Raw genomic sequence first — 114,624 nt, forward strand, 5'->3', positions numbered from 1 at the left:
GCGCGCCATGCTCGACAAGTTTGGTTCGGTGAGCCTTGCGCTTGCCGCTTACAATGCCGGTCCTGCGGCGGTGCTGCGCTCGCGCGGCATTCCGGCGAACAGCGAGACACCAGCATACATCCGAAAGGTCATGACTGCCTGGGGGCAGCGGTGAACGCCGGTGGGCCGACGGGGTGCGGTAAATCAGGCGTGATGAGCCGCGAGGTAGGCGATAACCCGACCATGTACGCGGCGCCTAGGACGTCTTCCTGCGCGCAGGTCGAACACGAAGCGGGGATCGTGCACGACGATCCTCCCGAACCGTGTCGGGCTGAGCCCCACGCGGGCGAGATATTCCTCGATCTGTCGCAGCAATTCGCTTTCCACGGCACCGACTCGCTTTACATCGTTCCCCTTATGTTCCATACCATCGCCGCTCTTGTCTAGGACGTTTCCTATGATGCTCGCGGAAATCGAAACCCCTCGCGCGGCGCTCCAGCGCCTCATCGACGAGCGCCGCGAGGACTACGCGGCGCTATCGCGCCTGCTCGGTCGCAACGAGGCCTATATTCAGCAGTATATTAAACGTGGCTCACCCAAGCATCTGCGCGAAGAAGACCGGCGGCTGCTCGCCTCCTACTTCGGCGTGAAGGAGTCGCTATTGGGCGGTCCGCAGGACTGGGAGAAGCCGACGCTGCAGCAGGTGCCGGTGCTCGATGTCTATGCGTCGGCTGGCTATGGAGCCGCCGATTTCGGCGAGGCGCGCCGGACCACGATCGGGTTCGATCCGCGCTGGCTGCGCGAGCTCGCCAAGGGGTCGGCGGATGGGCTGTCGATCATCCGCGTGAAAGGCGATTCCATGGTGCCGACGCTGGCGGATGGTGACGACGTGATCGTCGACCGAAAGGATGGCGCGGGGAGGATCCGTGACGGAATCTACGTCCTGCGGCTGGACGACAGCCTGATGGTCAAGCGCCTGGCGCGCCAGCCGGCGGGCAAGGGTATCTCGATCAAGAGCGACAATCCGGAATATCCAAGCTGGCAGGACGTCCAGCTCAGCCGGATCGATATCGTCGGACGGGTGCTGTGGTTCGGCCGGACCTTGAGCTGACGGACGGCGCCGATGCAGCAGCTGAGCCTCCACGTCGTCGGTGCCGATCATCCCAATGAGGATGGAGGCAATAGACGTTTCGAGATCCTGCTCTGTGCGCCGGGTGAGCCGATCAAGCTCGTGCCCGAGCCCAAGAACCCGGTCGACCCGAACGCCATCGCCGTCTTCAGCGTTCGTCGTATCCAGATCGGCTATCTGACGGCGGATCGCGCGCCCTGGATCGGCGGTATGCTCCGCAATGGCCGCGAGCTTCAGGCGGTGTTCCAGGAAGCCACGCGGCCTGGAGCAGCGATCAGGATCGGGTTCGATGGGGAGGCGCCCGTCCTGCCGCGGTGCGATCGAAAGCAACACGTCGTACAAGCAGCCGAAGACATCGACTTCTGGCCCGACGAACTGCCGACGGACGATTGACCATGTCGAGAAGAAAGCTCGCTCGCACTGCTCTGTTTGGTGGTGGCAGCACCGACGCCGACGACGGGGCTGATCAGCAGGAGGCATGGGCAATTGCCGCTGAACTGATCGCTGATCTGGGCGCAAGTGACGCAGTCGCATGGGCCGATGATTACATGCTCGGTCTGCAGGAGAAGAGCGATTGGCACGGTATGCAACGATGGGGGATCGTTGCTTCCGCTCTCAGCGAGCTCGCCAGCGCCAACCTGCATTAGCGGCTATACGGACATGCCGGTCTGTCCGGGCCGACGCTATGGGAGTCGATATTGTCCCTGCTGTAATGCTATGCTGCGGTACAGCTACCATAAGCAACGATCGGAGGATCAACGGCCGTGGATTCCGAAACCCTCAGGGCTGCCGCGAGGTTGGCGCGGGCGCGGAGCGCCCTACCACGATCGGTGGATCATCGGGACGGACTTGAGCGCCTGGGCGCTCGCCGCGCGCTGGAGCAGCTTGCGAAGGATCTGGATGTCACGGCGGATCACGAGGAACGGCGGGAACGGAAGAGCCGCTGACCACTGGAAGGATCAGGTCGCCCCCACGACGCTCTCTGCCATAAATACTCGTCGACGCCGGCAGGTCGTCCACAGCCAAGGATAGCCAGGTTCGCCTTCGCCGCCCTCCAAGGGTGTACCGACGGCCGCTCGGGCTGGTCAGGCGCTGCCGATCACAGCGACCAGAGGGTCGCTCGCACGACCATCGGCAAGAAGCTCGACCGTGATGTCGCGGAAGCCGGCGCGCTCGAAGTAGAGCCGGATCAGCGCGGCATGTCCGTTCGTGTCGAGCGACCGCCAGATGGCGACGGCCTTGGTCGGAAAGCAACGGTTCGAGAAGCTGACAATGAACGGGGAGCCCGGCGTCAACACCCGGCGTACCTCGGCGAACACCGCGACCGGCTGCTGCAGATATTGCGCGCCGACGCAGCAGAGCGCGGCATCGAACGATTGATCGTCCAGCGGCAGTGATGTCTCGCGATTGAGATTCTGCACGAACCAGCGATCCAGCCTTGGATTGGCGGCGAGCTCTTCGGCGTTCATGCCGTGACCGACGACAGCGGCGTAGGAGCGGTCGGAGGGCAGGTGGCTGACCCAGCTCGACATGAGGTCGAACACTTGGCTGTCCTCGGGGAGCCGCTCCCGATAACACGCGGTCAGCGCCGTCACCGCTCCTTCGTCAATATGCGTGACTAGGCGTGCGGGAGCATAGAAGGCGAGATCGTCATCCGGATCCTGCTTCAAAAACGCATCGGCCGGCAGCTCGGGGAGCGGGTCGTTCGTCATAGTGCGCTATCCTGCTCTCTCAGCCAGCCGGCATATGGCGTGTTGACGACCAGATGGCGATTGAGATCGGGCGAGCCGTCCTGCCACCAAACTGGCCCGCGCTCGCCGAGCGCGACCTTGGCGCGATCGACCTGAGCACGTGCCTCGGCAAGGTGCGCCTTGTCGGCGGCACGCAACGCGGCTCCTACCGCCCGTCTCGCCGTCATGAGTTCGCTCACCAAAGCGGCGCGCTGCTCTTCCGGCAGGCTCGGGTTCGATCGCCGCCAGAGGCGCCCGCGAACCACGAAATAGTGGCCGTCCGGCGTGACCGGGTGGGCGTCTGCCCTCATGCCGCCGCCTCACGCGATCGTGTTGGCGGGTTCTGCCGAGCGAGGTTCTCGCCAGGGTCGACGTCGACCGAGGCCCGCCCGACGAGCGCCGCGAGCGTCGTGGGCCGGAAATGACGCGCATCTACCCCGACGTCGAACTGGCGCGGCAACGGCTTCAGCTTGCCATGACTATGGCCGTGCAGGTTGATCGAGCGGCGATGCTGCCCGTTCCAGCTCCTGAACGGGTAATGGCAAAGCACCAGCAGGACGCCGTGGTGCGTCAGTTCGGCATAGTCCTGAACGCTTGCCCAGCCGGCGGCTTCGCTGGTCCCAGGATCGTCATTGTTGCCGCGGACGAGATGTTTGGTGCCGTTGAGCCGGGCGAGCAGGGCCGGCACGTCCGCCGACCGGCGCGCCACGTCGCCAAGGTGCCAGCTCTCGTCCTCGGGACCGACCACCTCGTTCCAGCCGGCAATGATCGCCGCGTCCATGGCCGCCACATCGGTGAACGGGCGACGGTGAATGTTGATCGTGCGGTGATCGCCGAAGTGCGTGTCGGCGGTGAAGAAGACAGTCATCGCCGAAAGCTCACAGCATCTCGAGCGGGCGACGAGTGCGCGGGCGCGGGAAAGCCGCGTCGAGTGCCGCAAGATCGGCATCCGAGAGGACGAGATCCGCAGCCGCGCGGTTCTCTCGCACATGAGCAACCGAGCCTGCCTTCGGAATGGCGATCACGCCGTCGTGGCGCATTGCCCAGGCAAGTGCGACCTGCGCCGGGGTCGCGCCGATCGTCGTTGCGACCTTGGAAAGGGTGCGATCGGCAAGGAGTCGTCCCTGTTCGACCGGGCTGTACGCCATGGTCGGGATGCCATGCTCCGCAAGCCAGGGCAGCAGGTCGTGTTCGGCGCCCCTCCGCGTGAGATTGTAGAGGATCTGGTCGGTCACGCAGGCGCCTCCGTCCGCCGCGACGAGCTCTTCCATGTCGTCGCTATCGAGGTTGCTGACGCCCCAGTGCCGGATCTTGCCCTCGGCCTTCAGGGCTTCCATCGCCTCGACGGTCTCGCCGAGCGGCACTGACCCGCGCCAGTGGAGCAGGTACAGGTCGAGCCGATCGGTGCCGAGCCGCTTCAGGCTCGCCTCGCAGGCGCCGCCGAGACGTTTGCGCGAGGCATTTTGCGGATAGGCCTTGCTGACCAGGAACAGCTGGTCGCGCACGTCGACGAGCGCTTCGCCGATCAGGGTTTCGGCCGCGCCGTCCCCATACATCTCGGCCGTATCGATGAGCGTCATGCCGAGTTCGACGCCCGTGCGCAGCGCTGCAGTCTCGGCTGCGCGGCGTTCGTGTCGCTCGCCCATCATCCAGGTGCCCTGGCCGAGCGCGGGCACCGTCTCTCCGCCTGGGAGCGTCACAGTCTTCATGTTGGTCTCACTGCGGGAATGGCTGACGACCTAACGCCGGATATTTCGTTCCGGTGCAACGACCCGCCTGCAATTGCGGACGACGAGGGGAGTGGCTTGACGCAGAATTGGTCGCCCTACCGCGAAGGCTCTGTGCCGGGCCGCAAGTACGCGAACATGTGCGCGACATAGTCGGGCTTGCCCAGCTCGACGCCTTGCGCGCGCAGGATGGCGTAGGCGGTCATGACGTGGAAGTAGAATTGGGGGAGCGCCCAGTCGCGGACATATTGTTCGGCGGTAAGGTCGAACACCATGCCTTGCGGCAGGGCGTGGGCGATCGGCGTCGCCGGATCGATCCCCGGCGTGTCCGCGGCGATCGCCTGCACGAGCGTCAGGGTCTCGGCGATCCTGGCGCGGGCGTCGGCGATGGAGCCAGGATGCTCGGACGCGTTGCGGCCTTCGTCCAGCAGAACCGCGATCGAGGTCGGGAACGTCTCCTGCCGCAGCCGGAACACCCCCTCCTGCGCCTGCACGCACGCGAACCGGATCTGGATCGAGAGCGGGAACATGTCGGGAGCGAGGCGGGCGGTGAGTAGCGCCCGCGCTCCGTCGCTCAATGTTTCCTCGGCCTTGCCGAGCCACGCTGAAAGCGCCCCCAGCATCTGGGTGTGGGTCGGTATCAGGATGTCGTTCAGCATCATCATCATTTTTCTTCTTCAACGCGCGATCTTCTCGATCTCTCGGGGCAATATCCAAGGAGATCGACGATGGTGCGCGAGATTGCACCTCCTCCGGTGGCTAGAGCCCGACCTTCTTGAGAGCTGAGGCCAGCTCCGCGTCGATCGCAGGATCGTCGTTGGGCGTGACCCGATTGAGCGCGGTCTGCACCCGGCTTTGCGCTACCTGGAATGTCTTGTGCCGGACCTCGCGCGCGGCGTTGGTTCGCCATGACGGGCTTTCGCCGAGCAATGCCGACCACCTGGCTTCTTCCGCTGCGAGGATTGCCAGGGCCAGCCGCAGACCATCACGCCGCCCATGGGCGTAATCGTCGGACATCGGCATCTCCTCAAGGTTCGCGCCATTGCTACGGTCTCTTCGCCTGGGGTTCCAGGTGGCTACTTGAAGCGGGCTCAGGCAGCGCACCGATAAACGCCGCCGTGGCCCATAGCTCCTGGGCGGTTGGATTGTACCCGCTGCCTGCCCATCTTCCAGGCCTGAGGAACACCAGAACGGACGGACGAGATGGCAGGCGGTTGGACAAGGGATGGCGCGATCCAGGATCAGATCGACGACACGGTCACCGACGCCGTTCTGTTCGCACGATCGCGCATACCGGCGGGGGATGGGGAGACGCATTGCACGGAGTGCGGCGACGAGATCCCCGAGGCCCGCCGCCGCGCCCTCAATGGCGTGCGCACGTGCGTACAATGCCAGTCGGAGCGCAACAGCCGTCCGACGCTTTCCGCCTTCAACCGGCGCGGCAGCAAGGACAGCCAGCTGCGGTAAGTGGGCGCTACCGCCTGCGCCCCGGCTTAGCCTGACTTCGGCTTGCGAGGCGCCTTCGGCTTGGGAAGAGGCAGCTCCGTGGTCGTGATCCGGACGAGCTCGACCAGCCAGTCGCTGTCGTCCCACCGATCGGCATCGACCAGCAGGCATGGCTTTGCGCCGGGATAGGGTGGGGCTTCCTCGATGCTCCCGGCAAACGCCCGTCCGCCTGCGGTCGGCTTGATGAAGAGCTGGCCGTCGCAGATCATCCCGAACATCTTGCCGGCGCAGTATAGGCCATGTTCTCCGAACATCGGCTTGGCCGAAACGTCACCGGCTGCGGAGAGCTGGTCGACGATGAAGGCGACGGTGTGTTTGTCGGTAGCCATGAGGCCAGCATGTCCGATCCGAGAGGCAATTTCGAGGTGCTGATCTGCGCTCGAGTACGAAAGATGCGTACGCCTATGCTGCGACGGCCGTATCAAGGGAGAAGCGCGCTCGAAGATCGTCTTCGGTCACGATCTCGATTGCGGAGCCGTTGCGTCGTAGCTCCTCGGCGCGCCGATAATCGGCGCTGGCATGAGCGAACCTGCCAAACGGCTGATCCTTGCTGATAACGAACATCGTGGACGTCGTGCCGACCGACGCGACAACCCGGGCACCCATCCCAGCCAACCAAAGACCCAGAGCGCCGTCACGTGGCGCGCCCAGGATTGCGGCGCGATGCCCTTTGAGGGGGCCATCTGCTGCCGCTTTCGGTGCCGGACCGCCGCGCGGATGCGCTGGCTTCAGCCAAGTGGCCAGATCGATCCCGGTGTGATCCATCGCTTTCACAATCACCATTCCGGCGGCACGAGCATCGCTCAATGCATCATGATGCTTGTGGCGGACCCCGAGGAAGCGGGTGAGCACATTCAGCCGGTGGCTGGGAAGGTCGGGCCAGGCGCGCTTGGCGACCCGCACGCTGTCGAGCCATGTCGTCTCGATCATCTCGCGCCGATGCACGCGGCAGGCGGCGGCGAGCGCTCCCTTATCGAAAAAGGAGTGCGCTACGGTCGTCCGCCCTGAGAGATGGCCATCGACGACTGCGTGGATGTGCGCAAAGGTGGGTTGCCCAACGACGTGATCGCAGCTGATGCCGTGGATTCGCGTGTTGAACGACGAGAACTCATCGCACGGATCTACGAGGCTCTCGTACGCGAACACCTCCGAACCATCCCGAAAGCCGACGATCCCGATCTGGCAGATGCTGCTGACACGTGAGCATGCGGTCTCGACATCGACGACGACGAAGTCGACCTGCGGCTCATCGTCACACGGCGCCGCTGCAAAGTCCGTTTTTGAAGCTGTCATGACCGGCATGCCTCGGAACATACCATGTCCAGTCCGTTGCGACAGAGGCGTTGCGTAACACTCCGTCAAGTTCGCCGATCAGGTGGAGGAGGCGGGCCTTGCCTTGGCTTTTCGCCGCGCCGAGGCCGGTGGCTTCGCGTCGTCGGCGAGCTCGATCCAGACCGGCGCGTGGTCGCTGGTCTTCTCCCAGCCGCGCACCTCGCGGTCGACCTGGGCGTCGACCAGCCGCTTGGCCAGCGCCGGGCTCAGCAGGAAGTGATCGATGCGCAGGCCGGCATTCCGCGCATAGGCATTCCGGAAATAGTCGAAGAAGGTGTAGATCGTCTCATCCGGATGGATGGTCCGCAGCGCGTCGGTCCAGCCTTGCTCCAGCAGCCGAAAGAACGCCGCACGGACCTCAGGTGCGAACAGCGCGTCCTCGGTCCAGCGCTCGGGTTTGTAGACGTCCCGCTCGGTCGGCATCACGTTGAAGTCGCCGGCAAGCACCACCGGCGCGCCAGAGGCGAACAGCGCTGCGGCGTGTTCGATCAGCGCGTCGAACCAGGCCATCTTGTAGTCGAACTTGGGCCCGGGCCGCGGATTGCCGTTGGGCAAATAGAGCCCGGCGATCAGCACGCCGTTGACGGCGGCTTCGAGGTAACGGCTCTGCGCGGGACCGGGATCGCCCGGCAGCCCGCGACGGGTCTCGTGGATCTTGCCGACGCGGCTGAGGATGGCGACACCGTTCCAGCTCTTCTGACCGTGCCAGATCGCGTCGTAGCCGAGATCGCGGATCGGCACTTCCGGGAACTTCTCGTCCGGCGCCTTCAGCTCCTGTAGGCAGACGATATCGGGTTGCTCCTCCTCGAGCCAGCGGAGGAGGACGGGGAGGCGGCCGTTGATGCCGTTCACATTGTAGGTGGCGATCTTCATCCTACAGGTCCGGCAGCACCTGGTCGGCGCGCCCCCAGCCGATCAGATCCTTCGACGCCGCCCGCTTCAGCAGCTCCGCCGCGTCGCCGACATGCCAGCGCGAGGCGCCGTCAAGCGTCCGCAGCTCCTCCCAGGTGATCGGCACCGCCACCGGCGCATGTTCGCGGGCCCGCGCGCTGTATGGCATGACCGCGGTCGCGCCGCGCTGGTTGCGCAGATAGTCGACGAAGATCCGTCCCGTCCGCTTGGCCTTGGCGAGAGCTGCCGTGAACCGGTCGGGTTCGGTCTGCGCCAGCACCTGCGCGAAGCGGTGGGCGAAGTCCTTAACCGCCGGCCACTCGGCTTGGGGTGTGAGCGGCGCGATGACGTGGACGCCCTTGCCGCCGGTCACCATCGGGAAGGTCACCAGCCCCATTTGCCCGAGCAGCTCCTGGACGTGGAACGCCGCCGAGATGACGTCCTTGAAGTCGAGGCCTTCGTCCGGATCGAGATCGAACACCAGCCGGTCGGCCTTCTCGACATCCTCGATGCGCGCGCCCCAGCCGTGGTACTCGATCGTGCCCATCTGGACGCAGGTGACCAGCCCCTCGGCATCGTCGACGAACAGATAGTCTTCGTCGTGCCCGTCCTTTTCCCGAATGCCGACATGGTGGACGTGATCGCCGAAGCTGCCGGCGTCGTGTTTCTGGAAGAAGCATTTCTTGCCGCGTCCCTGCGGGCAACGGACCAGGCTGATCGGCCGGCTGCCGGCCCAGGGCAGCATGATCCCCGACACCGTCTGGTAATAGTCGGCGAGCTCCCCCTTGGTGATCTTGCCCTCAGGGAAGATCACGCGCTCGCGGTTGGTGACGCGAACCTTGGTTGCCGCCGGTGCCGTGGCGGTGGCCTCGACCTCGGCGACCGGTGCCTCCTTCTCGACGACGACGGCTTCCGCCTTCTTGTCGAGCCGCAGCCCGAGATAGCTCGAGTGGCGCAGCACGCCGTCGCCGGTGACCTCCATGAACGCGATCTCGGCGACGAGCTTGGGCTGGATCCAGTGGGCGCCGCGCACCGCCGCGCGTGGCGCCTCGACGGTCGGCGTCTTGACCTCGAGCGGCGCCATCAGCCCCATCAGCTTGTCGATCTCGTCGGCGGTGTAGCCGGTACCGGCCTTGCCGGCGTAGCGCAGCTTGCCATCCTCGTTGACCCCGAGCAGCAGCGCACGGAATCCGCGCTGCTTGTCCGACGGGGTCCAGCCGACGATCACGAACTCCTGGCGCTTGATGCACTTGGTCTTGACCCAGCTGCCCGAGCGCGAGCCGACGTACTTCGCATCGGCTCGCTTGGAGATGACGCCCTCAAGGCCGGCCTCGCAGAAGGTGCCGAACAGCTCCTCACCGCGGCCGACGATGTGATCGGAGTAGCGGATCTTGGACGTGCCCGAGCCGATCAGCGCGGCGAGCTTCTCCTTGCGTTCGGTCAGCGGCCGGTTCGTCAGGTCCTCGCCGTCGAGCGCGAGCAGGTCGAACGCGTAGTACAGGATCGAGCCAGGGTCTTCCTTCAGTGCATTCTGCAACGCCTGGAAGCTGGTCCGGCCCTCGGCATCGAGCACGACCGCCTCACCGTCGAGCAGTGCCGAGGAGACATCGAGCGTGGCGGCATCCGCGACGACGGGCGCGAACTTGTCGGTCCAGTCGAGGCCCGAGCGCGTGTGCGCGCGGCCATCACCGCCGCCGATCGAGATCAGCGTGCGATAGCCGTCATACTTCATCTCGTGCAGCCAGGCGTTGCCGGCGGGCACATGGTCGACGAGCGTGGCCAGCTGGACCGGTCGGAACGGCGGGGCGACGCCTTCCGGCTTGGCATTCTTCGTCCGACGTGCCGGCACGGGAGTGGATGCTGCCGGCGGCTCCGCCTTCGCAGCGCTCGCCTGCTTCTTCGTCGGTTTCTTGCCGGCCGCGATCTCGGCCATGGTCAGTCCACTCTCGACGCCGGTGAGGTGCGTCGTCACGAGATCGTCGGAGCCGCCGGTATGCTCGTCGGCAACCTTGCGCAGCAGCCAGTTCTCGCCCTTTTCGCGGCCGCGTGGCTTCAGGCGGATCATGATCCACTCGCCCTTCATGCGATGGCCGTGAAGGATGAAGTGGAGATGCCCCTCGGGGATGGTCTTGCGCGGATCCTTGCCGGCGATCGACTCCCAGGCGCCGTTATCCCACTTGAAAACCCGTTGAAAGCAGCGTTGCGTGCCAAACTGAGCCCCTTTCGATGGGGTCAAGGATCGATGCGGTGGTCGATCAGACTTGAAAGGTACGCGGCTGGATGAGTGATCCAGCCGCGTAGGACCGAGCGGCTAGTCCTTCAGCTTCTTGCCTGCCTTCTCGAGCATGTTGCCGGTGGCGTCCGCCGCCTTGTCGGCGCCGTTCGAGATGGCCTTTCCAGCCTTATTGGCACCGTTGGTGATGGCGCTTCCTGCTCGGTCCGCGGTCGCTTCGACGCTGTCGCCTATGCGGACCGAGCTGCCGCTCGCCGGCCTGATGATGGCGGCCCAGCGGCAGCGACCAGCGGCCGGCCTCATCTTCCACTCCGACCGTGGGTCGCGATACGCTGCTGGCGCCTATGCCGATCACCTGACGGCAATCGGTGCGGTGCCCTCGATGAGCCGCACCGGCAACAGCTACGATAATGCCCCGATGGAGAGTTTCCTCCTCACCGTGAAGGTCGAGCTGGTCCACCGATGCCGGTGGCCGACCCAGGCCGAAGCTCGACAGGCGCTGTTCGGTTACATCGAAGGCTACTACAACCGCCACCGCATGCACTCGGCCCTCGGGTATCTAACCCCCGAACAGGCCGAGCAACGCATGACCGGCTAACCCAGCGTGTCCGCTGAACCGAGGGAAGATCAGTCGCCTCCGTCGGGGGCCGACTGGACGCACACGCGGCGGCGTCAAGCATCCAGAACGGAATCTCCAGAGTTCGCTCAACTTACGTATCGACACGACTTACGCGTGCTATCGCCCCGGACGCCCTGACGATCCGCTCATGGATGCGGATCCGTTTCCCTCTCCCTCTCAAGGGATGCCAGCCATAGACTACCGTCGCTTCGTCAATCGCGCCGGTACCGTGGGTCTTGTGGTGATCGGTTGTACAACGAGAGCCGTCCTCGCACAGCGCTTGGCGGAACCGTTCAAGGTTCCAGCGATGCGCAGCGTCGTTGGAAAAGCGGTGTAGGATGGCTGACGCCGATCGAACATGCTGCTGCAACGGCCGCCAAGGCGGCCGAATGAACGCCGAAAACTCACCCTTAGGTTGTTTAAGCAACCGGGGGATCCTCACTGCCTCGCAGATCGCCTTGACCGGGTCGATTTGTTCCGCTTTATATAAGCTTGTACATAGGCTGGCGGGATCAATCGCACCTCGTAAGTGAGTGGCTGGAGCTAACGCGCCCGTTGATGCGCCGCCGCGCACGCCTCGATGCCGATTAGGCACGGCTCCATCCCGCCAAGCAGCGCGAGTAGCCGGTCCCGCTTGACCTTTCGCCGCAGCACCGCCCGACCTTCCGCATCGACGCCGTGAAACTGGGAGACGTTTTTTCGCGATGTTAAGGCTGATCGTGGCAATCTCCATGTGGGCGACTCCTTCCTGCTGATGGTCGATGACAGCACCACCATGGCACCACTCGACGCCATAGGATGGGGGCCGACCAACTCATCAAGGTAGGCAGACACTTCTTGTTTTCACCACCGACAACAAGCAAGAGCGGAAGCTGTACGGACAAGCGGGAGCAAGTTCCAATGACCGCGATCAGGACGTGGCTTTTCGCACCGGGCGATCGGCCGTCCATCATGGCGAAGGCTCTCGCCAGCCACGCCGACGCCGTCATCCTCGATCTCGAGGATGCGGTAGCGAAATCGGCCAAGCCGGCCGCACGCGACACCGTGGCCGCAGCGCTGCGAGCGTCGTCGCGGCCGGGGCGCTATGTCCGGATCAACGATCTTGCCACGGACTTCGCGCATGACGATGTCATGGCGCTCGCCGAAAGCCTCCCGACCGGGCTCGTCCTGCCGAAGGCCGAGAGCGCGGAAGACGTGCGATTGTTGCAGTGGCTTCTCGGACAGGTCGAGCGACGTGTCGGCTACGCGGGCCCCCCGCTCGAGATCGTGCCGTTGCTGGAGACAGCGGCGGGTCTCAGTAGCGTGAGCGAGATCGCTGCGGCGTCGTCCCGCGTCAGGCGGCTGGCGTTCGGCGCCGGCGACTTCACGCTGGACCTGTCGCTGACATGGTCCCGTGAGGAGCAGGAACTGCTGCCATACCGGTCGGCCATCGTACTGGCGTCGAGGGTGGCCGGGCTCGAGGCGCCGGTCGATGCCGTCTGGGTTCGCGTCGACGATGCCGACGGCATGGCCGCGTCCGCCGCGCGTTCCAGGGATCATGGCTTCCAAGGGAAGCTGTGCATCCATCCGTCGCAGGTCGACGCGGTTCGCACCGCTTTCCGGCCGTCGCCGGAGGCCGTGGCGCGCGCGCGGCGGATCGTGGCGGCCTTCGCGGCCGCCGAGGGGGCGGGCCACGCCGCGATCCGGGTGGATGGCGCGCTAGTCGATTATCCGATCTACGAGGCCGCGCGCCGAACGCTGGCGGACGCCGGACCGGGTGACGGTCCTCCGGAGTAGGCGGCCGCGCCGGCGACCGGACGAGCCGGTCAGGACAACCGCCGGATCTCCTCGCGCCAGGCGCCATTGGCGGCGAAGCTCCTCGGCTCGATGCCCAGCAGCGTGGCGATCTTGCGAGCGGCCGCGACCACCGCCGCCTGATCCAGCCCGGTATCCACGCCGCAATCGTCCAGTATGCAGACCAGATCCTCCGTAGCGTAGTTGCCGGTGGCCGCCATGCTGGCGGGCATGGCGATCCCGCCGCCGATCCCGCAGATCGCACCCTCGATCCAGGCGGCGCCGGCGTCGATCGCGGCGAGCGCGAGCGCGGCGGCGCGTCCACCGAGATTGTGGACGTGGAAGCCGATTCGCAGATCGGGAAAGCGGTCGAGCGCTCGTTCGAACAGGGCGGAGACCTGCGCGGGGCTTTCCAGCCCCACCGTGGCCGCCAGGTACAGGCGCCTCACGCCCGCGTCGTGGAAGCGGCCGATGATCCCGAGGACGCGATCCGGCGGGATCGTGCCTTCGTACGCGCACCAGAAGGCGAGACCGATTGCCACGCAGAAATCCTTGTTCGCCCGCTCGGCAAGCCTGGCGGCCACGATCGCGTCGCCGACCGCGGCGTCGATCGTCATGTTCTGGTTGCGCGCGGAATAGGCCGCGCTGGCCGTCACGAGGCCGAGCACTTCATCGACCTGCGTCGCGACGGCGCGGGCCGCGCCACGGGCGTTGGGCGCCATTGCGCGGTACCGCGTGGCGGCATGGCGGGGCAGGCGCTCGCACAAGGCCTCCGCATCGGCGAACTGCGGAATCTTCGCCGGATGCGCGAAGCCGGTGACTTCGATGGTGCCCAGCCCGGCGCGGGCGAGAATCTCGATCATCTTCAGTTTGGCATCTGTGGAGACGGGCAGCCCAAGGCTTTGCAGCCCATCGCGCGGGCCGACTTCCACCACCTGCATGCTGCCGGGTATGCGCATCGCGATCTCTCCTATGTCCTGTCCGGCGATCGAATAGGCTTGCCTGTCCGGACATATCCGCGTCAAATGCCGGCGGCCAGCCCGCATGAAGGCAGTTAACCGGCCACAGGGGAAGAGACATGGTAGAGGATATGACGGTGAGGCGGGTGATCGCCCAGCACGACGCGCACGGCCATGCGCGGTTCGCGATCGACGAGCGGCTGGAGCCTTCGCCGATCGGCGCCCGGGGCTCCAGCAACGCGACGGTGTGGGCGACCGATCGCGCGCCCGCCGACAATCAGGATCCGCGCGATCTCGCCGGAAGCCTGACCGGCCTCGGCATGGATGGCGGCACGGCGATCCGCGTCATCAACGTGTCCCCCGGCGAGGAGACGCCGATGCACCGGACGATCAGCGTGGATTACGTCGTCATCACGCACGGCTCGATCGACCTGGAGCTGGACGGCGGGGACGTGCGGACGCTGCATGCCGGCGACGTGGTCGTGCAGCGCGGCACCAGCCATCGCTGGATCAATCGCAGCGGGGACTGGGCGCGGATGGTGGCGGTGCTGGTGAGCGCCGCGCCCGTGGTGATCGACGGTTCAGTGCTGGCCGAAGTGCATATCTGACGGCAATTGACCGGGCCCCGCCGCGCGTGGCGGGGCTCAGTCGAAGAAGGCCATCGTGCGAACCTCGAAGCTGGCACGCGGCGCCGCGTCCGGCCGGGAGCCGGGATCGTCGATCGCCGAGTGGGCGGCGCGCTGCGGCCGCGCGGCGTCGCTGTCCACGAGCGTAAACAGCAGCGCCTCGTCCGGTCGCATGTCGGGGTAGTAATACCAGCGTTGGTCGGGATCGTAGCTGATGTTCACCCCGACGAACGGCGTCGGTGCGCCGGGCGCTTCGTGGATCGGCACCTCGAGCATCGCGTCTTCGGTGATGGTCCGCCCGTCGGCTATCGCCAGCGGGCGACGCTCCACCGGGTGGGTGCCGCGCCATACGTTGACCGCCGACCAGCGTTTCGCCAGCAGCCTCTCCGCCCGTTCGTCGCCAAGCTCACGTCGCGCCCACAGCCGGAAGCTTTCCGCCGTATAGTCGATATGGGCATTGCCCGCCGGCTGCCGGCGACCCGCCTGCTGCCCACCCTCACGCCGCGCCAGCTTGTGGAAGACGATCACCTCGGAGGCTCCCGTCAGGTCGCGGACCAGCGCCCGCACCTCGGGGACGTAGACGGACTCGACCTGATCGGCATCCTCGAAGTCGTCGACCCGCGTCGCATGTCGGACCAGCTGCATGCCTTCCACCGCCAATGCCGGCGGTTCGGCGCGCGTGCGCGCGTTCACGATGCGCGTGGCATGCTCCTCGAACCGGCAGGTCGAACGCTCATGCGCGAGCGCGTAGAACAAGCCGGGCGGATGCGATCGCGAGGCGTAGCGCAACGGCACGATTATGTCTGTCGCCATGTCATGTCTCTCCTTCGGCGGCGGTTTCGTCACCGGCTCACATGTCCGGTCATGACTGCGCCGCGCATCGCAGGCTGTCAATGCGGGGAGGCATACCACCTTCGATCTCCGGAGCCTTGGCCATCAGGCGAAGACTATGATGGCGCGGCGTAGAGCATGGTCAACGTCGGAATCATCCCGATCCAGGTCCGAGCAGGCCTCTCTCCACGATGAGCGACAGACACCGGTTGACAGCCTCCACATTCGCAATATACGTCCGGACAAGTAAGATAAAAAGGGGAGGAGGAACAGATGATGCGCTCGTTGATGGCCCGCAGGCTGCTATGTTCGGCGTCAGTCACCACGCTGCTGGCGTTCGCCGCCGCGCCGGCGCTCGCGCAGGATCAGGCCAAGGCGCAACAGGCGGCGCCGGCCGGCACGCAGAACGACGCGAGCGGGCCGGATACGTCGCAGGACATTGTCGTGACGGCGCAGTTCCGGAGCGAGCGGCTGCAGGATACGCCGCTCGCGATCTCGGCGGTCAACGGATCGCTGGCGGCGGCGCGCAGCCAGGTCAGCATCGCCGACATAGCCAAGACCGCGCCCAGCGTGAACATCGAGCCGAGCGCCAACGGCGGCGGCCCGTCCTCCACCATCTTCATCCGCGGCATCGGTCAGTCCGATTCGATCCCGGCGGTCGAGCCGGGTGTCGGCGTCTACATCGACGATGTCTATTACGGTATTCTGACGGGGTCCAATTTCGACCTGCTTGACATCGATCGGGTCGAGATCCTGCGTGGACCGCAGGGTACGCTGTCCGGCAAGAATTCCGAGGGCGGCTCCATCAAGCTGTACAACCGGCAGCCGACCAACGATCCCGGCGGGTACGCCGAGTTCACCTACGGCTCGTTCAACCGGTCGCAGGCGCGCGGCGCCGTCAACATCCCGATCGTCGACGACAAGATCCTGCTGCGCGTCGGCGGCGTGTACAGGCACGTTCGCGGCTTCCTCGACCGGCTCGATTACGGCTGCGTCAATCCGGGCACCGTGCCGCAGGTCAGCGGATCGAGCCGGAACGACGGCTGCCGGATCGGTCGCGAGGGCGGACAGGACCTGGCCGCGATCCGCGCGACGCTGCGCCTCAACCTGTCGGAACGGCTGCACGACACCATCTCGTTCGACCGCATCAGCGACCATCAGGAATCGACGCCGTCCAAGCTGATCTACTCGCTGCCGCTCTGGACGGGCGGGCTGGACTTCACGACGCCGGCGAAGAGCTACTCCAACTATTCCACCTTCACCGGCCAGCCGTTCACGGCGAACCAGTATACCCAACCGGCGAGGAACGACGTCGATCAGTGGGGCATCTCCAACGTCCTGGACTGGGAGCTGTCCGACAATCTGTCGATCAAGTCGATCACCGCCTATCGCAAGAGCAACACGGTGGCGAACCAGGATGGCGACGCATCGCCGTACAACGTGTTCCTGCAGAACTTCGAGTTCAACAACAAGCAGTTCACCCAGGAGCTGCGCCTGTCGGGCAGCCTGTCCAGCGTGCTGGACTGGACCGTCGGCGGATTTTACTATCATTCCGACCTGCTGAACAAGGGCTATATCGACATCGCGGGCGGCCTGGCTCCGGGCGGCGGCGGCGTGAACCTGGCGTTCATCACGCGCGATCCGATCAAGTCGGAGTCGACCTCCGGCTTCGCCCACGGCGTCGTGCACATCACCGACAAGCTGAACGTGACGGGCGGGCTGCGTTACACCGACGAATCGAAGGACTATACCTTCGTGCGCCTGAGCCCGACGGGCGGCACGGCCGATTTCCGCGTGGCCGGGCTGAACGGCACGTCGTCCCGCTATTCGGGCTCGCGCTGGGACTATCGCGTCGCGGTGGACTATCGCTGGTCGCCGTCGCTCATGACCTACGCGCAGGTGGCGACCGGCTTCAAGGGCGGCGGCATCAATCCGCGTCCGTACTTCCCGACGCAGGCCGTGCCGTTCAAGCCTGAGAAGGTGATCTCCTACGAAGCCGGAACGAAGGCGGACCTGTTCGATCGCAAGGTCCGGCTCAGCGCCGATGCCTTCTACACGGACTTCTCCGACATCCAGCTGACCGTCACCCAGTGCGACTCCCTCTCGCCCTTCCCCGGCGCGCCCTGCACCCAGACGACGAACGCGGGCAACGCCAAGCTGTGGGGCGCCGAGATCGAGGGCGACATCCGTCCCGTCGGCGGGCTGTCGATCAACTTCGCCGCCAGCCTCATCGACTTCAAGTATAAGAGCGTGAACCCGCTGACCGGCATTCCGCTCGACGCCGACAACCCCTTCCTTTCCAAGACGAAGCTCTCGGGCGGCATCCAGTACGAGATCCCGCTGTTCGGCGGCACGGTGACCCCGCGCCTCGACGTGGACTATCGCTCCGGCTTCGCGACCGAGGCGCTGCCCACGCTGACCGACATCGGCCGCGTGTCGCCACGCACGTTGCTGAACGCGCGACTGACCTATCGCAGCGAGGACCGCAGCTGGGAGCTCTCCGGCGGCGTGACCAACCTGACCGACAAATTCTATTATGCCTCGCGCTTCGACCGGTCGGGCCCGCCCTTCTTCACCGCGCTCGGCATCGTCGGCCGTCCGCGCGAGTGGAGCGTCAGCGTGAAGCGTAACTTCTGATGCGGAGTCCGGCGGACCGGCGCCAGGCCCCCGCAAAGTCGCACCGGGAGAGAGGCGAGACGGCATGATCGACAAGCGGGCCGGCTCTCCGGCGCAGGCCGTCGCCGACATCGGCGACGGCGCCGCCATCATGATCGGCGGCTTCGGGACCGCCGGCATGCCGGACGAGCTGATCGACGCCCTGATCGCGCGGGAGGTGGGAAACCTGACGATCATCAACAACAATGCCGGCAATGGCGAGACCGGCGTGGCCGCGCTCATCAAGGCGGGGCGCGTTCGCAAGATGATCTGCTCCTTCCCGCGTCAGGCGGACTCGCACCATTTCGACGCGCGCTATCGCGCCGGCGAGATCGAGCTTGAACTCGTGCCGCAGGGCAATCTGGCGGCGCGGATACAGGCGGCGGGGGCCGGGCTGGGCGCGATCTTCACGCCCACCGGCTTTGGAACATCGCTGGCCGAGGGCAAGGAGACCCGGAGGATCGACGGCCGGGACCATGTGTTTGAGCTGCCGATCCGCGCCGACTTCGCGCTCATCAAGGCGCATCGCGGTGATCGCTGGGGCAATCTCGTCTACCGCAAGACCGCCCGGAACTTCGGACCGATCATGGCGATGGCCGCGCGCACCACGATCGCGCAGGTTGCCGAGATCGTGCCGCTCGGCGAGCTCGATCCCGAGACTATCGTCACGCCGGGCATCTTCGTGCAGCGCGTCGTGCCGGTGCCGGCCGCCACGGCGCGAGAGGACATGGCATGAAGCGACGCACAAGGGACGAGTTGGCGGCGCGCGTGGCCCGCGACATCCCGGCCGGCGCCTATGTCAACCTCGGCATCGGCCTGCCCACGCGGGTGGCCAACTTCCTGTCGGTGGACCGCGAGATCCAGTTGCAGAGCGAGAACGGACTGCTGGGCATGGGCCCGGCGCCGGCCGCGGGCGACGAGGATCCGGAGCTCATCAACGCGGGCAAGCAGCCGGTGACGCTGCTGGCCGGCGGGGCCTTCTTCCACCATGCGGACAGTTTCGCGATGATGCGCGGCGGCCATATCGACATCTGCGTGCTGGGCGCTTTCCAGGTCTCGGTTCATGGCGATCTGGCGAACTGGCATACAGGCGAGGCCGGTGCGATCCCGGCGGTCGGCGGCGCGATGGATCTGGCGATCGGGGCGAAGCGCACCTTCGTGATGATGGACCTGCTGACGCGGGACGGGCAGAGCAAGCTGGTGACGGCCTGCACCTATCCGCTGACCGGTCTGGCCTGCGTGTCGCGCGTCTATACCGACGTGGCCGTGATCGACGTCGGGCCGGCGGGAGCGAGACTGGTCGAGGCGGTCGACGGGCTCGATCTCGAAGGGCTGCGCGCGATGACCCAGATCCCGATCGACGCCTGAGGTACGAACATGGCCGAAGCCTTCATCTGCGATGCCGTGCGTACACCGATCGGCCGCTACGCCGGCGTGCTGGCCGACGTGCGCGCCGACGATCTGGGCGCGGTTCCGCTCAGGGCGCTGCTTGACCGGCAGTCACGGCTCGATCCGGCGGCGATAGAGGAGGTGTTCTACGGCTGCGCGAATCAGGCCGGCGAGGACAACCGCAACGTCGCGCGGATGAGCCTGCTGCTGGCCGGCGTGCCCGTATCGACGGCGGGGGTAACGCTCAATCGCCTGTGCGCGTCCGGCCTTGAAGCGGTGGGCGCGGCGGCTCGGGCGATCCGTTGCGACGAGATGGCGCTGGCCATCGCCGGTGGCGTCGAGAGCATGAGCCGTGCGCCGCTGGTGATCGGCAAGGCCGGGCGCGGGTTCTGCCGCGACCAGCGCCTGGAGGATACCACGATGGGCTGGCGCTTCGTCAATCCGACGCTCGACGCGCGGTACGGCACCGAGACGATGCCGCGGACGGGCGAGAACGTCGCCGTCGAACGCGGCGTCGGACGCGACGATCAGGACGCATTCGCCTGTCGCAGCCAGGCGCGCGCCGCCGCCGCGATGGAAGCCGGCTTCTTCGCGGAGGAGATCGTTCCCGTGGCCGTTCCGGACGGCCGAAAGGGCTTCATCGAGGCGGGTGTCGACGAACATCCCCGCGCGGATACCACGCTGGATCGGCTCCGGCGCCTGAAGCCCTTGTTCGGTCCGGACGGCACGGTGACGGCCGGAAACGCATCCGGCATCAACGACGGCGCGGCGGCGATGATCGTGGCGAGCGAGGCGGCCGCGCGTGCGCACGGTCTGACGCCACGGGCGCGCATCCTGGGCATGGCATCCGCCGGCGTGGAACCCCGCGTGATGGGACTCGGCCCGGTGCCCGCCACGCGCAAACTGCTCGACCGCCTGGACATCGCCGTCGCCGACCTCGATGTCATCGAATTGAACGAGGCGTTCGCGAGCCAGGCGCTGGCGGTGCTGCGTGACCTGGGCCTGCCCGACGACGCCGCGCACGTGAACCCCAATGGCGGCGCGATAGCGCTGGGCCATCCGCTCGGCATGTCGGGCGCCCGGCTGGCGATGACGCTGGTGCATCAGCTGGAGCGGACCGGTGGCCGGCTGGGACTGGCAACGCTCTGCGTCGGCGTCGGCATGGGGCTTGCCCTGGTTGTCGAGCGCGTCTGAACCGCCCGCCGACGAGCGGCCCTAGTCGTAGAGCGCGAAGAAGCGGCACTCTATGCTGCCGCGCGGAACGGCATCGGATCGCGTGTGATCCTCGAAGGCGGTGTGCATGGCGTTCATCGCTTCCGGCGCCGCTGAGTCGAAGCCCTTGAAGACGAGGACTTCGTCCGGCACCATGTTCGGGAAATAGTACCAGCGGTGGTCCGGGCTGTGGAGGCAGCCGCGCGACCTGACCGACGCGTCACGCGAGCCGTCCGGCCCACGAAATTCCATCGACACCATGTCGCGCGGCGAGACCGTGCGGCCGTCGCAGATCGCCAGCGGTTTGTCCTGCGGCGGCGGTGTGGTCACGCGCCAGGTCTGGATGACCTTGAGCCGGGAAAATGGCGCAACCCTCCGTCCCGTCACCTTAAGCGTCTGCGCCAGCTGCCGGTCGACCTCGCCCGGCGTGAAATCGAGATGCGCCATCGCCGCGGTCGACATCCAGCCCTGAACTGGAGAGCGGCTGCTGAACCGCATGGTGAGGAAGCCATATTGCGCGACGATCTCGCGCGCACCGCTGATGCTCTGGATAAGTGGCGCCACCTCTTCGAGATAGGCTAGACTGGCGGGGCCCATCGTCTCGCTCGGTCGGCTATTCTCCGCGATTAGCTCCCCGCCGCGTTCCGCGATCAGGTGGGATGGCCATCGCGCGAGCATGAAGCCCTGAACGTCCAGCGACAGCGGTTCGGAAGAGCACCGGCCATTGCGCATCGCAACGCTATGCGGCTCGATGACGAAATTCTGCCTTGCCGGATCGGATGAGAAGATGATCTCGCGCTCCGCCGTGGCGATATAGGGGATCTCGACCGTGATCGCTTCGTCGACGACATTCATGAGCAGGCTTCCTTAAGCAGCGTCGGACGGGGATGCGTTACCGAAAGAACGCGAAGGCGCGGGTCTCGATACTTTCGCGCGGCTCGGCCCCGGCCGGGCAGGCGACGTTCTCGAAGCCGCCATGCAGGACGTTCATGCGATCGGCGCCATCGCCCTCGAAGCCCTTGAAGAGAAGGATCTCGTCCAGCCGGAGATCGCTGAAATAGTACCAGCGATGCGCCGGGTTGTACCGGTACATGTAGAATTCCAGATCCGCCCGGCGCGGCAGCTGGACGGTGAAGCGGCTGAGGACGCGATCGGCGAGGTCGACGGTGCGCGCGTCGCAGAATGCGAGCGTGTTGTCCTGCGGTGGCGGCGACAGCGCGCGCCACGTCTGATAGGCCTCGATCCGGCTGTAACCGGCGAGGGCGGGATCGGTCAGGTCCAGCTGGAAGCCGATCTGCGTCCTCAGCGTGAAGTCGCTATAATCGGTATGGGCGATGGAGGCCGGACGCACCGAGTCCGTCCGCTCCGCGTTGAGCCGCAGTAGAGGGCCATGCGCGGACACGACAAGGTCCGCGCCGGTCTCCGCCTGGACGAGCTGTTCCATCTCGCGCAGGTAGGTGCCGTCCACCTTGCCGGGATCGCGGAAGTCCGCCCGTTCCAGCGCCGTGTGGTGCGAAACCAGCCGGAATCCCTGCACGTCCAGCGACAGATCGCCGGCGAAGGCGCGAGCGTCGGTGAAGGTCATGGTCCGTGGATCGACCGCCAGCCGCGTGCGGGAGCGATCCGCGACGTCGACATAGGGCGCTTCGTCCATCGGCCCGAGATAGTTCATGGTGGACCGTACCGTGCCGGCCGGCGCGTCGGTGTCCGCCGTCTGATGCGTGCCGGTGATCGTCATCCGAAACTCCTGTCAATCATCGGTGCGCATCCGCGTCGGTCCCGGCTGGTCAGGCGAAGACGTCGGTTGCGCGCGTGTCGCAATATTCGCGCGACGAGACGATCCGGCCGTCGCGCAGCTCGAAGAGGAAATGGTAGCGGTTGCGGTAGGTCTGGCCGTTCGCCAGCAGCGTGGCGGCGGTGGCCTCCACGGCCACCCGGTCGCCCTCGCACGTGGTGCCGACGATCGTCTGATCCAGCGGGTTCACCAGCAGCGGCGCGAGCTGGGAGAAGAGGGCGCGGAGGCCGGCCTTGTCCAGCTCGCTGCCGTCCGGCGAGCGGAACACGGCGTCGTCGGTCGCCAGCGCGAGCGCGCCGTCAAGGTCGCCGCGCGCGATGCGGGCCATGTGATCCAGTACGATGGCGCGATTGTCGGGCATGTCGTGCTCCTGCTGGGTCTCGGGGCAGCGAGGCGCCGTCAGGCCGGGCCGGTCGTCATCTGCCGCCCGAACGCGGTCAGGATACGACCGGCGCGGGCCTCGACGCGCTCATATTGTTCGGGATGGGTGATCGCATACAGTTCGCCCTGCCGGATCGCGTCGACGACGATGCCGGCGGCGAAGGCCGGATCCTTCCACGGCAGCGTGTCGCGATATTGCGGCAGCTCCTCGAGCAGCACGTCGGCGAGGCCGGTGTCCGCCGGCACGCCGCCCGGCCGGCTTCTGGAGCTGCGGCCGAGATCAGACCGCACCGGACCGGGGCAGAGCAGGGTCGCGCCGACCTTGCCGCCGTCCGCCTCAAGCTCCATCGCGAGCGTCTCGGTGAGCGCGGCCACGCCGAACTTCGTCGTGGCATATGCGCCGAGCCCGGGAAAGGTCGAGAGTCCGCCCATCGAGGCGGTGTTCACGATCCAGCCGCCATCGGCATTGTCGAGCAGCACGGGCAGGAACGTCTCGACGCCGTTGATGACGCCCCAGAGATTGACGTCGATCATCCACTTCCAGTCGGCGTGGGAGAGATCCTTGATCGCGCCGAAGGGACCGATGCCGGCGTTGTTGCAGACGATATGGACCGCGCCGAAGCGATCGATCGTCGCGTCCAGCAGCGCGCCGACGCTGGCGCGATCCGACACGTCCGTCTGCACGCCGTGGGCGCCGATCGCGTCCGCCGTGTCGCGCAACCGCGCATCCTCGACATCGGCGATCACGACGTTCATGCCTTCCTGAACGAAGCGTTCCGCCATACCACGCCCGATCCCGGACGCCCCACCCGTGACGACCGCCGTTCGCCCCGCCAGCGTCTTCAGTCCAGCCATGTCACTCTCCCGAATCATGCTTCGCGGCGTCAGCCCGGATCGCCCCGAGCGCCGCCGCCCTTGTTCACCGCGGGCGCGTCGCGCTCCGCTCGCGACGAGATCAGACCGTCTCGGACCTGGCGCCGGCCATATCCTCGAGCAGCGCGTCATTGTCCGCGCCAAGAGCCGAGCATACAGCCTGTTCCGGCCGTTCGCCGTCGATGCGCAGCGGATTGGCGAGCAACCGCATGTCCGGAAGCAGCGGGTGCGGCACCTGCCTCACCATCCCGATCGTCTCGACGAACGGGCTCTCCAGCGCCTGGGCGATGTCGTAGACCGGGCCGATCGGGATGAACGGACCGAGCAGCGTGATCCACTCGGCGACGGTCCTGTCCTGGAACGCGCGGTCCAGTTCCGCCGTTAGCGCCTCGCGATGCACCGACCGGCTTTCCATGTCGGCGAAACGGGCATCGTTTAGCAGGTCGGGCCGGCCGATCGTCTCCGCCAGCAACCGCCAGAACTTCTCCGTCATGCACATGACGAATATCCAGCCATCCTTGGCCTGGAAGGTCTGGACGGGAGTCGCGGAGAAGTGCGAGCTGCGCGCCAGCCGGGTCGCGGCGTGCCCACGGTTGAGATACCATGTCGCCGCATAGTTGAGCTGGTGCAGGGCGACATCGAACAGTGACGTATCGACGTCGCAGCCGATCCCCGTCCGCTGCGCGCGCAGCAGGCACGCCAGCAGGCCGACATCCAGCGTCACGCCGGTCATGAAATCGATGATCGACGGCCCGAACCGCGCCGGATCGCCGTCGGGATCGCCGGTCAGGCTCATCAGACCGGCTTCGGCCTGCATCAGGAAATCGTAGCCGGGCCGCGACGCGCGCTCATTGTCACGGCCGTAGGCGGAGATGTGGCCGCAAACGATCTTGGCGTTGACGGGCGCGAGACTGGCATAGTCGAGGCCCAGCTTGACGGCCTGATCGCCCCGCAGGTTCTGCATGATGGCGTCCGCGCCGGCGACGAGCCGGTGCAGCGCCGCCCGGCCCCCGGCGGACTTCAGGTCGAGCGTGACCGAACGCTTGTTGGTGTTCCAGCCCTGGAAATAGAGGCTGTCATTATCGCCGAGCGGGTAGGGCCCGCCGCCACGCGCGGCATCGCCGCCGGTGTCGGCATTCTCGATCTTGATGACGTCGGCGCCGAGATCCGCCAGGAACAGCGAGCCATAGGGGCCCGCGCCGAACTGCTCCACCGTCAGGATGCGGAGCCCCTCCAGCGGCTTCACGACCGCCCGCCCCGGCCGACGATCTGCTTGGCGATGATGATTCGCTGCAACTCGTTGGTGCCCTCGCCGATGCAGGTGAGCGGCGCGTCACGGTAGAGGCGCTCGATGTCATACTCCTTCGAGTAGCCGTAGGCGCCGTGGATACGCATCGACTCGGTGGCGTTCTCCAGCGCGGCTTCGGACGCGAAATACTTCGCCATGCCCGCTTCCAGATCGACGCGCTCGCCGCGGTCGAACTTCTCGGCGGCGTCGAGCGTCAGCAGCCGCGCCGCGCGCGCGCGGGTCGCCATGTCGCCGATCTTCAGCTGGATCGCCTGATGCTCGGCGATCGGCTTGCCGAACGTCTCGCGCAGCCGCGCGTAATCGACCGCCAGCGCCAACGCGCCCTCGGCGATGCCCACGCCGCGCGCCGCGACGTTGATGCGGCCGAGTTCCAGGCCGCCGGTCGCCTGATAGAAGCCCTGGCCCTCGACACCGCCGATCAGCTGATCGGCGGGAACGCGGCATTCGTCGAACACGAGCTCGGCCGAGTCGATGGACTTGTAGCCCAGCTTCTCCAGCTTGCGGCCGACGGTGAAACCTTCGCGCTTGTCGGCGATGAACAGGCTCATGCCCTTGTGTCGCGGCTGCGCGGCCGGATCGGTCTTGACCAGCAGTGCGAAGACCGACCCGTGGATGCCGTTCGAGATCCACGTCTTGGTGCCGTTGATGACATAGTCGTCACCGTCGCGGCGCGCGGTCATCCGCAGGCCCTGCAGGTCGGTGCCGGCGCCGGGCTCGGTGAGGGCGAGGCCGCCGCGCAGCTCGCCGGACGCCAGACGGGGCAGCCAGCGCCGCTTCTGCTGCTCGGTGCCGAACTTCTCGATGGCGAGGCACAGCATCAGGTGGGAGTTGAAGATGCCGGTTATCGACATCCAGACGGCCGAGACCCGCATCACGATCTTGGCGTATGTCGAGGCGGGCAGGCCGAGCCCGCCATATTCCTGGCCAACCGTGGCGCCGAACAGCCCGAACTCGGCCATCTGCGCCACCAGCGCCTCCGGCCACTCGTCGGCATGGTCGAATTCCTTGACGACCGGACGCACGTCCCGCTCGACCCAGCGGTCGATCATGTCGAACAGGGCGGCCTCGTCGTCGGCTGCGATCGTTCGTTGCTGCTCGAGCTTGATGGCGGTGGCCAAACTATCCTCCCAATGCATATCTGAACATGTACGTATATGCTACGGCGCCGAACGTCGAGCGGATTTTCGCTTCCCGTTTTATCTGTGCCGTACCACAGTCCAGATGGCGGCAGAGCGATGTTGCGCGACCGAAAACATATCCGTACATCATGGACAGATCGTCGTTCCGCAGTCAAACGGGCGGACTTGACGGCGGGCTGGAGGGGGAGAGCGTAATGAGTGGAACGGCGAGCCGGCTGGCCATGACGGGGTCGCGAGGGAGGAGCGCCGGATGAGCGGGATCACGAAGCTTGCCGGAAAGGTCGCGATCGTCACCGGTGGCGGACGGGGCCTCGGGCGGGCGCATGCGCTCGCTCTGGCGGACGCGGGCGCCGCCGTCGTCGTAAACGACATCGGCGGCAGCGGACGTGGCGAGGGCGTCGACACGGCCGTCGCGCAGACAGTGGTCGACGAGATCGTCCGGAAGGGCGGGCGCGCCGTCGCGAACGCCACGGACCTGGCGGACTGGGCGGCGACCAAGGAACTCGTCGAGGTCGCGATAGCGACGTTCGGCGGGCTCGACATCGTGGTCAACAACGCCGGCATCTCGCGATTCGCCCCCATCGACGCACTGACCCAGCAGGATTGGGAAAGGACGCTCGCGGTCAATCTCACCGGCACCGCCGCGCTCATCCACTGGGCGGCCCGGGCCTGGCGCGAGGCGGGGCCGCAGGCGGGGCGGGCGGTCGTCAACACCGGATCGCCGGCGGGAACGAATCCGCTGCCCGGCAGCCCGGCATATTGCGCGGCCAAGGCCGGCGTGGCGGCGCTCACCATCACCTCCGCCGCCGAACTCGCGTCGCTGGGCGTCCGGGTCAACGCGATCGCGCCGATGGCGCGCACGCGGCTGACGGAGGCGGTGCCGTTCCTCGAGGAGGTCATGCGTAAGCCCGAGACGGGCTTCGACCGCGTCGCGCCGGAGAATGTGGCGCCGCTGGTCGTCTGGCTCGCCGGCCCGGACTGCGATTTCACGGGCCGCGTCTTCGGCGTCGAGGGTGACGACATCTACCTGTTCGACGGGTGGAGCGCATCGCAGCATGTCGGCAACGGCGGGAAGCCGTGGACGGATGAGGCGCTCGGCACCGCGCTGCGAGAGGCCGACCGTCGTGACCGGGGCTACATGATCGCGCCGTCGGCCCGGATCGCCGCGCCCCAGCCATCCGACGAGACCGTGGCGGCGCTTGCCGCGCTGGGAGGAAGGGCATGAGCGGCGTAGACGCGGGAAGCCCGACCGCGACTCAGGATGGACAAGCCGGGAGATCCGCGATGATCGCGCTGAACATGGTTGGCCGAGTGATTTTGGGTCTGTGGCTCGTGCTCGTCGGCATAAGCCACTGGACGCCGCTCGTACCGGTGACGAATGGAACGGGGCTGGCGGCGGAGCTGTCGCGGGCGTTCGCGGACAGCGGTCTCACCGGCATCGCCTCGGCCCTGCTGATCGTGGCTGGCCTGTTGATCCTGGCGAACCGGCTCACCGTGCTGGCGCTGCTGGCCGGCATCTCGGTCTTCACCGCGGGCGCCTACTGGGCGATCCTGACCGCCGAGGCGCTGCCGATCCTGATCGTGGCCGCCACCCTCGGGCTCAGCGTTCTGCTGCTCCTCGGCTACTGGCGCTATGTCGGCCAGCTGCTGTCGATGCGGGCGACGGGCCTGGTCGAAAGCGGCGCGGAGAAGAATGTCGCGCTGCGCCGGCTCACGATCTTCAGCCATTATCTGTGGGGCGGCTGGTGGATCATCAGCGGGCTGTTCCACTTCATCACCGGTCCGATCATCGGGACGAGTCCGCTGGCGGTGCAGCTCATCATGGCGCTGCTGCACACCGGCATGTACGAGTTGATAAAGGCGATCGAGGCGATCGGCGGCCTCGCGGTGCTGACGCGTCGCTGGGCACCGCTCCTTCTGGCGATCAACGTACCCATCACGTTCGTCGTCGTGTACTGGGACACGGTCCTCCAGGATCCCGGCCATCCGATCGGCCTCGCGGTCGCGGTACTGACGCTGGGATCGACCGGGTTCCTGCTCCGCAACTATCGTGAGTATCTGCGACCGCTGCTCACCTGGGCGCCACGGTCCGCCGGTCGCTGAGCGCGGCTGGCGCGGACCGGCGGACGCACCCATGCTCAGCCGTCGGCGAAGGCGGCTTCGACGGCACGATGGCGGGCCGCGATCGGATCGATCATGGCCGGATGCGTGGTCGTGTAGAGCCGACGATCACGAATGGCCCGCCACGCGCACGCTCCCGCCGCCTCGGCGGACAGCCACGGGATCGTTCCGCCGAACATCTCCGGCTTGTCGTCCAGCTCGACATCCACGAGGCCGCGTTGCCCGTCTCCGTCACGGCGGTTCCTCATGCTGCTGCCGAGCCTCGACCGCACCGGGCCGGGCAACAGCACGCCGGCGCCCACGGTCGATCCGTCCTGCGCCAGCTCGGCGGCGAGCGCTTCGGTGAACGCCACGATCGCGAACTTGGATACTGAATATCCGCCAAGCCCCGGCAACCCCGCAGCCAGTCCGGCGATCGAGGCCGTGTTGAGGATGAATGCCGCGTCGTTCGTCGACTCCAGTAGCGGCAGAAAGGCCTTCGTGCCGTGGATCACGCCCTTCAGGTTGACGTCGAGCAACCAATCCCAGTCGGCCGTGGACATCGCGCGGATCGCGCCCATCGATCCCACGCCGGCATTGTTGCAGACGATGTCGACCCGGCCGAAGCGATCGATTGCGGATTCCGCGAGCGCCTCGACCGAAGCGGGATCAGTCACGTCGGCGCGGACACCGTAAGCGCCCAGCTCGGCCGCTGCCAGTGCCAGCGTCCCAGCTTCGACGTCGGCGATCACGACGTCCGCTCCCTCGCCGATCAGCGTCGCGGCTATGCCCTTGCCGATGCCCGACGCTCCACCTGTCACCACGGCCACCCGGCCCGTCAGCGCCTTGCGTGTCATTCTATTTACCTCCGTTGCAGATGCTGGCTCGTGTCGCCGTTGTCGGATTCGTGGTCGTGGCCGAACCATGGCGGCCTGTCCGACGATCGACGGGCAGCGTCCGCGCGGAAACGTTTTCCGCCGGACGGTGGCCCCGGTCGCCGCCATCCTGCGCCGGCGGGGGACCGGCTCCCGCGCGGCCGGCGCATCGCGATCCGTTGGGTGCGCGTTCTCCCAAGCTGCGACCCCGATCTGAAACGCAATCGAGCCTCCAAGCCACACTTGCACCTGTCCGGACATTTGGATAGCTTAGCAGCGGTAAGGCGCGATGCAACGGGTCGCTTCTGATTGGGAGATCGCGATGTTCCTCAGGAATTGCTGGTACGTCGCCGGCTGGGACATGGAACTGCCGGAGGGTGGCTTTCTTCCGATCACCATCGCGGGCGATCCCCTGCTGATCTATCGCACGTCACCGGACGGGCGCCTCGTCGCGATCGAGGATCGCTGCTGTCACCGGCTCGCGCCGCTGTCCAAGGGCCGGCTCGAGGGCGGGTGCAACGTGCGCTGCATGTACCACGGGCTGATGTTCGCGCCGTCCGGCGAGTGCATAGAGATACCCGGCCAAGATCGGATCCCGTCCAGCGCACGTGTCCGGACCTATGCGGTTGTCGCGCGACATAGTTGGATATGGGTCTGGCTGGGTGATGCCGCCGCCGCAGACGAGACGCTCATCCCGGCGGCGGTCGGCTACGACCATCCCGACTACGTGCTGCGCCACGGCAACATGGACTATGCGGCCAATTACCAACTCATCAACGACAATCTGACCGACTTCTCGCACCTGTCCTACGTGCATGCGAACAGCTTTGGCGCCACCGAGCACTGGGCGCGCAGCCGGCCGACGATCAAAGTCATCGACCGGGGCATTCGGGTGTCGCGCTGGATCGCGGCGGAAGACCAGGGGTTGAAGCAAGATGCGCCGGCCGCGTCGCGTGCGGGGTGGTCCGGGCCGGTCGCGCTATACTCTACCTATGATTACCTCGCGCCCGGCGTGCTGCTGATGAAGTCCGGCATGTACCGGCCGGAGGACATGCCGGCCGACCGTGTGTCCCCGCCCGTGGCCGCCGCGATCACCGAGAATTTCACCAGCCAGGCGGTCACGCCGCTGACGGAGCGCAGCACGCGTTACTTCTTCTCCTGGGGCCCGACTAGGGCGACCGGCGACGAGGCGATGGCCGACGGCATGCGGGCGCTGGCGGAGACGGCGTTTACCGAGGACCGCGAGATGATCGAGGCGCAACAAGCAATGATCGACCTGAAGCCCGGCCGGGAGATGCTGACCAGCGCCGATGTCGGCCCGGTGCAAATGCGCGCGGTGCTACGCAAGCTCATCAAGGCCGAACGGGGCGATGCGGACATTGAGGATCCGGGTGATCCCGAGACCGCCCACCGTCGACGAGAACTCGCCGCCTGACGGCTTTAGGAAGGACATAGATATGGACGATGCGGGAGATGTTCTGATCGTCGGCGGCGGCCCCGTCGGGATGATGACCGCGCTGGCGTTGGCGCAGAAAGGGGCGTCCGTCACCGTCGTCGAGGCGGGATCGGGAGTAAGCGATTCGCCGCGGGCGATGGTGTATTTCGCACCGACGCTCGTCGTGCTGGAGGAACTGGGTATCCGGCAAGAGCTGGAGGCGATGGGGGTGATCGGGCGCAGCTTCGGGCACCATGTCCCCGATCTGGATTTCCACGCCGTCATCAGTACCGATTGCATGGCCGGCATCACCTACGACTATCAGCTGCATTGTGGGCAGGACCTCGTCGCCCGGGTTGCGCTGGAGCATGCCGAGCGACTGGGCGTTCGGATCCTGTTCGATCATCGCGTGGTGGCGGTCGGCGAGGAGGACGACGGGGCCTTCGCCACGGTCGAGACGCCGGAAGGCGTGCGTGACCTGCGGGCGACATGGATCATCGGCGCCGATGGCGCGCGCAGCACGGTTCGCAAGCTGCTGGGCATCGGGTTCGAAGGGCATTCTTGGCCAAACCGGTTCGTCGCCACCAACGTGTACTGCGACTTCGCCAAGCTGGGCTACCAGCCCGCGAACTTCGTCTGCGATCCCACCTACATGGCGGTCATCGCGGTGATCGACGACGAGGGGCTGTGGCGGCTGACCTATCAGGAGGACGCCGATCTGCCGGCCGAGACGTTCATGGAGCGGCTGCCGGAGCGATACGCCTTCTTCATCCCCGAGGGTACGCCGTACCAGATCAAGTCGGCCAGCCCTTACGCGATACACCAGCGATGCGCGGAGACGTTGCGGCGCGGCCGGGTGCTTCTGGCGGGCGACGCCGCGCACGCGACCAATCCGTGCGGAGGGCTGGGCCTGACCACCGGCGTCTGGACCGGGATGATCCTGAGCGACGTGCTTGGCGCCGTGCTGCGCGGCGAGGAGAGCGAGGACATCCTCGACCGCTACTCGGACGAGCGCCGCCGCATCTTCCTGGAGGTGACGTCGCCGGGCGCGTCCGCCAACAAGCGCATGCTGGAGGAGAGCGACATCGAGCAGCGGCGCAAGGATCTCGGCCCGATCGAGGCCGCGGCCAACGATCCCGCGGTCGCCCGCATGATGATGTCCTTCCCGTTCAAGGTGATCGGCGACGTCCTGCGCGCCGGATCCCGCTGGCGGGATGCCAATCCGCTGTCGGAGACGGCGATCGACGTGTCGGAACGGGGCTCCCAGGTCGCATGACGGGCGTGTCCGATACCCGATCGGTCATCGAGGCCTTCGCCGACCTGTTCTATGGGGACCTGTCCGTGCGAGCGGCGTTCGAGGCGTATGTCGCGCCCGAGTACAGGCAACATAATCCGCTCGCCGGAGACGGACGTGACGCGGCGATCGCGATGCTGGAGGGATTCGCGGCGGCGACGCCCGGCCTGTCGATGGATGTGAAACGCATCCTGGTGGACGGCGACATCGCGGCGGTGCACCTCCACCTCCGCATGTCGCCGGATGACCGCGGCATGGCCGTGGTCGACCTGTTCCGCGTCAAGGGCGGGCGGATCGTCGAGCATTGGGACGTCGTGCAGCCGGTGCCCGCCGAAAGCGGCAACGACAATTCGATGTTCTGACTCGCGGCGCCACGCGACGGCCGATGCCCGGTCAGTCGCGGACGCGACGCAACGTCATCGCGTAGGAGAACTCGTTCGGAGGATAGCGGTTGAGGCTCAGCAACGCGATGTCGTCATCCGACCGGATCCGGTACGTGCGACGTACCAGGATGCCGAACGTGCCCTTTTCCAGGCCGATCGCGGCGCCGGCCGTGCCATCCGCTATGAAGGTCGTGATGACCTGCTCGACCTCGACGATCGTCTCGCCGTAGATGGTCTCGAGGACGGCGTAGATCGAGCCTGAATGGGGCGCAATGACCCGGCCGACGCCGGCGAAGCGGGCGGCGACATAGGTTTCCACCTCGTTGAACGGCGTCGCCGAGCCCGGGCGGAAGCGATGCCCCTGGATACGCAGCCACTTGCGCCTCTCGTCGCCCAGCGCGAAGCCCTTGTCCTCGGGCAGCGGGGCGAGCGTCCCGTCGATCGGGTCGTAGCGGGTCTCGACGTTGGTCGGAAAGAGGTCGGCGATCGTGTTGATCTGATGGACGTAGCCGCGATCGCCGCCCGGCCGCTGTACGATGGTCCCGAGGCCCTGGTGGGACTTCACCATGCCCGCCTCGCGCAGATAGCGCAGCGCCTCGCGGACGGTGTGCCGGCTGATGCTGAACCGCTGCATCAGCGCCGCTTCGGACGGCAGTTGCGTGCCGACCGGGTACACGCCCTGCACGATCTCCGATTGCAGCGTCTTGACGACCAGCCGGTACAGCGGTGGGCCGGACCTGTCGTCCCGCCCGCGCTTCGATATTCCCGTCTCGGCCGCCAAGCTCATCTCCCTTCGCCACCGTCTACGCCGAAACGGTGCGGTGCGGCAACGTTCACGCGGATCGTTGACAAGTGCCGGCGGCGCACATACAACTTGTCCGGTCAAGTCGCAGGTTCACGCTGCACGGGAGAGTCTCATGTCTGATCGCATTGGCGGCCTTCACCACATCACCTTGTGCACCGGCTCGGCGCAGGGCGACATCGATTTGTTCTACAAGACGTTGGGCATGAGCCTGGTGAAGCGCACGCTGCTGTACGACGGCGGCGCGCCGATCTACCATCTCTATTTCGGCAACGAGACCGGCGATCCCGGCACGCTGACGACGGTGTTCCCCTTCCGTCGCGACGGCCGCAAGGCGAAGCGCGGCGCGGGGCAGATCGAGTTGTGCAGCTACTCGGTGCCGAAGGGCGCCGTCCCCTACTGGAAGGAGCGTCTCACCGAGCGCGGCGTACCGATCGTCAAGGTGTATGAGCGGTTCGGCCAGCAGATCATCCAGTTCGAGCATCCGGATTGCGGCCTCAACTTCGAGCTCGTCGAGGAGACGGCGGACGATCGCAAGCCCTTCGTTGGCGGCGACGTGCCGCCGGAACATGCCATTCGCGGCTTCCACAACTGGACCGTCCTCACGCGCGACAACGAGGATATGGACATCTTCATGAAGGATGCGTGGAACTATCGCGAGCTTGGCGCCGACGGCGCCTTCACCCGCTACGCGGTGGAGGGTGGCAAGGCCGCGCACATCATCGACGTGCACCTCCAGCCCGATGCCCGTCCGGGCAGCTGGTTCTACGGCGAGGGCATGATCCATCACGGCGCTTTCGCCGTGCCGAACCTCGACGTGCAGCATCAGGTGAAGCTGGAGGTCGAGGGCATGGGCCTGACGGACTTCTCCGATCGCAAGCATCGCGGCTATTTCGAGTCGATCTACGTCCGCACGCCGGGTGGTGCCTTGTTCGAGGCGACGCATTCGCTCGGCTTCGACGTTGATGAGGCGGCGGACCGGCTGGGGCAGGAGGTGATCGTCTCGCCGCAGTTCCGTGACCGGCGCGACCAGATCGTGACCGAGCTGAACGATCCGTTCGAGCTCAACTGAGCGTCCGCCGCCGGGTCGCGGCGGTGCCATGCGGCCGGGGGCGTCGTCGTCCGGCCGCCGGATGGGCGGCCCCGGCCGCGACATGTCCGGGCCCGTGCCCGGCTCACGGAAGGTGACGTGACGGCGATGCTGGTGGCTGGCGACGATCTGATCGGGGCGGGCGGTTGGCCGCGCGTGCCGTATGGCGCGGCGTCCCCGCTGGCGCGCGGCGAGTTGAAATCAGTCGGCACGGTCGTGCCGGCCGGGGACGCGTGATGCAGCCGTTCACCTATCAGGCGCTCCCGACTCGGGTGGTATTCGGCGCCGGCGCCTTCGCGCGGCTGCCCGAGGAAGCGGCGGCCGTCGCCACGCGCCTGCTGGTGCTCGCCACGCCCGAGCAGGCCGGCCTCGCCGAGGATGCCGGCGGGCGGCTCGGCGATCTGTGCGCCGGAGTGTTCGCGGGCGCGGTGATGCACGTGCCGGTCGCGACCGTCGACGCGGCCGAGGCGGCGTTGCGGCGCGCGGGCGCGGACGGGCTGCTCGCGATCGGAGGCGGTTCCACGACCGGGCTGGCCAAGGCGATCGCGCTGCGCACGGGAGTGCCGATCGTCGCGGTGCCGACCACCTACGCCGGATCCGAGATGACGCCGATCTGGGGGTTGACCGAGGATGGCGTGAAGCGCACCGGGCGCGATCGCGGCGTCCTGCCGCGCACGGCGATCTACGATCCGCTGCTCACCTTGAGCCTGCCGCCGCGCCTGTCGGCCGTCAGCGGCCTCAATGCCGTGGCGCATTGCGTCGAGGGGCTGTACGCCGAGAACGCGAACCCGCTCGTCTCGATCATGGCGGAAGAGAGTATCCGCGCCATCGGGCGCAGCCTGACGCGGGTGATTCATACGCCGGACGATCTGCCGGCCCGCAGCGACATGCTCTACGGCGCGTGGCTGGGCGGGGTGGTGCTCGGTTCGGTCGGCATGGCGCTGCACCACAAGCTGTGCCACACGCTCGGCGGGACGTTCAACCTGCCGCACGCCGAGACGCACGCGATCGTGTTGCCGCACGCCGCCGCCTACAACGCGGCGGCCGCGCCCGAGGCGATGATGCGCGTGGCGCGGGCGCTGTCGTCGAAGGACGGGCCGGGCGGACTGTACGATCTGCTGGCCGGGTCCGGCGCGCCCCGCGGCCTGAAGGACATCGGCATGCCGGAGGACGGCCTTGACCGCGTGGTCGAACTGGCACTGACCAATCCATACTATAATCCGGCGCCGCTGGCGGAAGGGCCGCTTCGCGCGCTGCTGGGCAACGCCTTCGAAGGACGCGCGCCCGTCGTCGCCCCGCCGGCGGAGGCGGTGGCATGACGGTGGAGGCTTCCGTCCTCGGCCGGACGCTCCGCTACCGGCCGATCACCGCGCATACGCCCGATGGCCTGGCCATCGCCGTGCAGGACCATGATCGCGGCGGTGGCGGGCGCGACGTGCTGTTCGTCCACGGCTACTCGCAATCCAGTCTGGCGTGGCTGAAGCAGGTGACGGGGCCGCTCGCCGACCGCCACCGGCTCGTGACCTACGACCTGCGCGGGCATGGCGCCTCGGACAAGCCGCTCGATCCGTCGTTCTACCGCGAGCCCCGCCGCTGGGCCGACGAGCTGGCGGCGGTGATCGACGCCGCCGGGCTGGTCAGTCCGGTGCTGGTCGCATGGTCCTATGCGGGCCGGGTCGTGCTCGACTATCTAGCCCAGCGCGGGTGCGGCGCGATCGGCGGGCTGGTGAAGGTGGCGTCGACCTCCAGCGGGGATCGGGCGATGATGGGCGACGGGGCGGCGATCCTCCGCCGGCTGGCCGAGGCGACCGAGCTTGTCGAGGTGATCGCGGCGGCGCGCGCGCTGCTCGCCGCCTGCACGGCCGTGCCGCCCGCGCCGCCCGAGCTGGAATTCATGCTCGCCTACAACATGGTGGTGCCGCCCGCGGTGAGACTCGCGCTGGTCGGCCGGCCGGTCGATTATCAGGCGGTGCTCGCCGGCCTGTCGGTGCCGGTCATGACGGTCCACGGCGCGCTCGATCCGATCAACCTTCCCGCGATGAGCGAGCATACCGGCAGCCTGGCGCCAGGATGCCGCGGCATCGTCTACGACCGCGCCGGGCACATGCCCTTCTGGGAGGAGGCGGAGCGGTTCGACGCGGACCTTGACAGCTTCCTGCGCGGCCTTGGCGCCACCGCCGCGTCGCCGCCGCCGCGCGGGGCCTCCGCGTGAGGCCGCGCACGGGCCACCCTCGCCTTGCCGCGCGCGCTTCCTGTCCGCGCCGGTGCCATCGACCGGAGACCAGCCATGTATGACGTCACAATCGTCGGCGGAGGGCCGACCGGCTTCATCAACGCCCTCGGCCTCGCACAGGCGGGCGTGAAGGTGCGGCTCGTCGAGGCCGGGCCGCACATCATCAACTCGCCGCGCGCGATGGTGTATCACTGGTCCGTGCTGGAGGGACTCGATCGCCTCGGCATCCTCGCCGAGGCGGAGGGCATCGGCTTCCGCAAGCAGGACTATACCTATCTGGTGCACCGCACGGGGGAGCGCATTCCCTACAGCCTCGAAGTGCTGGAAGGGCATACGCCCTATCCCTACAACCTCCATCTCGGCCAGCATCGCCTGGCTGAGATCGCGATGGCGCGGCTCGGGCAGCTGCCGAACGCCGAGATCAGCTTCAATGCCCGCCTGACGGCGCTGCGGCAGGACGCCGACGGCGTCACGCTGTCGATCGACACGCCGTCCGGCCCGGAGGAGGTGCGCAGCGCCTGGGTGATCGGCGCGGATGGAGCGGGAAGCGCAGTGCGGCAGCTGCTCGGGCTCGATTTCGAGGGCATGACCTGGCCGGAGCGGTTCGTCGCCACCAACGTCCACTATGATTTCGAGCGGCACGGCTATGCGCGCTCGACGCTGCTGATCGACGACACCTACGGCGCGGTGATCGCCAAGATCGACAATGAGGGCCTGTGGCGCTGCACCTACATGGAGGACGGCGCTCTGCCGGCGGACACTTTCATGGACCGGCTGCCGGACTTCTACCGCGAGATACTGCCCGGCGCCGACGACTATCGGGTCGATATGGCGACGCCCTACCGCATGCACCAGCGCTCCGCCTCGCGATACCGCGTCGGGCGGGTGGTGCTGGCCGGAGACGCCGCGCACGCGACCAATCCGACCGGCGGGCTGGGGCTCACGTCCGGGCTGTTCGACAGCTATGTCCTCTATCCGGCGCTGGCGGCGATCGTCCTGGAGCAGGCCGACGATGCGGTGCTGGACCGCTACAGCGACGAGCGGCGCGCCATGTTCGTCGATCGTGCCTCGCCGCAGGCGTCGGCCAACAAGCAGGTCATCTTCCACGCATCCGGCGGCGGCGCGATGCTGGAGCAGACGCTGGCCATGCTGCGCCGGCTCTCGACCGACGACGATTTCCGGCTGGACCGGCTGATGTTCACCAGGACGCTGGAGTCGGCGCCGCTGCTCGACCGGTCGCTCGCGGTGCTGCCGTCGTGAGCACGGCCCGGCCCTCGCTGCGCCCGGCGGACCTGCACGCCGCGTCGCGGGCGCCGCTCGCACTCGCCGCGCAGGGCTTCTTCTGGGTCGGCGCGACGCCGCTCGACACGCCGGCCGGGCCGGTGCCACGCGGGCAGATGTACGTCGAATACTGGATTCCGGCGGTTCTGGCGCACCCGCTTCCGATCGTGATGATCCACGGCGGCGGCGGCCAGGGGCTCGACTTCCTCGGCACGGCGGACGGTCGCGAGGGCTGGGTACATTGGTTCGTGCGCCAGGGCTACGCGGTCTACGTCGTCGACCGGCCGGGGCACGGCCGCGCACCCTTCCACCCCGACGCGCTGGGCGCGATGACGCCGCTGCTGCCGACGGCGTTCCTCGAGGAGTGGTTCTGCCGGCCGGAGGACTTTCCCGAGCGGTATCCGCAGGCGCGACTGCATGACAAGTGGCCGGGCTCCGGGCGGCTCGGCGACCCGGCCTTCGACCATTTCCTCGCCAGCGCCGGGCCGGCGCAGGCGGACATGGCGCAGGCGCATCGCGACGTCCAGGCGGCAGGGGCGGCCATGCTCGACGAGATCGGCCCGGCGATCCTGCTCACCCATTCGGCCGGCGGGCCGAGCGGATGGCTGATCGCCGACGCGCGGCCCGGGCTGGTGAAGGCCATCGTCGCGGTCGAGCCCGTCGGCCCGCCCTTCACCGAGAGGGCGGGCGGCAAGCTGGTCTGGGGACTGACGGCCGCGCCGCTGGCCTTCGATCCACCGGCCGCGACGCCCGGGGATCTGCGGCTGGAGGAGCGGGCGCCCGCGCGGGAGGGCACCGTGCCATGCCTGGTGCAGCAGGCGCCGGCGCGCCGCCTGCCCAACCTGTCCGGCTTCCCGATCGCGATCGTCACGGCCGAGGCGTCGTGGATGGCGACCGACAATCATGGCGTGGTGGACTTCCTCGCGCAAGCCGGCGCGCGGGTGGAGCATGTCCGGCTGGAGGAGCAGGGCGTCCACGGTAACGGCCATGCAATGATGCTGGAGACGAACAGCGACGAGGTGGCGCGGGTGATCGAACGGTGGGTCGCTGGGCAGGGCCTCGCATGAAGCTGGAGGGTATCCGGGTCCTCGACCTTTCGAGCTTCCTTCCGGGGCCATACGTAACGCTCGGCATGGCCGATCATGGGGCCGAGGTCATCAAGATCGAGGCTCCAGACGAAGGCGATCCGGGGCGCCACATCGGCCTGGCGGACGGTGCGCACACGGTCTTCTTCCGCAATCTCAATCGCGGCAAGAAGAGCGTGGTGCTGGACCTGAAGGCGCCGGCCGACCGGGAGGCGTTCCTCCGGCTCGTCGATACGGCGGACGTCGTGGTCGAATCGTACCGGCCGGGCGTCGCCGCGCGCTTGGGCGTCGACTATGCCAGCGTCGCGTCGCGCAATCCGCGCATCGTCTATCTCTCGATCAGCGCCTTCGGACAGGACGGACCCTATGCGTCCCGTCCCGCCCATGACCTTGCGATCGAGGCGATCGGCGGCCTGCTGAGCAACAATCTGGGCGGTGACGGCCGCCCGGCCCTTCCGGCGATACCGATCGCGGATGTGACCGCCGGGCTGCAGGGCCTGGCGGGCGTGCTGATGGCGCTGCTGCGGCGCGAGCGGACCGGGCTGGGCGACCGGATCGACATATCGATGCACGAGGCGCTGGTGGGTGCCATGCTGAACGTGCTGGGGCCGACGCTGGCGGAAGGGCGGGCGCCCGACACGCCGAACGAACGCACGACGGGCGGCGCGGCCTTCTACCGCCTGTATGACTGCGCCGACGGCCGGCAGGTGGCGATCGCCGGGCAGGAGCCGAAATTCGTGCGTACGCTTCTGCGCGCGTTGGGGCGCGAGGATCTGGCGCCGTTGTGCGAGCGCGGGCCGGGACCTCATCAGGCGCCGGTCGTCGCCCTGCTCCAGTCGACCTTTGCCGCCATGTCCTCCGCCGATGCCGAAGCGATGCTGGCCGACATGGATGTCTGTTGGGGCAGGGTGGCGACGATGCCGGAGGCACTGGCGGATCCGCACCTCGCAGCGCGCGGCTTTATCACCCGTGACGCGGACGGCCTTCGTCACATCGGCTCGCCCATCAGGTTCCAGTACGAGCCGGCCATGCCAACGCTCGTCACCCCCCTGCTGGATGAGCACGTGTCCCTCGTCCGAGACTGAACGTGAAAGGATGGAAGTGGTAGGTACAGCGCAGCAGATCGGCCCCAACCGGTATCGGGAAAGTTACGGCCGGCACTATGAAGAGTTCGTCGTCGGCGACGTATATGAGCATCGCCCCGGGCGGACGATTACCGAGGCCGACAATGTGTGGTTCACCCTCCTGACCATGAACACGCATCCGCTGCATTTCGACAAGGAATATGCCGCGCGATCGGAATTCGGCGCTCCCTTGGTGAACAGCTGCCTGACCCTGTCGATCGTGGTCGGGATGAGCGTCAGCGACGTCAGCCAGAAGGCGATCGGAAATCTTGGCTGGAACGACATTCGCCTGAGTGCCCCGGTCTATGTGGGCGACACGATCTACGCCGAGTCGAAGGTGCTCTCGAAGCGTGAATCGCAGAAGCGGCCGACGCAGGGGGTCGTCACGGTGAATACGATCGGCCGGAAGGCGGACGGAACGATCTTCATATCTTTCGAACGAACCGTTCTCGTACCCAAGCTGGGCCATGCCGTGGACACTTGAGCCACTCGCCGCTCGGCTGAAACGCGGCAATCGAGGACGGATCGCTCGTTTTCGCAATCAGCCGAGGGTGATCCGAGCACATGGACCTCCGTCTGGACAGCAGGGCCGAGCGACAAATCTACCCTGGAGCAAGGATTGGCTTAAGATCATAAGCGATGACGCTGGCAGCGAGCCATCATGCAATTCTCTTAGATTGTCTGGTCCGGAGTGCTTCGAAACCACCGCTTTGGGCGCAAGGAGGTGAGACTCGGAGGGTGAGGCGGGTAAATGGATAGTTTGCGGATCAACGTCCCGATGGTGCGCCTTTGACGGTTAGTGGGCGGAGGAATGAGGAGTTGCAGGATGCTGACCTGTGTAACTGCCGACGTACCCCTGAACGATCGTGAGGATCACTGGAAAAAATCGGTTCGCACGGCTTTCCCGTCGCTACGAGTCAAGATCGACAGAGGGGCTGCCTTTAGCGGACAGTTGAAGTACGCCCAACTAGGATCCTTGCACGTCGCTTCGCTGCACGCGGATCGGCAACATACGTGGAGCGAGCCGATCGCTTCGCCCGAGCAGGCAAGCCGCAGCATATATTTTCTTAACGTCCTCTCGGGCAGAGCTAAACTGTCGCAGTTCGGCTCCGTTGTTCAGTTGAGCGCGGGTAGCTGCTGCCTCGTCAGTCCGACGATCCCTTCGAGTTCGACACCTGGCCTTCTCAGTGCCTCTCGGTATCAATACCGCGTTCCTTGCTGGAAATGTACGCGGCGAACTTACAACAGGTTTGTGGAAAGCCGATCAGGCAGACACCTTGGTTGATGGTCTTGCGTCAGGCGCTCATGGCAATGCACCTGGATCTCGACCGCTGCGATGAGCTTAACTCCTGACGTGCTCCCCAAAGCTCTACCAGTCATAACTGGAGTCCGGGGTTGGTATGGTGCCCCTCGGGGCGGTGTTGCACAACCCGCCTGGCAGCATCGGCGGGCGTCAGCCCGCCAACACCACTATGCGGGCGCACATGGTTGTAGTCGTCGCGCCGAAGCCGCAGCACCGAGCGGGCATGGCCGAGCGACACGAAAAGCGTCTGGTTGAGGACCGGCGTGCAATGGGGACCCCGGTAGCGGGGTGATCGGCGTCTAAAAGGGACCCCACATCCTGATGTTCTAGGCGCGTCTGCTTTGGTGATGACCGGGGCGGCGGGATCGGGATGTTGATATTGGAAACGGTGGTTCGGGTTCGGCGCGAGCACGCTGAGGGCAAGTCGATCAAGGCGATCGCGCGGGATCTGAGGCTGTCGCGCAAGGTGGTGAGGAAGGCGATCCGGGCGCCGGAGGCGGAGTTCACCTACCGGCGAGCGGTGCAGCCACTGCCGCGGATCGGACCGTTCCAGGAGCGGCTCGATGCGTTGCTGGTGGAGAACGAGGCGCGGCCGCGACGCGAGCGGGTGCGGATGACCCGGCTGTGAACCGGCTCGAGAAGAGGCCCGGATCGGCAAGGCCGGGACCCTGGCTGCTCAGCTCGCGCGGCTCGACGTCGTTGTGCTGGACGAGCTTGGCTACCTGCCGTTCGCGCGGTCCGGCGGGCAGCTGCTGTTCCACCTCGTCAGCAAGCTCTACGAGCGCACCTCGGTGATCATCACCACCAACCTGGCGTTCGGCGAGTGGCCGAGCGTGTTCGGTGATCCCAAGATGACCACCGCCATGCTCGACCGGCTCACCCAACACTGCGACATCGTCGAGACCGGCAACGACAGCTGGCGCTCAAGTACCGCAGCTGACGCCCGCAGCACCCGATGGAAGGACGCTTCGCGCTGGTTGCGCCTCCGGTCGGGCTACGCCCGCCCTACGCCGCAACCAGCGCGAACGGTGCGCCCGCCATCGTCGTGCCGCTGCTCGAGGAGGGGGTCCCTTTTACACGCCGATAAGGGGTCCCGGTTGGACGCCTATTTACATGCCCGGCCATGGCGCCGAGGTGAAGCCGGAGGCACTTGTGCCGCTCGACGCGACAGATCGCCGCTTTGCCGGGCTGCTGCTGTTCGACGGACCGATCAACGGAGATCCGACTCTGCTGATCGTTGACTTTGCCGATCCGACAAAGCGCGGGGAGGGAGTATCAACCGTTTGCGAGCCTGAGGCGGCACGCACATCGGGAGCATCCTCGGGCTGAGTGCTGATAGCTGGCGGTGATGGGCGTCCTATGCGTTAGTGGCCGACTGACGCGACACCGTATCTCGTAACAGCTCAGGCGTCTTGGCACCGGGTAGGTGGCCGCGGCCGGGCACCGTTGCCGCGCTCCAGAAAGGTGGCTAACATATAGCCAGGCTACAACACTGCAGTCGAATTGGCACAGCGGGTCATCGCTTCAACTCCTGACGCTCTACGCCCGCACAGTTAGGCGAGCGACTGTCGACCGGAAGCCGTAGTCGAATGAATGAGTACGCTCCACCTAAATACGGGAGCCTGCTGCAATCAAGAGGTTGATATCGCAGCACTATCGCAGAGCCCACACGTCCCTGTCATGTTCTGAGTAAATCCGGAAAAATTTTGACGGAACAATGATCCGGCCCACCTTTTTTTAGCGATGATGTCGCGAACGTCGGAGGTGCCGCCTCGGCCTACGCCACGGCGGTGAAGAGCCCCTGAACCAAGATGCTCTTGGCAAGCCCTGGCGGAAGCAGAGGCGGGCCAGCCGCGCGTCGCAAGTTAAGATGAAAGCGGGTCCCCGCAACCACCGCAAAACAAGATTATCACGTCAAAACAAAAAGTTGAGCAGCATCGATGCGGTATTTCGCAACCAACAGAGGCGTTATGGTTGCGAGTTCGCCAGCGGTAACAGCGGGCTCGACGCCAGGTAGCCAGGGTGAACTCAGGCTAGAATTGCTTGAGGTCGCGCCCGTCGCCCAAGTTTCAAGGCTTGACGCGCTACTTGCGTATGTAGCAGCGATGCCTCGCCGGACGGCTGACGGATGGCGACGCGAAGACCTGTACGGCTGGGTGCTGGGCTCTCATGATCTTTGACACGGGCGACCGGACAAGTTGGCTTAAGGAAGTCGCGGGCGCCGATAAGGCATTGCGCGCATTCCACTCGTCGACCTGATTATTATTAGCAACTTCAGCGTTCCTTCAAGCAATCAGTCCACATCCAGCAACCAAACCTGGCTCGGGACGGTTGTCAGCTGAGAGACCTGCCAGAAAACGCCGCCTAGGATCACGTCAGAGGAACGGGTGATCTGATTGTTCGCTCCGTCAACGGAGGTGCGGACATGGCAGTACTGGACAGAGGCGAGCACGCGCTGCTCATGGCGGCAGGCATGTTCTGGCAGACCGGTTGGAGCCTCGTTCTCGGCTTCTGCTTGTCGGCCGTGCTGCAGGCGATCATCCCGGCCGAACAGATGCGCAAGGCGTTCGGCCGAGGCGGCGCCAGGGAGATCGCGCTTGCGACCGTCGCCGGCGCGGCGAGCTCCAGCTGCTCCTATGCCTCTGCGGCGATCATGCGGACCTTATTCAAGAAAGGCGCGGCGCTGGTCGCGAGCCTCGCGTTCCTGTTCGCATCCACTAATCTCGTGCTGGAGCTGGGCGTGATCCTGTTCCTGCTGCTGGGCTGGGAGTTCATGGCGGCGGAGTGGATCGGCGGCGTGGTGCTGATCGTGGTCATGAGCGTGCTGGTAAAGCTGACGTTCCCGAGACGGCTCGTCGAGGAGGCGCGGACCTATAAGGAGGAAGGGTACGGCCATGAGCATATGAGCGCAGCCGCCGAAGGCGAGACCTGGCGCGCCCGCCTCGCCAGTCCCGAGGCACGGATCAAGGTCGCGCAAAATTTCGCGATGGAATGGCGGATGCTCTGGAAGGATCTCGCCGCCGGCTTCCTGATCGGCGGCTTTCTCTCTGCCTTCGTGCCCGATAGCGTGTGGCAGGCGCTGTTCCTCGCCGACGCCTCGCCGGCGGTGCGGACCGTCGCCAATGTGCTGATCGGACCGATCGTGGCGATGCTCACCTTCGTCTGCTCAATCGGCAACGTGCCGCTCGCGGCCATCCTGTGGTCGGGCGGTGCGAGCTTCGGCGGGGTGATCGCCTTCCTCTATGCCGACCTGATCGTGCTACCGTTGCTCGACGTCTATCGTCGTTACTTCGGATGGAAGATGATGGCCTACATGGCGACAATCTTCTTCGTGACGATGGCGGCGGCGGCGCTGGTCGTCGATCTTGGCTTTCAGGCCACGGGCTTCGTGCCCGACCGCGCCGTGGACATCCGCGCACGAATGACAAAGTTCAGCTTCAACTACACCTTCTGGCTCAACCTGGTCGCGCTGGTGCTGGCGGCGTACCTGTTCGTTCAGAACCGCCGCCATCCCATGGACCACAGCGCCCATCATCACGGAACCGACGCCTCCGCATGAATCTCGTCAACATTCTCCTCCATCGCCTGCGCGAGATGGTCGCGGACTTCATCCGCATTCTCCCGCAGCTCGGCATCGCGATGGTGATCCTGTTCGCGACCTGGTTCGCTGCGAAGTTCGCGCGCCGGATCGCGGATCGGCTCCTCAGCCGGACCGAGGTGCGCGGAACACTGATCAACCTCGCCGAGACGCTGGTCAGCGTGATGATCTGGATCGTCGGCCTTATGATCGCCAGCTCGATCGTCCTGCCGGGCGTCACTCCGGCCAATCTGCTCGCTGTCGTCGGACTTGGCTCGGTCGCGGTTGGCTTCGCGTTCAAGGACATCTTCGAGAACTTCCTCGCAGGCATCCTCATCATGCTTCGTCCTAAAATGCGGATCGGCGACATGATCGAGTGCGAAGATGTTGCCGGCAAGGTCGAGCAGATCACCCTGCGCGAAACCTATCTCCGCCACCTCAGCAACGAGCTGGTGCTCGTGCCCAACTCCTTCCTCTTCAAGAACCCGGTCAAGATCCTGACCGACGCGACCAAGCGCCGGCATCAGGTCGAGGTGGGCGTCGGCTATGACGTCGATCTCGAGGACGCGGCGCGCGTGATCGAAGCAGCGGTGCGGTCGGCGGACGGCGTCGACCCGGATCAGCGCATCGACGTGTTCGCCAAGCAATTCGGCGACAGCTCGATCGACTTCCTCGTCCGCTGGTGGGCCGGTTCCAAGCCGGTCGATGCCCACCGTTCGCGCGACGCGGTGGTGCGCGCGATCAAGCGTGCGCTGGACGATGCCGGAATGGAGATCCCGTTCCCGTATCAGACGCTTACCTTCAAGGAGCCGCTGCCGCTCGTGCGGGCGCGCAGGGATTCGCCACCTGCGGCCGATCCCAGGCCGACACGGAGCGGTGATGATGATGGCTTCTGATCAGCTCTCCGCCGGAGCCCCGGCAAGCGCCGCAACGATGCAGACCAGTCCAACCGCCGCGAAGCCCGCCCGCGCGGGCCAGCCACCCACCTGCGAGCGGAACGACACCCACAGCGCGAGAACGGCCTGCATCGCGTAGAACAGTGCGAACGCACGCGAGGACAGCGCGATCACCGAAAAAGGATCGGTGAGCCAAACGACCGCGATCGACAGCGCGCTCGCGAGGATGAACGCGCCCCGCACGCCCAGCCGCCGCCGCGAAACCTCCATCATCAACCCGCCCGAGCCGATCGAGTCCGCGATCGCCGCGCTGAGCTGGCTGGAGACCGCGCCGATCAGCACGAAGATGCCGAGCAGCGGCGCGACCATGGTCATGATGTCGAGGATGCCCGCGACACCCTCGGCGTGCTGCGCCTCCGCTAGGAAGGGCGTGAGCAGGGCAAGGAAGGCGAGATAGATCGCCGACGACAGCCACTGGGCATAGCGCATCGTGCGGACGCGGGTGGGCTGATCGTAGCTGTCTCCCATGTAGCGTGAAGTCTCGAAGCCCTGGACGGTAATCAGCAGGCCGAGCAGCAGCGGAATCCCCGAGAAGGTCAGCCGCGCTGGCGGGAGTGCGAGCGGTGCACCGGTCCGTGTAGCCCACCAGACCGCGAGTCCCGCGAGCAGGCCAGCGATGATCCCGAGCTTGACCGACACGCTGGCGTGCGCGGCATGCTCAATCTTGCGGATCTCGCCCGAGAAGGTGAGCGCCGTCAGCGCCACAATGATCACAGTGACCACGATGTTGGCGATCAGCCCGTGCCATTCAGTTGGAACCGAAAGCGGCTTCATCGTGAACTCGGCAAGCAGCTTCAGATAATAGGCGACGGAGACGGCATAGGCGATCGCCAGCATGACCTGCGCCGCGCGCATCGCCCAGGCCATCGGGTCATGAAGCGACAGCTTCGGCGCGATGTTCTCGACATGGACGATGTTGAAGCGGACTACCGCGCCGACCGCATAGGCGAGCGCCAGCAGCGCCGCCATGGCGAGGATCGCCGCCGACCCGAACTCGCGTGCGAGCAGCGGACCGCAGATTAGGAAGCCCGATCCGATGATCGAGGCGAGCGGCGTCACCGTCGCCCGCCAAGAGGTCGATCGCGCAAAGCTGCCGAAACTCAACAACGCTGTGACCGCGACAGCGGCAAGCAATGCGATGACAATTATCAGGGGATGGGCTCTCGAATGTGGCTGGCACGTCACCGTGCGCCACCCCGCCGGGTTGAACAAGGTCGCAGTCTCGCTTGCACGCCCTTGCCGGTGCCCGCACAAGCACTTGATGGAACACCCTTGCAACATACGCGAACCGCGCAGGTGATCGACCAGCTGTCGTCTGGCGCCTCCATCGAGGATGCGCCCGAGCACGGTTTCAGAAGCCTGCCGGTTTACCGCTGGTGGCGCCAGTCGATCGTCGGCGGGGTCTACCACGAGAAGGTCGTAGACCGGATCGTCTCCGATAGCGGCTGGTCGCCGCGCTACGCGTTCATGATCATGATGTCGGCCGGCATCGCCGTGCTCGGCCTGCTGCTGTCGTCGCCGGCGGTGGTCATCGGGGCGATGCTGATCTCACCGCTGATGAGCCCGATCCTCGGTCTCGGCTTCAGCCTCGCCCTTTTCGACTTCGCGGAGATGCGCCGCTCGCTGACCGCGCTGGCGATCGGCGCGGTGCTGGGGGTGGCGTTCACCGCGATGATCGTGCTCGCCTCGCCGCTGAAGGCACCCACCGCCGAGATCCTGGCTCGCACCCGCCCGAACCTGTTCGATCTGCTCGTCGCCTTGTTCGCGGCGCTCGCCGGCACGTTCGCGATCATCCGCGGCCGTGGCGAGACGATTGTGGGCGTCGCGATCGCGACCGCGCTGATGCCGCCGCTCGCAACGGTCGGATATGGCCTGGCGACCGGCAACATGGCGATCCTGACCGGCGCGCTGGCGCTGTTCGCGACCAACTTCCTGACGATCGCCCTCTCGGCGACGATCATGGCCCGCTTTTATGGGTTCGGCCATCATCTCTCCAGCCATCAAAGCTGGACGCAGACGATCATCCTGCTGCTCGTCTTTGTCGGCATGTCGGTGCCGCTGGCGGTGTCGCTCGGCCAGATCGCCGGGGAAGCGGTCACTACCACCAAGATCCGGTCCATCCTTTCCGGCAGCTTCGGCGTGGATGCCCGTGTGACCCAGCTCGACGTCGACTATGACCGCAAGCCGCTGTCGATCCGCTCGGTGGTGATCGCGCCGCGTGCCAGCGCCAAGGACAGCAAGCGGATCGAAGCCGACCTTGCGCATCAGCTCGGCCGGCCCGTGCGCCTCCAGCTGGATCAGGTGCTGCTCGACCCGTCTGCAGGTTCGGTGGGTGCGCAGCGGGCCGAGCTGGAGCAGGCCTCGGCTGCCGCCGCTGCCGAGGAGGCGGAGACTGTGGCGATCGCGCGGCTCGTGGCGCTAGCTGCCGGCGTCTCGCCGGATGACGTTACGATCGACCGCGAGCATCGCCGCGCAGCCGCGACCGCGGCGCCGCTGCCCGATGCGGGCGCGGAAGCCTATCGCACGCTGGAGCATCGCGCGGCAGCGGCTTCCAGTGGCTGGCAGATCACGATTGTGCCGCCACTCGGGCGCCTGCCGACCATTCGGTTCGCCGACAATGTCGAGACGCTGGATGCGGCGGCGCGGGAGGCGGTGCTGCTGTCGGCCTGGGAAGCGCGGCGCTGGAATATCCCGGCACTCGCGGTGCCGGGATTGCCCGGCGAAGGAGCGGCTCCGGCGCGGCCGACGCTCAGTCAACGCCGTGGTCTCGCCGTTGCGGCGCTTTTGCGCCAGCAGGGCGTAGCTGCCGCGCCAGCACCGGCGGCGGGCCAAGTCTTCGCCCTGACCGCCGCACCGGGTGTGTCGCGATGATCCACGGCGTCATCATCACCCCGTTCGATGCGGCCGCGATCCTGATCGTGCTGGCAGCGACGCTCGGCTACTTGAACCGGCGCTTCCTGCACCTGCCGCAGACCATCGGACTAACGGTGATGGGGGCGATCGCGTCGCTAATCGTCGTCGGCATCGACCGGCTGTCACCAGGCAGCCGTCTCAGCCACGAGATCGTCGCGTTCATTGCCGGCATCGACTTTCATGCGACGCTGATGGACGGGATGCTGTCGTTCCTGCTGTTCGCTGGCGCGCTCCACATCGACTGGAGCGAGATGCATCGCGGTCGATGGGCGATCTTGATCCTCAGCACGGTCGGCGTTCTCGCCTCGACGGCGATCGTCGGCTTTGGCTTCCAGTTCATCGCGGGCCTCATGGGGCTTTCCATTCCGCTGATCTGGTGCCTCGTCTTCGGAGCGCTGATCAGTCCGACCGATCCGGTGGCCGTGATGGCGATCATGCGGCAGGCGGCGGTGCCGCCGACCTTACAGGCCACGGTCGCAGGGGAAAGCCTGTTTAACGACGGGGTCGGCGTAGTCGTGTTCGCGATCATCCTCGCCGCCGCGACGGGAGCCGAGCCGCTCTCGCTCGGCCATGCCACGCACCTATTTCTGATGGAGGCGGGCGGCGGCATCGCGCTCGGGCTCGTCATAGGCTGGCTCGCCTACCGGGGAATGCACTCGATCGACGACTATCAGGTCGAGGTGATGATCAGCCTCGCGGTGGTGATGGGCGGCTATGCGGTCGCCCGCTGGCTGCACGTCAGCGGCCCGGTGGCGATGGCGGTGGCGGGGCTCATCATCGGCAATCACGGCGTCGCCCATGCGATGAGCGACGTGACGCGAGATTACCTGCTCAAGTTCTGGGCGCTTATTGACGACATTCTCAACGCGGTGCTGTTCCTGCTGATCGGGCTGGAGGTAGTAACGATCCCGTCCGACATGCGCCTGATCCTGTTAGGGGCGGCCGCGATCCCGCTGGTCCTCCTCGCGCGCGGTGTGTCGGTCCTTTTGCCTTTGGCGGCGCTCCGGCCGTTCCTGTCGCTCGGGAACTTGGCGCCGGTCACCCTGATCTGGGGAGGCTTACGCGGCGGCATCTCGGTTGCGCTGGCACTCGGCCTACCAGATGGACCTGCGCGCGCGTTTGCGCTGGCCGCTACCTATCTCGTCGTCCTCTTCTCGGTCATCTTCCAGGGTGGGACGATCGAGCGGGTGCTCAGATCGCGCAAGAAAAGCGGGTGATACTCCCAACCGCGTCTGGCACGCTGCAGTGACTCCGGCGGCACTCAGCGCGCTGATCCTCGTGAGCGCGCTCGTCCTGTTCGTCAGCGAGAAGGTTCGTCACGATCTGGTCGCAGTGCTGGCGTTGTTCGCCTGCTTGTTGACCGGGCTGACGACGCCTGCCGCGGCCTTCTCCGGCCTTGCCGATCCGGCAGTGGTGGCGGTCGCGGCGATTCTTGTGGTCGGCCGCGCGGTCGAGCTGTCCGGCGTCGCGGCGTGGATCGCGCGCATCGCCATCCCGGCGCGCGAGTCGTTCACCGTGCGCCTGTCCGGTCTCTTGCTAGTCGGCGCGGTGCTCTCCGCGTTCATGAACAACATCGCAGCGCTGGTCATCACCATGCCGATCGCGACCGAGATCGCCCGCGACGCGCGCCGGCCTCCGGCAACGACGCTGATGCCGCTCGCCTTCGCTACGATCCTCGGCGGCATGACCACGCTGATCGGGACGCCTGCAAACATCATCCTCTCGTCGGTGCGGCAAGCCGAACTCGGCACGCCGTCCGGCTTCTTCGCCATGACCCCGGTCGGGGTCGCCGCCTGCGGAGCTGGTCTCCTCTACCTCACACTTCTAGGCTGGCGGCTGCTGCCCGTCCGCCAGTCTGCGCAGCGGGAGGCGCGGCCATCGTGGCGGGTCTTCGAGCTCACCGCTCCAGCATCGATGCCGCTCGCCGATCTGCTGCCACGCCTTCGCGCGGGTTCCGTGCGGCTGCTCGCCTTGCTCCGAGGAGGCGAAAGGATTGCGACCCACTCGGAAGCCCGGGTGGACGGCGGCGACCGCCTGCTGGTCGTCTCTCGCAGGCAGCAATGGACCGCCGCAGAGGCGACCGGTCTCGTTGCCGACGAGAACCCCGCCGTCGTGAGAGAGGCCGTCACCACGCGAGTGGTGGTCGCGCACGGCTCGTTCCTGACCGGCCTCAGCCACGAAGCGGTGCGCATCCGCAGCGGCGAACGCCTCCACGTCGTGGCGGTCGGTCCGCGCGCCGCCCGACAAAAGGTTCCGCTCGCGACGCTCAGGATCGAACCTGGCGACCAACTCTTCGTGCGAGGCAGGCCGGCCGATCTGGCGAGCTTCGTCGGTCGCGCGCGTCTGCTGGAGATCGACCGAGTCGATCCGGTGCCCGTCGCGAAACGCCGGGCGGCGACCATTCTCGTCCTCTTCCTGGCAGCCATCGCTTCGATCGTAGCGCTGGGCGTGCCGCCGGCGCTCGCCTTCCTAGCCACCGCAGCGCTGCTCGCCGCAACGCGCCTAGTGCCGGCGGAGGACATTTATCGATCGGTCGATTGGAGCATCATAGTCCTGCTGGCGGCGATGATCCCCGTCGGCCGGAGCTTCGAGTCGAGCGGAGCGGCAGAGATTGCCGCAACGTGGCTGGGAACGGCGCTCGCCGGACTTCCGCTCTTCGCAGTCATTGCCGCCCTGTGCGGCGTGACGTTGCTGCTCTCGATCTTCCTTAACAATGTCGCGACCGCGATCATCATGGGTCCGTTGGCGATTGATGCAGCGCATTTGTTGGGTGTCGATCCGGACGCCGCGCTGCTGGCGGTACTGATCGGCGTTTCGTCCGATTTCCTGACGCCGATCGGCCACCAGAACAATCTGCTGGTGATGGCGCCGGGAGGCTACCGCTTCACCGATTATGCGCGGATGGGCAGTGTGCTCGTGGTGCTGGTCGTGATTGCGACGGCATCCGTGCTGTCGTTGCGCTACGGCTAGCCCATGCCACGTCTTTTTTCCCGAAACGATGTCCGCAAGCTATCCGTCATGTGGCGGCGTCGGCGGTCGACTCATCTTGCGCCGCCGCTCAAGGCGCTGAGCCGGCGGATCGCGACGGCAAGCGGCGCGATCCTGCTCGGCCTGGTCGCGCTGACCTTCGCCAAAGCCGGCGACTGGGCGCAGCACGTATTTGCCCGCATTGTCGCGGTCTGGCCTTACGCCCCGCTCATTCTGACCCCTGCCACCTTCGCCGTGGTTATGCTGGCGACGCAGCGTTGGTCGCCCGAGGCGCGCGGGTCGGGCATTCCGCAGGTCATCGCCGCGACCCGGACACCGGACGTCGCCGCTCGAGGTCCTCTGGTGTCGCTCCGCACTGCCGCAGCCAAGTTCGGGTTGACCATCGCCATGCTCTTCGCCGGCGGTTCGGTGGGACGTGAAGGCCCCACCGTCCAGATCAGCGCGGCGCTGATGGTGGCGGTTCATCGAATCTTTAAGGTGCCGATCAGCGCTGGCGTCCTGATTGCCGGCGGCGCCGCTGGTGTGGCAGCGGCGTTCAACACGCCATTGGCCGGTGTGGCGTTCGCCATTGAGGAACTCGCCTCGGCCTATGAGCAGCGTGTCGCGGTGCTGGTCATGGCGGCAGTGATGATTTCGGGTTTGGTGAGCCTCGGGATCGCCGGGGATTACGTTTATTTCGGTGCCATGCGGGAGACGCTGTCGGTCTCGGCAGTGCTTATGATCAGCCCCATTGCCGGCGTCACCGGTGGCCTGGCGGGCGGGGTATTTACGCGGCTGGTGCTCCGCTTCGCGAAGTCCGCGCACCCGGCGCTTCGGCGACTGAGATCCCGGCCGGTGCTGTTTGCCGCGGCCTGCGGACTGGCGGTCGCCGTGCTCGGCCTCGCCACGGCGGGTAGTACGTGGGGCACGGGCTACGAGGCGACCCGCAGCCTCGTCGAGGGACATGGCGGCTCGCTTTGGTTCGGGCCGGCGAAGTTCCTGGCCGCGCTCGCAACGACGCTGAGCGGGACCCCGGGCGGCATCTTCGCGCCGTCGCTCGCAGTCGGTGCCGGTGTCGGCAACCTGCTGACCCCCCTGTTTCCGGAAAGTCCAGCCGGTGCGGTGGTTCTACTCGGCATGGTGGCCTATTTCGTCGGTGTAGTGCGCGCGCCGCTGACGGCGGTGATCATCATCACCGAGACGACTGCCAGCCGAGGAATGATCCTACCTTTGTTCGCCACTGCTCTGATTGCGGACGGCGTCAGCGCGCTGGTATCCAAGGAGCGGCTTTACCACGGGTTGGCGAAGCCGTTCCTCGACACATCTGCCATCCTCGAAGCGGAAAGGTCCGGTAAGGCTCCCTCTGAGGATGCTGATCGCATACCCTTGGGCTGACTACGGCAACCTCGCGCGCTCTCAAGCGTAGGCAATGGCGTAGCAAGACCTGCGAACTCTCCGGTGACTCCCGGTCTGCGCCAGGCCGGAGACGCGGAATGTTCAACGACAAGGTTGCCATCGTCACGGGTGGAGAGTCCGGCATCGGCGCGGCTTGCGCGTGGGCGCTCGGGTCCGCCGGCGCGCGGGTGGTAATTACCTACTTCAAGGATAAGGACGCCGCGGCGCAGGTCTGCGAGGCCATCGGTGGTAGGGATCGGGCCATCGCCGTCCAAACCGACGTCGCCGATGAAGGTGCGGTGACCCAGCTGTTCGAGGCGGCAGAGGGGGCGTTCGGAACCGTGAGCCTCCTCGTCAACTCCGCCGGCTTGAACATGAGCGGCGTGAAGCTGGTCGACATGGAGTTGGCCCAGTTCGACCGGGTGGTCCGCTCTGACCTTTACGGCCCGTTCCTGACTTGTCGCGAACTGGTCAGGCGGCTCGAGACGAAGGACGAGAAGGGCCGGATCGTCAACATCTCCTCGATCCACGAGCATGCCCCGCGGCCTGGTGGCGTGGATTATGACTCGGCGAAGGGCGGGCTGTCGCAGCTCACCGCGACGCTGGCTTTGGAACTCGCACCGAAGGGCATCGCGGTCAACGGAGTCGCGCCCGGTATGATCCTGACGCCGATGAACGAGAAGGCCGTCGAGGACACCGGCTATCGCGTCAAACTGGAGGCAAACATCCCGTGGGGCCGTGCGGGACGACCCGAGGAAGTGGCGGATCTCGTCGTGTTCCTCCTCTCGCCTGCCGCCGATTATATCAGCGGCACCACCGTCACCATCGACGGCGCGCTTTCGCTTACCGTCGCACAGGGGGCCTGACATGGTCACCTACGCGGTCGAGCAGCTCGACGACGTCGTCCTGACCGGTGGCCCATTGGCCAAGGACATGGACCTGATGAGCCCTTTCGTTTGGCGCGAGGGGAAAAGCTACCGAATCATGGTCCGGGGTGTGAGCTGGCCGCTGGGACCCAGCGATCCGACCGGGATCATCGCCGGTGGCAGCAGCATCGACGGCCTGACGTTCACCATGGACGACAAGCCGGCCATCGATCCCGGCCCTGACCCTGACGACGCCGGTGGGGTTGAGGACCCGACCGTCGTCCTGCTGCAGGATGGCCGCTATCTCGTCTTCTACACCGGCGTCGATGCCGCGCGGAAGCAGAGCGCGATGATTCTCGCCGAAGGCTCCGACCTCACTTCGCTCAAGAAGGTCGAGCTGGTGCTGAAGGCGCCGCCGGGGGAGGGCAACATCAAGGAAGCGACGCTCGCTCAGACCTCCACGGGCGAATGGCGGCTGTTCTACGAATATGCCGCCGACGAGGCATCCCGCATCGGCATGGCTGGCAGCCATACGCCGGACGGCCCTTGGACCGTACTACCAGATCCGTTCGGCATCCGCGAGGACAGCTGGGACAATTGGCACCTTTCAACCGGCCCTGTGACGATGATTGACGGGGAGGACCCGGTGATGTTCTACAACGGCGCGACGCACGATGCGCGCTGGCGGATCGGGTGGATCAGCTTCGACACGGACTTCACACGAGTGACGGGGCGCGGGATCGAGCCGATGCTGGTGCCGCCGCCTCCGACTCACCGGGACTCGACCGACATCGCATTTGCCGCCTCCACGGTCATCGAAGGCGACCTGATCGCGCTCTACTTCTCACTTGAGGATCGCAAGCTGCGCCGTGCGCTGATCCGACGCTACGCATGAGCGGGGCGGTCTCGCCATGAACGTCCGTATCCGCAAGCTGGTGAGCGACCTCGGCGAGAAGTTCTGGTTGCTGCCGGCGCTGCTCGTCGTCGGCGGTATCCTGCTCGCGGTCGCGCTGGTCGCGCTCGATCGGAGCGGGCGCGTGCCGCAGTGGCTGATCGACAGCCCTTGGCTCTACAATGGCGGCGGTACGGGCGCCCGTACCTTGCTTGGCGCGGTCGCTTCTTCGACGATCGGCGTTGCCGGCACCGTCTTCTCGATTACGATCGCTTCCCTGTCGCTCGCAGCCGGGCAGATGGGCCCGCGGCTGCTGCGCAACTTCGTGCGCGATCGGGGCAACCAGTTCACGCTGGGCGCCTTCCTTGGCACCTTCTCCTATGCTCTGATGGTGCTCCGCAGCGTGCGTACGCAGACCGAGGGCGAGTTCATCCCGCATCTTTCGATGAGCGTCGGCATTCTGCTGGCGTTTGTCTGCGTCGGCACATTGGTCTTCTTCGTCGGCCACATGGCCGGCCGCATCAACGTTGATACCGTCATCGAACTGGTTAGCGAGGACGTCCGCTCGGCGATCCAGCGCCTGACGACAGCCGATCGCCCTGCTGACTTCGGTCGACATAGCTTCGGCGGAGGTGTCGTTGCGGTGCCCGACGCGCGGCGAGGCTACGTACAGGAGTTTGACGCCGATCAGCTCGCCGACTGGGCGGGCAGCCGCAACGCCGTCGTTCAGTTGCTCGTGCGTCCGGGCGACTTCGTGTTTCCGGGTGCGGCGATCGCGATGATCGAACCGGCGATCGATGACGCGGGAGAGGCTATCCGCCGCGCGACCGCTCTTGGCGGGCAGCGGGTGAGCAAGGAAGATCTCGAGTTCGCGGTGCGCCAGTTGGTCGAGATCGCCGTGAGGGCGCTCTCGCCTGGGATCAATGATCCGCATACGGCGATGAGCGTGCTGGATCGGATGGGCGCGTCGCTCTGCGACATCGTCCCGCGCCACCTACCCGACGGACGGATCGCACGTGACGGCAGGCCAGTGTTAATCTTCCCGGCGATCGATTATGACGGGCTGGTCGACGCCATGTTCCACATGATCCGCCAGAATGCGGCGGGTAGCGCTGCCGTGCTGATCCGGATGGTCGAGGTGCTGACCGCGGTCATCGGCTACGAGCGTGATCCGGGGCGGATGGCTGTGCTGCGCCGCCATGCCGATCTCGTCCTCGGCGATGGCGAACGCGACATCGGCACGCCGTCAGACGTTGCCGAGCTACGCGACCGACATCGTCGTTTTGAAGCCATGCAGGCGGACGGTCCGCTCTCCAGTGCATGCAGCGCACGATGATGGAGCTGCTGAAGGAGGCCACTCTGTGGCTCGCCGCAGGCGTAGAGGCAGGCGCGGCGCTTGTGATCGGGCTTGCGGCGATAGAAGCGTTCCTGCGCGCGCTCACCCTTTTTGTGCCGCGTACGACCGTTCCCGGCGAGCCGGATGCCAAGGAAGCCGTTCGGCTCAAGCTTGGCCGCTGGCTGGCGGTTGCGCTGGAACTGGAGCTCGGTGCCGACATCCTGCGCACGGCCGTTGCGCCGACCTGGACCGAGATCGGGCAGCTTGGTGCGATCGTCGTTCTTCGAACAGCGCTCAACTTCTTCCTGCAGCAGGAAATCGACAAGGCAGAGGCGCGCCGGACGGGTGCACCACCGACCCGCTGACGCATCAACCGGAGCTTCTTTATGCATCTTCTCGGGATCGACTGGGTCGGCGTCAATGCCGAGAACGGGCGCAAGCTGCTGCTGTCGTTGGCGTTCATCGTCGTGATTCTGCTCGCAAGTTCGGCACTGCGCGCTCTGGTTGGGCTGTTGCTCCGCAAGACCGATCACGCCTCGGTGCAGACACGATTCTGGATGCGACAGGCGATCAGCCTGTTCGGTGCGATCGTGCTGATCCTCGGGCTGCTCTCGATCTGGTTCAGCGATCCCACTAGGCTCGCGACGGCGCTCGGCCTGATGTCGGCCGGCCTGGCCTTCGCGCTCCAGCAGCCGGTAACTTCGATCGCGAGCTACTTCGTCATCCTGCGGGGCTCCACCTTCACGATCGGCGACCGCATCTCCATGGGGGGCGTGCGCGGCGACGTACTGCGGCTAGGCTTCATCCAGACCACGATCATGGAGATGGGTCAGCCGCCGAGCGTCCAAGGCGGCGATCCGGCAATGTGGGTCAAGAGCCGCCAGTTTACCGGGCGGATCGTAACGGTGAGCAATTCGAAGATCTTTGCCGAGCCGGTGTTCAATTACACCCGCGACTTCCCGTTCATCTGGGAGGAGATGTCGATCCCGATCACCTACCAGTCGGACCGCGCCAAGGTCGAGGAGATCATGCTCGAAGCGGCGCGGCAGAATGCCGTCGATTCCGCGATGCTCGAGGAAGCCGTTAAGGATGACCTCCAGCGCCGTTTCGACGTGCAACCTCTCGATCTGATCCCGAAGGTCTTCTACCGCATTACGGATAACTGGCTCGAACTCACCGTCCGCTTCATCGTCCACACGCATCTCATCCGCGGTGTGAAGGACAGCATGAGCCGAGAGATCATCGGAAAGATGGATGAAGCTGGTATCGGCATCGCCTCGGCTACCTACGATATTGTGGGCTTCCCGCCAGTCGAGGTTCGGACGACGTAGCGTTGACGGATCTCAGGGATGTCCAGGTGAGCTTAAGAGAAGCGACCCGATCTCGTCAGGAGGCTGCCAAGCAGAGGACGGCAAATTCACGTCGCCGCCGCCGATCAAGCAAGAGTTGCAAACAGCCCTGGGAACAGGGCAGGGGACGGCATCGCATCGTGTAACTGGGTCCCGATCACTGGTCGCCGAGCCCGCAAGTTAAGATGGAAGCGGGTCCCCGCAACCAGTTTCGACGACATAAACGCCTCCGTAGCACAAGCAACGGGGGCGTTGTCGTGTCTACCATTGCGGGCTGACATCCACTCCAGGATCGCGCCAAACTCGCCGTGCAACGTCGCGTGTATCTCGCCACGCCGCTGCCCCGGGTGCAGCGTCACCCGCTCGATGAGGCTGCGGATGGCGTAGGAGGCTTCGTCCCGGTCCGCCGGATGGTTCAGCGCCTCGGCAAGGCGCGCAACCTTGCGCCGGTAGATCTCGGCGATGTTCGGATGGATGTCGGGCACGTCGGCCGGAGCGTCACCCAGGCGAGCCTTGAGCTGCTTCTGCCGCCCCTCGAGCCCCTCGAGCCGATCGAACAATGCATCACTTTTTCGGCCTTGCTCGATCGCATCGAGAACCTCGCCGATGCTCCTGACGACGCGGCTCAGTTCCGCCGTGTCGGCGACGTGAGATGCCCGCCTGTCGTGGTTGAGCCTGTTATTCTCAGCCACATAGGCGTCGATGGCCTCGGAGACCATTTCCGGCGCCATGAGACGGTCTCGGAGCCCATCAAGGACACGAGATTCCAGCGCCAGCCGGGTGATACTGCGACCGTTCTTGCACGCGCCGGTGTCATTGTGGCTCGAGCAGGCGAAACGGCCCTGACCGCGTAATGAGCAAGGGCCGCCGCACACGCCGCAGAATACCAGACCCGACAGCAGCGATTTCGGGCGAACCGTGCCGCGCATGCCAACGGCCTTGCGCGTCGCCTCGATACACCCGGCATATTGCACGGCAATGCTTGCCTGCCGCGCCTTTGCTGCCTGCCATAATCCATCGTCGATGATGCGCAGGTCTGGCACCTCGGTCGTAATCCATTCGCTTTCGGGGTTGATCCGCGAGACACGCTTGCCCGTGCTGGGGTCCTTCACATAGCGCTGCCGGTTCCAGACCAGCCGACCGATATAGAGTTCGTTGTTGAGGAAGCCGGTGCCGCGCCTGGCATGACCACGCAATGTGCCGTGTGACCACAATTGCCCTTCCGGACCGGGGATGCCTTCATCATTGAGACGCCGGGCGATGAGCTGCGGGCTTACTCCGGCGGCATAGTCGCGGAACACCCGCCTCACGACCGCCGCCTGCGCCTCGTTGATTGTGCGTTCGCCGGTCACCGGGTTACCGGCGCCTTCGAGCCGCCGGACCACGTCATAGCCATAGCACAAGCCACCGCCCGCTTTGCCCTGCTCGACGCGGCCGCGCATGCCGCGATGCGTCTTCTTCGCCAGATCTTTAAGGAACAGCGCGTTCATCGTGCCCTTGAGGCCGACGTGCAGTTCGCTGATCTCCCCCTCGGCCACGTGACCAGCTTCACGCCGGCGAACTGGAGGTGCTTGTAGAGCGTCGCGACATCGGCTTGGTCGCGCGATACACGGTCCAGGGCTTCCGCCAGCACGACATCGAAGCGGCCGCGCTGGGCATCTTGCAGCAGGCCTTGGATGCCGGGGCGCAATGTCAGTGTCGCACCAGAAATCGCCGCGTCCTGATAGGTGCCGACGATCTGCGAGCCGTCTCTTGCCGCCTGCTCGCGACAAATGCGAAGCTGATCGTCGATAGACGACGCGCTCTGCTGGTCGGATGAGTAGCGGGCGTAGAGGGCGGCACGGGTCATCGCGCATGTCTCCAGATCTCGGGCGCGGGCAGACGTGAGAGTGTCGCGCTTTGCCGGGCTTTGGTCAAATCGAGACGTTGTCGGATGGGCTGCCATCCTTTCGCCTTGCCGCCTGGTGGTGCTCACGTGCGATCTGCCGGCCGAGCAGGCGGGCGATTGATAGGATTGGCGGAGTGGCGCGCGCTTACGGTCGTGAGTTTGCCGCCAAGCGAGACGAGCATTCGATCTTAGGCGACAAGCGATCTGGCGAGGGAGGAGGGTCATTGTCTTGCATCCGATGATCACCCCGATCGATCGGTCTGCCCGCAATCATCATGCTGCCGTTCGGACAAGGGCTGCGCAAGGGAGGGGGCATCTGACTGCCGCATCGGCAATCAAGTGGAGCGGGGCGGGGGGACGGAGAGAAGGCGGAGATGAAAAGCGTCTCTCGTGCTGCCGTTTTGAGAACAGTCTCGTTTTCCGGGGGGCAGCGAAGATGGTATCATGTTGCTGGAAGGAGCCCAGGATGTCGATTGCAGACGATGTTCGGTGTGACGAAGATCTTGCCCTGATGTCCACACCACGTCCGCTGACGAGGGACTGGCTCTGGCGTCCTTGGTACGCCAAGCTCTGGTGGACTGGGATGATCGCTTACTGGGTCGGGAAACTCGCAAGCTTCTGGCTCCCAGCTTTGGTAACATTTTACACGGGCGCCTTGGCTGGCTTCCTAAACTTTGCCTTCTTTCCGACGGTTATCCTCATGATCCTCGGCTTGGGCTTCGCGCGTGCGTGGTTCGCCTGGAGCGATTGGGAGCTGGTACCGCCATCGCATGAGGAAATGTTTCCGAAGCGATCGGTTGGTGGATGGAGAGATCCCTACACCGACCCGCTTGATCCACGTTCGGGTCCAATGCATTGGCGCCGGTTCCACCATCACGATCGATAGCGGTCATTTTTTGCCTTTCACGTTGGGCGCGTCGGCGTCGTCAAATGGCCCGTGCGCCAGGTCGGTCGAGAAGCGGCCCGTACCTAAAACTGCGCCCTGTTCGATCGACGTGAAAGGACCGGTAATATCGAATGTGCCGCGCGCTGCATCGGCTTGACGAATGTAACGATCGCGCAGGCCGTCCGTCCCAAGCATGCTATCTGACAGCGATCGGGCAAAGGCGTTTTCCGGGTTAGATGATTGATAGGCTGCTCGCTCGGCTGCGGCGATGACCGACCGTACATCGTGATTGATGACGTCGAGCGTTGCAGCGGCGCTCTCGACCGTCGTGCCGCGATCGACGCTCGTGAACCCCAATGCTCCCGAAACGCCACCTGTCGTCCGGCCGCCGCCACCCCGCCCATTGCCACTAGCCTGATGCGCGGCGGCGGAAATCGACCCGCTCACTTCCGTCCCTATCGCCGTGCTATCTTCCGCGTTACGCGTAATCGATCGCTGCCACCCCGTCTGAGTCATGACTGCCTGCACGTCTCGCTGGAGAGTATCAGCGACCTGTGGCTTCAGCCGCCAGTGACCCTGGCGATCCATCTCGAACCCGCCCTTCAGCCAGTTCGCCATGGCGGCATGGCCCTCCGCACCGCCGGCGAGGAAATGCTCGATCGTATCCGGCCCCGCCTGCTTGCCCGCCTCGAAGCGGGTGCTGGTGTCGTTGCGCGCCGCCTGCTGGAAGCCAGTCGAACTGGACACCAGCAGGTCGTTGTGCGCGAAGCTGAAGCGGGCGTGGCCGCCGTTGGCGACGGCGCCGAGCTGGCTCTGGTTGATCAGCCCGCCGCGCCACATCTGTGCGGCCGTCACTGGTGTCAGGTTGAGGGTGAAGTCGCCATTCTGGTCCATGGCGATCTGGCGCCTGCTGAGTTCGATGCCGTGGCTGCGCAGCAGACCCTGCACGCGGGTCAGCCGCTCGGCATCGACGATCCGGCCGAGCCGCTCGTTGCCGGCGCGGTCCCTGATTCCGGCGGTGCCGCCCTCGGCCATGTCGACCTGGTTGCCGGCGGTCGCGCCGAGCGTGCGGATGAAACTGTCGAGCCGCGCCGCCTCACGGGTCGAGACGCCAGCCGCGGCCGCGCCCTCGGCGAAGCCGGCATTATCGGCCTGCCGCCGCTGTTCGCCAATCCGCGCCACGCTGCGCGTGCCATCGCGACCGATCTCGCGCTGCGCATCGAGTTTGCCGGCGCGTTCGGCGAAATCGTAGCCGGCGGCCTCGCGGGTGCGACCATAGACGCTGGTGCCCTCCCGCGCCGCCTCGGCGGTAGCACCATCTGCCGTCCCAAGGTTCGTGGCGGCGGTGTACCGCTCCATCGCCTCAACCACCTGCGCCTCATTGCGGCCGGTGGCGCGAGAGAGTTGGGTGATGGCCGTAGAGCGCGCTTCACCCGAAAGCGCATTGATGAAGCCGATGCGGCGGCTGGTCTCCTCGACCGGCAGGCCGAGCATCCCCGCCGCGTCGCGCTGGCCCTGGTTGCTGCCTGCGCGCTGCGCCTGCTCGGTCGCGACATTGCGTCGCTCGCTGCCGGCGACATCGCCGCCGGCATAGTCGCGCCGCCCCGCCATCGCGCCCACCTGCACCTGCGCGGCGGTCAGATCGTTGCGGATCAGCTGCTCCTGATCGAAGGCGTTGGCGATCAGCTTGCCGAACAGCGGGTCGGTGCCCGCCTGCGCGATGACGGTCGACGCCTTGAGGTCGGCATCGGCCGGGCTGTAGCCGCTGCGTTCGAAGTGGCGCGCCGCGCTGGTGCGCATCATGTCATAGGCGCTGGTGTCGCCGAACGCCTTCCACTGCACCATCCTCTGCGCGAAGGAGGCAAAGGCGCTCTCGCCTTTCTGTCCCTCGCCGAAATAGGTGTGGCCGAGCCCCCGCAGTGTATCCTTCTCGGCGAACTGGTGGATCGCCGCCGTCGTCGCATTGTCACGGACGGCACGCTGGGCCGACGGGCGCGACAGGTCGCCACCTATCAGCGCTGGCGCAAGCCCACCAAGCTCCCGTGCCGCGTCGATCCCGCCCATGCCGAAGGCCCGGATCCCCGGTACACTCGTGCCTTGCTCGGTGAGGAAGCCGCCGGCAGCCCCGAACCCGCGATTGGCGGCGAAGCTCGATCGCTCGCCGAAGTCGCCGAAGCTTGAGGCAGCACCCCGTCGGGCCGAGGTGCCGGAGGCCGACGCCTGCGTCTCGAGTGCGGAGGCCTGCCCCTCCGCTGTCGCGAGCGGTGCGGCGGCAGCACTCGCCTGTCCCTGCACGCCGAGCGCGCCACCGCTCAGCGCACTGAGCGCGTTGCCCGAGAAGCGGAAGACGGTGAAGACGAAGGCGCCGGCAAGCTCCGCCGCCGCCGTCCGGAAGCTGCCGAAGATCGCCAGCGCCTTCTGCGCGGCCGACGGCGCCAGCAGCCAGGCGTTGGCGGCGGTCGCATTCGAGCGCATTTCGGCAAGCGCGCTCATCGCCCGGCCAAGCGTCAGCTGATAGATGCCGGCATCGATCACGCCCCACAGCGCCACGAACACGAACAGCCCGAGCGCGAAACTCGCGACCCGCAGGTTGATCGGCGAGAGGATGAACAGCATGTCAATCGGCTCGGGAAGTTGACCCCGTATCGGCGTGCAAGTTTGACCCCCTTTTCTGATGGCAGCCGGGTTGTCCCGGTAGTCCACAGGAGGGCCCCGCGGCCGGCGCCGCGCGCCGCCACGAGCGCAGGCGGTGACGGCCGTGGGAGGTGCCTGTGGACCCACCGGGTCAACCTGGGGATGGGGTCCGGGGAAGGGTTTCAGGCGGCTTCGCGGTTCTTGAAGCGCCAGCTCGTTGCCGGTCTCGACGATGTCGCAGTGGTGGGTGAGCCGGTCGAGGAGCGCGGTCGTCATCTTGGCGTCGCCGAAGACCGTGGGCCACTCGCCGAAGGCAAGGTTGGTCGTCACCACCACCGAGGTCTGCTCGTAGAGCTTGCTGACGAGGTGGAAGAGCAACTGGCCGCCCGAGAGCGCGAAGGGCAGGTAGCCAAGCTCGTCGAGGATGACGAGGTCGAGCCGCGACAGGTGGTCGGCGATGCGCCCGGGGCGCCCGGCACGGGCCTCGGCCTCGAGCTGGTTCACGAGGTCGACGGTGTTGTAGAAGCGGACCCTCGCTCCGCCCCGCACGCAGGCACGGCCCATGGCGATGGCGAGATGCGTCTTGCCCGTCCCGGTGCCGCCGACCAGCACGACGTTGCGCTGCGCTTCGAGGAAGGCACCCGTGCCGAGATCGCGGACCAGGCCTTCGTTGATGCCGGTGCCGGCGAAGTCGAAGTCGGCGAGCTCCTTGGCGAGCGGCAGCTTGGCGGTCGTCATCTGGTAGCGGATGGAGCGGGCCTGCTTCTCGTCTATCTCGGCCTTGAGCAGGTCGCCGACGACGCGCTGAGCGGAGTGCTGCCGCTTCACGGCATCGGCGACGACCTCGTCATAGGCATGGCGCATGCCGACGAGCTTCAGCGTTCCCATCATCTCCAGGATGGCGTGACGTTCCATAAGGCCTCCTCAGGCTGTCGTAGCGGGCGCAGTCGGCGACGGGCTCGCGGGCGAGCCGCAGAGCCTCGGGCGTGGCGATGCTGGCGGGCGCGGCGGTCTGGCGCTGGCGGGTGAGCACGTTGAGCACGACGTCACGGCTGACGGTGCCGCCGGCCAGCGCCTCGGCACAGGCCGCCTCGACGGCGTCCAGTCCGTCCGTCGTCACCGCCGCCAGGATGCCCACCATCTGGCGGTCGCCGTCGGCATGGCCCGCCAGCCTCCGCCTGACGCGTTCCAGCGCCACCGGCAGCGGCCAGTCCTGAAGGGCGCACCGTTCCTCAGCGCACCCGGCTTGCGCTCGAGGACCGGCACATAGTGCCAAGGGTCGTAGACCGTTTGGTCGCGCCCGAAGCGCCGGGCATGCTCGCCGACGACTTCGCCGTCCTGCCGGATGACGATGCGCTCGGCATAGGCGTGCACCTCGACCGGGCGCCCCGCCGCCTTCGCGTGCACCGAGTATTTGTTGTAGTCGAAGCGGACCAGCAGCGTCTTCGACACCGCCGCCGGCAAGGCGTGGAAGCCGTCGAAGGGACCACGGTAGGCGATGAGCGCAGGCTGGTCGGCCGCCTCGAACACCTGCCAGACTGTGTAGTCCCTGAGCTCGGGATGCGCGGCACGCTGGGCATGGGCGGTGCAGCGGTCGAGCAGCCAGGCGTTGAGCTCGTCGTAGCTCCTGAAGCGCAGCCGCGGCGTGAAGAAGCGCTCGCGCACGAGCCCGACCTGGTTCTCGACCTGGCCCTTCTCCCAGCCCGATGCCGGCGTGCACGCCACCGGCTCGACGAGGTAGTGGCCGCACATCTGCTGGAAGCGGCGGTTGTAGCGCCGCTCACGACCGACGAAGATGGCGTCCACCGCGGTCTTCATGTTGTCGTAGATGCCGCGCTGACAGGCGCCGCCGAAGAAGGCGAACGCCCGGTCGTGGGCGTCGAACACCATCTCCTGGCTCTCGCGCGGATAAGCTCGCACGAAGAACATCCGGCTGTGGCAGAGCCGCATGTGCGCAACCTTCACCGTCGTCGTCGCGCCGGCGATGACGACGACCTCGTGGCTCCAGTCGAACTGGTAGGCCTCGCCGGGCGCGAAGCTCAGCGGCACGTAGGCCGCGGCCGTGACCGCCGACCGCTCACGCTGCCATGCCGTGGCATAGCGACGCACGGCATCGTAGCCGCCGCGGTAGCCCAGCCCCTGCAGCTCCTCGTACACCCGGACCAGCGTCAGGCGCTCGCGCCGCTGCTTGCGCTCGTTGGCCTCCAGCAGCCGCTCGAGATCCGCCGACCATGGCCCGAGCTTCGGCAGCGGCTGCACCGTCCGCTCGTAGGAGAAGTCCGTCTCGCCGGACCGCAGCACCTTGCGCACCGTGTTCCGCGACACCCGCAGGTCGCGCACGATCTCCTTGATGCTCTTACCCTTGACGTAGAACTCGCGCCGGATGCGCGCCACCGTCTCCACGACCAGCATTCTCCCCGACCGCTCCTGCGCAAAGCGCCGGGCGTGAACCGCTCAGTTCAGGGGGGTCAATTTTGCACGCCGATCAGCCCCGAACGGGGTCAACATTGCACGCTGATTCACACGCGCGTGCATAGTTCGCCTGGAGCGATTGGGAGCTTGTCGAGCCGACATTCGAGCAACGCTTCCCGAACCGTTCCGTCGGAGGTTTCGTTGATCCGATGGCTGATCCGCTCGATCCTAGATCACCGCTTTACCTCCGACGCCATGGAGATCGCTGAGGCATGGTCAATCGTCCCGCCGCTCTTTAAAAGTTGGATTGCCATCGGCCGGCCCCTTTGAGATATCGTCCGAGCATCGACCGCTGCTCAATAGCGAAGATTGTTCGATCGATGTGAGCGGGCCCGTAAGATCAACGGTGCCTCGGGCCGAGTCTGCCTCGGCTAAGTAGCGGTTGCGAAGGCCGTCTCGACCGAACAACTGGCTCGATAGAGACCCGACTAGAGCATGTTCTGGAGTGGTGGAGTTTGTTGCTGCCCGTTCTGCCGCTGCGATAGCCGCGCGTACGTCATAGTTCACGACATCAAGCGTCGCTCTCGCGCTCTCTGAAGTGGCACCGCGATCGAAGCTGACAAATCCAATCTTGCCATCGATTCCTCCACGCGATCCTGCCTGGCCCGGCCGAACAGCCGATGATATGGCTCCATGCGACGTGCTCGCGGTGATCGAGCCCGCTACGTCAGTTCCGACAGAGGTGCTATCATCGGCTGTTCGTGCGATGCTGCGCTGCCACCCGGTCTGAGTCATGACTGGATGCCATGCAGGGGCGCCGGGTCGTCGTGTCGGGCGGTGGTACCGGCATCGGCAAGGCCACGGCGATGCTGTTCGCTCGGCTCGGCGCGGAAGTCGCTATCTGCGGCCGGCGGATGGAGCGGCTGGCTGCGTCCGCCGCTCTCATAGAAGCGGCGACCGGGCGCCGGATACTCACCCGCGCCATGTCAATCCGCGACCCGGAGGCGGTCGCCGCATTTGTCGGGGAGGTGCACGATACGCTCGGCGGCATCGATGTTCTCGTCAACAACGCCGGCGGCCAATTTCCGCAAGCCTCGATTGATCTCACGCCAAAGGGCTGGCTGTCGGTAATCGACACCAACCTTAATGGCACCTGGTGGATGATGCAGGCTGCGGCGCGCGAATGGCGAGATCGCGGCCAGCCGGGCAGCATCGCCAACGTCGTGTGCTTGGTCGAACGCGGCTCGCCCCAGGTCACCCACACCATAGCGGCGCGCGCGCGGGTGATCTACGCCTCGAAATCGCTCGCGCTCGAATGGGCGCCGTACAACATACGGGTCAATTGCTTGGCGCCGGGCGCGATCAGCACCGAGGGCTTTCGCATGTATCCTGAAGAAGCGCTGCGGCATATGGCCACTGCCAATCCGATGAAGCGCGCTTCCGATGCATTCTCCATGGCCGAGACGCTGGTCTACATGGCGTCGCCCGCCGCCGATCTCATGAATGGCGCGGTGATGACGGTGGACGGTGGAATGACAATGTGGGGTGTGGGCTGGCCGGCCGGCAGACCGGCCTATTTCGCGGGTGGCGAGTGAACGTGGGCGAACCCTTGGCGCAACGCCGGCCGGTCATCATTGGCGTCGCGCAACTCACGATATCACGCGGCGCGCAGCCAGGGCCGGAGCCTCTCGACATGTGGGCCGATGCCGCGCAGGCGGCCGCGCGCGACGCCGGGATCGATCCCGGGCTGCTGGCGCACGCTGGCGCGGTGCTCGTTACCGATTGCATGAGCTGGCGATACGACGATGCCCCCGGGCGCCTCGCCGGGCGGATCGGCGCCCCCGATGCGCGGCTGATCGCCGGCACGCCCAGCGGCACCTCCGGCCAGACCCTGGTCGACCAGGCAAATGCGCTCGTCCGAAGCGGCGCAGCCGATCTCGTCCTCGTCGCTGGTGGCGAGGCGATGGCGACGAGACGCCACTACCGCCTTCTAGGCGAGACACCGCCGTGGCATCATGCGCACCCCGACGGCCCGGCCCCTGCATTTGACCTGCAGGCACACCAGCACCCCGCCGAAGCAGCTGTCGGCCTTCTGGACGGGATCGGGGCGGTCTACGGCTTCGCGATGCGCGACGTTGCGCGACGTGCCCATCTTGGCATCGCGCCCGACGTGTATCGCGCGCTGCTGGGCGAGACGATGGCAGGAATGACGCGGGTCGCTGCGCGTAATCCGGACGCCTGGTTCCCGGTCGAGCGTACGCCAGCAGCGCTCATCACGCCCTCTGCCGACAATCGCATGATCGCCTATCCCTATACCAAGAATATGGTGGCGATCATCGATGTGGACATCAGCGGCGCGATCCTGATCGCGTCCGAGCGATGGGCTGAGGCGCATGGCGTCGCGACGACGAAGCGAATTTACCAGTGGGCGAGTTGCCATGCCGAGGATCCGGCCTATATCGCCGTGCGGCCAGAGTTGTGGCGTAGCCCGGCGATGGCGGCCGCAGCCGGTGCGGTACTCGATGCGGCAGACCTGACGATCGAGCGGATCGATCACCTCGATTTATACAGCTGTTTCGCTTCGGCCGTAAATTTCGCGCGGGATGCACTGGGAGTGACGGATAGACCGGGGGATACGGTAACCTGCACCGGGGGCCTGCCTTACGCCGGTGGCCCGGCAAGCAGCTACATGCTTACCTCCATCGTCAAGATGGTCGAGCGACTGCGTGCGGAACCCGGCAGTCGGGGTATGGTGAGCGGGGTCGGCATGATGATGTCGCATCACGTCTTCGCACTCTACTCGACCGATCCGCCGCCCGCAGGTCTGATCCAGCCCGACGCTGCCGCGGTGCAGCGCGCGCTCGCCCAAATTCCAGAGCTGCCGATCGAAGACGGCTATGGCGGACCTGCGACAATCATCGCCTATACCGTCGTGCACGATCGGGACGGCGCAGCCAGCCACGGCATCGCCATCTGCGACCTGCCTGGCGGCGCGCGCACTTATGTCCGGATTTTAGATGCCGCGCTTTTGGCCCGAGCTGAGGCAGAGGAGTTTGTCGGCTGCACCGTCGACATCACCGCCGGCGAACGTATCGGCACGATCGTGAGCGCCGCCGAGCAAAAGGGTTAGCCACACAAGGCGCCGGTTATCCCGCCGCGTTTCGGCTACGATCACATGATGATGTTGTAATTATATCGATGCAGTCGGGTTATCCTGAGAATCGCGAAATCGTCGAGCCCCTTTAGCAAACGAATGGTGCCATTGATGAAGTCGTCGAACTCATCGACCGTCTTCGAGAGCACGACTGCGTGGACATTGTACGGCCCGGCGATGTGCGAAACGCTGATGATGCTATCGTTTGCCGATAGCTTGATCAGTGTCGCTTTCAGATGCGGAGGCGATACCCGTAATCGCACATCCGTCCGTACCGCGTAGCCCATGGCCTGCGCATCGCATACGGTGACTATTTCGAAGCCAGCCAATTTGATCAGTTTGCCCAAGCGATACCGCACCGCCGTATCCGAAACGCCCAGCTCGCGCGCCAACGCCCGCACCGGCTGTCGACCATCCCTCTCCAGCGCCGCCACGATACGCGCGCCCAGATCGCGTGATAGCGGCGCTGGCGGGGTCGGCAATTCAAGGCTGCCAATATATTTGTAACGCCGCTGCATCGCCATTATCGGCAGGAGCGACATTTGCGCGAGGCAGGCGACGCTACGCTGTATTTCTTCGGGGATTTCGCCAAGGTGGCGCAGATCCCTGGCTCGCAGATACGCGACGATCTCTGGTCTTCGCGCGGTTTCGTAAGCGGCAATGACGTCGCCAACCGCTGACAGCGCGCCAGACACTTCGGCGATTTTCCGTGGATCGTCGACATGAATGTCGACGAGCGAAAGCACAGTGTAGCCGTTCGTGCCCAACGCCCGCTGGCGTGCCACTACCTTGATGACGCGACGATCCTGCAGGCTGCGAATCCGCGATGCTACCGTTGCTTCCGACAGCTGCAATTGACGAGCCATGACCTTGATCGATCCACGCGGATCCTTGCTCAACAAGCCGATCATAGCTTGATCCACATCATCCACGAACCTGGCCCTTTTTGCCTGCGAGAGGATTTTACCGCTGATGGCTTATCTTACAACAGAAGCTGCGCAAGGCAGCTATGCGTTTCGAGCCAGAATGCGACGATCTCTATCGCAATCCTCAATTTACTCTCAAATCAACCGGTAGTATCAACGTTGTCGTACGCAGTTTAATCAAACTCAAGCTTTAAGGTCTCTCTCAACTATAGACCAGCGGCAGTCCATCAATGTGGATGGTGACGGCGAGACTGAATGGCGTCTCGATCGATGATTGCTGGCGAGAGTCACTAAGTAAATTCTGCAGAGAGACATAATACGGTCTGTCGAACGATAAAAACGGAGGGGGGACTATTATGCGCATTGTCGACGGAAAGCGCACGCGCGTTTTCGGGCGGGTTCTGCGACACGGAACGATGCTTATGACGGCGTTTGCCTTGCCTGCCACTGCCCGGGCGCAGGAAGCGGCCGATGCGGCCGACGGTATCGCTGCCGCATCGGGCGAGATCGTCGTTGTCGCACGCAGGCGCGCCGAAACCTTGCTCACTGTGCCAGTAACCGTCTCTGCCGTCACCGGAGAGCAGCTCAGCGCGCGTGGCATCACCAATCTGGAAGGTGTGGCCCGAACGATCCCGGGCCTCATTCTAGCGGAAGCGGCGGGCGCCCAGCAGGGCGGCGCGATCGCTCTGCGGGGCATCGGCGCTGCCGATGGCAACACCTTCGGTGATCAAGCGGTCGGCTTTTACATCGATGGCGTGATCGTCGCCCGATCCAGTCCGCGCAAGATGTCCGAGTTCGATCTACAACAGATCGAAGTATTGAAAGGACCGCAGGCACTTTACTATGGCAAAAACAGCCCGGGCGGCGTCGTCGTCATCCGCAGCGCCGATCCTACCGATCGGTTCGAGGCCGGCGGGCGGGTGGGCTATGAATTCGTCGGCGACGAAATTCGCGGCGACGGCTTCGTCTCCGGCCCGATCGCGGACAATCTTGGTCTGCGCGTCGCCGCCAGCGCCGCCGACATCAACGGATGGACCAAGAATATCGCGACCGCCGATCTTCTCTATTCGCCAACCAGCCGCACATCGCCTTCGGCACGTGAGTACAACACGCGCGTCACGCTGAAGCTGCTGAACGAGGAGCCGTTCGGCGCACGGATCAAATTTGGCTACGGTTATCTCAAGAACGATGGCTTTGCCGCTAATTCGCAGCTCGTGTCATGTCCGCGCGGCTTCCCCCAGGAAGGGCCGGCTGGTCCGAACGAATGCAAGCCCGATGACCGGACGGTGCGCTCCAATCTTGGTACCCGCTTCACCACCGGCGGCACCAATACGGTTACCGGCGCGACGATTCCGCCCGATCCGTACTTCCGCGATGGCGTGCCGTTCTCAAAATGGAACCAGTATCTCGCCAGCCTGGAGCTTGGCTATTCGATCAATCAAAATCTGCGCCTGACATCAACCACCGGATACTACAATCTCGGCCTAAAATCGCTGGACGACTATTATAATCATGACCCATCGTTTCCTTTCAACCCACTTCTTGGCCCAGCTTCCGCCAGCGGCTTTCTCGGCTCGGTGGTCAACCTGAAGATTCGGGAACTGTCGGAAGAAGTCCGTCTCACCAGCAGTTTTGACGGGCCGTTCAACTTCATGGTTGGCGCCTACGGTCAGGATCAGCGCGTCGAGCAGCTCAACATCGCGACCGCCAATGCGGTCAATCCGGTGAATATCTTCGTCCCGGCGCGTGCCGTGCAGAAGGGCACGTCTGCCTCCGCGTTCGTCAGCGGCACCTACAAGATCACGGATACGCTGGAGCTGTCGGGCGGAGTACGTTACTCGCACGAGCGCAAGAGGGCCTCTTACTATCGCGTCTTCGCCGGCACGCTGCCCGCCTCGCAGGGGGGTGGCGCGTATGTGGCAGGCGCGCAGGTGCCCACCATCCGGCCCCGCCGCAGCTTTGACAACTATTCGCCCGAGGTGGTCCTGAACTGGCGCCCAAGCACGACAGTCACGTTTTACGGTGGCTGGAAGCGTGGCTTCCTCTCCGGCGGTTTCAACGCGGCGAGCGGCGGGAACAATGTCGCCACCTTGCCCGATCGAAGCTATGATCAGGAGACGGTGGAGGGCTTCGAAGGCGGCTTTAAGGGCCTGCTGCTCGACGGAGATCTGCGCACCAATCTCGCGCTTTATACCTATAAGATTAATGGCCTGCAGACTGCCCGGATCGACCCGACCAATCTGGCTAACGATCTCCGCAATGCCGCAACCGCGCGCTCGAAGGGCGCCGAGTTTGACGTGACCTGGCGCACGCCGCTGCGCGGCCTGTCGCTCAACGGCGGTGTCGCTTACAACGACGCGCGCTACCTGAAGTACAACGACGCCCCCTGTTATGGCGGTCAGAGCGTCGCCGCCGGCTGCAACCGCGGCTTCAACGCCAACGTGAACCGCTTCTCGCAACAGGATCTGTCCGGCGCCCGTCTGGTGCGCGCACCGAAATGGGGCTTCACGCTGGGTGGAGATCATGAGACGCGGCTTGCCAACGGCGACACGATCAACATCACCGTCGGCAGCACCTATTCGAGCCGGATCTTCACCGATACCGGGAACTCCCCCGGCGGCGTGCAAAAGGGCTACTGGCTGCTCGATACCTCCGCCCGCTACGTGACAGCCGGCGGCATCGAGATCGCGCTGATCGGGCGCAACCTCACCAACACTTATTACTTCCAGCGATCGGCCGATGTGCCATTCGGCGGATCGCCCGCCGGCGCCGTCACCTCGACCCGGCCGGACACGAGCGCTTCGATCAGCCGTGGCCGTGAACTGTGGGTGCGGCTGGGCTTCAAGCTGCCATGAACATCCGACCAATCCAGAGCGATACCGCCGCCCATCAATGCCGCGCGGCCACCAACGGAGTTACCGCATGAGCGAGGCTTACTTGAAGGGTGTTCGGGTGATCGAGATGGCCAGCTGGCACACCGCGCCGATGGCTGCCGCGATGTTAGGTGATTTGGGCGCTGACGTCATCAAGATCGAAGCGCCGCAGGGGGACGAATACAGGGTCGGTGGCACCTCGCGCGCCGGCTTCTCGATCGGCTTCATGATGGCCAACCGCAACAAGCGCTCGATCATGCTCGATCTAAAGGATCCGGCGCAGCAGGCAATCGCCTATCAGCTGATAGCGAAATCAGATGTGCTGGTCCACAATCTGCGACCGGGAACGATGGAACGTCTTGGCTTCGGTGCCGATCGCCTGCGGGGCGAATTCCCGGCGCTGATCTATGCCTCGATCTCGGGCTATGGGCCTTCCGGGCCGCGCTCGGCCGACCGCGCGTTCGATCCGATGATCCAAGGGATGACGGGCATGGCCCATCTCCAGAAGAATGCCGAGGGACGGCCGCAGCTCATCAAGACACTGGTGGCGGACAAGGTGGTGAGCCCGATGCTGGCGCAGGCGCTGTGCGCGGCGCTCTATCGTCGCGCCATCACCGGCAAGGGCGCGACGATCGAACTGGCGATGCTCGATGGCCTGATCTGGTGGATGTGGCCGGATGCGATGGCGAACCACAGCTTCAGGGGCGAGGGCGTCAGCCTAGGCGCCGATATCTCCGAAGCGGATTTCGTCGCGCCGACACTCGACGGCCACATCGTGTTGGCGCCGCATATGCAGAGCGCCTGGCAGGCCTTCCTCGCGTTGGTCGAGCGGCCCGACCTTGCCGCCGATCCGCGCTTCGCCACCATGCGCGGGCGCATCGGCAATCTGCGGGCGTTCAGCGGCGCGATACAGGGGAGCATGACGGACAAGACGACAGCGGAATGGTGTCGGCTGCTGGCGGCGGCGGATATTCCGTGCGCGCCGGTATATAGTATCGGCGAAGTAGCGGATGATCCGCAGGTGGCGTGGAACGGCATCCTCGAAGACGTCGATCATCCGGTGGCGGGTTCTTATCGAGGCCCGATGGCGCCGGTGGTGTATGACGGCACGCGCACCGGGACATGGCGGCACGTTCCTTCGATCGGCGAACATACCGACGAGATCCTGCGCGAATTTGGCATCGTCAGCGTCGGAGATCAGAACGGATCGCACCGATAAGCAGACGATGCCCCGCAATCCCGCCAGTGCTCGGAGATGTCAAGATGATAACACTTTATCACGCCGCCACGACGCGCAGTTTTCGCATCTACTGGCTGCTCGAGGAACTCGGCCTCGCCTATGAACGCAAGGAGATAAACTATTACGAGGGCGAGCGGCATGGCGAGACATTCCGCGCGATCAACCCACTCGGATCCTTTCCGGTCATCGCTGACGAGGGCTTCATACTGATCGAGTCCGGCGCGATCATCAACTATATTCTCCGGCGCTATGGCGCCGGCCGTTTCCAGGCGCCCCCCGGATCGAGGGACGAGGCGCTGATCGATCAGTGGATGTACTGGTCCGAATCGCTGCCAGCGATTCATCAGCGCGCTTTCTGGGATCATTGCGCCCCGCCGCCCGGCTGTTGCGACAATCCGATCCCCTCGGTCGGGCGCGAGGGCAAGCGCGCCTTCATCAAGACGCTCGACATCCTCGAACGCGATCTGCGCGAAGATGGTTTCGCGGTCGGCGATGAGCTGACTGGCGCGGATTTCATGCTGAGCTTTCCGCTGTTCCTGGCCGATTTCGACAATTGGCTCAAAAATCATCCCAAGGTGAAGGCCTATACCGATCGCATCGCCGCCCGCCCCGCATTCCGGACGGCCGTGCGCGATACGATTGACATGTGCGTTCAGCTGTATCCGCCACGCCCGCCGAGGTTAGCCGCGGCTGACAAGTGATACGAAAGGCAGCGTTGTGACGGACGCGAGCGATCGAGACCTGCGGGCCGGGCTGGAGGGCATCGGCGTATATCGGTCGCATGCGCCCCAGTCCATCAACGCCGCCGATGTCGCCAGAGGGTGCCACGCTTCCAGGATGGCCTTCCGATCTATCAGGATGCTGCCGCTAAGGCGCGGCGGGAATTTGCCGGCGCGGTCGCGCTGCCGTGTATGCTGCAAAGCTGGATGCCGGTATTCCGACATGACGCGCCCGGCGAAAAGCCGCATCGGCGGCATCAGGCGCGCGATCTTCCACCGCCACGTATACGACGCGATGATCGCCACCAACCTCGACTTCACGTTTGATCGCTCTCTCCAGCTCGGCGATCGCATCTCGGTGGAGGAACGGATCAAGCACGTTCTCCCCCGCAAGGCGACTGAATTTTGTGATGGGCACTTTGTTACCAGCGTGAACCACTACACCGCCTCGATAGGCGGGCCGGTCGCATCGGTTGGCGTTCGCGTCCTGTATTGTCGCGCCGCGCCGCGCGACTTGCTCGCCCTCCAGCCGGATCGATCGCCGCTACCGGACCGCGCCACCAATCGCACGCCCGACGCGACGATCGCGATCACCCCGACCCTGATCGTCACCTACGTGCTCGCCGGCTACGACTATGCGTCGGTACATCACGACTACCGGCCGGCGCATGCGCGAGGACAGCCGGATATCATCACCAACATTTCGATCACCGCCGGACTGATCGCGCGGGAAGTCGTCGGCGTCGTCGCTCGCGGCTCGTCCCGTCGCGCGCTGTCGTTGCGGCTTGGCACGTCCAACTTCCTCGGCGACCGATTGCATCTACATTCCTCTCCCAGTGGTGAATCACGCCTCCGGCGCCAGAACGGCCTTGGCGGGTATGGCCGTGCGATCACCTTGTTGGGAGACCCGGCATGACCGGCTGTGCCAGAACATGGCTCGTCACCGGTGCCGCCTCAGGGCTCGGCGCGGCGATCGTCGCGCACGCGCTAGCCTGCGGCGACCGGGTCGTCGCCTGCGCGCGGTCAATCGAAGCGATTGCGCCGGGCGATCCAAGCCGCCTGTTGGCGCTGCGGCTTGATGTGAACGAAGCGGGTGCGGCGGAGGCGGTGGTCGCCGCCGCGATCGCCCGCTTTGGCCGCATCGACGTGTTGGTCAACAACGCCGGCTTCGGCGTAATGGGTACGCTCGAGGAGACGCCGCAGGTCGAGTATCGCGCGATCATGGAGACCAACTTCTTTGGTCTGGTCGAAGTGACGCGGGCGGTGCTTCCGTCCATGCGCGCGGCTGGCGGCGGGATAATCGTGAACGTCAGTAGCGTTGCGGTGCTGCGGCCCCGGGCCGGCTTTTCGGCGTATGCGGCATCCAAAGCGGCGGTCGAAGCCTTTTCTGACGCGCTCGGGCGGGAAGTCGCGTCGTTCGGCATCGGGGTCCTGATCGTCGAGCCAGGCGCACTCAAGACCGGCTTCACCCGCCGTTCGCTTCGCATCATGCCCCGCCTGCCGGCGTACAGCGCGGTGATGGATCCGATGCGTGAACGGGTGATGGCGGCGGACGGCCACGGCGGCGACGCACGTCGGGCCGCCGCCGCGATCGATCGCGCTATCGCCATCAGGCCGATCCCCGTTCGGCTGCAACTCGGCCGTGACGCGCAGGATGCCGCGATCGAAAGCCGGGCGGTGCTCATGGCTGATCTCGTACTGTGGCGCGACTTTGGCATTCTCGATAGCAGGGAAAACTAAGCTATGGACGACGGATCCGAATTCATTCGCATTCTCGGCCTGTACGGGGTCGCTGTCGACTTCCGGCGTTGGGATCTGTTCGACCGGATATTCACCGGGAATGTCTCGGCGGACTATTCCGGCGCGGTGTTCGACGGGCTTCTCGCCTTCAAGGTGGGAGCGGCGGCGGCGTGGGCCGTGTTCGATGCCTCTCAGCACGCGATGATGAATCCGACGTGGACGATATCGGGCGATACCGCGCGATCGTTGACCTATGGTTCCTGGTATATCGAACGCCACGGCCTTCCTGACGGCGACATATGGGAAGGGCGCGGCTGGTATGACGATCGCTGGGTGCGGGCTGCTACCGGCTGGCGCATCGCCGCCCGGCGCAATCGCGTGCTCTCGTCATCGGGCAATCCACAGGTGCTCTACGGCATTACTCCCACCCCAAGGAGCGTGCAGGTGCGGTCGCCGGCAGAGGCGGCGGCCGCCGGCGAGGTGGCATTCCTGCAAGGCGACGATCTTGTCGGTTACGCCGGTTAAAACATAGGCGTATAAGTACGGGAGACGCATATGGCGGAACTGACGGGGAAGGTTGCGCTGGTTACGGGCGGCGCGTCGGGGATCGGTCTGGCGATCGCGCGCGCAATGGCGCGTGAGGGCGCGCGTGATTGTCACTGACATTGATCGTGAGAAAGGGGAAGCCGCGTCCGCCTGCATCGGTCGAGAGGCACGGTTCATTCACCAGGATGTCGGCGACGAAAATCGCTGGCGCGAGGTCGCCGGTCAGGTTGGAAGCGAACATGGTCGGCTGGACATACTCGTCAACAACGCAGGTCTGGTTGAATATGGATCAGTCGAGGACTGCTCCCTCGCCAGCTTCCGCCGGGCGACGAACGTGATGGTCGAAGGCGTATTCCTCGGCAGCAAGCATTCGATCCCGCTGATGGCGGCTGGCGGCGGCAACGGCTCGATCATCAACATCTGCTCGATGGGATCGCATCTCGGTTTCAGCAATATCATCGGCTACGTCGCCGCCAAGGGCGCCGTGCGATCGATGACCAAGTCGATCGCGATCCACTGCAAGGCCAAACGGTACAGGATCAGATGCAATTCGATCCATCCCGGCAAGATCCACGGCGGTCTGGTCGACGAACAGACCACCGCGGAACTGGCCGACGCGCGTGACAACAGCTTCGATGTCCTCCCGGGGCTGGCTTATGGCTCGCCGCGTGACATCGCCGAACTCAGCCTCTACCTCGCCTCCGATCGATCGCGGTATATGACGGGCGCTGAACTGATGATCGATAACGGCTACACGATCACGCCGGTTAGGTGACACCGATGAAGGTCCGTCCCGGCACGTCAGATTGCATCGCAGGGACAGTGCAGCGACGGAATCAGCCTTAGAACGACGACACGGCGCTTTCTGGCGGACCAAACAAAGAGCGCGCACGGACGACCCGTAAGCCGAGCGCTAGGAGTGAGCCAAATGTTGTCGTTTCCTGCCCATCCCGATGCCCGCAGCTACGCTCAATATGGCGGCGCACCCAACGGGCGGAGCAACTTCCACCGCCTGTTTGTGCCCTATCGACAGTTCCAGATCGCCATGTTGCGAGCGCCAGACAAGCTCGCGCTGGTGAGCCCGTTCGATGATCGCTACAGCTTTGCCGAGCTGGACAAGCTCATTCGCGACCTTGCGAGCGGGATGCGCAATCTTGGCGTGCAGCCGGGGGAAGCTGTATGCGCTAGGATCGGCAACCACTGGATGCAGGTGCCTTGGTTCCTCGCGCTGATGCGGTTGGGCGCGGTCTTCATGTCGATCAGTAAATATCTAACGCCGGTCGAGGCGGACTACCAGCTTGATCAGGCGCGTCCGCGCCTGATTGTAGGCGAGGGCGGCGTAGACTTTGACGACCTCATCGCTGCGGCAAGCGACGACCCCGTAGCTCCCCATGCCGACGAATGGGCGCCGTCGCACATCCGCTTTTCGTCGGGAACAACCGGCAAGCCCAAGATGATGCTGGTCAATCAACGCGCCAATGCCGCGAATGCCAAGGTGATCGAGGACGTCATGCGGCTTGACGAACAGGATCGACACCTGTTGGTCGGCCCGCTGAGCCACGCCGGCCTTCATTATGCTCTGCCGACGCTCAACGTCGGTGGAACCGTGTTCATCAAGGAAGCCTTCGATAAGGCAACCTTCTGGGCCGACTGCCGCAGACACGGCATTACCAGTTCGATGGTCGTGCCGACGATGCTTGCCACAGCGCTCGACTACGAAGGGGATGCGCCGACGCTGCAGAAGGTCGTCTCTCTTGGCGCCTCTCTCGCGCCTACGATAAAGCGGAAGCTGCTCGCCCGCTTTCCACACCTCGGCCTCTATGAACTCTACGGATCTTCGGAGGGAGGATCGACCACCTGGCTGCTTCCGCACGATCAATTGCGAAAGCCTTCGTCGTGCGGTCGAGCTTATGGCGGTCAGGAAATCCTCGTTGCCGACGATGCGGGGGACCGGGTTCCCGCAGGAACGATCGGGAACGTCTATGTGCGAGGGCCGATGGCCGTTACCGCCTATGTCGGCGAGGTGCCGCCGCCGGCGATCCCGGAAGCGTTGCAGCGCGAAGGCTGGGTTACCGCCGGCGATGTTGGCTTCCTTGATGAAGAGGGTGATCTGACGATCGCCGATCGGCGTGTGGATCTGATTCTTTCCGGTGGATTGAACGTCTATCCAGCTGAAGTCGAGGCAGTGCTCCTCGGCGTCGCCGGCATCATTGATGTGGCTGTCGTTGGACTTCCCGACGACCGATGGGGGCAGGTTGTCAGCGCCTTCTATGTCGGTGACGTAAGCGAGGCTGCGGCACTGGCTGCTTGCCGTCAGGAACTCGCATCTTATAAAGTTCCACGTAATATGACGAGGGTCGATGCGCTACCTCGAACTTCCAGTGGAAAAACCTCACGTCGTATGGTCAAAGAGATGTTCTCAAAGGCATAGAGTTACAAAGATACATGTCTAATCGTTGACGCTAGGCATTTGTGCAGGCGGGTGGAGACGGCGTAGCAGATTAGACGCATTCGCCGACGCTTGGCTGAGGTGGATCGACCGGTCACGGATGGGACATGGTGGCATTTGCGGAGCGGGTCGCTGCGATCCAGCTGTCTTTTTACAAGCCTAAGCAGCGACCGTCGCTTTGATGAGAATCGCGCGAAGCTCGTCCTCGGTCACGATCTCGATCGCGGCGCGTTCCGCTGCGACTCCTGGGCGCGGCGACGGGAACGCTCGCAGGGCGAAGCGGCCGAACGGCTGATCCTGGCAACGACGAGCATCGTGGCTGTCGTGCCGGCAGATGCGATTACGCCCGCCCGATCCTGCGAGCCACATCCCGGGCGACCCGTCGCGCGGCGCGCCGAGGATTGCGCAATCCGAGGGAGCGGGCGAGCACGTTGGGCCGATGTCTCGGCAGCTCGGGCCCGGCGCGTTTCGCCACGCGCATGCTGTCGGGCCAGACCGTCTCGCTTATCTCGCGCCAATGCAGGCGGCGTCGAGCGCATCCTCGTCGAACAAGGATGCGCCACCGTCGTCCTACCGCAGAGGCCCGCCGGCGCGATCAGATGATCCGAAGTGCAGATTCACGCGGTGAAGCCGCCGTCCGCGACCAGCATGCTGCCGGTCGAAAAGCTGCTCATCGGCGAGGCGAGGAACAGTGCGGCCTTGGCGATCTCGTCTGGCTGACCGTGCCGCCCCATTGGGATCATCGAGTTCATCAGCGCGGTCGCGTCGCCACCGCCGATCAGCGGGCTGAACGCGTCCTCGATCGCGGTCTGGAAGCTGTTGTCGATCGGGCCTGGATGCAGGCTGTTCACGCGTATGTCGCGCGGCGCCAACTCCTTCGCCATCGATCGCATCAGGCCCACCTGCGCGTGCTTGGCGGTGGCATAGGCGTAGACGCCCGGGCTGCCGCCCAATCCGGCCACGCTGGACATCAGGATGATGCTGCTTCCCTTGCCCATATGCGGCACCGCATGTTTCGCGCCGAGGAAGCTGCCGCGTACATGCACCCGGTACACTGCGTCCATGGCGTCCTCGGGGTAATCCTCGATGCCGCCGATCGGTCCGGCATTGCCCGCATTACAGACAAGTACATCGATCCTGCCCCATTTCGCCACCGCCGCATCGACATAGGCGCGGGTCTGTGCGGCATCGCCGACATCTGCGGCCTGCGTGATGACGTCACCTGATCCGAGCTGTTCGGCCGCACCCGCCAAGGCCTCGTCCTTGAGGTCGACGAGCAGAACCTTCGCGCCCTCCGCCAGATAGAGACGGGCGATCGCCAGCCCGATGCTGCCGGCTCCCCCGGTGACGATGCAGACCTTGTCGAGCAGGGTAGGGGGGGTCATGTGATTGTACCTTAGCAGCGGGACGTCAGGCGGTCGAAGCGGCGTGCTATTCGGGGACGAGGGCGATGACGCGCTGTTCCAGCACGGTCCGGTGCGGCCGGATGCCTGCCCGGCAGGAAGGCGCGGGCAGGCAAACGGTTAGTCGTTGATGCCCATCGCCCGGATATAGGCTTCGTGGAAGTGCCGGATGCGGATCTCCTGCTTGGTGGCCAGCATGGGCCGCGCCATCGCCGGATCGGCCGCCTTCATGCCCTTATGGACCTCCTCCATATTCTCCATGTCCTCGTCCATGATGTAGCCGACCTGCCCGGTTTCGGGGAAGTCGCGGCCCTGCTGGTCGAAGCCGATCCATGTCGTCTCCGCGCATGGCGGGCGCGGCGCGCCCGGCGGCACGGCTTGAAGGAAGCGGATCTCCATCACGCACTCGTCCGGGCTGTCGCCCAGCGGGGTGAAATTATACCACCATGGCAGCCCTTCGCCCCACCAGGGGAAGAAGGACGGGAAGGCGAACCACTGGTGCATGTCCACCAGATAGGAGTTCGACCGGTCGCGGAAATCGATCCCGGTCTGCGCCAGATACCGCTCGGCGATCTTCTCGGCGGCGTAGCTGCGTCCCTCCGCCGTGCTGGCGCCGACACCTTCGGGCGGCATCGGCAGGCCATAGGTATTGCAGAACAGTTCGAGCGAGAGGCGCGGCGTCACCTCGTCCTTCACCCAGCCGTCGGGCACGAGCGCGGGGGTGATCAGGCGGCTGACGGCAGCCTTCGGGTCGTCCCAGCAGTCGGTCTGCGTGTAGGTCGATCCGAAGATCGGCATGCCCGACGGATGGGTGGTGAGGACGTGATAGCCTTCGAGGAACGCCTCGAGGCCCGATTTCCAGTTGATCTTCACCTTCTTCTTGATGCGCACCGCCGTATAGCGGTCTTCCTGCGGACAATCGTCGAAGTGGCCCGGCATCACACCAAGGGAGTCGGCCAGCGGCGCGGCGCCCATGTCGGGATTGATGAAGACGTTGCCGCCCCACACGTCGCACTGCACGGGGCGCAGGCCCACGGTGCCGATCTGCAGGCCGGGGAACTCCTCCTCGCGTGGAACCCAGGTCAGCTTGCCGTCCAGGCCATAGCTCCATGCGTGGAACGGGCACTGGATCATGTCGCCTGATTCCGGCGTGTCGCCGCACAGGCGACGCGCGCGGTGCCGACAGCTGTTCCAGAAGGCCTTGAACGTCGTCTCGGTCGCGCGGACGATCAGGAAGGAGAGAGAGCCGACATCGTAGGCCACGCGATCGCCGAGGTTCGGAATATCCTCGGCGCGGCAGGCTACCTGCCAGCAACGCTTCCAGATCTTCTCCACTTCGTCCGGAACGTATTTCGCGTCGAGATAATATTTATAGGCGAGCGGCCGGTTGGTGGGCTGGTGCGTCCCCCGGTCGGCAACCGTATCCGGCACCTCCTCGCCGGAGTTCCTTAAATACAGTTCGTAGTCCGGCATGTCCTTGAACTGCGTGCCGTGCGACGCACGGACGTAGCTCTTGTTGCCATATTTGGTCATGTCGAAGGGGATGTCGTTCATCTTTCCTGATCCTCAGCCATTACGGTGGATCGACGCAGACCTTCGCCATAGGCCGTGGCGTATTCCACTTTATCTTCGAGAACTTCCGACGCTCGCGGCCGGTTTGCACGCTTCATGGGAATTTGGTGACTGATATCTACCATCGGGTGGGGGAGCGCGGAAGCGCAGGCTTGACTGTAGATGATCGTCAAAATGTCTCTCAGGGAAGGTTTGCGCTTTTGTCGCGCCGCGGACGGAAGCGAGGATGCCTCGCCATCCCGACGTCGGTCTCGCTATGCCGCGTCCGGCCTCGCGCCGTCGAAGAATATGTCGGTCAGCAGCAGGCTATCGAGATATTCGTGCGATTCGAATATCTTGCCATCACGTATATAGAGCAGGAAGTGGTAGCGGTTGCGGTACGGTTTGCCGGAGACATGGATCGCGTCGGAATGGGCGACGATGGCCACGCGATCCTCCTCCGCGGTCATTACGTCCACGGTGATCCTGAGCCCGGTTTCCGGAAAGATCTGCGGCAGGCTGGCGATCATCCCGCGGATGGCTTCGCGCCCGCGCGTTTCAGGCGGCAGCATCGTATGGCTTTGCAGCACGATCGCCCCATCCTCGGTGAACAGCGCCGCCACCGCGTCGGCATCGCCCTGCGCGATCAGATCGAGATAGCGGGCGGCGATCGCCTTGTTGGTGTCCAGGTCGGTCATGCTGTTCTCCTGTCGGTGGATCAACGTCGCGGGCCACGGCCGAAGAAAGCGGGCGCAACGATCTCGCCTTCCTGCTCGATCTGGCGAACGGTGTAAGCGCGAATGGCCGCCCTCGCCGCGCGGTAGGCGGGGTCGTCGCGCCGAGTGTCGCGTACCCGCTGAAGGAAGGCGAGCGCGACATGCAGCGTCTCGCGCAGGACGGCGGCATCGGCGGCAAGCTCGTCCAGCGCACGGTAGCGGGCAGAGTCCGGCGGCGGCAACATGCCGAGCGTATCGGCGATCCCGTCCGCCATCGCACTATCTCCCACGCCTGCGAGATAGCCGCGCAGGTCGATCAGCAGGCGTTGCAACGCGGCGATGTCGTCGACCAGCGTCTGCCCCTCACGCTCCACGCGCACACGGACGAAGTTCAGCAGGTGGCGCACGGTGGCGAGGGCGCTGCGGCCGCCGACGTCACCGACGGACGGCGCCACCTTCTCGGCCAGCGTGGCGTCGATCGTGCGCAGCAGATCGGTGACGGTCACGATCGTCATAGCGGCGCCTCGATCGTCTCGTGCAGTTCGGCCAGCGCCGCGGCGGGCGGCGGATCGGAGAGGCCCATCGCGGCGATCAGGCCGCGCCGGCAGATATAGCCCACTTCGGTCGCGGTCCACGCCTGCCGGATCTCGGCCAGCCGGGGCTGGTCGCGCACCGATCCGCCGGCCTTCTCGCTCATCGCGATCAGCCGCATCGCGCGCAGCACGCCGTAGAAGCGCACCGCCTCGATCGAAACGGTGGCGCCCCCGATCGAGCGATAATATGCGATCGCCTGCTCCATCCCCCAGATCTTCCGACCGTCGCGCTCCAGTTCCGGGGCGAGATACTGCATGAAGGCGAAATCGGCCGCGGGATCGCCGATCGATGCTTCCTCCCAGTCGCTCATCGCCACCAGCCGGCCTTCGCGAAACACCTCCTCGCCGAAGCCGTTCGTCCCCTTGCACAGGGCGATGCATGGCGCGACGGGGGCGGTGTCGTGCAGCCACTCGGCTACCTCCAGCATCACCGGCATGCCGTTGCCGCGCACCTGATCGAACTGATCCATCACCGTGTCGATGTAGCGATGCGCGCAGTCGGCTTCGTCTCGCGGCACGGGCAGGCGATCGCCGAAACCCAGGCCGCGCCAGTCCACCTCGTGGACTATGGCGAGAGCGCGCAGATGCTCCTGCGAGATCGCGATGCGCAATGCGTCGTGCGTCGGATCGGGATCGAGGAAGCCGGGGATGTTCCAGCTGCCCTCCACCTTGCGGCGGACGTAGAAGGGGGTGGCGGTCCACGCCGGATCCTCTTCCCAGAACAGCACGGGGGCCACCGGCACGGCGGTGTGGCCAAGCCGTTCGTACATGAAATGCTCCTGCGCCAGCGAGGTGGGCTCGATGCTGCCCGCCGCCAGATCCGCGCGAAACACCAGCGTTTCGTCTTCTGCCGGCGAGGTGGGCCGGCTGATCCGCACGAACCACGTCTGCCGCGATGTGCCGCGCGAGAAGCGCTCCACGTCGTGAACCCGCACGGCCTCGCCCAGCTTGTGGGTGAGATAGCGTGCGAGATGGGCGGGGGTGAAATCCATCGCCGGACCTATGAGAAGCCGTAAGGTCGGTAGGCGCCGTTGATGAACAGCTCGATCTGCCCGGCGCCGACGCTCGTCGATCCGTCAGGCGCGTAGGTCGTGATCCGCGAGAGATACTCTACGCCGTAGATCGGCGCGCTATAGTCCGCGCCCTGCCTCATGCTGTCCGGCTGGTTCTTGCCCGCTGAGCCATAGGGCGTGAAATCGAACGGCTGCGCGCTAAAATCGAAATGATCCCACTCGGTCGCGAGCGCTTCGGAGCCGTGATAGCTGTGAAATGTCCCGCCATCCTTCCAGCTGCCCGGCGTATAGCCCATCGTCTGCGTCACCCACGGGGGCGAGGCGGTCTCGAACACCTGCCGCCATGCCCGGCCATGCTCGTCCGTGAGGTTGAGCGTGGCCGATTTCAGCAGCTTCTTGCCCGGCTCGAACACCAGCGCGTGCGAACCGGCGGCAAGCGTCACCGCCTCCGCGTCCCATCCCTTGCAGATCCGGCCGGCGAAGGGTGTGCCGAACACATCGTTGAACTTGCGCTGCACGCCATCGGCATCCTCGTGCAAGTGATAGAAGCCCGAATAGTCGCCGGTCCTGAAAACCGTCCAGAAGCGGAGCGCCCGCACCGGGCCGTCCTCCCGGCGCGGCGGCAGCCAGCGCGGGTCCGGCGCGATCGGCGGCCGCTCGACATAGAGGCCCCAGCTGTGATCCCGCACGGCGACCCAGCCGTCCGCGCCCACGTCCCAGCGACGCCCGGGCCATTGCAGCCAGCCTTCGGCGGCGCCAGGCTGGGAGTAGCGACGCTGGTCCGTCGTGCGGCGCCCGCGACTGATAGCCGTGTGATGCTCTTCCAGGAAAGCGGGGGATGTGCCTTTCCACAGGAAATCGAAGGCGATGCCGCTGCCATTCTCATCGAGAACCAGCCGGATCACCTTGAGCGGCTCGATGATCTCGACACGGAACGGCCCCACCGAAAGCGCAAATTCTCGGCGCCAGCAGCGGCTGAAGCGGAACGTACGCTGCACGCCCGCCACGTTGATCAGCGCATAGCCGCCGATCATGTCGGTATTCGGGTTGATGCGGAACCCGGTGCAGAACATCACCTGCTCGTCCGGATTCATCACCGCGAAATAATAGCCCTCATCCCAGTTCAGATCGGTTGAGGGGATGTGGCTGAACGGCTGCGGCGCCTGATGGACGGGGAACTCGTCATAGGGCGTCAGGATATCCACGATCGTTCCTTTCGGGCGGTCTGCTCCAGTGGCGCGGTCTTACGAGGAAGGTGCGGAGCGGCCGGCTGATCGGTCGCCCGCATCCCCGCTACCACCACGCTTGGTCGCTCCAGAAACACGGCGCGCGGCCGCCAAATGCAGTGCTATCTTCCGCCGCGGCTCTGCGACATGCCCGTGACCGTCACGCGGCTTATGCTGGGGCGCAACCGCCCTTCGCCCGGTCGTTATCGCTTGAACCACCGGCCGGCCGGCCGGAAAAGACCCGGCGTCCGCACGATAGATCGACGAAAGACACGGCCGAATGACAATGCCCGCCTGGCTCGACGGCCGCCTCCGCCTACCGGCCATCGCCTCGCCGATGTTCATCGTCTCGCAGCCGGAGCTCGTGCTGGCGGAATGTCGCGGCGGTATCGTCGGCGCCTTCCCGTCGCTGAATGCCCGTCCACCCGGCACGTTCGAGGCATGGCTCCGCCGCCTCCGGCGTGAGCTGACGGACGGTGACGCTCCGTTCGCGGTCAACCTGATCGTGCATCGCACCAACGCCCGGCTGGAGGAGGATCTGGCCCTCTGCGTGCGTTACGAAGTGCCGATCGTCATCACCTCCCTGGGTGCGCGCGCCGATGTGAACGATGCGATCCACGGCTATGGCGGTCTCGTCCTGCATGACGTGATCGACGACCGATTTGCCCGCAAGGCGATCGAAAAGGGGGCGGACGGGCTCGTCGCGGTCGCTGCCGGGGCAGGCGGCCACGCTGGCACGCTCTCGCCGTTCGCGCTGGTGCAGGAGATCAGGGCGTGGTTCGATGGCCCGCTAGCCCTATCCGGGGCGATCGCCACGGGTGGCGCCATCGCCGCGGCGCGCGCCATGGGGGCAGATCTGGCCTATATCGGCTCCGCCTTCATCGCAACCGAGGAGGCCAATGCCGAGCAGGCCTACAAGGATATGATCGTCGCAAGCAGCGCCCGCGACATCCTCTATTCGCCGTTGTTCACCGGCGTGCACGGCAATTATCTGAGACCCAGCATCGTGAAGTCGGGCCTCGATCCGGATAATCTGCCGGACACGGCGGGATCGCAGATGAGCTTCGGCGACGCGAGCGGCGGCCGCAAGGCCTGGCGCGACGTGTGGGGCTGCGGGCAGGGCATCGGCGCCGTGAATAAGGTGGTGCCCGCCGCCGCGCTGATCGAGCGTCTCGCCACCGAATATCACGCCGCCCTGCGGCGGCTGGCCGCCTGAGCCTCGCCGGAGACGGGCAATCGGAGGAGATCGACGTGAAGCGTTACGAACTGGCCGCGCCGGCGACGCTGGAGACCCTCGCCTTCGTCGAGCGGGATCCGCCTCGTCCGGCCTCGGGCGAGGTACTCGTTCGCGTGCGGGCGACGTCGCTGAACTTTCACGACTATCTCGTCGTCACCGGGATATTGCCTGCCGCTCCCGGCCGCGTGCCGATGTCGGACGGCGCAGGGGAAGTGGTCGAGGTCGGCGCGGATGTCACCGCCTTCCGGGTTGGCGATCGCGTGATCGGGACCTTCTTTCCCGACTGGCCGGATGGGCGGCCGAGCGCCGCACATGCGAGCCGAATGCGCGGCGATCAGGTCGATGGTTTCGCCAGCGAATATGTCGCCCTGCCGGAGCGGGACTTCACGGCCGCCCCGGCCGGGCTGAGCGATGCGGAAGCGGCCACGCTGCCATGCGCGGCGCTCACCGCCTGGCGGGCGCTGGTGGTGGAGGGCGGCATCAGGCCGGGCGATCGGGTGCTGGTGCAGGGCAGCGGCGGGGTATCGATCTTCGCCGTCCAGTTCGCCAAGCTCGCAGGGGCGACGGTGATCGCCACCACCTCGTCCGAGGCGAAGGCCGAGCGGCTGAAGGCGATCGGCGCCGATCATGTGCTGAACTATAACGAGACCCCCAAGTGGGGCGCCGCCGCCAGGAGGATCAGCGATGGCGGCGTCGATCATGTGGTCGAGGTTGTCGGCGGCGATCTGGCGCAATCGCTTACCGCCCTGCGCGTCGGCGGGCGTCTGAGCCTCGTTGGGGCGCTCAGCCGGCAGCCGATCCAGTTCGCCGCGATGTACGCGATCGGCGCGAACGCGCGGATCACCGGACTTACGGTGGGCAGCCGGCAGCATCAGCGGGATATGGTGCGGGCGATCGAGGTCGCCGGCCTGAAGCCAGTGATAGACAGCCGCTTCCCGCTGGCGGACCTTGCCGGCGCGTTTCGTCATCAGGCGGCGCAGGCGCATTTCGGCAAGATCTGCGTCACCCTGTAATCGGCGGCGTCGTGCCGCCTCGCCGTCGACGCACTCGCTAACCCGTACGGGCCAGCCGTCGCCCGGCGAGATACAGGTGGATCGCGCTCCACAGCAGGATCAGGCTGATCGCCACCATGCCGGCGCGAATGCCAGTGGCCGATGCGGCCTGGCATGCGGTCGCGAGCGCCGCCGCCGGTTCGTGGCAGGCGACGGCGAAGCCTTGCCGCGGATCGCCGTCGAACGCGGCGGCGGAAACCCGATCGCTGACCAGCCCGATGAGCGGCGGACCAAAGCCGAGGCCGACGAGATTGATGATGAGGAACAGCACGGACGCCGCCGTGGCCCGCATTCGCGCATCCACCATCGCGTGCACCTGCGCGAATGTGGGGGCGATATAGGTATAGATGCAGGCGGTGCCGGCCATAAGCAGGATTGTCGCCGGCAAGAGGCCACCGGTTGCGAAGCCCAGCACGAAGCAGGGCGTGGCGGCCAGCATCATTGCCGCGGGGATCCACCCGTAGGTGCGCACGTCGCGCCGGCCGTAGCGGTCCGCCGCGAAGCCGCCGAACAGGGTGCCGATGCCGGCGGCGGCACCGTTCACCAGACCGGCGATCAGCCCCACCTGCCCGATCTCCAGCCCGTGTGCGCGGATCAGGAACGATGGCAGGAACGCCGCCACGCCATAGCCCACCAGCACCACCAGCGAGGCACCGGCGGCGAACTGGCGGAAAGCCGCGTTGCCCGCCAGCAGCCGTAAAACGGTGAGCGTGCCCGGCGGGCGCGTATCGAGCGGCGTCGGATCGAAGCGGCCGCGCGGCACATGTGGGATCAGCAGCAGCACCAGGCCGACCAGCACGAAGCCCAGCGGACCGAGCACCAGGAACGCCGCCCGCCAGCCCCACAGATGCGCCAGCCACCCGGCCAGCGCCGCGCCAAGAAAGGCGCCGACCGGAACGCCGAACGTATAGATCGCCAGCGCCCGCCCGCGCCGCTCCGGCGGAAACAGGTCGGCGATCAGCGAATGGGAGGCGGGATTGCCCCCGGCCTCGCCGATGCTCACGCCCACGCGCGCGATCAGCAGATGCGCATAGGTCTGCGCCAGCCCGCACAGCAGGGTCATCAGCGACCAGAAGAACAGGCACGCGGCGATGATGCGCGAGCGGCTATGATGTTCGGCCAGCCGCGCGACCGGCAGGCTCATGGTGGAATAGAGGATCGCGAACACCGGCCCGCTGAGCAGACCCAGCTGCCAGTCCGACAGGCCGAGTTCGTGCTTGATCGGCTCCTGCAACACGCCGAGCGCCGTCCGGTCGATGTAGCTCATCATATAGGTGAGCAGCAGCACGGCCAGAGCGAGGCCGGCCTGTCGCGTGGTGATGCCGGTGGCGTATATCGGCGGGGCGGGCGACAAGGTTCGCTATCCCGCCGGCTGGTCTGGTGTGGCGTCTCCGGCACGGCCGATGGTTCCGCGTTGCTCGCGCAGCAAGGCGAGCACCGCCGCGCCGAGTGGCGACGCGGTCATCGAGAAATTGCCGTCGGTCTGGGAGAGACCAGCGTCGAGCAGCGCATGGAACGCCCACCAGATTTCGTCGGGGAGATGGCCGCGATCGCGGAACGGGAGCGCGAGCAGAGCCCCCCGTTCGCTCTCGCTCAACTCTCGGGCGATCTGCGCAACATAGTCTGGAGACATTGCGGGTTCCATCGGCAGAAGCGATCAGGTGGCGTCGCTTGAGGGAGCGGCGGCGAGATCGTCGAGGAAGCCAATCACCGCCGCCGAGAAACTGTCATTGTCGTCACCCGCCACCATGTGGCTGGCCCCGGCTATGTCCACATGACGAAGCTGTGGCACGATTCGCTTGAACTCCGCGAGCGCCTCGTCCGAGACCATTTCGGAACGCCGTCCGCGCACCAGCAACGCCGGCACCGCGATGCCGGCCGCGGCGTCGCGCAGCTGCCGGGAAAACGTGTCGAGATCGCGCGTGTGATCGAGCAGGCGGGGATCCCAGCGCCAGTACCAGCGGCCGTCGTCTCGCGCGATAAGGTTGCGCTTCAGGCCCTCGGACGAAGCCGGACGAGAGCGCGCGGGATTATAGGCCTGCACGGCGTCGGCTGCCTCGTCCAGCGTGGCGAAGCCGTCCGGCCGGGCCTTCATGAAAGCCTGGATGCGGCGGGATTCAGAGGTGTCGACCGCCAGCGCGATATCCACCGCAACCAGACCGCGAAAGCGGCCGGCATGCTCGCCGCATGCAGTGATCGAGGTCATGCCGCCCATGCTCGCACCGATCAGCACGGGGCGGCTCGCGCAGCCCTCGATCATGCGGAACAGGTCCGCCACATGGCCGTCCGTGCCGTAATCGCCGTCGGGGTTCCACGCGCTCTCGCCATGTCCTCGCGCATCGTAGGCGATCGCCGTCCACCCGCGTTCGGCGAGCACGCGCGCGGTGTCGCGCCAGGCATGACGCGTCTGGCCGCCGCCGTGCAGCAGGATCGCGTCGCCTATCGAGGTGCCCGCCGGCAGCCAGCGTTCCCCGACCAGCCGGTTCGTCTCGTCTCCGGTCACGATCGGCTCAAACGCCTTCGTGGATGTCGCCAGGTTCAAAACAGCACCTTTCGGTTGAGCGCATGATCCGGATCGAGCGCCGAGCGGACACGTCGCATGACGTCCAATGCCCCCGGAGAGACATGCCCGGGCAGGAAAGCACGCTTCAACCGACCGACACCATGCTCCGCCGTAAGCGCGCCGCCGAACTCGCCGACGACCCCATACACGCAGTGCTCGATCTCGATCTCCCGCGCGGCCGTATCGGGTCCGATGTGGATGCCGAGGTGCAGGTTGTTATCGCCCAGATGACCGAAGGTGACCGTGCGGACGCGCGCGAAGCGTTCTTCCAACGCCGCCCGCGCCTCCGCGACGAATGCTTCGGCTCGCCGGATATCGACGCTGATGTCAAAGGAGACGAACGGGCTCATCGCGCGCACGATGATCTCGGAGCCCTCGCGCACGCGCCACAGGTCCGCCGCCTGCTGGCCGGAATTGGCCATCACGGCGTCACCGATCACGCCCGCCGCATAGGCGCCTTCGAGGAAGCGGTCGAACAAGACGGCGTCCGTCTCCGCATCATAGCCCATCGTCTCGACCAGCACGCAGAACGGGAAGCGCGTGTCGATCGGCATGCGGGTCGCATCATGCCCGGCGACGAGGACGTAATAATCCTGCCACATCACTTCGAAGGCGGACAGCGCCGGCAGGCGGCGCGCCCGCGAGAGCAGGTCGAGCACGGCGGCGAAACCCGCCAGCCCCACGAACGCGACATGCTGGCTGCACGGCGCCGCCACCAACCTCAGTACGGCGCGCGTGACGATGCCGGTCGTTCCTTCGGACCCGATGAAGAGATGCTTCAGATCGTAGCCCGTATTGTTCTTCACCAGCCGGTTCATGGCGCTCACCACCGTGCCGTCGGCCAGCACGGCTTCGATGCCGAGCACGTTGGCGCGCGTCATGCCCCAGCGCACGACGCGATTGCCTCCCGCGTTGGTGGCGATACTGCCGCCTACCGTGGCGCTGCCCTTCGCGCCGAAATCCACCGGATACAGCAGATCACGCTCGGCAGCCGCGTTCTGCACCGCCTCGATCGTTACCCCGGCCTCCACCGTCATGCACGGCCCGACCGGATCGACCTCCTCGATCCGGTTCATCCGCTCAAGCGACAGCACGATGTCGTCCGCATCGGCATAAGCGCCGCCTGCCACGCCGGTGCGCCCCCCGTGCGTCACCACGCCTTGCCCGCGCGCCTGACAAAAGGACAGGATGCGAGACACGTCTTCGGTGCAGGCGGGACGGACGATGGCCGGGCCCAGCGGCGGCACCGGGCGGAAGGGATCGCAGGAGCGCGCCCTTACGTCGGTGCCGGTCACCAGGCCCCGATCGCCCACGATCGCTCTCAAACCCTCGATCAGCGCCTCGTCGTGCGGGCGGGCGCGTGCCGCCATCAGGCTGCGATCGCCCGCCGGGTCTGGATCAGCTCGATCGCATACCCATCCGGATCCTTGACGAAGGCGAGCAGTGGCGCGCCTTCCATCATCGCCTTCGGCGCGCTTCCCGGCGTGCCGCCATGGTCCGCCAGACGATCGTACATGGCGGCGACATCCGGCACGCCGATGGCGATGTGACCATAGCCCGATCCGTGCGAATAATCCTCGGAGCGGTCCCAATTCCACGTCAGCTCTATGGCGGCCGGCCCGTCACGATAGCCGGCGAAGGAGAGGAACAGGATCGAGAAACGACCCTTATCGAAGTCGTAGCGGTCCAGCAGGGCCATCCCCAAACCATCACGGTAGAACCGCAGGCTCGCATCCACGTCGCGCACGCGCAGCATCGTGTGCAGCAGGCGCGGCCGATCCGCCGCGTCCCCCCAGGCCCACATCGGATCGATACTGGCGGCACTCACCACGGCGACCTCACTAGTGTCGGACCGGCGGGACCGTAGCGCGTTACGGGCCGTCTGCGTTGCCGAAGCCGGCACCGGCGATTGTCCGGTCCTGCACTCCCCGGATCAGGCCGCCTCCAGCTGGTGCGTCCGATCCCACGCGCTCTCCAGTTCGATCGCCTCCATGGACGGTTCCATATGGGCGGCGCGATATTCGCGCGGCGGGCAGCCATAGGTCGTCTTGAACATGCGGCTGAAATGAGCCGCGCTCTTGAAGCCGGACATATAGGCGATCTCGTGGATCGGATAGTCGCGGGTGCTGGGCGCCACCAGCCAGTCCCGTGCCTTAGGCAAGCGATTCTTCCACAACAGTTCGGAGAAGGACGTGTTGTTGGCCTTCAGCACATAGCAGAGGTAGCGCGGCGAGATGCCGCAGCTTGACGCCACCTTGTCATAGCACAAATCGGGATCGGTGAGGTTCATCAGGATGTAGTTCTCGATATCCATCAGGCGGCGATCCACCAGCCGCTGGCGCCTCGGCATATCGAGGTTGCGCGCGCGCAGATTGTCGGCGATCGCCTCAAGCAGGCTCTCGACCAGGGGCTTGGCGGCCTGCCGGCTAAGCCGTTCGCCATCCTCGACAAGCAGTTCAAGCAGTCGCTGGATGATGCTGCCCTCGGGCGTTTGCAGGCTGAACGCGCCGGTGAACTTGTCGGCTTCCTGCAGGTGCCCGAGGAACATGTCGGGCGGCACGATCGCCTGATAGGATTCGTGGGGAGACAGCCCGTCATTCTGCAAGGTCGCCGAAAACGGCACGTTCGAATCGAGGATGCCGGCCTCGCCCGCGTTGATCGTGCAGGCGCCCTGCGCGCGAACGATCTTCAGCGATCCCTGCTTGACGAACCAGATGACGCGGAAGCCCACCTTGTTGCTGCGGATATGCTGGGACGAGCGCCGATATGACATGGCCGCACGCGTGACGAGGTGCGTCAGCGAAATCGGATAGCGCAGCGCCTTCTCGAACACGATGTCGGAAGCCTCGCCGGTAGGCATGTCGAGATCGCCATCATAGAATTCGCGCCGGGACATTTCCGCCCAGTTCCTGCGGGCATCCGCCGGGTTCGTTCCGGTGCTGGAATAGAGCCGCTGCATCAGTCTCTCCTGCGTGATCGGGCCGGGTTGCTCCCGGCGCCATGCCATATCGAGATATAATCAGACCGTACCGAACCCCGGAGATCCGTCGCCTCTTGTTCGAGCATGGGCAAAAATCGGCTCGAAACGCCCAGACTATGCAGGGAGCGATAAGAATCTGCGTTTTCGAGAATGACTATTCACCACAGGGAATAGCCCGTCAACAGCAAATCTCATTGATATGGCCGCGCAGTGCCAGTTGCAGCGGAAGGGGCGTTGCCGCCGATGTGGCGGAGAGAGCGTGCGGTCTCCAGTGTCTGACCGGGTCCGCTAACCCGCAGAAAACCGGCCCGATACAAGCGGTGGAGGGAGCGGGATGCGACGCCCGCTCAAACCCCGCACCATCTGTGCGGGGCAGCGCACGTCCATGTTACCGGCTTTTGGCTGGCTTCGTCCGCGAACGCCTCGCAGCGTCGCCGCGAGAGACTGGCACGTTTCAGGCCACCGTGGCCGCCACCGGTTTCACGACCTCGGCAGGCGCCTCGAACGCCGCGAGGAGATCGCGGCGGTTGCGCTCATACTCCTCCACCGATGCATCCTTCACCGGACCGTAGCCGCGTATGTCGTAAGCGGCTCCGGCAAGCTCCACCGCCGTGGTGAGCCGCCGCTGGTCCACCCGAGAGACGATCTCGCGAATCAGCGCGCGATAGTCCTCGATCTGGCGCCGTTCCATGCGCCGCTCCGCCGTGTAGCCGAATGGATCGAAGGCGGTTCCACGTAGGCCCTTGAACTTCTGGAGCACCTTGAAGACGGGGAGCATCCACTGCCCGAAAGCGCGCTTGCGCGGTCGCCCGCTGGCGTCCCTGCCGGGCAGCGTCGGCGGCGCCAGATGGAACGTCACCTTGAAATCGCCGTCGAACTGCTCGCGCAGCCGTTTCATGAACTGCGGATCGGCGTGCAGCCGGGCGACCTCATACTCATCCTTATAGGCCATCAGCCGCGCCAGCGTCAGTGCCACCTCCCGCACCAGCAGGTCGCCGCCATCCAGCGCCTTGCCGGCCACCGCCCGCTCAATCTCGCGGACGAAGCCGAGATAGCTGTCGGCATAGGCCTTGTCCTGGTACGCGGTAAGCAGCGTCGCGCGGCTGTCTAGCAGCGCGTCCAGCGTGTCGATCGAAGGCGCGTCCGGCTTGCCCGCGACGGCGCGCGCCAGTTCCTCCGGCGCATGGGCCGCCAGTCGGCCGAGCGCGAAGGTCCGCAGATTACCCTTCACGAACGTGCCGTTCAGCCGGATCGCCTCCTCGATAGACTCGATCGAGACCGGCAGCAGGCCCTGCTGTGCCGCATAGCCCATCATCATCACGTTGGTGGCGATGCTGTCCCCGGTCAGGTCGGTGGCGAGGCGGGTGGCGTGGAACGGCATGAACGGACCGCCACGCAGCGCATCCCGTATCGTCGCTTCCAGCGCCTCGCCGCCCAGGTCCATCTTGCGATTGGTCTGGAACTCGCCGGTGGGTGTCACGTCGCGGTTCGCGATCGCCACCGTTCGCCCCGGTTTCACCGTCCGCAACACCTCCGCCGCCGTAGCGACGATCATATCGCACGCGAGGATCAGGTCCGCCGTGCCGATCCCCAGGCGCGACGTGTAGATACCGTCCGGCGATGGCCCGGTGCGGATGTGGCTCGTCACCGCGCCACCTTTCTGCGCCATGCCGGTCAGGTCCAGCACGGTGCAGCCCTTGCCTTCCAGGTGCGCCGCCATGCCGAGCAGCGCGCCCACCGTCAGCACGCCCGTGCCACCGATCCCCGCCACGAGCATGTTATGACCATGCTCGTCGATCGGCAGCACCGCCGGCGTCGGCAGTGCCGCGATCAGACGATCGAGCTGCTGCGGATCGCCGCTGCTGCGGGTGGCGATCCTGGCGCCGGTGACGGTGACGAAGGACGGGCAGAAGCCTTTGACGCAGCTGTAATCCTTGTTGCAGGTCGATTGATCGATCTGGCGCTTGCGGCCGAACTCCGTCTCCAGCGGCTGGATCGAGACGCAGTTGGACTGCACCGAGCAGTCGCCGCACCCTTCGCAGACCTCGGGATTGATGAAGACGCGCTTGTCGGGATCGGGAAAGGTGCCGCGCTTGCGACGACGGCGCTTCTCGGTCGCGCAGGTCTGCTCGTAGACGATCGCCGACACGCCCTGCCGCTCGCGCAGCATCCGCTGGAGCGCGTCCATATCGTCGCGGTGATGCACCTCCACGCTGGCCGGCAGGCCGGCGTCGCGCCACTTCTCCGGATCGTCGGACACGAAGATGACCGGCGAGACGTTCTCGGCGACGAGCTGGTTGACCATGTCGCGCGGGGTCAGCTGCGCTTCCACCGGCTGCCCGCCGGTCATCGCCACCGCATCGTTGTAGAGCAGCTTGAAGGTCATGTTCACCTTCGCCGCCACCGCCGCGCGGATCGCCAGCACGCCGGAATGCGAATAGGTGCCGTCGCCCATGTTCTGGAAGATATGCTCGCGCTCCGTCAGCGGCGCGACCGAGACCCAGGGCATGCCGTCTGCGCCCATGCCGACCGGCTGCATCGTGCGGCGCTCGGGCATCACATAGGCGGCCAGCCCCTGACAGCCCACCGCCGCGATGGCGATGCTGCCCTCCGGGATCTTCGTGCTCGTATTGTGCGGGCAGCCCGAACAGTAGAAGGCCGGCCGATATTTCGTGCCGCCGATGGTAAGCGCCTGTCCTTCCAGATCGTGGAACCGGGCATAGCGCTGTTCCGCGCCCTCGTCCGCCAGATCGATCTGGTTCAGCGCGGCGCGAACCGCCTTGCGGACCAGCGCCGGGGTGAGCTCGCCGACCGAAGGCAGCAGCGCCGCGCCGGCCAGATCCTGCTTGCCCATGATCGCCGGCCGCCGGTCGGACGGGACCGCGTACAGCATGCGGGCAAGCTGATCCTCGATCACCGGCCGCTTTTCCTCGACCACCAGCAGCGCTCGATGTCCTCCGGCGAAGGCGGTCGCCGCCGCCGGCTCCAGCGGCCAGATCAGGGCCGGCTTGTAGACGCGAATGCCGAGTTCGCGGCATCGCGCGTCGTCCAGGCCGAGGTCCTGCAACGCTTGCCGCACATCGAGGAAAGCCTTGCCCGCCGCCACGATGCCCAGCGTGCGCCGGTCGCTCTCCACCGCGACCCGGTCGAGCGGATTTGCCCGCACCCAGGCAGCCGCCGCCGGCAGCCGCTTGTTCACGACCCAGTCCTCCTGCACCAGCGGCGGCAGGTTACGACGCAGGTTCAACCCTTCGGGAGGCAGCGTCCAGTCCGGCGTTGCGAACGCGCGATGGATGTCGGGCAGGTCCACCGACGCGCTGAGATCGAGCGTATCGGTGATGCATTTCAGCCCGACGTAGAGGCCGCTGTAGCGCGACAGCGCCCAGCCGTAGAGGCCGTATTCGAGGATCTCGGCCGTCGTTGACGGATAGAGCACCGGCAGGAAGCCGGCGATCAGGGTGTGTTCGGACTGGTGCGCGCTGGCCGAGGATTTGCCGCCATGGTCGTCGCCTGCCACGGCCAGATAGCCGCCAAGCGCGGAAGAGCCCTCCAGATTGCCCAGCTTCAGCGCCTCGCACGCGCGGTCCACACCCAGGCCCTTGCCGTACCACAGGCCGAACACTCCCTGGAAACGCGACTTGCCGAACCACGCGAGTTCCTGCGTGCCGCGAATGGCGGTGGCAGCCAGCTCCTCGTTCAGCCCCGGCTCGAAGCGGACGTCATGCTCGTCAAGCAGCGCCTGCGCGCCCCATAGCGCGGCATCGTAGACGCCCAGCGGAGAGCCGCGGTAGCCCGAGATATAGCCCGTCGTCGCCAGCCCGGCGGCGCGATCCCGCCGCGCCTGATCCAGCGGCAACCGCACGAGCGCCTGATTGGACGACATGAAGACTCGGCCGGCCGGCTGCACATATTTGTCGTCGAGCGTCGTTACCGATTTCGTCATGATGAAGCTGACCTTCGTTCTGGCGGCGGCGTTCTGGCAGCCGGGCGCGGCCGGCCCGCGAGCACGGGGCGATATGCCTGATTAGCAGAGCCGCGCCGCCGTCTTCTTGTCCGTGGATGATCGCGCGAATGAGCGTGGTTGATATATGCCCTCCGCGAGCCTGCGTTTGCCGGTACGCGCAGTTCCTCTGCCTTCATCAGACAAGCCGCTCCAGCGCGTCCGCGCTATGCCGTCGGAAACCGGACGAGGAGCAGCGGATGGAAGGTTACAGGCTTTCGGGCAAGGTGGCGCTCGTTACCGGCGGCGGCATGAGCGTGAACGGCCGCTCCGGCCGCGTGGACGGAATCGCCGGGGCGGCGCCCCGGCCGAGTTCCGGCGCGGCCAGCCACAGCTGTGGCCATGTCCTCGCCGCGGACGGCGGCTGTCTCTCCCGCTGACCGGAGCCTGTGCATGTCATACGAGAACATAAGGCTGCACGTGGCGGATGGCGTCGCGCGTCTCACTCTCGCCCGGCCGGCGGCGCTGAACGCGCTCAGCCGCGCGCTACTCGGCGAGTTCATCGACGCCCTCGACGTGATCCGCGGGAACGACGCGGCACGGGTGCTGCTCATCACCGGCGCAGGTCGCGGGTTTTCCAGCGGCGCCGATCTCAGCTCGGGCGGGTCGCCGGCCGGCTCCGCCGGGTTCGATGCCGGACAGGTGCTGGAGGAATATTATAATCCGCTGATCGAGCGGATGTTCGATCTGCCGATCCCGATCGTCGCAGGGGTGCATGGCGCAGTCGCAGGTGCGGGATGCATGATCGCGCTCTCGGCCGACATCGTTGTGGCGGCGCGCTCGGCCTTCTTCCTGCAGGCGTTCGTCAATGCGGGCCTGGTGCCGGATGCCGGCAGCATGTGGCTGCTGCCGCGCCTGATCGGCCGCGCCCGGGCTCAGGCAATGATGATGCTGGCCGAACGCCTTTCGGCCGAGAAGGCGGCCGAATGGGGCATGGTCTACGAAGTGGTTGAGGACGATGCCCTGGCGGATCGCGTGGCGGCGATCGCCGATCGGCTCGCCAGGGGGCCGACGCGGGCGCATGCGCTTATCCGCCGCGGCGTCCGCGCGGCGCTGGACTCAACCCTTTCCGAAACGCTCGCCATGGAGCGCGCGGCGCAGCGTGAGGCGGGCGCCAGCGAAGATTTCCGCGAGGGTATCGCGGCCTTCCGCGAAAAGCGCCGCCCACAATTCACCGGCCGCTGAGCGGCATGAAAGGATATCCGATGACGAAGACCGCAAGCGGGCCGTTGAGCGGCGTGAAGGTGCTGGAGTTCGCCGCCCTCGGCCCCGGTCCGTTCGCCGGCACTTTCCTGTCCGATCTCGGCGCGGATGTGCTGCGCGTCGAGCGCCCGGGCGCGCCGGACCCGAAGCCCGAGCGCTTCGACGCGCGGGGCCGCAAGACGATCGAGCTCGATCTGAAGCGGCCTGAGGCCGTCGCCGAATGCCTGCGGCTGGCCGAACATGCCGAACTGCTGTTTGAGGGCAATCGGCCCGGCGTGATGGAGCGTCTGGGCCTCGGCCCGGAAGTCGTGCTCGCCCGCAATCCGCGTCTGGTCTACGGTCGCATGACCGGCTGGGGGCAGTATGGCCCTTATGCTCATGCCGCCGGGCACGACATCAACTATCTCGCCCTCACCGGCGCGCTGCACGCGATCGGCACGGCCGAGAAGCCGATCGCCCCTCTGAACCTCGCGGCGGACTATGGCGGGGGCGCGATGTTCCTCGTGTCGGGTATGCTCGCCGCGCTGCTCCATGCCCGCTCCACCGGCGAGGGGCAGGTCGTGGATGTGGGGATGACGGATTGCGCCGCCTATCTCGTCTCCCTGTTCTACGGGATGCTCGCGGGCGGCACGTGGGAGGATCGACGCGAGGCCAATCTGCTGGACGGCGCCGCGCCTTTCTATGACACCTATCGCTGCGCCGACGGCAGATGGATCGCGATCGGGTCGATCGAACCGCAATTCTACGCGATGCTGCTCGACATGACCGGCACCAAAGATCGCCTTGCCGGCGCGCAGATGGACAAAGCGGAGTGGCCCGTGCGCAAGCAGATCCTGCGGGATGTCTTCGCGGGCAGGACGCGGGACGAGTGGTGCGCGATCATGGAGCATAGCGATGTCTGCTTCGCGCCGGTGCTGTCGCTGAAGGAAGCGCCCGGACATCCGCACAATGTGGCGCGCGGCACCTTCACGCAGGTCGCCGGCGCGACAATGCCGGTTCCCGCCCCGCGCTTTTCGGCCACGCCCGGCGCGGTACAATGGGCGCCGGCACCGATCGAGCGGGACAAGGTGACAGCCCTGGCCGCTTGGGGTGTAGAGCGCGGCTGAGCGGCTCAGGCCTGCCGGTACGCGCGTAGTTCGCGGGGCAGGACGCCGACGGCGCGGACGATCTCCATATAGTTCCAATAGTCGGTCGCGCGCGCGATCAGCCCGTCGCGGAACTCGTAGAGCGACAGGCCACGGATCGCGATGGGTGTCCCCGTGCAGTCGACACCGTCGAAATTACCGACGAAGCTGTGTGAAAGCCGCCATTCCGCCACGCCGGTTCGCTCGGTCGCGTCGCAGGTGACGATATCGATGCGCAGATCGGCGCTGTGCTTCTTTACGCGGGCGGCATGCGCGCGAAGCGCCTCGCGCCCCTTCACGCGGATCCCGTAGACCACATCCTCGAACGTGCCGTCGGAGGTAAACAGACGGACGAAGGACTCCACGTCCGGATCGCTCCAGCTTGCCTGAACGGCCCGGATTATCGCGATATGTCGCGCCGGATCGGTCACGCGGTCAAGCAGCGATCAGGCGGGACGAAGCCCAGTCCGCCAGGGCGATGAAATCCTGCCCGGCGCGGGCGATCGTCTCCGCATCGTGCTGGCCGGAGAACATGATGCCGGAGAACCCGTAGCGCACCGCCCCGTTAGCATCCCGGATCGCCACCGCCACAGTGGTAACGCCGGTCGCAAAATTGTCCCGATCGACGGCGAAGCCCTGCGTCCGCGCCTCCCGCACCTGCGCCAGATACTCCTCGAACGTCAGTGGCACCTGCCACCGCAGGCGGCCGAATTCCTCGCGAAGATCCTGCTCCGGTACGTCCAGTTCGCCCGCGATCGCCCGACCCACCGCGCCCATCAGCATCGGCAGGCGCTGGCCGACCGACATGTGGATCCGCATCGGGCTATCACCTTCGATGAAACCGGCGAGTACGATGCGCGCTCCCCTCACCCGGCGCCAGAAGCCAATCGCCATCGAGTAGGAGCTTGCGGTCTGCTCCAGCCGCGGCCGGACGATCGAGAAGGCCTTCAGCGGATCGAGCGCGTTGCGGGCCAGCGAAATCGCGCCGCTGCCCAGCGAATAGCCCTTCGTCAGCGTATCGAAGTCGACGAAATCCTCGGCATGGAGATGCTTGAGGATCTTGAAGCATGAGCTTGGCGCGAGGGAGAGCTCGCGGGCGATCGCGTTCACCCCGATAGGCCGCTCGGTCGAGGCCAGCAGCCGGAGGACCGCGACGGTGGTGGTGACGACGCTGGGTTTCGCGGCCGCGACCGGGGCGGGGTCGGGCTCGTCTTCTCTCAACTTCGCTAGCATAGGGCGATCATCCGTCGGAGGCGCGGACTCCTGATCCGGCGCGAAACGCCACCGTTTGTCACCGGACGCGCGCTGTCAATGACATGGCGGTCTCACCTGACGCCTCCGATCGGCCAATGTGAGGATGGAAACGACGCTTGCCGCGGGCTGTGCGGCTGGAGGCTAAATGTCGTTCACAATCGGAGCACGCAACGCCGCCGCGATAGCCGCTATGGCCTCGATGAGGATAGGAGTTGCAATGGCCGGCCTTCTCGACAGCTTCTCGCATGCGGATATCCCGGCCGGGGCGGAAGCACTGCGTCCGCAGGTCAAGGCCTTTCTGGCGGAGCAGATGGCCGGGCGGCCGGCCGATGCGCGGGCGCGCAGCTGGTCCGGTTTCGATGCGGATTTCAGCCGGGCAGTGGCCGCGAGGGGCTGGCTGGGGCTTACCCTTCCACGCGAATATGGCGGCGGCGGCGCAGATGCCTTCTCCCGCTTCGTGCTGGTGGAGGAGTTCCTCGCCGCGGGCGCGCCCGTCGCCGCGCACTGGATCGGCGATCGCCAGTCCGGCCCGCTGCTGCTGCATTACGGCACCGAGGCGCAGCGACGCCACTATCTGCCGCGCATGTGCGCCGGCGAGATCTTCTTCTGCATCGGCATGAGCGAGCCCAATGCGGGGTCGGATCTGGCCAGCGTGCGCACCCGCGCCATCGGTGGCGAGGACGGCTGGACGCTCAACGGCCAGAAGATCTGGACGACATACGCCCACAAGTCGCATTACATGATCGCGCTGGTGCGAACGTCCGGCACGTCGGACGACCGGCAGAAGGGCCTCTCGCAGTTCATCATCGATCTCAGCCTGCCGGGGATCGACATCAGGCCGATCGTCGATCTGACGGGCGACTCGCATTTCAACGAGGTGTTCTTCGACGACGTCCATCTGCCGGCGGACGCGCTGGTGGGGCAGGAGGGGGCGGGCTGGGCGCAGGTGAACGCCGAGCTGGCCTTCGAGCGTAGCGGGCCTGAGCGCATCTACTCCAGCATCGTCCTGCTGGATTGCTGGGCCGACCATCTGCGTGGCGTGCCGGATGCCCATGCCGGCCTCGCCGTGCTCGGCCGCCTGCTGGCGCGCATGGCCGTGCTGCGGGAGATGTCGATCGCGGTGACGGCCCGGCTGGCGGCGGGCGAATCGCCGGTCATCGAGGCGGCGCTGATCAAGGACATCGGCACCGCGCTAGAACAGGAGATACCCGTCGCGATCGCGGAGGCGCTGGCGGCGCATCCCGAGGTGCCGGTTACGGACGAGCTGCTGCGCACGCTCGCCTTCGTCTCGCAGGTAGCCCCCGCGTATTCGCTGCGTGGCGGCACGCGGGAGATCCTGCGCGGGATGATCGCGCGCGGACTGGGGCTACGCTGATGGACATGGATGATGCCCTTCTCGACCCGTTCAAGCGGCTGCTTGAGCGAATTTCGACAGCGCAGATGGTTCGAGCGTCCGAATCGGCGGGCGAAGTCGCGTCCTGGGTCGAGATCGACGGCTCGGGCTTCGTCGATGCGCTGGTGCCGGAGGCGGCGGGCGGCGTCGGCCTTTCGCTGGCCGATGTCGTGCCATTGCTGCTCGCCGCCGGGGGCGCCCTGCTGCCGGTCGCGCTCGGTGAAACGATGGTGGCGCGTGCCCTGGTCGCGCGCGCAGGCAAGGCGCTTCCTGTTACGACGCCGGTCCTGCTGTGGCCGGCAGATCAGGAAGGACGGCCTCGATCGCTGATCGCCCCGGCCCTGGCCGGCGCGACGCACGCCTTCGTGCAGCAGGGTAAGCAGGCGTCTGTTCGGCCTCTCATGCAGGGAGATGCCGCACCGGATGGCTTCGGCATCGTCGCCGCGCGGCTGGACCCCACCGCCGCGCCGCTGCTCGTCGTCGAGCTGCCGGAGGATGCGCTATTCGCCTGGGCGGCCGCGCTCACCGCCGCTACGATGGCGGGCGCGATGGCGCGGGTGCTCGAGATGACCATGGCGCACGTGAACGACCGTCAGCAGTTCGGCCGGCCGCTCGGCAAGTTCCAGGCGATCCAGCAGCAGATGAGCATGCTGGCAGAAGCCGTCGCGATGGCCGATGTCGCCGCCCGAATCGGCCTGACCGGCCGGCAGGACGCGCCGTCGCGTCTCGACGCCGCCATTGCCAAGACCGTCGCCGACGAAAGCGCAACGACGGTCTGTGCGATAGCCCATGCCGCCCACGGCGCGATCGGGATCACCCGCGAGCACGATCTGTCGCTCTATGTCCGGCGTTTGAAGCGATGGCAGCTGAGTTTCGGCTCGGCGGCTGGCTGGTCGCGGATCGTCGGCGAGGCTCGTCTGGTGGAGACGGGCAACAGTGTCGATTTCATACGGGCGATGCGGCACGACTGAGGCACGCTCCGATCCGGCCCAAGCCGGATCGGAGGCTACGCTCATTCATCGATCCACTGTACCGCATCTTCGATGGAGGCACGGCGAGAGCGGAAGCTGTTCGCGGGGTGGGCCTGCTCCGGGTAGCCGAAGGACGCTCCCAGCACGATCATGCGATCGTCCGGGATGGCGAAGTGCGCGTGCATGAGCGGCGCGTAGGCGGCAAGCGCCGCCTGTGGGATCATGCCCAGGCCGAGGCTCTGCGCTGCGAGCAGGACCGTGCCGACATAGAGGCCGCTGTCGATAGCGCCATAGGTGCCGAGATCGCGCGGCGACGTGACGATCATCGCATGCGGCGCGCCGAACAGTCGAAAATTCTCCAGCGCCTGCTTCCCGGAAGCAGCCCTGTCGCCATAAGCGATGCCCACGCTCTCGTAGAGTTGCCAGCCGACCTCGCGTTGCCGCTCCTTGTAGACGCCGCGATAGACCTCCGGGAACGCGAAGTCCGGCGCGAGTTCGGCTCCGCCGCCGGTCGACGCATCGGCGAGCGCGCGTTCGAACAGCGCCTTGCGGAACCGCTCGGTCCCCTCTCCCTCGGTGACGATCACCTGCCAGGGCTGGGAGTTGCACCAGGAGGCGGACATTTGGGCGATTTCCAGCATCCGCGCGATCGTCGCGCGCGGCACCGGCTGCGGGCTGTAGCTGCGGCAGCTGTAGCGTTCGGCGAGCAGGCGCGAGAGCATGACCGATTCGGGCGACCAATCCTGCCCGCCCGTGCTGTCGTCGAGCGGGCGTCTTTCTTGTTGGGCCAAGCGTGGTTCCTTCCTGAAATGCCCCTCCTGATAATCAGCCGGCGACGAGCGTGAAATCCCGGTGCGCCGACAGGCATGCGCGATTGCGTGCCGTGTGATGGGCGGAGTGGGCGCAGACCCTATGATCCGGCCGACAAGCAGAGAGGGCATCCACATGGCCGCAACGAAGCCGGACAGCGGATCGGAACGGCCAGTCGCCGGCCGTTTTCAGACGATGCTGATGTGCTTCCTGGCGCAGAACATGGTCCTCGGTCTCGGCTACGGATCGTTCGGGCCGCTGCTCGCCGCCAACCAGGCACATCTGGACGTGAGCCGCGCCGCCGCGGCCGCCGGCATAAGCATGATAACGCTGGCGACCGGCGTCCTTGCGCCGCTGACGGGCGGCCTGCTCCAGCGATATCGAGTCCGCGACATCATCATCGCGGGCGTGGGGCTGAGCGGTTCGGCCTATCTGCTGCTCGCCGTCACCGACAGATATGGTGTCGCGCTGCTCTGCTACGGCATGGTCGGTACCGGCATGGTGCTGGCGGCGATCCTGGCGCCGGTCACGCTCGTCACCCGCTGGGTGGATACAGGGCGCGGCAAGGTGCTGAGCCTCGTCAACCTGCCCGTCGCCCTGTTCGTGGCGCCCTATCTGATCGGCATCATCCTGCCGGCCGTCGGGCGCACGGCGGTTTTGCTGGGCATGGGTGCGGTATCCCTCGCCCTGATCCCTCTCGTCGCCGCTCTGGTGCGGGAATGGCCGCCCGGTACGGCGTCGGCCATCGGGCGGAAGGCCGCGCCTGCCAACGGTGCTCCGCGCGCGGCCGCGCCCGGCCCGTCGCCGCTGGCGCATCCCGGCTTCTGGCTGGAGGCGCTGGGCATCGCGCTGATGGCGGGAACCGGAGTGGTCTTCATGGTTCACATCGTGCCGTTCGGCATGGGGCGTGGCCATTCGCTTGGAACGGCGGCGGGGTTGATATCCACCTATGCGGGGGCAGGGCTGCTCGGCACCCTGTTCTTCGGCTGGATCGTGGACCGGCTCGGTTCGGCGCCGGCGCTGGTGCTGAGCGCCGCCACGCAGGCGTGCATGTGGTGGCTGCTGCTGCTGGTCGATGGCCCGGCCATGTTCGCGGTCGTGGCGATCCTCGGGATGTGTTGCTCGCCGATGATGGCGTTGCATGGCGCGGCGCTGGGCGCGCTGTTCGGCGCGAACGGCGTTAGCCGGGCGATGGGCTACAGCTTCATGGTGAAGCTGCCCTTCATTTTCGGCTATGGCCCTGCGGCGGGCGTGCTGTTCGATTTGACAGGCGGCTATGCGCTGCCGTTCATGCTCTGCGCGGCGTCGCTGGGGCTGGCGACCCTGTCCTTCGCTGGCCTGACGGTCGTGATGAGGCGCGGGGCGAGCGGCCGCGTCGCGACCGCGTGACGCCGCCGCGCCTAGCAATCTGACAGGAACAGAAGGACGCAATGGACGAGATCGGGCACAAAGTCGTTACCGCGACCCATGGTTTCCTCAAGCGGCTGGTCGCCTCCAACATCCTCGACGGTGATCTGCTGACGGAAGCGCATATGGCGGTGACGGCGATCGGCTACGAACTGGCACGGAGCGGCTATGACAAGGCGCATTTGCGTGATGTCCGTGAGGCTGAATCCGTGCTGACGGCTAGCCTGCAGGCGGCGGCGGGGGCGGCCAACGCAGCGCCGGCTGCGCGCACGTGGCAGGACGATTGGCAGGCAGGCGTAGGCGCGGCCCTTGCCACCCTGATCGAGGCGGGCGACCCCGCCGTGGCGGACGACGCCGCCGTGGTGCGGCATCTGCGTGAGTTCCTGGTATCCTATCATTCGCCAATGGATCCGGTGGTGAGCGCCGGCACGCGCAGCACCTATCAAGGCGGAAGGGGCGATCGCGCGCGGGACGAGGAGGGAGGCGGAGCGATCTACATCACCGCGCCGCGTCTGCAATCCTACCTGGCTGAGCGCTTCCCGGACCAGAAGACGGTTGTGCGATCAGTCGAGCGGCTGATGGGCGGCTATTCGAAGGAGACCTACATCGTCCGGCTGGATGAAGGACAGGGCGAAGGCACCATCGTGATCCGCAAGGACGGCTACGGATTGCCGACCGGATCCAGCGTCGCCAGCGAATATGCCGTGCTGCAGGAGGTGTTCGGGCTGGGCATGCCGGTGGCCGAGCCGCTCTGGCTGGAAGCGGATACCGGGCCGTTCGCCGCTGCCTTCATGGCGGTGGGCCATGTCGCCGCCAAGCCCGCCAATCAGGTCGTGCCGGAGGATGCGGCCGGACGCGCGGCGTGGGCGGACGCCTTTGCGCGGGCGCTAGCGCTGCTGCACCGCGAGACGGCGCGCCCGGGCGCGGACGTACGGGCCGTGCTGCGCGAGGAGATCGCCGATCTGCGCCGCCGCATGCGCGAGCGCGAGCGCGCGCCCCATCCGGGGCTGAGCCTGGGCCTCGCCTGGCTAGAAACCCATCTCGACGATCTCGCCGGCCGGCCTGCCTGTCGGGTGCATGGCGACTTCGGTTTCCACAACCTGCTGATGAGCGGCGACAGGTTGATGGCGGTGCTCGACTGGGAGTTCAGCCACATCGGCGATCCGGTCGAGGATCTGGTGATGTTCCGCCCGTTCATGGAGCAGATCGGCTGCTGGGATCGCTTCATCGCGCTGTATGAGGCGGAATCGGGTTTCCGCTTCGATGCGCGCGGCGGCCGCTATTTCGGCGTGTGGACGGAAGTGCGCAACATGATCGCGTGCCTCGGTTCGCTGAACTCCCTGCTGCTGCCGCAGGTGACGGACGTCGCCCTTTCGGTGGCCGGCACCATCTACATTCCGAAATATGAGATCGCCGTGCTGGATGCGGTGATAGGAGGCAAAGAAACGGATGTCTGACACGATCGAGTGGACCAAGAGCAGTCGCGGCTTCGGCAAGGCGACCGATCAGGACGACTTCTATCACGGGCGCAACCAGCCCGAGAAGCATCACGAGATGACCGAAACCTGGTATTGGGGCTTCTACGAGCCGCAGTCCAACCTGCACGGCTTCATCCACATCTGGACGCATCCTAACCTGAACCTGTGCACCGGCGGCCTGTTCGCCCATTTTGGCCACAAGCGGGAGCATCTTGCGGCGGAACTGTTCGACTTCCGCAACTTCACACCGGACACGATCTTCGATGCCGAGGGCAATATCAGGCTGGCGAACGGCCTTTCGGTGACGTTCGAGAAGCCGATGGAACGGGCACGGATCACCTACGAGAATCCGGATCGCGCCTTCCGGCTCGACATGGTGCAGACGGCGGTGCAGCCGCCGATCGTGCGCGCGAACGACCGCCATTTCGAGCAGACGATGCGGGCGGTCGGTTCCGTCACCTACGAAGGGCGGGACTATGCCTTCGACAATCTCTCGATCCGCGATCGTTCGTGGGGCGAGCGGCGACCGGAGGAAGGACACAAGATCCCTCCTTATACGTGGATGAACGGCGCGTTCTCCGAAGACTTCTCCTTCTGCATATCGGGCATGGACGATCCGGCGCTGAAGCCGGACTGGCTCGGCCTGTACGACATCCCGCGCGACAAGCTGATGAGCGATGCGTGGATCTACGACCACGGCAAGATGCTGCGGCTGGAAAGCCTGTCGAAAATAACCGAGCGCGCTGACGATGGCTTGCGCCCCGTCCGCAACGTGATCGACTGCGTGGCGGAGGACGGCCGCCAGTTTCGCTTCGTCGGCGAGATCACCGCGAGCAATCCGTGGCACAGCTGGCAGAATGCGCTGTGCCATTGCGGGCTGACTCGCTGGACCTCGCCGCAGTTCGAGGGGGTGACGGGCTGGGGCGAGACCCAGGAGGTGCAATGGAACGACTATGTCGTTCGACGCTGCAAGCCGGTTTGACGGGTATCTCGACAGGATTGGACTACAACGATGGCATATGGCGGAAGTGGCGGCGGCGAACAACCTGTCGCCGGGCCGGGGCATAATGCGCCCTGTTCGAACCGGGATTTCGATTTCTTCTATCGCGGGCTGGAGCAAGGCGCGTTGCTGGCCCAGCGGTGCGGCGGCTGTGGCCGGCTGCGCAATCCGCCGAGCCCCAGCTGCCCGCATTGTCGATCGTTCGAATGGTTGCCAGTGGCGCTTTCGGGCAACGGGCGCATCCACAGCTACACGGTGCATCATCATCCGCCGCTGCCGGGCTTCGCCGTGCCCCATCCGATCGTGATCGTGGCGCTGGATGAGGGTATCCGCATGATGGGGGCGATGGACGGCACGCCGCCGGAGGCGATGGCGATCGACCTGCCGGTTTCGGTCGAGTTCCTGCGGCGCGGCGACAGCGCCGCGTATCGCTTCCGGTTGAGCTGAAGGATCCACCATGTCCGGCTACAGCAACAAGGCCGCGATCGCGGGCTACGGCGCTACTGAATTCTCAAAGAATTCAGGGCGCAGCGAACTGACCCTTGCGGTGGAGGCGACGCTCGCCGCGCTCGCCGATGCGGGGATCGACCCCGCCGAGGTGGACGGCATGTCCTCGTTCACGATGGACAATAATTCGGAGCAGGAGATTTTTCGTAGCATCGGCGGGCGCGACCTGAAATTCTTCACCCGCATTCCGCAGGGTGGCGGCGGCACCTGCGGGCCGCTGTTGCAGGCGGCACTGGCAGTGACGGCCGGCGTGGCGGACGTGATCGTCTGCTATCGCGCGATGAACGAGCGGTCCGAGTATCGCTTCGGCGCGCCGATGTCCGGCCTGCCGCCGACCAGTGACAATGTGGTGTTCGCCTATCACGGCTTCAGCGGCCTGATGACGCCGGCGGCGATGATCGGCATGATGATGCGGCGCTACATGCACGAGACCGGCGCGACGAGCCTCGATTTCGCCAACTATTCGGTCGTCGCGCGCAAGCATGCGTCCACCAACCCGAAGGCGTTCTTCTACGGCAAGCCGATCACGGTGGAGGATCATCAGGCGTCTCGCATGGTTGCCGATCCGCTTCGGCTGCTCGATTGCTGTCAGGAGAGCGACGGCGGCGTCGCGTTCGTCGTGACCAGTGCGGAGAGGGCGCGCTCGCTGCGCCAGAAGCCGGTGCTGATCCGCGCCGCGGCGCAAGGCTCCCCCGCCGGGGTACTCGGCCTGGCCGGCTATTACCGCCCCGACATCAGCCCACGCGACGAATGCGCGGCGACGGCGCGCCAGCTCTACGCCGAGGCGCGGCTGACGCCGAAGGACATGCAGATGGCGATCCTGTACGATCATTTCGGGCCATCGGTGCTGCCCTCGCTCGAGGGGTATGGCTTCTGTGCCTATGGCGAAGCCAAGGATTTCATCAAGAACGGCAATATCGAGGTGGGCGGAACGCTGCCGCTGAACACCCATGGGGGCCAACTGGGCGAGGCGTATATCCACGGCATGAACGGCGTGGCCGAGGCGGTGCGCCAGCTACGCGGCACGGCGGTGAACCAGGTGGCCGGCGTGGCCAACATCCTCGTCAGCGCCGGCAGCGGCGTGCCGACAAGCGGCGCGATCCTGGGCGTCGACGGCTGACGCAGGCTACCGTCAGGCCTGCCCGCGGCAGCCGATCATCGCCGCGCCGCTGCCCGCCAGCGACGCGGCCGGATCGTTGCCGGGGTGGGCGCGGGCGGCGCACAGATCCAGCCACGCCCGTGTGACCGGCGATGACCGATCGATGCCGCGCGCGCCCAGCAGCATCATGAAGTCGTCGACCAGCGCCGCCAGCCGCCGCACAGACGAGGTGAGCTGAACGCGCAGGCGCATGGCCTCGCCTTGCCCGATCACCACGTCGCGCGCGACATGATCCTGAAGGATCGCCACGTTCCGGCGGAAGCTCGCCTCGACAAGATCGATCTCGGCATCGAGGCGGGCGGCGGCGGCGACCGTCGCCGGATCCTCGCGCGAGACCTGGCCCGACCAGGCGGAGACGCGGGAGGCGGCGCGATCCAGAAAGGCGTCGAGCGCGCCGCGAGCCGTGCCGATCGCGAAGTTCGCAATGCCGGCGGAGAATAGATAAAGCCATGGGAGCCGATAGAGCGCCGGCCCCGGCCGATGGATCTTGAGGACGTTGAGCAGACCGGGATCGAGCGTGCGGGTGCGCCATTCCGGCACGAAGATGCCGTTCGCAACGATATCGTTGCTGCCGGTCGCGCGCATGCCGAAGGGATTCCAGACGTCGAGGATCGCATAGTCGCCACGCGGTACCAGGAAGATGCGCAGCTCCGCAGCGCCGGTATCGGGATGCGGCGTGCGGCCGCCGAGCAGCGCCCAGCCGGCGTGGCTTGCCCCGCTGGAGAAGGACCAGCGGCCAGACAGCGTGTACCCGCCGGCGGCGGCCGCCACCTTGCCGACCGGCATGAAGGAGGAGGAGACGAGGGCAGCGGGATCCTGCCCCCAGACGGCCGCCTGTGCGCGATCGTCGAACAGTGCCAGTACCAGCGATTGTACGTTCAGCACGCCGAGCACCCAGGCGGTGGAGGCGCACTGCGCGGCGACGATATTCTGCACGTCGAAGAAGGTGGTCGGATCGGCCTCGTGCCCGCCCCATCGCTGCGGCTGGAACAGGCGGGTGAGCCCGGCTTCGCGCAGCGCGGCGATCGATGCGGCCGGAATGTCCCGCAGCGCCTCCGCCTCGTCCCATCGTGCGCCTATGGCGGGAGCGATCGCCCTTGCCCGCGCGCGCAACATATCGGCGCCGACCGGCGCGAACGACGACAGGGGCGCTGGGGATGCGGACATGAGCGGGTCCTTCGATGGGCCACGGAGACCCTTCCACCGCCGCCGGACAACGCCAAGCGGAACCGCTGCTCCGCCATGCGCAGTTGCGCGCAGAGACAAGGCCGGCCGGTTCAGCGGCCGGTGAATCGCGGCGGCCGCTTTTCGGTGAACGCTGCGGTCGCCTCCTTGTAATCGTCCGTCATGGAGGCGAGGATCTGGGTGCGGTTCTCTAGCTCGATCGCCGCGTCGTAGCTGCCGGCATCCAGATTGTCCCACATCAGGCGCTTTGTATGGGCCACGGCGAACGGGCTGTTCGCGAGCACCTGACGCGCGAGCGTGCAGGCCTCCACCAGCAATCCATCCTCCGCGACGAGACGGACGCAGAGACCGATACGTTCCGCCTCCGCCGCGTCCACCGCGCGACCCGTCAGCATGATCTCGAACGCGCGGGAGGCGCCGATCAGCCGGGGAAGCAGGTAGCTGATCCCACTCTCCCCGGCGGACAGGCCGAGGCGCACCGCCCCGACCATAAAGCGGGCCGAGGGGGTGGCGATTCGCATGTCCGCCGCCAGCGCGATCGCAAGGCCGGCACCCACGCACGGGCCGTTTACCGCGGCGACCACCAACTGCGGCATGGCGCGCAGGCGCCGCCCCATCCCGGCGAACTGCTCCTGCCAGTGCAGCCGCTCGACGAGGCCGCTCGGGCCGGTGCGGTTGCGCGCGTCGGCCGCGGTCACATCCTGTCCGGAGCAGAAGCCGCGCCCTGCGCCGGTCAGGATCAGCGCGCGGATCGCGGGATCGGCGGCGATATCGTCCACTCGCCGGTTGAACAGCGCCACGCTTTCCCGACTGAAGGCGTTCAGCCGTGCCGGATTGTTCAGTCGCAGCACGGCGATGCCGGCTTCCGCCACCTCAACCTCGATCGTTTCGCCGCTACTCATCGCTCTCGTCCTCCCGTGATCGTCCACTCTATAAGTCCACCGGGCGAGCTGCTTGCCTGAGATCGGCCTCGTGCTTGGCTGTAGCCGCATGCCTGTAGTCGGTGATTGCCACGCCGCCCGACGGTGCCGAAACGGTGGCGGCCCGATCCGAGGAGTTGACGCCATCGCCACGAACCCGCCCGAGGTGGACCTTGCGACGCTGTCCGCCTGGATGGACATGCGCGGCCTCGAAACGGGGCCGATACGCAACGCATCGCTTTTAACCGGCGGCACCCAGAACATCCTGATGCGTTTCTCGCGTGGCGGACGAACCTTCGTCCTGCGGCGGCCGCCGGCCAATCCGCGCCCGCAGAGCAATCGCATCATGGAGCGAGAAATACGCCTGCTGGAGGCGCTGTCCGCCACCGATGTACCGCACCCGGCGCTGATCGCCGCGTGCACCGACACGGCGGTGCTGGGCGCGACATTCTACCTGATGGAGCCGGTCGACGGGTTCAATCCAACCGTGTCGATGCCTGCGCCGGCAAGCGAGGACGCCGCCCTGCGGCACCGTATGGGGATCGGCATCGCCGACGGCCTGGCCTCGCTCGCCATGGTGGATCCCGAGGCGGTGGGGCTGGACGATTTCGGGAAACCCGACGGCTTTCTCGCCCGGCAGGTTGGCCGCTGGGCGGGCGAACTGGACGGCTATGCGCGGTTCGAGGGTTGGGACGGGCCGCAGTCGCTCGGCGACGTCGCCGCGGTCGGCCGCTGGCTGGACGGGCGCCTGCCGCAGGAGATGCGGCCCGGGATCATCCACGGCGACTATCATGTCGGCAACATGATCTATGGCGACGACGGCGCGCTGCTGGCGATCGTGGACTGGGAGATGGCGACGCTGGGTGATCCCCTGGTCGATCTCGGCAGGCTGCTGGTGAGTTGGCCGGACGACCGCGGCGCGCTGCCTTTCACGATGCGGGTGGCGCCGCTGGACGGCTTTCCGACGCGTGCGGAAATGATCGCCCGCTACGCGGCGCGTACCGGGCGCGACATGGCCGACCTGCCCTGGTTCGAGGTGCTTGCCTGCTACAAGCTGGGCATCATCCTGGAGGGCACGCATGCCCGGTCGCAGGCCGGCCTGTCGGACGCGGCGACTGGGCGGCGGCTGCACGCCTCCGCCGTCGCCCTGCTCAATGAGGCGCGACGGATCATCGACAATAGCTGACGGCCAGAGCGGGAACAGATTATGGATTTCGAACTCTCCGAGCGCCAACGCGAGATGCAGGGGCGCGTGCGGGCATTCATGGCCGATCACGTCATCCCAGCCGTGCCGGCCTACGTGGCCGAACTGACGGCCGAGCGGTGGCGGCAGCCCGCCACCTTGCAGGCACTGAAGCAGAAGGCGCGCGCGGCGGGGCTGTGGAACCTGTTCCTGCCGCCTTCGCCCGAGCACGATCATGGCCCCTATCGCGGTGCCGGCTTCTCCAACCTCGATTATGCTGTGCTCGCCGAGGAGATGGGACGGGTGACGTGGGCGTCGGAGGTGTTCAACTGTTCCGCCCCCGATACCGGCAACATGGAGGTGCTGCATCGCTACGGCACGCGGGAGCAGCAGGATCGCTGGCTGAAGCCCCTGCTGGATGGCGAGATCCGCTCGGCCTTCGCCATGACCGAGCCGGACGTCGCCTCCTCCGATGCGACGAACATGCGCACCACGATAGTGCGCGACGGCGACGACTATGTCGTCAACGGCCGCAAATGGTGGATCTCGGGCGTCGGCGATCCGCATTGCCGGATCATCATCCTGATGGGACGCACGAACCCCGATGCGCCGCGCCATCAGCAGATGTCGCAGGTGCTGATCCCGATCGACACGCCCGGCATCACGATCGGCCGGATGCTGACGAATTTCGGCTATGACGATGCGCCGCACGGCCATTTCGAACTGGCGCTGGACGACGTGCGCGTGCCTGCCGCCAATATGCTGCTGGGGGAGGGGCGCGGTTTCGAGATTTCGCAGGGGCGGCTCGGGCCGGGGCGCATCCATCACTGCATGCGCATCATCGGCATGGCGGAGGTCGCGCTGGAGAAGATGGTGCGCCGCCTGATGGAGCGTTCCACCTTCGGCCGGCCGCTGATCCAGCAGAGCGTGTGGGAGCAGCGCATCGCCGAGGCGCGCATAGACATCGAGATGGCGCGGCTGCTGACGCTGAAGGCGGCGGACATGATGGACAAGGTGGGCAACAAGGTGGCTCGGCTGGAGATCGGGATGATCAAGGTGGCGGCGCCGCGGATGGCGCTGCGGATCATCGACAACGCGATCCAGGCGTTCGGCGCGGGCGGACTGGACAGCGACGCCGGCACGGCGGCGCTGTTCGCGCGCGTGCGTGCGCTGCGGATCGCGGACGGGCCGGACGAGGTGCACGCGCGGACGATCGCCCGGCTAGAACGGCAGCGTTACGAGACCGCTTGACTCAGCCGCGTGTCACCCATTCGGCACAGTAACGTTTGAACGGGATCGGATGCTCGCGCGGTCAAGCCGACGTTCCCCAATGGTCAAAAAGCGACGACCTTAAGCTGTTAGAGAAGCGCGGCGAGCCGAGAGGCTGACGGGATCCTAAAATAAGGGGAGGCACATGAAGAACTCAACCAAGGTCTGGAGCGCACGGCTGTTCGCTGCCGGCGTGTCGCTGGCGAGCATGACGACGGCCGCTATGGCGCAGACTACGCCCGCGCCCGAGACACCCACGCCGCCCGTAACGAGCGGCGCGGAAAATGAAGAGAACGGAGAGATACTCGTCACGGCAAGGCGGCGCGACGAAACCTCGATCGCGGTGCCGGTGTCGCTCACCGCCGTCGGCGCCGCCGAGTTGCAGCGCCGGGCGATCAACACGATCGACGGGCTGGCACGCGCGGTGCCCTCGCTGATCGTCGGCGAAGGCGGCGGTACGGTGCAGGGAGGCATTATCGCCATCCGCGGCATCGCCGGATCGGATTCGAACCCGTTCGGCGATCAGGCGGTGTCGTTCAACATCGATGGTGTTCAGGTCGCCCGCGCCACTGTGCGCCGCCTGAGCGAGATGGATATCTCGCAGGTGGAAGTGCTG

Annotated in this window: 106 protein-coding genes and 7 pseudogenes (2 of these 113 running past the window's edge); 67 read left to right on the forward strand and 46 right to left on the reverse strand. The window is 66.1% G+C overall.

Features of this window, described 5'->3' with window-relative positions:
- The 4 genes from GNT64_RS22125 to GNT64_RS20520 form a co-directional block, all read left to right on the forward strand.
- Positions 1–154, forward strand: the final stretch of a protein-coding gene (locus tag GNT64_RS22125; RefSeq protein WP_422396610.1) for a lytic transglycosylase domain-containing protein. Its footprint begins 215 nt before the window's first position; the window shows 154 of its 369 coding nt (coding positions 216–369); its start codon lies off the left edge, out of view; it ends in the stop codon at positions 152–154.
- A 285-nt stretch (positions 155–439) separates the two neighbouring features.
- Complete coding sequence (locus GNT64_RS20510) at positions 440–1,090, forward strand: S24 family peptidase (RefSeq protein ID WP_156681795.1); 651 nt, start codon at positions 440–442, stop codon at positions 1,088–1,090.
- A 12-nt stretch (positions 1,091–1,102) separates the two neighbouring features.
- Complete coding sequence (locus GNT64_RS20515; protein WP_156681179.1) at positions 1,103–1,501, forward strand: HIRAN domain-containing protein; 399 nt, start codon at positions 1,103–1,105, stop codon at positions 1,499–1,501.
- Positions 1,502–1,503: 2 nt separating this feature from the next.
- Positions 1,504–1,755, forward strand: coding sequence for a hypothetical protein (locus GNT64_RS20520; protein WP_156681180.1), 252 nt, complete (start codon positions 1,504–1,506; stop codon positions 1,753–1,755).
- Positions 1,756–2,193: 438 nt separating this feature from the next.
- Here GNT64_RS20520 and GNT64_RS20525 read toward each other — a convergent pair whose 3' ends face one another.
- From GNT64_RS20525 to GNT64_RS20550, 6 genes are all read right to left on the reverse strand, one after another.
- Positions 2,194–2,820: a methyltransferase domain-containing protein gene (locus GNT64_RS20525; RefSeq protein ID WP_156681181.1), complete on the reverse strand. Its 627-nt coding sequence runs from the start codon at positions 2,818–2,820 to the stop codon at positions 2,194–2,196.
- On the reverse strand, positions 2,817–3,149 hold the full coding sequence (locus tag GNT64_RS20530; RefSeq protein WP_156681182.1) for a hypothetical protein: 333 nt from the start codon (positions 3,147–3,149) through the stop codon (positions 2,817–2,819). Before GNT64_RS20530 ends, GNT64_RS20525 begins: the two co-directional genes overlap by 4 nt.
- Complete coding sequence (locus GNT64_RS20535; protein WP_231639127.1) at positions 3,146–3,706, reverse strand: metallophosphoesterase; 561 nt, start codon at positions 3,704–3,706, stop codon at positions 3,146–3,148. Before GNT64_RS20535 ends, GNT64_RS20530 begins: the two co-directional genes overlap by 4 nt.
- Before the next feature lie 10 nt (positions 3,707–3,716).
- The gene (locus GNT64_RS20540; RefSeq protein ID WP_156681183.1) at positions 3,717–4,547 is read right to left on the reverse strand and encodes an aldo/keto reductase; all 831 of its coding nucleotides are present in this window, start codon (positions 4,545–4,547) and stop codon (positions 3,717–3,719) included.
- A 116-nt stretch (positions 4,548–4,663) separates the two neighbouring features.
- Positions 4,664–5,227, reverse strand: coding sequence for a DUF1993 domain-containing protein (locus GNT64_RS20545; protein ID WP_156681796.1), 564 nt, complete (start codon positions 5,225–5,227; stop codon positions 4,664–4,666).
- 97 nt (positions 5,228–5,324) lie between these two features.
- The gene (locus GNT64_RS20550) at positions 5,325–5,582 is read right to left on the reverse strand and encodes a hypothetical protein (protein WP_156681184.1); all 258 of its coding nucleotides are present in this window, start codon (positions 5,580–5,582) and stop codon (positions 5,325–5,327) included.
- Between the two features lie 186 nt (positions 5,583–5,768).
- Here GNT64_RS20550 and GNT64_RS20555 point away from each other — a divergent pair, with 186 nt between their 5' ends.
- A complete protein-coding gene (locus GNT64_RS20555) occupies positions 5,769–6,032 on the forward strand; it encodes a DksA/TraR family C4-type zinc finger protein (protein WP_156681185.1) in 264 nt (87 codons plus the stop codon).
- 26 nt (positions 6,033–6,058) lie between these two features.
- On the opposite strand, the gene GNT64_RS20560 is transcribed toward GNT64_RS20555, so the two are convergent.
- The 4 genes from GNT64_RS20560 to ligD all read right to left on the reverse strand — a co-directional run bounded on the left by GNT64_RS20560 (position 6,059) and on the right by ligD (position 10,359).
- Positions 6,059–6,400, reverse strand: a complete 342-nt coding sequence (locus GNT64_RS20560) for a TfoX/Sxy family protein (RefSeq protein WP_156681186.1) — start codon at positions 6,398–6,400, stop codon at positions 6,059–6,061.
- 73 nt (positions 6,401–6,473) lie between these two features.
- On the reverse strand, positions 6,474–7,364 hold the full coding sequence (locus GNT64_RS20565) for an exonuclease domain-containing protein (RefSeq protein WP_156681797.1): 891 nt from the start codon (positions 7,362–7,364) through the stop codon (positions 6,474–6,476).
- A 78-nt stretch (positions 7,365–7,442) separates the two neighbouring features.
- The gene (gene xth, locus GNT64_RS20570) at positions 7,443–8,276 is read right to left on the reverse strand and encodes an exodeoxyribonuclease III (RefSeq protein ID WP_156681187.1); all 834 of its coding nucleotides are present in this window, start codon (positions 8,274–8,276) and stop codon (positions 7,443–7,445) included.
- A gap of 1 nt (position 8,277) precedes the next feature.
- Positions 8,278–10,359, reverse strand: coding sequence for a DNA ligase D (gene ligD, locus GNT64_RS20575; protein WP_231639128.1), 2,082 nt, complete (start codon positions 10,357–10,359; stop codon positions 8,278–8,280).
- Positions 10,360–10,759: 400 nt separating this feature from the next.
- Between ligD and GNT64_RS20580 the strand changes: the two are divergent.
- Positions 10,760–11,125, forward strand: a pseudogene (locus GNT64_RS20580) (integrase core domain-containing protein); the annotation flags it as partial.
- Positions 11,126–12,046: 921 nt separating this feature from the next.
- Positions 12,047–12,922 (forward strand): HpcH/HpaI aldolase/citrate lyase family protein, encoded by an 876-nt coding sequence (locus tag GNT64_RS20585; protein WP_156681189.1) that lies wholly within the window; start codon positions 12,047–12,049, stop codon positions 12,920–12,922.
- 29 nt (positions 12,923–12,951) lie between these two features.
- Here GNT64_RS20585 and GNT64_RS20590 read toward each other — a convergent pair whose 3' ends face one another.
- The gene (locus tag GNT64_RS20590; protein ID WP_197277159.1) at positions 12,952–13,878 is read right to left on the reverse strand and encodes a beta/alpha barrel domain-containing protein; all 927 of its coding nucleotides are present in this window, start codon (positions 13,876–13,878) and stop codon (positions 12,952–12,954) included.
- 119 nt (positions 13,879–13,997) lie between these two features.
- On the opposite strand from GNT64_RS20590, the gene GNT64_RS20595 reads away from it, so the two are divergent.
- Positions 13,998–14,486: a cupin domain-containing protein gene (locus tag GNT64_RS20595; RefSeq protein WP_156681191.1), complete on the forward strand. Its 489-nt coding sequence runs from the start codon at positions 13,998–14,000 to the stop codon at positions 14,484–14,486.
- A gap of 36 nt (positions 14,487–14,522) precedes the next feature.
- Here the strand turns inward: GNT64_RS20595 and GNT64_RS20600 are convergent, their stop codons facing one another.
- Complete coding sequence (locus GNT64_RS20600; protein WP_156681192.1) at positions 14,523–15,317, reverse strand: CmcJ/NvfI family oxidoreductase; 795 nt, start codon at positions 15,315–15,317, stop codon at positions 14,523–14,525.
- Positions 15,318–15,608: 291 nt separating this feature from the next.
- On the opposite strand from GNT64_RS20600, the gene GNT64_RS20605 reads away from it, so the two are divergent.
- From GNT64_RS20605 to pcaF, 4 genes are all read left to right on the forward strand, one after another.
- Positions 15,609–17,972 carry a TonB-dependent receptor gene (locus tag GNT64_RS20605; RefSeq protein ID WP_156681193.1) on the forward strand — a complete coding sequence of 788 codons (2,364 nt, stop codon included), beginning with the start codon at positions 15,609–15,611 and terminating at the stop codon, positions 17,970–17,972.
- A 64-nt stretch (positions 17,973–18,036) separates the two neighbouring features.
- Positions 18,037–18,726, forward strand: coding sequence for a 3-oxoacid CoA-transferase subunit A (locus GNT64_RS20610; protein WP_156681194.1), 690 nt, complete (start codon positions 18,037–18,039; stop codon positions 18,724–18,726).
- Entirely contained in the window at positions 18,723–19,358 is a 636-nt protein-coding gene (locus GNT64_RS20615) for a 3-oxoacid CoA-transferase subunit B (protein ID WP_156681195.1), read from the forward strand. The genes GNT64_RS20610 and GNT64_RS20615 overlap by 4 nt, the downstream gene beginning before the upstream one ends.
- Before the next feature lie 9 nt (positions 19,359–19,367).
- A complete protein-coding gene (gene pcaF / locus GNT64_RS20620; protein ID WP_156681196.1) occupies positions 19,368–20,573 on the forward strand; it encodes a 3-oxoadipyl-CoA thiolase in 1,206 nt (401 codons plus the stop codon).
- Between the two features lie 21 nt (positions 20,574–20,594).
- On the opposite strand, the gene GNT64_RS20625 is transcribed toward pcaF, so the two are convergent.
- The 6 genes from GNT64_RS20625 to GNT64_RS20650 form a co-directional block, all read right to left on the reverse strand.
- Positions 20,595–21,446, reverse strand: coding sequence for a CmcJ/NvfI family oxidoreductase (locus GNT64_RS20625; protein ID WP_156681197.1), 852 nt, complete (start codon positions 21,444–21,446; stop codon positions 20,595–20,597).
- 37 nt (positions 21,447–21,483) lie between these two features.
- The gene (locus GNT64_RS20630) at positions 21,484–22,329 is read right to left on the reverse strand and encodes a CmcJ/NvfI family oxidoreductase (RefSeq protein WP_156681198.1); all 846 of its coding nucleotides are present in this window, start codon (positions 22,327–22,329) and stop codon (positions 21,484–21,486) included.
- Between the two features lie 49 nt (positions 22,330–22,378).
- A complete protein-coding gene (locus GNT64_RS20635; protein WP_156681199.1) occupies positions 22,379–22,747 on the reverse strand; it encodes a nuclear transport factor 2 family protein in 369 nt (122 codons plus the stop codon).
- Positions 22,748–22,785: 38 nt separating this feature from the next.
- Positions 22,786–23,622, reverse strand: a complete 837-nt coding sequence (locus GNT64_RS20640) for an SDR family NAD(P)-dependent oxidoreductase (RefSeq protein ID WP_197277160.1) — start codon at positions 23,620–23,622, stop codon at positions 22,786–22,788.
- A 100-nt stretch (positions 23,623–23,722) separates the two neighbouring features.
- Complete coding sequence (locus tag GNT64_RS20645) at positions 23,723–24,886, reverse strand: CaiB/BaiF CoA transferase family protein (protein ID WP_156681201.1); 1,164 nt, start codon at positions 24,884–24,886, stop codon at positions 23,723–23,725.
- Positions 24,883–26,067: an acyl-CoA dehydrogenase family protein gene (locus GNT64_RS20650; RefSeq protein WP_231639129.1), complete on the reverse strand. Its 1,185-nt coding sequence runs from the start codon at positions 26,065–26,067 to the stop codon at positions 24,883–24,885. Before GNT64_RS20650 ends, GNT64_RS20645 begins: the two co-directional genes overlap by 4 nt.
- A 271-nt stretch (positions 26,068–26,338) precedes the next feature.
- On the opposite strand from GNT64_RS20650, the gene GNT64_RS20655 reads away from it, so the two are divergent.
- Together GNT64_RS20655 and GNT64_RS20660 are read left to right on the forward strand one after the other, a co-directional pair.
- Positions 26,339–27,313 (forward strand): SDR family NAD(P)-dependent oxidoreductase, encoded by a 975-nt coding sequence (locus tag GNT64_RS20655; protein WP_197277161.1) that lies wholly within the window; start codon positions 26,339–26,341, stop codon positions 27,311–27,313.
- Positions 27,314–27,372: 59 nt separating this feature from the next.
- The gene (locus GNT64_RS20660; protein WP_156681203.1) at positions 27,373–28,191 is read left to right on the forward strand and encodes a hypothetical protein; all 819 of its coding nucleotides are present in this window, start codon (positions 27,373–27,375) and stop codon (positions 28,189–28,191) included.
- 35 nt (positions 28,192–28,226) lie between these two features.
- Here GNT64_RS20660 and GNT64_RS20665 read toward each other — a convergent pair whose 3' ends face one another.
- Complete coding sequence (locus tag GNT64_RS20665; RefSeq protein WP_197277162.1) at positions 28,227–29,045, reverse strand: SDR family NAD(P)-dependent oxidoreductase; 819 nt, start codon at positions 29,043–29,045, stop codon at positions 28,227–28,229.
- Between the two features lie 307 nt (positions 29,046–29,352).
- Here GNT64_RS20665 and GNT64_RS20670 point away from each other — a divergent pair, with 307 nt between their 5' ends.
- The 3 genes from GNT64_RS20670 to GNT64_RS20680 are packed head-to-tail and all read left to right on the forward strand — an operon-like array spanning position 29,353 to position 32,154.
- A complete protein-coding gene (locus tag GNT64_RS20670; RefSeq protein WP_156681205.1) occupies positions 29,353–30,498 on the forward strand; it encodes an aromatic ring-hydroxylating dioxygenase subunit alpha in 1,146 nt (381 codons plus the stop codon).
- Positions 30,455–31,774 carry an FAD-dependent oxidoreductase gene (locus GNT64_RS20675; protein ID WP_197277164.1) on the forward strand — a complete coding sequence of 440 codons (1,320 nt, stop codon included), beginning with the start codon at positions 30,455–30,457 and terminating at the stop codon, positions 31,772–31,774. The genes GNT64_RS20670 and GNT64_RS20675 overlap by 44 nt, the downstream gene beginning before the upstream one ends.
- Positions 31,771–32,154 (forward strand): nuclear transport factor 2 family protein, encoded by a 384-nt coding sequence (locus GNT64_RS20680; RefSeq protein WP_156681207.1) that lies wholly within the window; start codon positions 31,771–31,773, stop codon positions 32,152–32,154. The genes GNT64_RS20675 and GNT64_RS20680 overlap by 4 nt, the downstream gene beginning before the upstream one ends.
- Before the next feature lie 31 nt (positions 32,155–32,185).
- Here the strand turns inward: GNT64_RS20680 and GNT64_RS20685 are convergent, their stop codons facing one another.
- Positions 32,186–32,962, reverse strand: coding sequence for a GntR family transcriptional regulator (locus GNT64_RS20685; RefSeq protein WP_156681208.1), 777 nt, complete (start codon positions 32,960–32,962; stop codon positions 32,186–32,188).
- 130 nt (positions 32,963–33,092) lie between these two features.
- On the opposite strand from GNT64_RS20685, the gene GNT64_RS20690 reads away from it, so the two are divergent.
- The 9 genes from GNT64_RS20690 (at position 33,093) to GNT64_RS22360 (ending at position 41,075) form a co-directional block, all read left to right on the forward strand.
- On the forward strand, positions 33,093–34,049 hold the full coding sequence (locus GNT64_RS20690; protein ID WP_156681209.1) for a VOC family protein: 957 nt from the start codon (positions 33,093–33,095) through the stop codon (positions 34,047–34,049).
- A gap of 117 nt (positions 34,050–34,166) precedes the next feature.
- Entirely contained in the window at positions 34,167–34,304 is a 138-nt protein-coding gene (locus GNT64_RS20695; protein ID WP_156681210.1) for a hypothetical protein, read from the forward strand.
- Positions 34,304–35,386 (forward strand): maleylacetate reductase, encoded by a 1,083-nt coding sequence (locus GNT64_RS20700; protein WP_156681211.1) that lies wholly within the window; start codon positions 34,304–34,306, stop codon positions 35,384–35,386. Before GNT64_RS20695 ends, GNT64_RS20700 begins: the two co-directional genes overlap by 1 nt.
- Positions 35,383–36,279 carry an alpha/beta fold hydrolase gene (locus tag GNT64_RS20705; RefSeq protein WP_156681212.1) on the forward strand — a complete coding sequence of 299 codons (897 nt, stop codon included), beginning with the start codon at positions 35,383–35,385 and terminating at the stop codon, positions 36,277–36,279. Before GNT64_RS20700 ends, GNT64_RS20705 begins: the two co-directional genes overlap by 4 nt.
- A 75-nt stretch (positions 36,280–36,354) precedes the next feature.
- Complete coding sequence (locus GNT64_RS20710) at positions 36,355–37,560, forward strand: FAD-dependent oxidoreductase (RefSeq protein WP_156681213.1); 1,206 nt, start codon at positions 36,355–36,357, stop codon at positions 37,558–37,560.
- Complete coding sequence (locus GNT64_RS20715; RefSeq protein WP_156681214.1) at positions 37,557–38,648, forward strand: alpha/beta hydrolase; 1,092 nt, start codon at positions 37,557–37,559, stop codon at positions 38,646–38,648. The genes GNT64_RS20710 and GNT64_RS20715 overlap by 4 nt, the downstream gene beginning before the upstream one ends.
- The gene (locus GNT64_RS20720) at positions 38,645–39,751 is read left to right on the forward strand and encodes a CaiB/BaiF CoA transferase family protein (RefSeq protein ID WP_156681215.1); all 1,107 of its coding nucleotides are present in this window, start codon (positions 38,645–38,647) and stop codon (positions 39,749–39,751) included. The genes GNT64_RS20715 and GNT64_RS20720 overlap by 4 nt, the downstream gene beginning before the upstream one ends.
- Positions 39,752–39,761: 10 nt before the next feature.
- Positions 39,762–40,274 carry a MaoC family dehydratase gene (locus tag GNT64_RS20725; RefSeq protein WP_197277166.1) on the forward strand — a complete coding sequence of 171 codons (513 nt, stop codon included), beginning with the start codon at positions 39,762–39,764 and terminating at the stop codon, positions 40,272–40,274.
- Positions 40,275–40,616: 342 nt separating this feature from the next.
- Positions 40,617–41,075 (forward strand): AraC-like ligand-binding domain-containing protein, encoded by a 459-nt coding sequence (locus GNT64_RS22360; RefSeq protein WP_197277167.1) that lies wholly within the window; start codon positions 40,617–40,619, stop codon positions 41,073–41,075.
- 91 nt (positions 41,076–41,166) lie between these two features.
- Here GNT64_RS22360 and GNT64_RS22365 read toward each other — a convergent pair whose 3' ends face one another.
- Complete coding sequence (locus GNT64_RS22365) at positions 41,167–41,505, reverse strand: integrase core domain-containing protein (RefSeq protein ID WP_422396611.1); 339 nt, start codon at positions 41,503–41,505, stop codon at positions 41,167–41,169.
- Between GNT64_RS22365 and GNT64_RS20740 the strand changes: the two are divergent.
- The 5 genes and pseudogenes from GNT64_RS20740 to GNT64_RS20755 form a co-directional block, all read left to right on the forward strand.
- A pseudogene (locus tag GNT64_RS20740) lies at positions 41,464–41,718 on the forward strand (IS21 family transposase); the annotation flags it as partial. The gene GNT64_RS22365 and the pseudogene GNT64_RS20740 overlap by 42 nt on opposite strands.
- A pseudogene (locus tag GNT64_RS20745) lies at positions 41,718–42,031 on the forward strand (ATP-binding protein); the annotation flags it as partial. The pseudogenes GNT64_RS20740 and GNT64_RS20745, both read left to right, overlap by 1 nt.
- Before the next feature lie 175 nt (positions 42,032–42,206).
- Positions 42,207–42,422: a hypothetical protein gene (locus GNT64_RS21715; RefSeq protein WP_197277169.1), complete on the forward strand. Its 216-nt coding sequence runs from the start codon at positions 42,207–42,209 to the stop codon at positions 42,420–42,422.
- Positions 42,423–43,518: 1,096 nt separating this feature from the next.
- Entirely contained in the window at positions 43,519–44,652 is a 1,134-nt protein-coding gene (locus GNT64_RS20750; protein ID WP_156681217.1) for a permease, read from the forward strand.
- Positions 44,649–45,566 carry a mechanosensitive ion channel family protein gene (locus GNT64_RS20755; RefSeq protein ID WP_156681218.1) on the forward strand — a complete coding sequence of 306 codons (918 nt, stop codon included), beginning with the start codon at positions 44,649–44,651 and terminating at the stop codon, positions 45,564–45,566. Before GNT64_RS20750 ends, GNT64_RS20755 begins: the two co-directional genes overlap by 4 nt.
- Here GNT64_RS20755 and GNT64_RS20760 read toward each other — a convergent pair whose 3' ends face one another.
- Positions 45,567–46,685: a hypothetical protein gene (locus tag GNT64_RS20760; RefSeq protein ID WP_156681219.1), complete on the reverse strand. Its 1,119-nt coding sequence runs from the start codon at positions 46,683–46,685 to the stop codon at positions 45,567–45,569.
- 240 nt (positions 46,686–46,925) lie between these two features.
- On the opposite strand from GNT64_RS20760, the gene GNT64_RS20765 reads away from it, so the two are divergent.
- From GNT64_RS20765 to GNT64_RS20805, 9 genes are all read left to right on the forward strand, one after another.
- Positions 46,926–48,497 (forward strand): DUF389 domain-containing protein, encoded by a 1,572-nt coding sequence (locus tag GNT64_RS20765; RefSeq protein WP_231639599.1) that lies wholly within the window; start codon positions 46,926–46,928, stop codon positions 48,495–48,497.
- Positions 48,494–49,756, forward strand: coding sequence for a cation:proton antiporter (locus tag GNT64_RS20770; RefSeq protein WP_156681221.1), 1,263 nt, complete (start codon positions 48,494–48,496; stop codon positions 49,754–49,756). The genes GNT64_RS20765 and GNT64_RS20770 overlap by 4 nt, the downstream gene beginning before the upstream one ends.
- Positions 49,757–49,817: 61 nt before the next feature.
- Entirely contained in the window at positions 49,818–51,509 is a 1,692-nt protein-coding gene (locus tag GNT64_RS20775) for an SLC13 family permease (RefSeq protein ID WP_231639131.1), read from the forward strand.
- A gap of 48 nt (positions 51,510–51,557) precedes the next feature.
- Positions 51,558–52,901 carry a chloride channel protein gene (locus GNT64_RS20780; RefSeq protein WP_231639601.1) on the forward strand — a complete coding sequence of 448 codons (1,344 nt, stop codon included), beginning with the start codon at positions 51,558–51,560 and terminating at the stop codon, positions 52,899–52,901.
- 98 nt (positions 52,902–52,999) lie between these two features.
- Entirely contained in the window at positions 53,000–53,767 is a 768-nt protein-coding gene (locus GNT64_RS20785; protein ID WP_156681224.1) for an SDR family NAD(P)-dependent oxidoreductase, read from the forward strand.
- Between the two features lies 1 nt (position 53,768).
- Positions 53,769–54,662: a glycoside hydrolase family protein gene (locus GNT64_RS20790; protein WP_156681225.1), complete on the forward strand. Its 894-nt coding sequence runs from the start codon at positions 53,769–53,771 to the stop codon at positions 54,660–54,662.
- Between the two features lie 16 nt (positions 54,663–54,678).
- Positions 54,679–55,995: a DUF2254 domain-containing protein gene (locus GNT64_RS20795; protein ID WP_156681226.1), complete on the forward strand. Its 1,317-nt coding sequence runs from the start codon at positions 54,679–54,681 to the stop codon at positions 55,993–55,995.
- Positions 55,980–56,360 carry a DUF1622 domain-containing protein gene (locus GNT64_RS20800; RefSeq protein ID WP_231639132.1) on the forward strand — a complete coding sequence of 127 codons (381 nt, stop codon included), beginning with the start codon at positions 55,980–55,982 and terminating at the stop codon, positions 56,358–56,360. The genes GNT64_RS20795 and GNT64_RS20800 overlap by 16 nt, the downstream gene beginning before the upstream one ends.
- Before the next feature lie 21 nt (positions 56,361–56,381).
- The gene (locus GNT64_RS20805; RefSeq protein WP_156681227.1) at positions 56,382–57,326 is read left to right on the forward strand and encodes a mechanosensitive ion channel family protein; all 945 of its coding nucleotides are present in this window, start codon (positions 56,382–56,384) and stop codon (positions 57,324–57,326) included.
- Positions 57,327–57,430: 104 nt separating this feature from the next.
- Here GNT64_RS20805 and GNT64_RS20810 read toward each other — a convergent pair whose 3' ends face one another.
- Complete coding sequence (locus tag GNT64_RS20810) at positions 57,431–58,882, reverse strand: recombinase family protein (RefSeq protein WP_231639133.1); 1,452 nt, start codon at positions 58,880–58,882, stop codon at positions 57,431–57,433.
- Positions 58,831–59,193 (reverse strand): recombinase family protein, encoded by a 363-nt coding sequence (locus GNT64_RS22130; protein ID WP_231639134.1) that lies wholly within the window; start codon positions 59,191–59,193, stop codon positions 58,831–58,833. The genes GNT64_RS20810 and GNT64_RS22130 overlap by 52 nt, the downstream gene beginning before the upstream one ends.
- A gap of 505 nt (positions 59,194–59,698) precedes the next feature.
- Here GNT64_RS22130 and GNT64_RS20815 point away from each other — a divergent pair.
- Positions 59,699–60,118: a hypothetical protein gene (locus tag GNT64_RS20815; RefSeq protein WP_156681228.1), complete on the forward strand. Its 420-nt coding sequence runs from the start codon at positions 59,699–59,701 to the stop codon at positions 60,116–60,118.
- A gap of 3 nt (positions 60,119–60,121) precedes the next feature.
- Here the strand turns inward: GNT64_RS20815 and GNT64_RS20820 are convergent, their stop codons facing one another.
- The 3 genes and pseudogenes from GNT64_RS20820 to istA form a co-directional block, all read right to left on the reverse strand.
- On the reverse strand, positions 60,122–62,821 hold the full coding sequence (locus GNT64_RS20820) for a conjugal transfer protein TraG N-terminal domain-containing protein (RefSeq protein ID WP_231639135.1): 2,700 nt from the start codon (positions 62,819–62,821) through the stop codon (positions 60,122–60,124).
- Between the two features lie 113 nt (positions 62,822–62,934).
- Positions 62,935–63,667, reverse strand: a pseudogene (istB, locus tag GNT64_RS20825) (IS21-like element helper ATPase IstB).
- Positions 63,600–65,164 (reverse strand): annotated as a pseudogene (istA, locus tag GNT64_RS20830) (IS21 family transposase). Before istA ends, istB begins: the two co-directional pseudogenes overlap by 68 nt.
- Before the next feature lie 806 nt (positions 65,165–65,970).
- Here istA and GNT64_RS20835 point away from each other — a divergent pair.
- Together GNT64_RS20835 and GNT64_RS20840 are read left to right on the forward strand one after the other, a co-directional pair.
- The gene (locus tag GNT64_RS20835; protein ID WP_156681229.1) at positions 65,971–66,759 is read left to right on the forward strand and encodes an SDR family oxidoreductase; all 789 of its coding nucleotides are present in this window, start codon (positions 65,971–65,973) and stop codon (positions 66,757–66,759) included.
- 2 nt (positions 66,760–66,761) lie between these two features.
- Positions 66,762–68,294, forward strand: a complete 1,533-nt coding sequence (locus tag GNT64_RS20840; RefSeq protein ID WP_156681230.1) for an acetyl-CoA synthetase — start codon at positions 66,762–66,764, stop codon at positions 68,292–68,294.
- A gap of 41 nt (positions 68,295–68,335) precedes the next feature.
- Here GNT64_RS20840 and GNT64_RS20845 read toward each other — a convergent pair whose 3' ends face one another.
- On the reverse strand, positions 68,336–69,250 hold the full coding sequence (locus GNT64_RS20845) for an Lrp/AsnC family transcriptional regulator (protein WP_156681231.1): 915 nt from the start codon (positions 69,248–69,250) through the stop codon (positions 68,336–68,338).
- Positions 69,251–69,600: 350 nt separating this feature from the next.
- Between GNT64_RS20845 and GNT64_RS20850 the strand changes: the two genes are divergently transcribed.
- The 8 genes and pseudogenes from GNT64_RS20850 to GNT64_RS20885 all read left to right on the forward strand — a co-directional run bounded on the left by GNT64_RS20850 (position 69,601) and on the right by GNT64_RS20885 (position 78,793).
- Positions 69,601–72,099, forward strand: a complete 2,499-nt coding sequence (locus GNT64_RS20850) for a TonB-dependent receptor (protein ID WP_156681232.1) — start codon at positions 69,601–69,603, stop codon at positions 72,097–72,099.
- 106 nt (positions 72,100–72,205) lie between these two features.
- Positions 72,206–73,336, forward strand: coding sequence for a CaiB/BaiF CoA transferase family protein (locus GNT64_RS20855; protein WP_231639602.1), 1,131 nt, complete (start codon positions 72,206–72,208; stop codon positions 73,334–73,336).
- A complete protein-coding gene (locus GNT64_RS20860) occupies positions 73,240–74,058 on the forward strand; it encodes a glutathione S-transferase family protein (RefSeq protein ID WP_156681234.1) in 819 nt (272 codons plus the stop codon). The genes GNT64_RS20855 and GNT64_RS20860 overlap by 97 nt, the downstream gene beginning before the upstream one ends.
- Before the next feature lie 241 nt (positions 74,059–74,299).
- Entirely contained in the window at positions 74,300–74,992 is a 693-nt protein-coding gene (locus GNT64_RS20865) for a hotdog family protein (protein ID WP_156681235.1), read from the forward strand.
- Positions 74,989–75,816 carry an SDR family NAD(P)-dependent oxidoreductase gene (locus GNT64_RS20870; protein ID WP_156681236.1) on the forward strand — a complete coding sequence of 276 codons (828 nt, stop codon included), beginning with the start codon at positions 74,989–74,991 and terminating at the stop codon, positions 75,814–75,816. The genes GNT64_RS20865 and GNT64_RS20870 overlap by 4 nt, the downstream gene beginning before the upstream one ends.
- 3 nt (positions 75,817–75,819) lie before the next feature.
- Positions 75,820–76,341, forward strand: a complete 522-nt coding sequence (locus GNT64_RS20875) for a nuclear transport factor 2 family protein (RefSeq protein ID WP_156681237.1) — start codon at positions 75,820–75,822, stop codon at positions 76,339–76,341.
- 105 nt (positions 76,342–76,446) lie between these two features.
- Positions 76,447–77,137 (forward strand): annotated as a pseudogene (locus GNT64_RS20880) (SDR family oxidoreductase).
- 153 nt (positions 77,138–77,290) lie between these two features.
- Entirely contained in the window at positions 77,291–78,793 is a 1,503-nt protein-coding gene (locus tag GNT64_RS20885; protein WP_156681238.1) for a class I adenylate-forming enzyme family protein, read from the forward strand.
- Between the two features lie 635 nt (positions 78,794–79,428).
- On the opposite strand, the gene GNT64_RS20890 is transcribed toward GNT64_RS20885, so the two are convergent.
- The 6 genes from GNT64_RS20890 to GNT64_RS20915 form a co-directional block, all read right to left on the reverse strand.
- Positions 79,429–80,196, reverse strand: a complete 768-nt coding sequence (locus tag GNT64_RS20890) for an SDR family NAD(P)-dependent oxidoreductase (protein WP_156681239.1) — start codon at positions 80,194–80,196, stop codon at positions 79,429–79,431.
- 138 nt (positions 80,197–80,334) lie between these two features.
- Positions 80,335–81,768, reverse strand: coding sequence for an aromatic ring-hydroxylating oxygenase subunit alpha (locus tag GNT64_RS20895; RefSeq protein WP_156681240.1), 1,434 nt, complete (start codon positions 81,766–81,768; stop codon positions 80,335–80,337).
- Positions 81,769–82,040: 272 nt separating this feature from the next.
- Complete coding sequence (locus GNT64_RS20900) at positions 82,041–82,463, reverse strand: nuclear transport factor 2 family protein (RefSeq protein ID WP_156681241.1); 423 nt, start codon at positions 82,461–82,463, stop codon at positions 82,041–82,043.
- A gap of 20 nt (positions 82,464–82,483) precedes the next feature.
- Positions 82,484–82,996 (reverse strand): hypothetical protein, encoded by a 513-nt coding sequence (locus GNT64_RS20905; RefSeq protein ID WP_156681242.1) that lies wholly within the window; start codon positions 82,994–82,996, stop codon positions 82,484–82,486.
- Entirely contained in the window at positions 82,993–84,066 is a 1,074-nt protein-coding gene (locus GNT64_RS20910; RefSeq protein ID WP_156681243.1) for a phosphotransferase family protein, read from the reverse strand. The genes GNT64_RS20905 and GNT64_RS20910 overlap by 4 nt, the downstream gene beginning before the upstream one ends.
- An 8-nt stretch (positions 84,067–84,074) precedes the next feature.
- Positions 84,075–85,292: an Rv3169 family protein gene (locus tag GNT64_RS20915; protein ID WP_197277171.1), complete on the reverse strand. Its 1,218-nt coding sequence runs from the start codon at positions 85,290–85,292 to the stop codon at positions 84,075–84,077.
- A 301-nt stretch (positions 85,293–85,593) separates the two neighbouring features.
- Between GNT64_RS20915 and GNT64_RS20920 the strand changes: the two genes are divergently transcribed.
- On the forward strand, positions 85,594–86,529 hold the full coding sequence (locus tag GNT64_RS20920; RefSeq protein WP_156681244.1) for an NAD(P)H-dependent flavin oxidoreductase: 936 nt from the start codon (positions 85,594–85,596) through the stop codon (positions 86,527–86,529).
- 35 nt (positions 86,530–86,564) lie between these two features.
- The gene (locus tag GNT64_RS20925) at positions 86,565–87,563 is read left to right on the forward strand and encodes a zinc-dependent alcohol dehydrogenase family protein (RefSeq protein WP_156681245.1); all 999 of its coding nucleotides are present in this window, start codon (positions 86,565–86,567) and stop codon (positions 87,561–87,563) included.
- Positions 87,564–87,600: 37 nt separating this feature from the next.
- Here the strand turns inward: GNT64_RS20925 and GNT64_RS20930 are convergent, their stop codons facing one another.
- From GNT64_RS20930 to GNT64_RS20960, 7 genes are all read right to left on the reverse strand, one after another.
- Positions 87,601–88,956 (reverse strand): spinster family MFS transporter, encoded by a 1,356-nt coding sequence (locus GNT64_RS20930; RefSeq protein WP_156681246.1) that lies wholly within the window; start codon positions 88,954–88,956, stop codon positions 87,601–87,603.
- 6 nt (positions 88,957–88,962) lie between these two features.
- The gene (locus tag GNT64_RS20935) at positions 88,963–89,199 is read right to left on the reverse strand and encodes a hypothetical protein (protein ID WP_156681247.1); all 237 of its coding nucleotides are present in this window, start codon (positions 89,197–89,199) and stop codon (positions 88,963–88,965) included.
- Between the two features lie 60 nt (positions 89,200–89,259).
- Positions 89,260–90,105 carry an alpha/beta fold hydrolase gene (locus GNT64_RS20940; protein ID WP_197277172.1) on the reverse strand — a complete coding sequence of 282 codons (846 nt, stop codon included), beginning with the start codon at positions 90,103–90,105 and terminating at the stop codon, positions 89,260–89,262.
- A gap of 35 nt (positions 90,106–90,140) precedes the next feature.
- Complete coding sequence (locus tag GNT64_RS20945) at positions 90,141–91,535, reverse strand: FAD-binding oxidoreductase (RefSeq protein ID WP_156681248.1); 1,395 nt, start codon at positions 91,533–91,535, stop codon at positions 90,141–90,143.
- Entirely contained in the window at positions 91,535–91,996 is a 462-nt protein-coding gene (locus GNT64_RS20950; protein ID WP_231639136.1) for a VOC family protein, read from the reverse strand. Before GNT64_RS20950 ends, GNT64_RS20945 begins: the two co-directional genes overlap by 1 nt.
- 102 nt (positions 91,997–92,098) lie before the next feature.
- Positions 92,099–93,124 (reverse strand): AraC family transcriptional regulator, encoded by a 1,026-nt coding sequence (locus GNT64_RS20955; protein ID WP_197277173.1) that lies wholly within the window; start codon positions 93,122–93,124, stop codon positions 92,099–92,101.
- 475 nt (positions 93,125–93,599) lie between these two features.
- Positions 93,600–97,163: an indolepyruvate ferredoxin oxidoreductase family protein gene (locus GNT64_RS20960; protein ID WP_277873280.1), complete on the reverse strand. Its 3,564-nt coding sequence runs from the start codon at positions 97,161–97,163 to the stop codon at positions 93,600–93,602.
- 182 nt (positions 97,164–97,345) lie between these two features.
- Between GNT64_RS20960 and GNT64_RS20965 the strand changes: the two genes are divergently transcribed.
- Genes GNT64_RS20965 through GNT64_RS20975 form a run of 3 tightly spaced genes read left to right on the forward strand, consistent with a single transcriptional unit; the run spans position 97,346 to position 99,454 of the window.
- Positions 97,346–97,525: a hypothetical protein gene (locus GNT64_RS20965; protein ID WP_156681251.1), complete on the forward strand. Its 180-nt coding sequence runs from the start codon at positions 97,346–97,348 to the stop codon at positions 97,523–97,525.
- Positions 97,526–97,538: 13 nt separating this feature from the next.
- Positions 97,539–98,330 (forward strand): enoyl-CoA hydratase-related protein, encoded by a 792-nt coding sequence (locus tag GNT64_RS20970; protein WP_156681252.1) that lies wholly within the window; start codon positions 97,539–97,541, stop codon positions 98,328–98,330.
- 20 nt (positions 98,331–98,350) lie between these two features.
- Positions 98,351–99,454 carry a CaiB/BaiF CoA transferase family protein gene (locus GNT64_RS20975; RefSeq protein WP_156681253.1) on the forward strand — a complete coding sequence of 368 codons (1,104 nt, stop codon included), beginning with the start codon at positions 98,351–98,353 and terminating at the stop codon, positions 99,452–99,454.
- A gap of 5 nt (positions 99,455–99,459) precedes the next feature.
- Here GNT64_RS20975 and GNT64_RS20980 read toward each other — a convergent pair whose 3' ends face one another.
- The gene (locus tag GNT64_RS20980; RefSeq protein ID WP_197277174.1) at positions 99,460–99,903 is read right to left on the reverse strand and encodes a nuclear transport factor 2 family protein; all 444 of its coding nucleotides are present in this window, start codon (positions 99,901–99,903) and stop codon (positions 99,460–99,462) included.
- Between the two features lie 4 nt (positions 99,904–99,907).
- Positions 99,908–100,693 (reverse strand): IclR family transcriptional regulator, encoded by a 786-nt coding sequence (locus GNT64_RS20985; RefSeq protein WP_197277175.1) that lies wholly within the window; start codon positions 100,691–100,693, stop codon positions 99,908–99,910.
- Positions 100,694–100,943: 250 nt separating this feature from the next.
- Here GNT64_RS20985 and GNT64_RS20990 point away from each other — a divergent pair, with 250 nt between their 5' ends.
- Complete coding sequence (locus tag GNT64_RS20990; RefSeq protein WP_156681256.1) at positions 100,944–102,101, forward strand: acyl-CoA dehydrogenase family protein; 1,158 nt, start codon at positions 100,944–100,946, stop codon at positions 102,099–102,101.
- The gene (locus GNT64_RS20995) at positions 102,101–103,090 is read left to right on the forward strand and encodes an acyl-CoA dehydrogenase family protein (protein WP_156681257.1); all 990 of its coding nucleotides are present in this window, start codon (positions 102,101–102,103) and stop codon (positions 103,088–103,090) included. Before GNT64_RS20990 ends, GNT64_RS20995 begins: the two co-directional genes overlap by 1 nt.
- A gap of 41 nt (positions 103,091–103,131) precedes the next feature.
- Here the strand turns inward: GNT64_RS20995 and GNT64_RS21000 are convergent, their stop codons facing one another.
- Entirely contained in the window at positions 103,132–104,031 is a 900-nt protein-coding gene (locus GNT64_RS21000; protein WP_231639137.1) for a nitroreductase, read from the reverse strand.
- Positions 104,032–104,035: 4 nt separating this feature from the next.
- Here GNT64_RS21000 and GNT64_RS21005 point away from each other — a divergent pair, with 4 nt between their 5' ends.
- The 6 genes and pseudogenes from GNT64_RS21005 to GNT64_RS21025 all read left to right on the forward strand — a co-directional run bounded on the left by GNT64_RS21005 (position 104,036) and on the right by GNT64_RS21025 (position 109,412).
- Positions 104,036–105,289, forward strand: coding sequence for an MFS transporter (locus GNT64_RS21005; protein WP_197277176.1), 1,254 nt, complete (start codon positions 104,036–104,038; stop codon positions 105,287–105,289).
- A gap of 41 nt (positions 105,290–105,330) precedes the next feature.
- A complete protein-coding gene (locus GNT64_RS21010; protein ID WP_156681259.1) occupies positions 105,331–106,764 on the forward strand; it encodes a phosphotransferase family protein in 1,434 nt (477 codons plus the stop codon).
- Positions 106,757–107,767, forward strand: a complete 1,011-nt coding sequence (locus GNT64_RS21015; protein ID WP_156681260.1) for a DUF7064 domain-containing protein — start codon at positions 106,757–106,759, stop codon at positions 107,765–107,767. The genes GNT64_RS21010 and GNT64_RS21015 overlap by 8 nt, the downstream gene beginning before the upstream one ends.
- 30 nt (positions 107,768–107,797) lie before the next feature.
- Positions 107,798–107,980: pseudogene (locus GNT64_RS22370) on the forward strand (zinc ribbon domain-containing protein); the annotation flags it as partial.
- Between the two features lie 21 nt (positions 107,981–108,001).
- Complete coding sequence (locus tag GNT64_RS22135; RefSeq protein ID WP_231639604.1) at positions 108,002–108,232, forward strand: Zn-ribbon domain-containing OB-fold protein; 231 nt, start codon at positions 108,002–108,004, stop codon at positions 108,230–108,232.
- Positions 108,233–108,242: 10 nt separating this feature from the next.
- Complete coding sequence (locus GNT64_RS21025) at positions 108,243–109,412, forward strand: lipid-transfer protein (RefSeq protein WP_156681262.1); 1,170 nt, start codon at positions 108,243–108,245, stop codon at positions 109,410–109,412.
- Between the two features lie 12 nt (positions 109,413–109,424).
- Here GNT64_RS21025 and GNT64_RS21030 read toward each other — a convergent pair whose 3' ends face one another.
- Entirely contained in the window at positions 109,425–110,618 is a 1,194-nt protein-coding gene (locus GNT64_RS21030; protein ID WP_156681263.1) for an acyl-CoA dehydrogenase family protein, read from the reverse strand.
- Between the two features lie 110 nt (positions 110,619–110,728).
- Positions 110,729–111,565 carry an enoyl-CoA hydratase/isomerase family protein gene (locus GNT64_RS21035; protein WP_231639138.1) on the reverse strand — a complete coding sequence of 279 codons (837 nt, stop codon included), beginning with the start codon at positions 111,563–111,565 and terminating at the stop codon, positions 110,729–110,731.
- A gap of 157 nt (positions 111,566–111,722) precedes the next feature.
- Between GNT64_RS21035 and GNT64_RS21040 the strand changes: the two genes are divergently transcribed.
- The 3 genes from GNT64_RS21040 to GNT64_RS21050 all read left to right on the forward strand — a co-directional run.
- A complete protein-coding gene (locus GNT64_RS21040; RefSeq protein WP_231639139.1) occupies positions 111,723–112,742 on the forward strand; it encodes a phosphotransferase family protein in 1,020 nt (339 codons plus the stop codon).
- A 21-nt stretch (positions 112,743–112,763) separates the two neighbouring features.
- A complete protein-coding gene (locus GNT64_RS21045; RefSeq protein ID WP_156681265.1) occupies positions 112,764–113,990 on the forward strand; it encodes an acyl-CoA dehydrogenase family protein in 1,227 nt (408 codons plus the stop codon).
- Positions 113,991–114,153: 163 nt separating this feature from the next.
- On the forward strand, positions 114,154–114,624 hold the 5' end (the start) of the coding sequence (locus GNT64_RS21050) for a TonB-dependent receptor (RefSeq protein ID WP_156681266.1). It continues 2,025 nt past the right edge of the window; only the first 471 of its 2,496 coding nucleotides appear in the window; the start codon lies at positions 114,154–114,156; the stop codon falls past the right edge of the window.

Source organism: Sphingomonas profundi (assembly GCF_009739515.1).
Classification (GTDB): domain Bacteria; phylum Pseudomonadota; class Alphaproteobacteria; order Sphingomonadales; family Sphingomonadaceae; genus Alterirhizorhabdus; species Alterirhizorhabdus profundi.

Bases quoted from the DNA above. Each gene is read 5' to 3' on its own strand.
- GNT64_RS20510 (WP_156681795.1), top strand. From the start codon at position 440: ATGCTCGCGGAAATCGAAACCCCTCGCGCGGCGCTCCAGCGCCTCATC.
- GNT64_RS20515 (WP_156681179.1), top strand. From the start codon at position 1,103: ATGCAGCAGCTGAGCCTCCACGTCGTCGGTGCCGATCATCCCAATGAG.
- GNT64_RS20520 (WP_156681180.1), top strand. From the start codon at position 1,504: ATGTCGAGAAGAAAGCTCGCTCGCACTGCTCTGTTTGGTGGTGGCAGC.
- GNT64_RS20525 (WP_156681181.1), bottom strand. From the start codon at position 2,820: ATGACGAACGACCCGCTCCCCGAGCTGCCGGCCGATGCGTTTTTGAAG.
- GNT64_RS20530 (WP_156681182.1), bottom strand. From the start codon at position 3,149: ATGAGGGCAGACGCCCACCCGGTCACGCCGGACGGCCACTATTTCGTG.
- GNT64_RS20535 (WP_231639127.1), bottom strand. From the start codon at position 3,706: ATGACTGTCTTCTTCACCGCCGACACGCACTTCGGCGATCACCGCACG.
- GNT64_RS20540 (WP_156681183.1), bottom strand. From the start codon at position 4,547: ATGAAGACTGTGACGCTCCCAGGCGGAGAGACGGTGCCCGCGCTCGGC.
- GNT64_RS20545 (WP_156681796.1), bottom strand. From the start codon at position 5,227: ATGATGCTGAACGACATCCTGATACCGACCCACACCCAGATGCTGGGG.
- GNT64_RS20550 (WP_156681184.1), bottom strand. From the start codon at position 5,582: ATGTCCGACGATTACGCCCATGGGCGGCGTGATGGTCTGCGGCTGGCC.
- GNT64_RS20555 (WP_156681185.1), top strand. From the start codon at position 5,769: ATGGCAGGCGGTTGGACAAGGGATGGCGCGATCCAGGATCAGATCGAC.
- GNT64_RS20560 (WP_156681186.1), bottom strand. From the start codon at position 6,400: ATGGCTACCGACAAACACACCGTCGCCTTCATCGTCGACCAGCTCTCC.
- GNT64_RS20565 (WP_156681797.1), bottom strand. From the start codon at position 7,364: ATGACAGCTTCAAAAACGGACTTTGCAGCGGCGCCGTGTGACGATGAG.
- xth (WP_156681187.1), bottom strand. From the start codon at position 8,276: ATGAAGATCGCCACCTACAATGTGAACGGCATCAACGGCCGCCTCCCC.
- ligD (WP_231639128.1), bottom strand. From the start codon at position 10,359: ATGATCCGCCTGAAGCCACGCGGCCGCGAAAAGGGCGAGAACTGGCTG.
- GNT64_RS20585 (WP_156681189.1), top strand. From the start codon at position 12,047: ATGACCGCGATCAGGACGTGGCTTTTCGCACCGGGCGATCGGCCGTCC.
- GNT64_RS20590 (WP_197277159.1), bottom strand. From the start codon at position 13,878: ATGCGCATACCCGGCAGCATGCAGGTGGTGGAAGTCGGCCCGCGCGAT.
- GNT64_RS20595 (WP_156681191.1), top strand. From the start codon at position 13,998: ATGGTAGAGGATATGACGGTGAGGCGGGTGATCGCCCAGCACGACGCG.
- GNT64_RS20600 (WP_156681192.1), bottom strand. From the start codon at position 15,317: ATGGCGACAGACATAATCGTGCCGTTGCGCTACGCCTCGCGATCGCAT.
- GNT64_RS20605 (WP_156681193.1), top strand. From the start codon at position 15,609: ATGATGCGCTCGTTGATGGCCCGCAGGCTGCTATGTTCGGCGTCAGTC.
- GNT64_RS20610 (WP_156681194.1), top strand. From the start codon at position 18,037: ATGATCGACAAGCGGGCCGGCTCTCCGGCGCAGGCCGTCGCCGACATC.
- GNT64_RS20615 (WP_156681195.1), top strand. From the start codon at position 18,723: ATGAAGCGACGCACAAGGGACGAGTTGGCGGCGCGCGTGGCCCGCGAC.
- pcaF (WP_156681196.1), top strand. From the start codon at position 19,368: ATGGCCGAAGCCTTCATCTGCGATGCCGTGCGTACACCGATCGGCCGC.
- GNT64_RS20625 (WP_156681197.1), bottom strand. From the start codon at position 21,446: ATGAATGTCGTCGACGAAGCGATCACGGTCGAGATCCCCTATATCGCC.
- GNT64_RS20630 (WP_156681198.1), bottom strand. From the start codon at position 22,329: ATGACGATCACCGGCACGCATCAGACGGCGGACACCGACGCGCCGGCC.
- GNT64_RS20635 (WP_156681199.1), bottom strand. From the start codon at position 22,747: ATGCCCGACAATCGCGCCATCGTACTGGATCACATGGCCCGCATCGCG.
- GNT64_RS20640 (WP_197277160.1), bottom strand. From the start codon at position 23,622: ATGGCTGGACTGAAGACGCTGGCGGGGCGAACGGCGGTCGTCACGGGT.
- GNT64_RS20655 (WP_197277161.1), top strand. From the start codon at position 26,339: ATGAGCGGGATCACGAAGCTTGCCGGAAAGGTCGCGATCGTCACCGGT.
- GNT64_RS20660 (WP_156681203.1), top strand. From the start codon at position 27,373: ATGATCGCGCTGAACATGGTTGGCCGAGTGATTTTGGGTCTGTGGCTC.
- GNT64_RS20665 (WP_197277162.1), bottom strand. From the start codon at position 29,045: ATGACACGCAAGGCGCTGACGGGCCGGGTGGCCGTGGTGACAGGTGGA.
- GNT64_RS20670 (WP_156681205.1), top strand. From the start codon at position 29,353: ATGCAACGGGTCGCTTCTGATTGGGAGATCGCGATGTTCCTCAGGAAT.
- GNT64_RS20680 (WP_156681207.1), top strand. From the start codon at position 31,771: ATGACGGGCGTGTCCGATACCCGATCGGTCATCGAGGCCTTCGCCGAC.
- GNT64_RS20685 (WP_156681208.1), bottom strand. From the start codon at position 32,962: ATGAGCTTGGCGGCCGAGACGGGAATATCGAAGCGCGGGCGGGACGAC.
- GNT64_RS20690 (WP_156681209.1), top strand. From the start codon at position 33,093: ATGTCTGATCGCATTGGCGGCCTTCACCACATCACCTTGTGCACCGGC.
- GNT64_RS20700 (WP_156681211.1), top strand. From the start codon at position 34,304: ATGCAGCCGTTCACCTATCAGGCGCTCCCGACTCGGGTGGTATTCGGC.
- GNT64_RS20705 (WP_156681212.1), top strand. From the start codon at position 35,383: ATGACGGTGGAGGCTTCCGTCCTCGGCCGGACGCTCCGCTACCGGCCG.
- GNT64_RS20710 (WP_156681213.1), top strand. From the start codon at position 36,355: ATGTATGACGTCACAATCGTCGGCGGAGGGCCGACCGGCTTCATCAAC.
- GNT64_RS20720 (WP_156681215.1), top strand. From the start codon at position 38,645: ATGAAGCTGGAGGGTATCCGGGTCCTCGACCTTTCGAGCTTCCTTCCG.
- GNT64_RS20725 (WP_197277166.1), top strand. From the start codon at position 39,762: ATGGAAGTGGTAGGTACAGCGCAGCAGATCGGCCCCAACCGGTATCGG.
- GNT64_RS22360 (WP_197277167.1), top strand. From the start codon at position 40,617: ATGCTGACCTGTGTAACTGCCGACGTACCCCTGAACGATCGTGAGGAT.
- GNT64_RS21715 (WP_197277169.1), top strand. From the start codon at position 42,207: ATGCCCGGCCATGGCGCCGAGGTGAAGCCGGAGGCACTTGTGCCGCTC.
- GNT64_RS20750 (WP_156681217.1), top strand. From the start codon at position 43,519: ATGGCAGTACTGGACAGAGGCGAGCACGCGCTGCTCATGGCGGCAGGC.
- GNT64_RS20755 (WP_156681218.1), top strand. From the start codon at position 44,649: ATGAATCTCGTCAACATTCTCCTCCATCGCCTGCGCGAGATGGTCGCG.
- GNT64_RS20770 (WP_156681221.1), top strand. From the start codon at position 48,494: ATGATCCACGGCGTCATCATCACCCCGTTCGATGCGGCCGCGATCCTG.
- GNT64_RS20780 (WP_231639601.1), top strand. From the start codon at position 51,558: ATGTGGCGGCGTCGGCGGTCGACTCATCTTGCGCCGCCGCTCAAGGCG.
- GNT64_RS20785 (WP_156681224.1), top strand. From the start codon at position 53,000: ATGTTCAACGACAAGGTTGCCATCGTCACGGGTGGAGAGTCCGGCATC.
- GNT64_RS20790 (WP_156681225.1), top strand. From the start codon at position 53,769: ATGGTCACCTACGCGGTCGAGCAGCTCGACGACGTCGTCCTGACCGGT.
- GNT64_RS20795 (WP_156681226.1), top strand. From the start codon at position 54,679: ATGAACGTCCGTATCCGCAAGCTGGTGAGCGACCTCGGCGAGAAGTTC.
- GNT64_RS20800 (WP_231639132.1), top strand. From the start codon at position 55,980: ATGCAGCGCACGATGATGGAGCTGCTGAAGGAGGCCACTCTGTGGCTC.
- GNT64_RS20805 (WP_156681227.1), top strand. From the start codon at position 56,382: ATGCATCTTCTCGGGATCGACTGGGTCGGCGTCAATGCCGAGAACGGG.
- GNT64_RS22130 (WP_231639134.1), bottom strand. From the start codon at position 59,193: ATGACCCGTGCCGCCCTCTACGCCCGCTACTCATCCGACCAGCAGAGC.
- GNT64_RS20815 (WP_156681228.1), top strand. From the start codon at position 59,699: ATGTCGATTGCAGACGATGTTCGGTGTGACGAAGATCTTGCCCTGATG.
- GNT64_RS20835 (WP_156681229.1), top strand. From the start codon at position 65,971: ATGCAGGGGCGCCGGGTCGTCGTGTCGGGCGGTGGTACCGGCATCGGC.
- GNT64_RS20850 (WP_156681232.1), top strand. From the start codon at position 69,601: ATGCGCATTGTCGACGGAAAGCGCACGCGCGTTTTCGGGCGGGTTCTG.
- GNT64_RS20855 (WP_231639602.1), top strand. From the start codon at position 72,206: ATGGCCAGCTGGCACACCGCGCCGATGGCTGCCGCGATGTTAGGTGAT.
- GNT64_RS20860 (WP_156681234.1), top strand. From the start codon at position 73,240: ATGGCGGCACGTTCCTTCGATCGGCGAACATACCGACGAGATCCTGCG.
- GNT64_RS20865 (WP_156681235.1), top strand. From the start codon at position 74,300: ATGACGCGCCCGGCGAAAAGCCGCATCGGCGGCATCAGGCGCGCGATC.
- GNT64_RS20870 (WP_156681236.1), top strand. From the start codon at position 74,989: ATGACCGGCTGTGCCAGAACATGGCTCGTCACCGGTGCCGCCTCAGGG.
- GNT64_RS20875 (WP_156681237.1), top strand. From the start codon at position 75,820: ATGGACGACGGATCCGAATTCATTCGCATTCTCGGCCTGTACGGGGTC.
- GNT64_RS20885 (WP_156681238.1), top strand. From the start codon at position 77,291: ATGTTGTCGTTTCCTGCCCATCCCGATGCCCGCAGCTACGCTCAATAT.
- GNT64_RS20890 (WP_156681239.1), bottom strand. From the start codon at position 80,196: ATGACCCCCCCTACCCTGCTCGACAAGGTCTGCATCGTCACCGGGGGA.
- GNT64_RS20895 (WP_156681240.1), bottom strand. From the start codon at position 81,768: ATGAACGACATCCCCTTCGACATGACCAAATATGGCAACAAGAGCTAC.
- GNT64_RS20900 (WP_156681241.1), bottom strand. From the start codon at position 82,463: ATGACCGACCTGGACACCAACAAGGCGATCGCCGCCCGCTATCTCGAT.
- GNT64_RS20905 (WP_156681242.1), bottom strand. From the start codon at position 82,996: ATGACGATCGTGACCGTCACCGATCTGCTGCGCACGATCGACGCCACG.
- GNT64_RS20910 (WP_156681243.1), bottom strand. From the start codon at position 84,066: ATGGATTTCACCCCCGCCCATCTCGCACGCTATCTCACCCACAAGCTG.
- GNT64_RS20920 (WP_156681244.1), top strand. From the start codon at position 85,594: ATGACAATGCCCGCCTGGCTCGACGGCCGCCTCCGCCTACCGGCCATC.
- GNT64_RS20945 (WP_156681248.1), bottom strand. From the start codon at position 91,535: ATGGCGGCACGCGCCCGCCCGCACGACGAGGCGCTGATCGAGGGTTTG.
- GNT64_RS20955 (WP_197277173.1), bottom strand. From the start codon at position 93,124: ATGCAGCGGCTCTATTCCAGCACCGGAACGAACCCGGCGGATGCCCGC.
- GNT64_RS20965 (WP_156681251.1), top strand. From the start codon at position 97,346: ATGGAAGGTTACAGGCTTTCGGGCAAGGTGGCGCTCGTTACCGGCGGC.
- GNT64_RS20970 (WP_156681252.1), top strand. From the start codon at position 97,539: ATGTCATACGAGAACATAAGGCTGCACGTGGCGGATGGCGTCGCGCGT.
- GNT64_RS20975 (WP_156681253.1), top strand. From the start codon at position 98,351: ATGACGAAGACCGCAAGCGGGCCGTTGAGCGGCGTGAAGGTGCTGGAG.
- GNT64_RS20990 (WP_156681256.1), top strand. From the start codon at position 100,944: ATGGCCGGCCTTCTCGACAGCTTCTCGCATGCGGATATCCCGGCCGGG.
- GNT64_RS20995 (WP_156681257.1), top strand. From the start codon at position 102,101: ATGGACATGGATGATGCCCTTCTCGACCCGTTCAAGCGGCTGCTTGAG.
- GNT64_RS21000 (WP_231639137.1), bottom strand. From the start codon at position 104,031: ATGCCCTCTCTGCTTGTCGGCCGGATCATAGGGTCTGCGCCCACTCCG.
- GNT64_RS21005 (WP_197277176.1), top strand. From the start codon at position 104,036: ATGGCCGCAACGAAGCCGGACAGCGGATCGGAACGGCCAGTCGCCGGC.
- GNT64_RS21010 (WP_156681259.1), top strand. From the start codon at position 105,331: ATGGACGAGATCGGGCACAAAGTCGTTACCGCGACCCATGGTTTCCTC.
- GNT64_RS21015 (WP_156681260.1), top strand. From the start codon at position 106,757: ATGTCTGACACGATCGAGTGGACCAAGAGCAGTCGCGGCTTCGGCAAG.
- GNT64_RS21025 (WP_156681262.1), top strand. From the start codon at position 108,243: ATGTCCGGCTACAGCAACAAGGCCGCGATCGCGGGCTACGGCGCTACT.
- GNT64_RS21030 (WP_156681263.1), bottom strand. From the start codon at position 110,618: ATGTCCGCATCCCCAGCGCCCCTGTCGTCGTTCGCGCCGGTCGGCGCC.
- GNT64_RS21045 (WP_156681265.1), top strand. From the start codon at position 112,764: ATGGATTTCGAACTCTCCGAGCGCCAACGCGAGATGCAGGGGCGCGTG.